At 43.3% G+C, this 98,184-nt stretch carries 87 protein-coding genes and 1 pseudogene; 40 read left to right on the top strand and 48 right to left on the bottom strand.

Features of this window, described 5'->3' with window-relative positions; translation table 11 throughout:
• Positions 1-39 precede the first annotated feature (39 nt).
• The 5 genes from TY87_RS16895 to TY87_RS16875 all read right to left on the bottom strand — a co-directional run bounded on the left by TY87_RS16895 (position 40) and on the right by TY87_RS16875 (position 6,051).
• A complete protein-coding gene (locus tag TY87_RS16895; RefSeq protein ID WP_157789909.1) occupies positions 40-837 on the bottom strand; it encodes a heme ABC transporter ATP-binding protein in 798 nt (265 codons plus the stop codon).
• Positions 837-1,850: a FecCD family ABC transporter permease gene (locus tag TY87_RS16890; protein WP_100187965.1), complete on the bottom strand. Its 1,014-nt coding sequence runs from the start codon at positions 1,848-1,850 to the stop codon at positions 837-839. The genes TY87_RS16895 and TY87_RS16890 overlap by 1 nt, the downstream gene beginning before the upstream one ends.
• Positions 1,847-2,689, bottom strand: coding sequence for a heme/hemin ABC transporter substrate-binding protein (locus TY87_RS16885; RefSeq protein ID WP_100187964.1), 843 nt, complete (start codon positions 2,687-2,689; stop codon positions 1,847-1,849). Before TY87_RS16885 ends, TY87_RS16890 begins: the two co-directional genes overlap by 4 nt.
• On the bottom strand, positions 2,686-3,783 hold the full coding sequence (locus TY87_RS16880; RefSeq protein WP_100187963.1) for a hemin-degrading factor: 1,098 nt from the start codon (positions 3,781-3,783) through the stop codon (positions 2,686-2,688). Before TY87_RS16880 ends, TY87_RS16885 begins: the two co-directional genes overlap by 4 nt.
• A 123-nt stretch (positions 3,784-3,906) precedes the next feature.
• Positions 3,907-6,051, bottom strand: coding sequence for a TonB-dependent hemoglobin/transferrin/lactoferrin family receptor (locus TY87_RS16875; protein ID WP_100187962.1), 2,145 nt, complete (start codon positions 6,049-6,051; stop codon positions 3,907-3,909).
• 321 nt (positions 6,052-6,372) lie between these two features.
• On the opposite strand from TY87_RS16875, the gene TY87_RS16870 reads away from it, so the two are divergent.
• The 3 genes from TY87_RS16870 to TY87_RS16860 all read left to right on the top strand — a co-directional run bounded on the left by TY87_RS16870 (position 6,373) and on the right by TY87_RS16860 (position 10,308).
• Positions 6,373-7,530 carry an amidohydrolase gene (locus TY87_RS16870; RefSeq protein WP_100187961.1) on the top strand — a complete coding sequence of 386 codons (1,158 nt, stop codon included), beginning with the start codon at positions 6,373-6,375 and terminating at the stop codon, positions 7,528-7,530.
• Between the two features lies 1 nt (position 7,531).
• Positions 7,532-8,038 (top strand): GNAT family N-acetyltransferase, encoded by a 507-nt coding sequence (locus tag TY87_RS16865; protein WP_100187960.1) that lies wholly within the window; start codon positions 7,532-7,534, stop codon positions 8,036-8,038.
• Between the two features lie 170 nt (positions 8,039-8,208).
• Positions 8,209-10,308, top strand: a complete 2,100-nt coding sequence (locus tag TY87_RS16860; RefSeq protein ID WP_100187959.1) for a hypothetical protein — start codon at positions 8,209-8,211, stop codon at positions 10,306-10,308.
• Between the two features lie 86 nt (positions 10,309-10,394).
• Here TY87_RS16860 and TY87_RS16855 read toward each other — a convergent pair whose 3' ends face one another.
• From TY87_RS16855 to TY87_RS16835, 5 genes are all read right to left on the bottom strand, one after another.
• Positions 10,395-11,429 (bottom strand): TRAP transporter substrate-binding protein, encoded by a 1,035-nt coding sequence (locus TY87_RS16855; RefSeq protein WP_100187958.1) that lies wholly within the window; start codon positions 11,427-11,429, stop codon positions 10,395-10,397.
• A 19-nt stretch (positions 11,430-11,448) separates the two neighbouring features.
• Positions 11,449-12,726, bottom strand: a complete 1,278-nt coding sequence (locus tag TY87_RS16850; RefSeq protein ID WP_100187957.1) for a TRAP transporter large permease subunit — start codon at positions 12,724-12,726, stop codon at positions 11,449-11,451.
• Entirely contained in the window at positions 12,726-13,250 is a 525-nt protein-coding gene (locus tag TY87_RS16845) for a TRAP transporter small permease (protein WP_100187956.1), read from the bottom strand. The genes TY87_RS16850 and TY87_RS16845 overlap by 1 nt, the downstream gene beginning before the upstream one ends.
• Positions 13,251-13,293: 43 nt before the next feature.
• Complete coding sequence (locus tag TY87_RS16840) at positions 13,294-15,078, bottom strand: IlvD/Edd family dehydratase (RefSeq protein ID WP_100187955.1); 1,785 nt, start codon at positions 15,076-15,078, stop codon at positions 13,294-13,296.
• Positions 15,079-15,150: 72 nt separating this feature from the next.
• Complete coding sequence (locus TY87_RS16835) at positions 15,151-16,353, bottom strand: fumarylacetoacetate hydrolase family protein (RefSeq protein WP_100187954.1); 1,203 nt, start codon at positions 16,351-16,353, stop codon at positions 15,151-15,153.
• A gap of 113 nt (positions 16,354-16,466) precedes the next feature.
• Here TY87_RS16835 and TY87_RS16830 point away from each other — a divergent pair, with 113 nt between their 5' ends.
• The 4 genes from TY87_RS16830 (at position 16,467) to TY87_RS16815 (ending at position 20,766) form a co-directional block, all read left to right on the top strand.
• Positions 16,467-17,435, top strand: a complete 969-nt coding sequence (locus TY87_RS16830) for a LysR family transcriptional regulator (protein WP_100187953.1) — start codon at positions 16,467-16,469, stop codon at positions 17,433-17,435.
• An 86-nt stretch (positions 17,436-17,521) separates the two neighbouring features.
• Positions 17,522-19,108, top strand: coding sequence for an aldehyde dehydrogenase (NADP(+)) (locus TY87_RS16825; RefSeq protein ID WP_100187952.1), 1,587 nt, complete (start codon positions 17,522-17,524; stop codon positions 19,106-19,108).
• A 28-nt stretch (positions 19,109-19,136) separates the two neighbouring features.
• Positions 19,137-19,871 (top strand): SDR family oxidoreductase, encoded by a 735-nt coding sequence (locus TY87_RS16820; RefSeq protein WP_198432122.1) that lies wholly within the window; start codon positions 19,137-19,139, stop codon positions 19,869-19,871.
• 46 nt (positions 19,872-19,917) lie between these two features.
• Positions 19,918-20,766, top strand: a complete 849-nt coding sequence (locus TY87_RS16815) for a fumarylacetoacetate hydrolase family protein (RefSeq protein ID WP_100187950.1) — start codon at positions 19,918-19,920, stop codon at positions 20,764-20,766.
• A 71-nt stretch (positions 20,767-20,837) separates the two neighbouring features.
• On the opposite strand, the gene TY87_RS16810 is transcribed toward TY87_RS16815, so the two are convergent.
• The 3 genes from TY87_RS16810 to TY87_RS16800 form a co-directional block, all read right to left on the bottom strand.
• Positions 20,838-22,550 carry a SulP family inorganic anion transporter gene (locus tag TY87_RS16810; RefSeq protein ID WP_332835622.1) on the bottom strand — a complete coding sequence of 571 codons (1,713 nt, stop codon included), beginning with the start codon at positions 22,548-22,550 and terminating at the stop codon, positions 20,838-20,840.
• A 10-nt stretch (positions 22,551-22,560) separates the two neighbouring features.
• Positions 22,561-24,180, bottom strand: coding sequence for a bifunctional protein tyrosine phosphatase family protein/NAD(P)/FAD-dependent oxidoreductase (locus TY87_RS16805; protein ID WP_100187949.1), 1,620 nt, complete (start codon positions 24,178-24,180; stop codon positions 22,561-22,563).
• A 102-nt stretch (positions 24,181-24,282) separates the two neighbouring features.
• On the bottom strand, positions 24,283-25,164 hold the full coding sequence (locus tag TY87_RS16800) for an MBL fold metallo-hydrolase (protein ID WP_100187948.1): 882 nt from the start codon (positions 25,162-25,164) through the stop codon (positions 24,283-24,285).
• Positions 25,165-25,391: 227 nt separating this feature from the next.
• Between TY87_RS16800 and TY87_RS16795 the strand changes: the two genes are divergently transcribed.
• A complete protein-coding gene (locus TY87_RS16795; protein WP_100187947.1) occupies positions 25,392-26,744 on the top strand; it encodes a sigma-54 interaction domain-containing protein in 1,353 nt (450 codons plus the stop codon).
• Between the two features lie 15 nt (positions 26,745-26,759).
• Here TY87_RS16795 and TY87_RS16790 read toward each other — a convergent pair whose 3' ends face one another.
• The 5 genes from TY87_RS16790 to TY87_RS16770 all read right to left on the bottom strand — a co-directional run bounded on the left by TY87_RS16790 (position 26,760) and on the right by TY87_RS16770 (position 32,271).
• On the bottom strand, positions 26,760-27,890 hold the full coding sequence (locus TY87_RS16790) for an ABC transporter permease (RefSeq protein WP_100187946.1): 1,131 nt from the start codon (positions 27,888-27,890) through the stop codon (positions 26,760-26,762).
• Positions 27,880-28,821, bottom strand: coding sequence for an ABC transporter ATP-binding protein (locus TY87_RS16785; protein WP_072840408.1), 942 nt, complete (start codon positions 28,819-28,821; stop codon positions 27,880-27,882). The genes TY87_RS16790 and TY87_RS16785 overlap by 11 nt, the downstream gene beginning before the upstream one ends.
• Positions 28,818-29,765, bottom strand: a complete 948-nt coding sequence (locus TY87_RS16780) for an HlyD family secretion protein (protein ID WP_100187945.1) — start codon at positions 29,763-29,765, stop codon at positions 28,818-28,820. The genes TY87_RS16785 and TY87_RS16780 overlap by 4 nt, the downstream gene beginning before the upstream one ends.
• Positions 29,762-30,442: a TetR/AcrR family transcriptional regulator gene (locus TY87_RS16775; RefSeq protein ID WP_072840406.1), complete on the bottom strand. Its 681-nt coding sequence runs from the start codon at positions 30,440-30,442 to the stop codon at positions 29,762-29,764. Before TY87_RS16775 ends, TY87_RS16780 begins: the two co-directional genes overlap by 4 nt.
• A gap of 206 nt (positions 30,443-30,648) precedes the next feature.
• Positions 30,649-32,271, bottom strand: coding sequence for a methyl-accepting chemotaxis protein (locus TY87_RS16770; RefSeq protein ID WP_100187944.1), 1,623 nt, complete (start codon positions 32,269-32,271; stop codon positions 30,649-30,651).
• 312 nt (positions 32,272-32,583) lie between these two features.
• On the opposite strand from TY87_RS16770, the gene TY87_RS16765 reads away from it, so the two are divergent.
• The 3 genes from TY87_RS16765 (at position 32,584) to TY87_RS16755 (ending at position 35,496) form a co-directional block, all read left to right on the top strand.
• Positions 32,584-33,717 (top strand): methyl-accepting chemotaxis protein, encoded by a 1,134-nt coding sequence (locus tag TY87_RS16765; RefSeq protein ID WP_100187943.1) that lies wholly within the window; start codon positions 32,584-32,586, stop codon positions 33,715-33,717.
• A gap of 5 nt (positions 33,718-33,722) precedes the next feature.
• Positions 33,723-34,574 carry a nitrate- and nitrite sensing domain-containing protein gene (locus TY87_RS16760; RefSeq protein ID WP_100187942.1) on the top strand — a complete coding sequence of 284 codons (852 nt, stop codon included), beginning with the start codon at positions 33,723-33,725 and terminating at the stop codon, positions 34,572-34,574.
• Between the two features lie 88 nt (positions 34,575-34,662).
• Positions 34,663-35,496 carry an SDR family NAD(P)-dependent oxidoreductase gene (locus TY87_RS16755; protein ID WP_100187941.1) on the top strand — a complete coding sequence of 278 codons (834 nt, stop codon included), beginning with the start codon at positions 34,663-34,665 and terminating at the stop codon, positions 35,494-35,496.
• A gap of 51 nt (positions 35,497-35,547) precedes the next feature.
• On the opposite strand, the gene TY87_RS16750 is transcribed toward TY87_RS16755, so the two are convergent.
• Together TY87_RS16750 and TY87_RS16745 are read right to left on the bottom strand one after the other, a co-directional pair.
• Positions 35,548-36,552: an alpha/beta hydrolase gene (locus tag TY87_RS16750; RefSeq protein WP_100187940.1), complete on the bottom strand. Its 1,005-nt coding sequence runs from the start codon at positions 36,550-36,552 to the stop codon at positions 35,548-35,550.
• An 18-nt stretch (positions 36,553-36,570) separates the two neighbouring features.
• A complete protein-coding gene (locus TY87_RS16745) occupies positions 36,571-36,858 on the bottom strand; it encodes an HlyU family transcriptional regulator (protein ID WP_012068599.1) in 288 nt (95 codons plus the stop codon).
• 160 nt (positions 36,859-37,018) lie between these two features.
• Between TY87_RS16745 and TY87_RS16740 the strand changes: the two genes are divergently transcribed.
• The 10 genes from TY87_RS16740 to TY87_RS16695 all read left to right on the top strand — a co-directional run bounded on the left by TY87_RS16740 (position 37,019) and on the right by TY87_RS16695 (position 46,895).
• Positions 37,019-38,008: a LacI family DNA-binding transcriptional regulator gene (locus tag TY87_RS16740; protein WP_084122458.1), complete on the top strand. Its 990-nt coding sequence runs from the start codon at positions 37,019-37,021 to the stop codon at positions 38,006-38,008.
• Between the two features lie 168 nt (positions 38,009-38,176).
• Positions 38,177-39,415: an ABC transporter substrate-binding protein gene (locus tag TY87_RS16735; protein ID WP_100187939.1), complete on the top strand. Its 1,239-nt coding sequence runs from the start codon at positions 38,177-38,179 to the stop codon at positions 39,413-39,415.
• Positions 39,416-39,511: 96 nt separating this feature from the next.
• Positions 39,512-40,429 (top strand): carbohydrate ABC transporter permease, encoded by a 918-nt coding sequence (locus tag TY87_RS16730; protein ID WP_100187938.1) that lies wholly within the window; start codon positions 39,512-39,514, stop codon positions 40,427-40,429.
• A gap of 9 nt (positions 40,430-40,438) precedes the next feature.
• Positions 40,439-41,332: a carbohydrate ABC transporter permease gene (locus TY87_RS16725; protein WP_012068603.1), complete on the top strand. Its 894-nt coding sequence runs from the start codon at positions 40,439-40,441 to the stop codon at positions 41,330-41,332.
• Between the two features lie 4 nt (positions 41,333-41,336).
• Positions 41,337-42,410 carry an ABC transporter ATP-binding protein gene (locus TY87_RS16720; RefSeq protein WP_100187937.1) on the top strand — a complete coding sequence of 358 codons (1,074 nt, stop codon included), beginning with the start codon at positions 41,337-41,339 and terminating at the stop codon, positions 42,408-42,410.
• Between the two features lie 38 nt (positions 42,411-42,448).
• Positions 42,449-43,213: a sugar phosphate isomerase/epimerase family protein gene (locus TY87_RS16715; RefSeq protein WP_100187936.1), complete on the top strand. Its 765-nt coding sequence runs from the start codon at positions 42,449-42,451 to the stop codon at positions 43,211-43,213.
• On the top strand, positions 43,210-44,349 hold the full coding sequence (locus TY87_RS16710) for a Gfo/Idh/MocA family protein (RefSeq protein ID WP_100187935.1): 1,140 nt from the start codon (positions 43,210-43,212) through the stop codon (positions 44,347-44,349). The genes TY87_RS16715 and TY87_RS16710 overlap by 4 nt, the downstream gene beginning before the upstream one ends.
• A gap of 9 nt (positions 44,350-44,358) precedes the next feature.
• Positions 44,359-45,414 carry a sugar phosphate isomerase/epimerase family protein gene (locus TY87_RS16705; protein ID WP_100187934.1) on the top strand — a complete coding sequence of 352 codons (1,056 nt, stop codon included), beginning with the start codon at positions 44,359-44,361 and terminating at the stop codon, positions 45,412-45,414.
• Between the two features lie 4 nt (positions 45,415-45,418).
• Positions 45,419-46,555 carry a Gfo/Idh/MocA family protein gene (locus tag TY87_RS16700; protein WP_100187933.1) on the top strand — a complete coding sequence of 379 codons (1,137 nt, stop codon included), beginning with the start codon at positions 45,419-45,421 and terminating at the stop codon, positions 46,553-46,555.
• Between the two features lie 118 nt (positions 46,556-46,673).
• Positions 46,674-46,895 (top strand): VF530 family protein, encoded by a 222-nt coding sequence (locus TY87_RS16695; RefSeq protein WP_072840395.1) that lies wholly within the window; start codon positions 46,674-46,676, stop codon positions 46,893-46,895.
• On the opposite strand, the gene TY87_RS16690 is transcribed toward TY87_RS16695, so the two are convergent.
• The 3 genes from TY87_RS16690 to TY87_RS16680 form a co-directional block, all read right to left on the bottom strand.
• The gene (locus TY87_RS16690; protein ID WP_100187932.1) at positions 46,892-47,890 is read right to left on the bottom strand and encodes a GGDEF domain-containing protein; all 999 of its coding nucleotides are present in this window, start codon (positions 47,888-47,890) and stop codon (positions 46,892-46,894) included. The genes TY87_RS16695 and TY87_RS16690 overlap by 4 nt on opposite strands.
• A 57-nt stretch (positions 47,891-47,947) precedes the next feature.
• Entirely contained in the window at positions 47,948-49,000 is a 1,053-nt protein-coding gene (locus TY87_RS16685; protein WP_232617166.1) for a GGDEF domain-containing protein, read from the bottom strand.
• 82 nt (positions 49,001-49,082) lie between these two features.
• Positions 49,083-49,559 (bottom strand): LabA-like NYN domain-containing protein, encoded by a 477-nt coding sequence (locus TY87_RS16680; RefSeq protein ID WP_072840393.1) that lies wholly within the window; start codon positions 49,557-49,559, stop codon positions 49,083-49,085.
• 167 nt (positions 49,560-49,726) lie between these two features.
• Here TY87_RS16680 and TY87_RS16675 point away from each other — a divergent pair, with 167 nt between their 5' ends.
• Entirely contained in the window at positions 49,727-50,104 is a 378-nt protein-coding gene (locus tag TY87_RS16675; RefSeq protein WP_072840392.1) for a DUF4870 family protein, read from the top strand.
• A 79-nt stretch (positions 50,105-50,183) separates the two neighbouring features.
• On the opposite strand, the gene TY87_RS16670 is transcribed toward TY87_RS16675, so the two are convergent.
• Complete coding sequence (locus TY87_RS16670) at positions 50,184-51,113, bottom strand: hypothetical protein (RefSeq protein ID WP_100187931.1); 930 nt, start codon at positions 51,111-51,113, stop codon at positions 50,184-50,186.
• A 119-nt stretch (positions 51,114-51,232) separates the two neighbouring features.
• Here TY87_RS16670 and TY87_RS16665 point away from each other — a divergent pair, with 119 nt between their 5' ends.
• On the top strand, positions 51,233-52,639 hold the full coding sequence (locus TY87_RS16665) for an amidohydrolase (protein WP_100187930.1): 1,407 nt from the start codon (positions 51,233-51,235) through the stop codon (positions 52,637-52,639).
• Between the two features lie 307 nt (positions 52,640-52,946).
• A complete protein-coding gene (locus TY87_RS16660; protein WP_232617165.1) occupies positions 52,947-54,230 on the top strand; it encodes a ribonuclease J in 1,284 nt (427 codons plus the stop codon).
• 31 nt (positions 54,231-54,261) lie between these two features.
• Here TY87_RS16660 and epmB read toward each other — a convergent pair whose 3' ends face one another.
• The gene (gene epmB / locus TY87_RS16655; protein ID WP_100187971.1) at positions 54,262-55,287 is read right to left on the bottom strand and encodes an EF-P beta-lysylation protein EpmB; all 1,026 of its coding nucleotides are present in this window, start codon (positions 55,285-55,287) and stop codon (positions 54,262-54,264) included.
• Positions 55,288-55,501: 214 nt separating this feature from the next.
• On the opposite strand from epmB, the gene efp reads away from it, so the two are divergent.
• Positions 55,502-56,077, top strand: coding sequence for an elongation factor P (gene efp / locus TY87_RS16650; RefSeq protein ID WP_072840388.1), 576 nt, complete (start codon positions 55,502-55,504; stop codon positions 56,075-56,077).
• Between the two features lie 248 nt (positions 56,078-56,325).
• On the opposite strand, the gene TY87_RS16645 is transcribed toward efp, so the two are convergent.
• From TY87_RS16645 to TY87_RS16635, 3 genes are all read right to left on the bottom strand, one after another.
• Positions 56,326-57,585, bottom strand: coding sequence for a serine hydrolase domain-containing protein (locus TY87_RS16645; RefSeq protein ID WP_100187929.1), 1,260 nt, complete (start codon positions 57,583-57,585; stop codon positions 56,326-56,328).
• 117 nt (positions 57,586-57,702) lie between these two features.
• Entirely contained in the window at positions 57,703-58,875 is a 1,173-nt protein-coding gene (locus TY87_RS16640) for a helix-turn-helix transcriptional regulator (protein WP_100187928.1), read from the bottom strand.
• A gap of 355 nt (positions 58,876-59,230) precedes the next feature.
• Positions 59,231-59,674 carry a DoxX family protein gene (locus tag TY87_RS16635; protein ID WP_072840378.1) on the bottom strand — a complete coding sequence of 148 codons (444 nt, stop codon included), beginning with the start codon at positions 59,672-59,674 and terminating at the stop codon, positions 59,231-59,233.
• 327 nt (positions 59,675-60,001) lie between these two features.
• Between TY87_RS16635 and TY87_RS16630 the strand changes: the two genes are divergently transcribed.
• A complete protein-coding gene (locus TY87_RS16630; RefSeq protein ID WP_100187927.1) occupies positions 60,002-60,730 on the top strand; it encodes an SDR family oxidoreductase in 729 nt (242 codons plus the stop codon).
• Positions 60,731-60,827: 97 nt separating this feature from the next.
• Here TY87_RS16630 and TY87_RS16625 read toward each other — a convergent pair whose 3' ends face one another.
• Entirely contained in the window at positions 60,828-61,820 is a 993-nt protein-coding gene (locus TY87_RS16625; protein WP_100187926.1) for an NADP-dependent oxidoreductase, read from the bottom strand.
• Between the two features lie 115 nt (positions 61,821-61,935).
• Positions 61,936-63,360: an aminotransferase-like domain-containing protein gene (locus tag TY87_RS16620; RefSeq protein WP_100187925.1), complete on the bottom strand. Its 1,425-nt coding sequence runs from the start codon at positions 63,358-63,360 to the stop codon at positions 61,936-61,938.
• Between the two features lie 234 nt (positions 63,361-63,594).
• Here TY87_RS16620 and TY87_RS16615 point away from each other — a divergent pair, with 234 nt between their 5' ends.
• The 6 genes from TY87_RS16615 (at position 63,595) to TY87_RS16590 (ending at position 70,767) form a co-directional block, all read left to right on the top strand.
• The gene (locus TY87_RS16615) at positions 63,595-64,506 is read left to right on the top strand and encodes an EamA family transporter (protein WP_072840374.1); all 912 of its coding nucleotides are present in this window, start codon (positions 63,595-63,597) and stop codon (positions 64,504-64,506) included.
• Positions 64,482-65,123 (top strand): LysE family translocator, encoded by a 642-nt coding sequence (locus TY87_RS16610; RefSeq protein ID WP_100187924.1) that lies wholly within the window; start codon positions 64,482-64,484, stop codon positions 65,121-65,123. The genes TY87_RS16615 and TY87_RS16610 overlap by 25 nt, the downstream gene beginning before the upstream one ends.
• A 60-nt stretch (positions 65,124-65,183) precedes the next feature.
• Complete coding sequence (epmA, locus tag TY87_RS16605; RefSeq protein WP_100187970.1) at positions 65,184-66,146, top strand: EF-P lysine aminoacylase EpmA; 963 nt, start codon at positions 65,184-65,186, stop codon at positions 66,144-66,146.
• A 69-nt stretch (positions 66,147-66,215) separates the two neighbouring features.
• Complete coding sequence (locus TY87_RS16600) at positions 66,216-68,540, top strand: ATP-binding protein (protein WP_100187923.1); 2,325 nt, start codon at positions 66,216-66,218, stop codon at positions 68,538-68,540.
• Positions 68,540-69,898, top strand: a complete 1,359-nt coding sequence (locus tag TY87_RS16595) for a sigma-54-dependent transcriptional regulator (protein ID WP_100187922.1) — start codon at positions 68,540-68,542, stop codon at positions 69,896-69,898. Before TY87_RS16600 ends, TY87_RS16595 begins: the two co-directional genes overlap by 1 nt.
• Before the next feature lie 110 nt (positions 69,899-70,008).
• Positions 70,009-70,767 carry a sulfite exporter TauE/SafE family protein gene (locus TY87_RS16590; protein ID WP_100187921.1) on the top strand — a complete coding sequence of 253 codons (759 nt, stop codon included), beginning with the start codon at positions 70,009-70,011 and terminating at the stop codon, positions 70,765-70,767.
• A gap of 20 nt (positions 70,768-70,787) precedes the next feature.
• On the opposite strand, the gene ggt is transcribed toward TY87_RS16590, so the two are convergent.
• The 9 genes from ggt to TY87_RS16545 form a co-directional block, all read right to left on the bottom strand.
• Entirely contained in the window at positions 70,788-72,548 is a 1,761-nt protein-coding gene (ggt, locus tag TY87_RS16585; protein ID WP_198432119.1) for a gamma-glutamyltransferase, read from the bottom strand.
• Between the two features lie 223 nt (positions 72,549-72,771).
• Positions 72,772-74,385 (bottom strand): TRAP transporter large permease, encoded by a 1,614-nt coding sequence (locus TY87_RS16580; protein WP_072840368.1) that lies wholly within the window; start codon positions 74,383-74,385, stop codon positions 72,772-72,774.
• A gap of 15 nt (positions 74,386-74,400) precedes the next feature.
• Complete coding sequence (locus TY87_RS16575; protein WP_072840367.1) at positions 74,401-75,078, bottom strand: TRAP transporter small permease; 678 nt, start codon at positions 75,076-75,078, stop codon at positions 74,401-74,403.
• Positions 75,079-75,246: 168 nt separating this feature from the next.
• Positions 75,247-76,230 carry a TRAP transporter substrate-binding protein gene (locus TY87_RS16570; RefSeq protein ID WP_100187920.1) on the bottom strand — a complete coding sequence of 328 codons (984 nt, stop codon included), beginning with the start codon at positions 76,228-76,230 and terminating at the stop codon, positions 75,247-75,249.
• 279 nt (positions 76,231-76,509) lie between these two features.
• Positions 76,510-78,615, bottom strand: coding sequence for a tRNA(Met) cytidine acetyltransferase TmcA (locus TY87_RS16565; RefSeq protein ID WP_100187919.1), 2,106 nt, complete (start codon positions 78,613-78,615; stop codon positions 76,510-76,512).
• A gap of 124 nt (positions 78,616-78,739) precedes the next feature.
• The gene (prpD, locus tag TY87_RS16560; protein ID WP_100187918.1) at positions 78,740-80,227 is read right to left on the bottom strand and encodes a 2-methylcitrate dehydratase; all 1,488 of its coding nucleotides are present in this window, start codon (positions 80,225-80,227) and stop codon (positions 78,740-78,742) included.
• A gap of 40 nt (positions 80,228-80,267) precedes the next feature.
• On the bottom strand, positions 80,268-81,407 hold the full coding sequence (prpC, locus tag TY87_RS16555; RefSeq protein WP_100187917.1) for a bifunctional 2-methylcitrate synthase/citrate synthase: 1,140 nt from the start codon (positions 81,405-81,407) through the stop codon (positions 80,268-80,270).
• Between the two features lie 108 nt (positions 81,408-81,515).
• Positions 81,516-82,394: a methylisocitrate lyase gene (prpB, locus tag TY87_RS16550; protein ID WP_072840362.1), complete on the bottom strand. Its 879-nt coding sequence runs from the start codon at positions 82,392-82,394 to the stop codon at positions 81,516-81,518.
• A 28-nt stretch (positions 82,395-82,422) separates the two neighbouring features.
• On the bottom strand, positions 82,423-83,112 hold the full coding sequence (locus tag TY87_RS16545; protein WP_100187916.1) for a GntR family transcriptional regulator: 690 nt from the start codon (positions 83,110-83,112) through the stop codon (positions 82,423-82,425).
• Positions 83,113-83,440: 328 nt separating this feature from the next.
• On the opposite strand from TY87_RS16545, the gene TY87_RS16540 reads away from it, so the two are divergent.
• On the top strand, positions 83,441-83,701 hold the full coding sequence (locus TY87_RS16540; protein ID WP_012068645.1) for a DUF5062 family protein: 261 nt from the start codon (positions 83,441-83,443) through the stop codon (positions 83,699-83,701).
• Between the two features lie 19 nt (positions 83,702-83,720).
• Here the strand turns inward: TY87_RS16540 and TY87_RS16535 are convergent, their stop codons facing one another.
• Positions 83,721-84,188, bottom strand: a complete 468-nt coding sequence (locus TY87_RS16535) for an Lrp/AsnC family transcriptional regulator (protein ID WP_100187915.1) — start codon at positions 84,186-84,188, stop codon at positions 83,721-83,723.
• Positions 84,189-84,332: 144 nt separating this feature from the next.
• On the opposite strand from TY87_RS16535, the gene TY87_RS16530 reads away from it, so the two are divergent.
• Entirely contained in the window at positions 84,333-85,061 is a 729-nt protein-coding gene (locus TY87_RS16530) for a DUF1826 domain-containing protein (RefSeq protein WP_232617168.1), read from the top strand.
• 39 nt (positions 85,062-85,100) lie between these two features.
• Here TY87_RS16530 and TY87_RS16525 read toward each other — a convergent pair whose 3' ends face one another.
• From TY87_RS16525 to TY87_RS16515, 3 genes are all read right to left on the bottom strand, one after another.
• Positions 85,101-85,826: an SDR family NAD(P)-dependent oxidoreductase gene (locus TY87_RS16525; RefSeq protein WP_100187913.1), complete on the bottom strand. Its 726-nt coding sequence runs from the start codon at positions 85,824-85,826 to the stop codon at positions 85,101-85,103.
• Between the two features lie 38 nt (positions 85,827-85,864).
• Complete coding sequence (locus TY87_RS16520; protein WP_100187912.1) at positions 85,865-86,257, bottom strand: thiol-disulfide oxidoreductase DCC family protein; 393 nt, start codon at positions 86,255-86,257, stop codon at positions 85,865-85,867.
• Between the two features lie 94 nt (positions 86,258-86,351).
• Positions 86,352-86,795, bottom strand: coding sequence for a DUF3429 domain-containing protein (locus TY87_RS16515; protein WP_100187911.1), 444 nt, complete (start codon positions 86,793-86,795; stop codon positions 86,352-86,354).
• 346 nt (positions 86,796-87,141) lie between these two features.
• Between TY87_RS16515 and TY87_RS16510 the strand changes: the two genes are divergently transcribed.
• Entirely contained in the window at positions 87,142-88,518 is a 1,377-nt protein-coding gene (locus TY87_RS16510; protein WP_072840356.1) for a glycine--tRNA ligase, read from the top strand.
• Between the two features lie 164 nt (positions 88,519-88,682).
• Here TY87_RS16510 and TY87_RS16505 read toward each other — a convergent pair whose 3' ends face one another.
• The gene (locus tag TY87_RS16505; protein WP_100187910.1) at positions 88,683-90,650 is read right to left on the bottom strand and encodes a ligand-gated channel protein; all 1,968 of its coding nucleotides are present in this window, start codon (positions 90,648-90,650) and stop codon (positions 88,683-88,685) included.
• Positions 90,651-90,906: 256 nt separating this feature from the next.
• Between TY87_RS16505 and TY87_RS16500 the strand changes: the two genes are divergently transcribed.
• The gene (locus TY87_RS16500) at positions 90,907-91,800 is read left to right on the top strand and encodes a LysR family transcriptional regulator (protein ID WP_100187909.1); all 894 of its coding nucleotides are present in this window, start codon (positions 90,907-90,909) and stop codon (positions 91,798-91,800) included.
• 96 nt (positions 91,801-91,896) lie between these two features.
• On the opposite strand, the gene TY87_RS16495 is transcribed toward TY87_RS16500, so the two are convergent.
• Positions 91,897-92,991 carry an MBL fold metallo-hydrolase gene (locus TY87_RS16495; protein ID WP_100187908.1) on the bottom strand — a complete coding sequence of 365 codons (1,095 nt, stop codon included), beginning with the start codon at positions 92,989-92,991 and terminating at the stop codon, positions 91,897-91,899.
• 123 nt (positions 92,992-93,114) lie between these two features.
• Between TY87_RS16495 and TY87_RS16490 the strand changes: the two genes are divergently transcribed.
• Positions 93,115-93,807 (top strand): helix-turn-helix transcriptional regulator, encoded by a 693-nt coding sequence (locus tag TY87_RS16490; RefSeq protein ID WP_100187907.1) that lies wholly within the window; start codon positions 93,115-93,117, stop codon positions 93,805-93,807.
• Between the two features lie 116 nt (positions 93,808-93,923).
• A complete protein-coding gene (locus TY87_RS16485) occupies positions 93,924-94,358 on the top strand; it encodes a GFA family protein (protein WP_100187906.1) in 435 nt (144 codons plus the stop codon).
• A 171-nt stretch (positions 94,359-94,529) separates the two neighbouring features.
• On the opposite strand, the gene TY87_RS16480 is transcribed toward TY87_RS16485, so the two are convergent.
• Complete coding sequence (locus TY87_RS16480) at positions 94,530-95,870, bottom strand: Na+/H+ antiporter family protein (RefSeq protein ID WP_100187968.1); 1,341 nt, start codon at positions 95,868-95,870, stop codon at positions 94,530-94,532.
• A gap of 399 nt (positions 95,871-96,269) precedes the next feature.
• Here TY87_RS16480 and TY87_RS16475 point away from each other — a divergent pair.
• Positions 96,270-96,767 (top strand): annotated as a pseudogene (locus TY87_RS16475) (GNAT family N-acetyltransferase); the annotation flags it as partial.
• A 106-nt stretch (positions 96,768-96,873) separates the two neighbouring features.
• Here the strand turns inward: TY87_RS16475 and TY87_RS16470 are convergent.
• On the bottom strand, positions 96,874-97,170 hold the full coding sequence (locus TY87_RS16470; protein WP_100187904.1) for a type II toxin-antitoxin system RelE/ParE family toxin: 297 nt from the start codon (positions 97,168-97,170) through the stop codon (positions 96,874-96,876).
• Entirely contained in the window at positions 97,170-97,424 is a 255-nt protein-coding gene (locus tag TY87_RS16465; protein WP_100187967.1) for a type II toxin-antitoxin system ParD family antitoxin, read from the bottom strand. Before TY87_RS16465 ends, TY87_RS16470 begins: the two co-directional genes overlap by 1 nt.
• Positions 97,425-97,808: 384 nt before the next feature.
• On the opposite strand from TY87_RS16465, the gene TY87_RS16460 reads away from it, so the two are divergent.
• A complete protein-coding gene (locus TY87_RS16460) occupies positions 97,809-98,051 on the top strand; it encodes a type II toxin-antitoxin system Phd/YefM family antitoxin (protein ID WP_072840348.1) in 243 nt (80 codons plus the stop codon).
• Positions 98,052-98,184: the final 133 nt, after the last annotated feature.

Here is a 98,184-nt window from a genome sequence, read left to right as displayed (position 1 = left end):
CTTGAGGCTGATTAGGAGAGATGGTATCTACGGGGTTGGTTATTGTTTAAATTGCCACTGCGGCAGTTGGGTGTCTGGGTGTGATAAGCATATGAGGTCCGCCTGATAAGCGGTTTCTATAGTGTTGCCTTGGGCGAGTCTTTTGGGCTCACTGTTGAAGATGACTTTGCCTTTTTCTAATAGGACGAGTTTGTCGCCATAGAGTGCCGCTAGGTTGATGTCGTGTAGGATGCAGAAAATCCCCAACCCTTGTTGGGCAAGGTTTTTAAGTAGCCTTAAGACTCGTTGCTGCTGGTGCAAGTCGAGTGCTGAAATGGGTTCGTCTAATAGTAAGTATTTGCCTTCTTGGGATTGTTTTCTTGTTCGTGAGGGCTTGTCTGCGAAGAGCTGAACTAAGACTCTTGCGAGTTGGATACGTTGCTGTTCTCCTCCGGATAAGCTGGCGTATCGACGAGTTTCTGTGTCTGGCATGCCAACTTCGACTAAGGTGTCATGAATTAACTTCGTGGCTTGCTGATCTGACAATGCCCATGGTGCGAGTCCAAGAGAAACCACTTCTTTAACGGTTAATGCGAAAGGCAGATGTATTTGCTGAGTCAATACGGCGCGCTTTTTGGCGAGGTCTGCCAGCGACCAATTCGACAACAGTTTTTTATCTAGCGTGATGTGCCCTGCATCTGCTTGAAGTGTGCCTGAGCAGCATTTTAATAGCGTCGATTTTCCCGCGCCGTTTGGCCCAAGAATAATAGTAAGTTGTCCAGGCTTAATGCTAAGAGAAACATTTTCTAACAAGTTTTTCCCAGATCGAATAAGTGTGAGTTGGCTGATGTTAAGCATTAGCTGGTTTCTCGTATATTTTTTAAAAGTAGCCATAAGAAAAATGGCCCACCCAGTAAGCTGGTGACCAAACCAACAGGCAGTTCAGCTGGAATGACTAAAAGTCGAGCCAAGGTATCTGCTCCTGTTAGTAAGCTGGCACCTAATAAGGCAGAGCAGGGAACAACAATGCGGTTATCGGCACCAAAGAGCATACGAATGAGATGAGGGACCATTAGTCCAATAAAGCCAATAAGACCTGTAAAGGCAACGGTCACGCCGACACATAACGCCACAATGGCGATGAGCTTTATTTTGAAGTTCTCGACATCTAGTCCTAAATAACGGGCTTCTTCTTCGCCAAGTAATAACAGATTTAAGTTTTTAGATTGACGCCAAACATAACAAAGCATTGGTAATAAAATGCTCGCAATAACAGCAACTTGTTCCCATCTAGCGCCGCCTAAATTTCCCATTGCCCAAAAAGTTAAGGCTCTTAGCTGCTCATCATTACTTACGTAAGTAAGTAACCCCGTTGCTGACCCAGATAAGGCATTGATAGCGATACCAGCAAGGAGTAAATGCAGCACAGATACTTGGCCCTTGTGTTTGGATAATTGAAAAATCAACCAGCAGGTTAGTACCGCGCCCAAAAACGCTGCTGCGCTTTGCATATAAGATTGTGCCCACAGTGGTAAGTTATCTGCTAAAGGATTGAGAACAATCAGAATGCCGACAAAAACGGAAGCGCCAGATGAGACGCCTAATAAGCCGGGATCTGCCAATGGGTTACGAAATAATGCTTGCATTAACGCACCAGAAACAGCAAGTGCGGCGCCGACCAGAGCAGCCATGAGTAACCTAGGTAAGCGAACCGTCATAAGTATTTGCCGGTCTATGTCATTCATGGAAGACAGAAAAAGGTCTCGCCATGAAATCGAATAGGCTCCTTGCGTTAACGCAAATATCCCCACAATAAACAACGCTAGGATTAGGGCTGGATAAGGGATTTGCGAATAAAAGGCGCGTTTCATGGCGCCCAGTCTTCAAGTTGTTGATGTATAAACTGAATCGCCTGTGGTGTTCTTGGACCTAGCCCTAATGCTAATAAAGCATCTAAGGATATTAAGCGTTGGGCTTTTGCCGCTGGTGTCGAAGCCATTCCAGGTAAAGACCAAATGGCTTGCTCGCCTGCTCGTGTAAGCCCCTGTTGAGTGACGACAATGGCATCAGGTTGAGCGAGTAGAATGGCTTCAGGAGTAAGTGCTTTATAGCCGTTTATGGTATTTACGGCATTGATCGCCCCAGCTAGATGAAACAGCGCATCGGGAGCCGTTCCTTGTCCTGCTACCATAGGAGCACCACCCACTTGTAAGACAAACAGCAAACGAGGAGGACGTTTTTTCCAAGATTCGGGAATAGCTAATTCATCAAAGGCTTGCTTAATGCTATCAATAGCCTGCTTGCCAGCGATTGCTTGATCTAATGCATGAGCGACTTGTGAAACTTTATCAAAAATACCCTGTTTGGTATCCGGCGAATCAATAGTAACGATTTTCACACCAGTATCTTTTAGCTGCTGCAATACTTTAGCAGGTCCTGCTGATGGCGTGATGAGTAAGAGTTCTGGATGAACGCTCAGTACGCCTTCTGCCGACAGAGTGCGCTGGTAGCCAACTTTAGGCATTTGGTTCGCTTTATCGGGGTAGATGCTACTGGTATCGCTGGCAACGAGTTGCTTGTCAGCACCAAGTAAATAGACGATTTCTGTGACTGTTCCGCCTATGCTGACAACGCGCTGAGCAAAACTGAAAGTGCTGCTAAGTGATCCTAATACCATCAGGGTAACGAAAATAAGCGGCTTTCGGCTCATGATGTCGTCTCCTGTTTAGCGCTTAGACTAATCACTTTCTCTACTATGTTTTGCCATAGCGGTAGTTCAGGATTACCCGGTTTGCGTTTGCCAAATAGCATTAAAATGGAGTCGCCTTTGGCGTTGAATGCTTCAATAGAAGTAATAATGCCGTCGCTACTTGGTCGTTTAATAGCCCAAGTTTCTGCGATCAAATCTTCTCTTAGGTGCAAGTTAAAGCCTGGGTCTAATACATTGAACCAAGGGCCTTGTTGCATAAGGCTATGTACTTCGCCGCTGAAAATTTGGATGCAGCCTTTGTTACCAACAAACACCATGATGTTGCAGTTTTTTTCTTCAGCAAAGGTTATAGCGTTTTTTACACTGTCTTGTTCTAGTTTTGTCGCCCATTGATCACCAATTTGGGACAAAGCTTGAGTACGAGAAAGGCCGTGCCTTTTGAGCATGCCATGATATTCATGAACATCTTTTAGCTCTGACCATTCTATAGCGAAACGAGCTTGGTCAAAATTAGCTGGTAGCTCGCTGATAGGTTCTTGCTCCTCTTCTAACGGTAAATAAGTTGGGGTAACTGGGGAAGCGTCACGAAATTCAGTTATGAGAGCATTCCATTTTTCGGACAGAGTATTGTCTGTGCGATAGATTTTATGAAGTGCTAAGCCATGAGCGTTGAAAAACTGGATACTATGGCGGCCATTTTCGACGACATGGAATGCGCTGTGCCATTGGCCAATGAAGAGACGTAAATCAATGTCGTCCGATAGAACGAGACCCATGTTGCTTTTTTCCATAAAGCTGAACTTATGATATGTCCCAGTGGTTTCGTGTACGGCTTCATCATTGCGAGTGATGGTCATCACTTCACCTACGCCTTCTAGCAGCGCCAATAGATCTTGATATGGCGGCTTTATTGCCCATGTTTCTATGCCTTGTCGGCAAGCAACTAATTCGCCTTCGCTGATGTTTAGTTGTTTGGCCAGTTCCCGAGCTCGTGGCGCTTGGCTTGATGAAACAACTTCTAGATATCGCGAGTAAGCAAGATGGTTGGCGGTATTTGCTGTTTTAACTTTAGGTGCTTCGTTGTTGACTGACATATGAATTCTCCGTGAATAAACAAGGGAGAAACGCTTTCCCTTGTTTATTTCATTGGTGCTAGTAAGTATTTCGTTGATGTTAATGAGTACTTAGTTCGCGTTAATAAATACTTTGAGTGTGTCTTAGAATGACAAGGTTGCATCTATGCCAAAATTACGACCTGCACGGGTGTATCTATTCAAGTTAGTGCTGGTATTGGTTAGGTTACGAATGTCATTCCAATTCATGTATTTTTCGTCGGTTAGGTTAAAAAGACCGGCGTTAAAAGTGAGGTTTTGCGTCGGTTTGTAATAGGCTGTTAGGTCAACAAGGTTGTAATCCGATGTGGCAAGCCATTGTTTGCTGGTGGATATGTCTTCTTTTTTCTTACCAGACGCCCAAGTTAGGTTGAGCTTTCCACCCCATTGCTCTGATGGGGCATCGTAGCCAAGACCGACAACCGCACTAAGCGGTGAAATGCTGTCGAGCGGTTCACCGTTTTCAAGGTTATCTCCTTCTGCATAAGCTATGGCTCCATTTAATACCCAGCCATCACTAAGGGCATCGATGCTTTTAGATAGGTCTAAATTACCTTTGATCTCAACGCCTTTAATCACTACATGGTTAAGGTTTTGATTGGTATATTGGCCAAGGCTAAAAGCCGCTGAAGAGCCTAAAGATACTTGCTCAATGAAGTTTTTATAATCGTTGTAGAAAGCGACAAACTCTGCCGCTCCATATGTATTTTGAGCGCGAATACCTGCTTCGATGAAGAGACTTTCTTCTGGTTCCAAATCTGGGTTTGGTGTTATTTGGTAAGAACCATAAGAAGCTGAGTTTGCGAAGTAGTAGTAGAGTTCGTCTAAGTTTGGCGCTCTAAAACCTGAGCCTGTTTTGCCGAAAATCGTGTAGGTTTCCGTTAGAGCAAATTCGGCAGCCAGTTGTGCTGTGAGTGCTTCGTTTTCATTATTTCCCCATGACTCTATGTATTCGTCGCCTGTTGTTGTGTACTTATAATTGTCGTAGCGGATGGCAGGGACTAGAGTCAGTCGATCTGTTGCAGCCCAGCTGTCTTCTATGTACACGCCAAAGATGTTGGCATCAGCTACAGGAGAAAAACGAGATGCTGTGGTTGTACCTGATACTGTGTCTTTGTTTAGATTTTCCAAAGACTTTTTATCGTAATTTAAACCATAGCGGATTTGATGAGCGTCAATTTGTTTCACTAAATCGGCTTTTAAACTGGTACTTTCCTCATCATAAAAGCGATCAACTAGGCGGTTGTTATTGCTCCGATGTGTTTTATTGGTGGTTTTGGTATCTTGATAATCGACCTGCCATTTTAGGCGATCATATAAGGTGTTGGTTTGTGTGTTTTCATGGAAGAAGCCAATACGGCGGCGGACACTTTTGTCGTCAGAACTTTGTTGATCTGTTGCTGAGCTTTCTGAAAATAAGTCGGACTCTGACGTGCTGTGGAAGTATTCGCCCACAAAACCAATACGGTTATTGTCGTTTATTTGCACCTGTACTTTGGCGAGTACGTTGTCTGATCCGGTGTCAGAAGGGTCTACTGAAGCTCGTTTGACTCCGACTGTCTGATCCGATCCTGCGTCACCTTGATGGTTCTCATTTTCATGACCATCTCGGTTTGTGTATACAAGCAAGGATTCAACCTTGCCGGTGCGATTTGCAATGGTGAGTGTTTGATTGAATTCATCCGATGCACTTTTGTATCCGGCTTTTAACGAGCCTGAAGTGTCATTGCCTTCTGCGGATAAAAAGCTACTAGGCTCTTTTGTTCTATACTTTACAACGCCACCTAGGGCACCACTGCCTTCTACAACATCACCGCCCTTAATTATTTCGACAGACTCTAATGAATCTAGATCAACGGTATTTCGTCCAGTTCTTAAATACGTGGTTGTAGGGCCGTATGCATCGGCTTGTGTTACGCCATCGACACTGATTTTTACGCGATCGCCATCAAGTCCTCGAATATTGATGCTGCTGATACCAAAACGAGAATCTTGGCTGGCATCGACACCAGGTTCGTAGCGGACTAAATCATCTAGATTACGGACTAGTGTTTTTTCGATATCTTTATAATCAATACTAGAAACTGAGCTACCCACCTTTGGCGCACTTTCTGATAGAGCATCTGCTTCAATTGTGACAGTGTCTAACTGGTGTTCTACTTCTAATGTATCTGCGGAAAAGACAGGATTTGCTGCCATAATGGATAGAGCGATTAAAGATAAGGGAACAGGGTAAGCCGTTTTTTTCATGATTTCTCTCGTTGATTCATTAAGTTACTCCGAACTAAAAAACAATCCTTTATGAGAATGATTATCACAAAATAACGATCATTGATGCAAATGACTTTCATTAACATTTATTAATAAAGTAAGGATATTCGCTATTGAAAGAACTTTTTTAATTATGGTTTATGATTTAGGAGACGTTGTTTTTACTATGAAGGCTTAATATGTGGGAGTTCATGCGTAAGGGAATAAATGCTTTCGTTAGTGAGTTTTATGGGATGCTTGATTGGTGATCTGTTTTAGCTGAGACTGTCACTAAATCTGTTCCAAACTACAGGCCCAATCATGCAATCTCTAGACGAATTAATTGCGTTACGTAAAACCCTTCATCAGAATCCAGAGCTGTCTAATCAAGAACAGGCTACAGCGGTTCGAATTTTCAACGAATTTCAAGCTTTCTCGCCGGATGAGGTTGTTACCGATCTTGGCGGAACGGGTCTGGCGTTTGTATTTAATGGTGCTGACAGTGGCCCAACGACTTTGATTCGTAGCGAATTGGATGCTTTGCCGATCCAAGAAACCAATAGTTTTGCTCATCGTTCACAAGTGAAAGGCGTTTCTCATAAGTGTGGTCATGATGGGCACATGAGTATCGTGACCGCGTTGGGTGCGGAATTGTCGAAGCATCGTCCGCAGAAGGGGCGTGTTGTGCTGTGCTTTCAGCCAGCAGAAGAAACCGGAATGGGAGCGATTCAAGTCGTAAACGATGCGCGTTTTACCGCTCTTACTCCAGACTATGCTTTTGCCCTACATAATTACCCTGGGTTAGAACTGGGTAAAGTAGCTGTGCGAGCAGGTACTTTTAATTGTGCTTCTAGAGGCATGATTATCCATCTAAAAGGCAAAACCTCACATGCGGCGCATCCTGAAAATGGTATTAGCCCTGCCAATGCCATGTGCCAAATTATCCAAGAGCTAAACTCGCTGCCAGCAAGCATTCCACAACAAGCAGGCGCAGGGCGAAATTGGGTAACGGTTATCCACGCCAAATTAGGTGAAATTGCCTTTGGGACGGCGCCGGGTGATGCGGTGGTCATGGTGACTTTGCGCAGTGAAAGCAATGAAGGTATGCAAACTCTGATAGAGCAGGCCGAGCGCTTCTCTCAAGCAGTAGCAAAGAGTGAAAATCTAAGTATTTCATTTGAATACGATGATGTGTTTCAGGCCAGCGTAAATTCTCAACAAGGTTGCGATATAGTGGTTCGTGCCTGTGAAACCACGAAAACGCCTTTGGTCTTGCTGGATGAGCCAATGCGTTGGTCAGAAGATTTCGGTCAGTTCACCGCTACAGCAAAAGAGGGTGCAATGTTTGCTTTGGGTGCAGGACAAGCTAGCCCGCAATTACACAATCCAGATTACGACTTTCCTGATGGTTTGATATCTGTTGGTCGAGATCTTTTTTTGGATATTATTCGCCAATTAAATGGTTTGGAGGAGTTTTAGCATGATTACGCTTCGACAGGCTGCTTTAGAAGAACTTGCCGATGTGAAAGCGTTACTTTGGAATCATGGTCCAAATGAATGGAATTATTTAACTGAAGAAGGTGTTGATGCTGAGTTCTCTCTGATTGAGCACGGCACGGCGGTTGCTATGGTTGCGGTTGATTCCCTTGGCGCTGGCAGCAACCAAATTATAGGCTTTGCTGTTTTGATTGATGGGGCAGTCAGTCCCGATTATTTGGCCAAGTATTCGGCCCTTAATGAGCTTTTTTTTATTGGTGATGTAGTTGTTTCTAGTGCGTATTCTGGTACGAAATTGCTTGAGTGCTGTATAGAAAAGTCCAAAGAAAAGCGAGCTACTGTTGTATTAATTGAGCGGCATGAAGAAAACTTAGCTTCTGCAGGCATGATGAGAAAATCCGGATTCAAAGTTGTGGAAACTTTTTATGATCCAACTAAGAGATCTGCAGGCTCAAGAAAGACTTCTATTTTGGAATGCCGAGTAGGGTAAGTTCACGTCGCTATTTTGTTTTCAACATTCTTTTCAATATAAGGTATGAGTCATAGTTGACGCGATGGCTCTTTTTGGCGTTTAACGCTAAAATCTTGTCGTTTTTGACACAAAATTTTAACCCCCACTTTAAGTAACTTGTAATGAGTACTCATTCTGAAGGATCCGTAATGAAGGGAAAATTCTTTAAAGCCGCCGCTGTTATGGCTTGTTTATCTTCTGCTGCCGCATTCGGCTTTAGTTTCGACATTTTGGGTTGGTTCCAAAAGAGTAGCAATATCGACAAGATGATCGAATATGTTCCTGCTGATACGGCTCTTTTTGTTGGTGGTGTGACAAATAAAGATATTGTTACTAGCTCTGATCAGATGATGGCTCAGCTGAAAGATAGTAGCGATGGTGAAGCTATTTTAGAGATGCTTAAGTCTTTTCCTGAAAGTGAAGGCTTAGATTTTATACGCTGGTTTATTAAAGATTATTACGAAGTGGCGCCCAAGGGCGGCATAGCAATATACAACCACTACGGCCTTGATATGGAAGGCGCAAGCGTTGTGTATTTAGACGGGATTTTCCCCGTTATGCGTGTTGTATTGCAAGACGAACAGGCGTTTTTGAGTCTTGTAGAAGAAGCGGCACAAGAAAGTGATTTGACCTTGGGATCAAGAACTATTGCAGACCAAACCTTAACGACTATTGAGCTGGCGAAAAATGATGATCTAGTACTGACGCTTGGTTTTATGATCAAGGATAACGTTCTTACTATCTCAGTATTATCGCAAAAAGATGATTCAGCGGCTCAAGCTCAGCGTTTTGCTTTAACGAAGCCTTCAGTGCCTATGCCTGTAGATAGCTGGAAAAACGACGGTAAGACATATAACTTCATGGATTACTCCCATGGTTATGTAAGTTTGCTGAATATTGCTAATGCTGTGCTGGACAAGGACGCTCGTGCTCACCAGCAATTGAAAGTTTTGTTGGGAGATAAGCTGCCTGATTTAACGGAAGCTCAAATGCAGTGTCGAGCTGACATCGTCAATATTGTTTCTGGTGTACCGCGTTTTGTCTTTGGTTTGAATCGTTATGATGTAAAAGACGACAACATGGCGTTTGACTTCTCCTATGCCCTAGAAATCCAAAATGCCAATGTGTTAGGCGAACTGAGTAAGCTTCGCGGCTTCATTCCAAGCTACTTAAATACTAGTAAAGACCTAACTCTTGGTCTTGGTGTCGGTTTGTCTGCGGACGCTATCTCTCCGGTCTTAACAAGCTTGTGGAATCAATTTACCAGAGCGGATTTTAATTGCGCTCAGTTGCAAAATTTACAAGTGAAGTTACGGGAAAACAACCCAGCGGTGCTGTCGGTATTTACTAGCATGGCACAAGGCTTATCTGGTGTTAGCTTGGGCGTTTTTGATTTGACAAAAGATGAAAACAGTCAGTTAGGCGCTCAATACGATGCCATTGCGACCATCACTGCTGAAAAGCCAGAAGTGCTGTCTGCACTTGCTAGTAAATTCCTACCCATCTTAAATGGCGTACAAATTCCAACCGATGGTTCTGCTGTTAATCTAGCCGACAGCGGTCTGCCAATGGATACTTTCGTGGCAATTAAGGGCAAGCATTTGGTTGCTTACACAGGCGAAAAGAGTAAGCAGGTTGCCGAGCAATTAGCGACGGAAGAAGTGAAGCCAAACGGCGTTGTAGCTTTTAATATGGACAGTATTAAGCTGGGCGACCTGATCATGGATATGGGAGCGCTAAACGCAAGTATGGGTAATGACTGTACCGATTTGTTTACCGTGTCTACTGTGCTTACCACGGTGCCTTTTACATTAAATGTTCGTGAAGATCTTGATAATAATGGTTATAAAAGCGCTTGGTTTATGTCGATGAATGATGTATCAAAAATAACCATAAAACGTCGTCAAGATTTGGTTAATGCATTTAAAGTTGAATACTTAGACGAAGAATGTAACTGGATCGATATCGGTAGTGAAACCTTTAACGAAGATGGGACAGGTACGTTTGTAGATAGAGATGATTCTAACAGCTGTAATGTCTTCGAAAGTAGCTTCAAATGGTCTCATGTTTTGGGTTCTATCACAGAAACTGACTCTAACTCCCGATTCCGCAGCAGCTGTGATAGTGAGTGGGAACAACAAGAGAGTGTCGACTTTAGTTGCCAAATTTTGGGCGCAAAGGAAACAGAGTTTTATTGCTTACAAGACGATGGTGATTACAAAGCCCTTCATCGTTACACGCAACAGTAATCTACATAAAACGCTAATTTAGCGGTTTATTGACTCATAAAAAATCCAATGGCGTTGCAGCCATTGGATTTTTTTGTGCTAGTTTATTATTTACTTTTTGCTTCTTTAATCGCAGCAAAGAATTGATCAAGTAAATCTTGTCCTAGTTCTTTCGCTTGGGCGTCAATAACTATTTTTGCTGAAGCTTTCATCTTATCCATTTCTTCTGGAGTAATGCTGTTTACTTCCATTTTTGTTTTTAAGAAAGCCAGAGATTTTTCTGCTTGTTCTCTACTATCTTTTCTTTCTGCTTCTCTGGATATAACGGCCGCTTTTTTAATGATTGTTTTTTCATCATTACTAAGCTTATCCCAGAAAGGCTTACTGATTAACATAACCCATGGGCTATAGACGTGATGTGTCTGGCTAAGGTACTTTTGAACTTCATAAAATTTACTAGATTGGATAGTGCTATATGGGTTTTCTTGTCCGTCTACAGCGCCAGTTTCTAATGCTGTAAATAGCTCTGAAAAGGCCATAGGGATTGCGTTGGCTCCCATTTGGTTGAAGAGCTCTAAATACATAGGGTTTTGCATAACCCTTAGTTTCACACTATTTAGATCATCCATGGTTTTTATAGGTCGTTTTGAGTTGGTTAAATCACGAAACCCATTCTCCCAGTAAACAAGGCCAACAACTCCATGTTTTTCTAAGCCATCAAGCATGGCTTGTCCAAATTTTCCATCTAGAACTTTGTCTGCTTCTGGACCATCTTTAAACATGAATGGTAAATCCCAAATCGCAAAACTTTTGTCTATGCCAATTAATGATGATGTTGACGTGATCATCATTTCTTGCGCTCCGCCAATTAGCGCATTTTGCATTTGAATTTCATTTCCCAACAAGGCGTTTGCAAAAGATTTCACTTTGAATTTTCCATCAGAAAGGCGGTTTACTTCCTCTGTAAATGTTTGTACTGCTCTACCCTGTTTACTATCTTGATTTAATCCATATCCAAATCTAATGATTCGAGAGTTCACATCTTGTGCGCTGGCACTAATTGAACCAATTGTAAGAGTGGTTCCGATAGTAATCGCTAAAATAGATTTGAATGCTTTTTTTGATATTGTTATTTTTTTCATTTAATTTTCCTTTTTAGGTTTAATAGAGCAGTTTTGCTGGTACGGTTATAATTTCTGGAAATATTACGAATAATACTATTATTGCCATATACGCAAATAAGAAGGGTAGTATTCCTCTTGTTATTTTTTCTAATGGCTCTTTTGCTACGCTAGAAACAACGCTTAAAACGGTGCCAACTGGAGGTGTAATTAGCCCTACACAGCCAACCATAATAAACATAACGCCAAAATAAATAGGATCTATACCTGCTTTAATAATTAAAGGTATGGTTACAGGTGCTAATATCAATATAGTTGGTGTTAGATCCATAACCATCCCGATTAATAACATGACGATCACGATTGTCGCCATTAATGTTCTAGGGCTGTCCATAATAGGCTCTAGAATACTTATTAATTCAGAAGGAAGATCTGCTAATGTCACCATATATGAAGAGACAATCGCCGCTGCGCAAAGAAACATAACAATACTTGTTGTATAGGCTGCTTGAATGAATAGAGGGATAAGGTCTGATATTTTCAATTCACGGTAAACTAGAAGACTAATTATCATTGCATATCCAGCAGCAATGACGGCGGCTTCGGTTGGCGTGAAAAGTCCTCCTCGTAATCCACCGATAATAATTACCGGCATAAGCAATGCAAAGAATCCATCTTTTGCTACTCTTAGTCTGGTTTTTATACTTTGGCGAGGTTGAGGTTCCACATCGACCGTTTTCATGCTCCATTTCCAAGCTAAGACCAAACCTAGTCCCATGATGATTCCAGGTACAATGCCAGCCATAAATAGCTTGCTGATAGATTGATTCGCCGTTACGCCAAAAATGATAAATGGCATGCTTGGAGGAATAATCGGTGCAATAATCCCGCCTGCAGCAATGAGTCCTGCAGAGCGACCTATTGGGTAGCCATTATTGCGCATCATTGGGAGAAGGAGCGTTGCTAGTGCTGCTGTGTCTGCAATCGCTGAGCCAGATAAGCTTGCCAGTATCACGGCTGCAATGATAGCTACGTATCCTAATCCTCCGCGTCTATGGCCTACGCAACTAATTGCAAGGTTAATGATACGTTTGGATATCCCCCCTGCATTCATTACTTCCCCTGCAAGGATGAAAAACGGTACTGCCATCAGGGGGAAGCTATCGGCACCATTGATAAGGTTTTGTGCGACTAATTGAGCATCGAAAAAATCTAGATGCCACATTAATGTTATGCCAGTTAATACCAAAGCAAATGCTATTGGCATACCCAGAAACATAAATCCAGCTAGGCTGAATAAAAAAATCCCTAATGCCATTAGTTATTCTCCTTGAGTTGTTCTGGAGATATTTCGGTATTTCCTGGAATATGAGAATTTTCACTTTTTAGAATAATTAGTATGAGATTTCTTATAATATAGAACCCCATGCCAATTGATGCGAAAAGGCCAGTGGAGTACATAAATGCTAAAGGATATTGCATAACAGTTGAATTTATATTCCAACCGATGTTGTATTGTTTCCAACTGCCTTCTAGAAATAAATACAAGGCATATAGCATAAGAGAATGACTGATTATTGCGCATATTAATCGTAAATTTTTAGGAAGTTTTCTTTGTATAAGATCAAAACCAATATGAGAATTTCGACCAACAGCAAGAGTTGCTCCCATAAAGATAAGCCATACAAACAAAAGTCTCGATAGCTCTTCTGAAGCTGCAATGCCCGAGCCAAATAAATATCGTAAAACAACATTTATAAAAACTGCAGAGAACATTACTGCTAAAGCTAAAGCCATCATATACTCAATGAATCGTTCGAATTTATTGATTATATTGTTCATTTTTTTCACCGTTATTATTTTAATTACATTAGAGAGAAATATTCTAATGTGAGTGTCTAGGTGGATTGTCTTTAGATATCACTTTTAAATGTAAGGTTGCGGGTTCTAGGCAGCCACCGGTTGAAAGTTGGCCAACAAGTTGACGATACAATTCTTGCCAAGGTGTTTGAGATGCCGGGATGTTTGGCGTCCATTCTTCACGGCGTTTGGCCATTTCCTCATCATCAATTAAAAGATTAATTGAACGATCATTGAGGTTGACCAGAAGCTTGTCGTTGGTACGAAGTAGCGCAATACCACCGCCAACAGCGGCTTCAGGGGACATATTGAGAATAGATGGGCTTGCTGATGTGCCACTTTGACGACCATCGCCAAGGCATGGCAATGATGAAATCCCTTTTTTCATTAATTCTGACGGTGGATCCATATTGACGACTTCGGCACTGCCAGGATAACCAACTGTGCCAGCACCACGAATAACCAAAATACATTTTTCATCTATGTTGAGTTCGGGGTCTTCTATTCGAGCATGATAATCTTCCGGCCCTTCAAACACGATCGCGCGAGCTTCAAATGAGTTTTCTGCACCAGGTTCAGATAAATAGGTTTTCTTGAATGCGTCACCAACCACAGACATTTTCATTATGGCGCTATCAAAAAAGTTACCACTTAGAACGATAAAACCCGCTCGATGTTTTAGTGGCGCTGCGCATTCATAAATAACATCAGCGTTATTAGTGGGGTTGGCAGTTGCAATTTCCCCGATGGTTTTGCCGCTTACTGTTTCACATTGTTCATGAAGGTAACCAGATTTTTGAAGCTCATGCAGAACCGCAGGTACGCCTCCAGCGCGATGAAACCCTTCACCAAGATGTTTACCAGCAGGCATGCAATTGACTATTAGAGGCACATTTTCACCGACTTCCTGCCAGTCATTAAGTGATAAATCTATGCCCATGTGACGTGCAATGGCGATTAGGTGAGGAGGGCAATTTGTGGATGCGCCAAGTGCGGAAGCAACCACAATAGCATTATGAAATGATTCTTTAGTCATGATCTGTGAAGGGCGAATATCATTAAGTACCAGTTCACAAATACGCTTGCCCGTTGCATAGGCCATTTGTCCGCGCTCTCTGTACGGTGCCGGTATACTAGCGCACCCAGGTAATGACATGCCTAAGGCTTCAGCCAGAGCATTCATTGATAACGCTGTGCCCATGGTATTGCAATGGCCAATGGATGGGGATGCAGCGGTTGTCATCTCCATAAAGCCTTCGTAGTCAATCTTCCCTGTTGCTAATAATTTACGAGAACTCCAGATAACGGTGCCAGAACCGATTAGCTCACCTTTATGGTGTCCATCCAACATAGGTCCACCAGATAAAACAATCGCAGGTAAGTCGGTTGTGGCTGCAGCCATGAGACAAGCAGGGGTCGTTTTGTCGCAACCTGTGGTTAGTACTACGCCATCTAAAGGATAGCCGTGGAGTATTTCGACTAATCCTAAGTACGCTAAATTACGATCCAGTGCCGCTGTTGGGCGACGACTTTGCTCGGCAATTGGGTGGACTGGAAATTCCATTGGTATACCGCCTGCATCACGAATACCTTCTTTAATTCGTTGTGCTAGTTGTACGTGATGGCGATTACAAGGTGTTAAATCACTTCCTGTCTGAGCTATGCCGATAATAGGTCGACCTGATTGAAGCTCTTCACGAGTCAGGCCTTGGTTCATGTAGCGCTCTACATAAAGCGCTGTCATATCGGCGTGGCTTGGATCATCAAACCATTGCTGACTGCGTAAGCGAAACTTATTATTATTTTGCATGTGAATATCTCTGTGTTTTTTAATTATGCGGCGCTATTCCCATCATCAAATATTCGTTGATGATTCAACTCGTTATTTACTGACAAAGTTATTTTTAGCTTTTAATAAACCGCGGTGAGTTAAGTTATTGATGAGTGAGTTGATACCAAACTCCCATGGCTTTGCATCGCTGCTGTAAGTGACGGTGTTGTATAGCGTGCCAAGTTTTGGGCTGCTAATGATGACTGTGTCGCCTAGCTTATGCGTAAAACCGCCGCCAATATGATCACGATCTTGAGTAGGTGAGAATAGCGTCCCTAGAAATAAGAAAAAGCCATCAGGATATTGGTGATTTTCGTTAATAGTCTGCTGAACAAGATCTACTGGGCTACGACTTATTTTTATCATGGAAGACAGCCCTTCTAGGGTGTAACCGTCGGTGCCTTTTACTTGAAGAGTAACTTCGCAAGTATGCACATCCTCTAAGGTGAAGTTATCGTCAAATAAACGAATGAAAGGGCCAATGGCACAAGAGGCGTTGTTGTCTTTTGCTTTGCTAAGTAGCAGTGCGCTACGACCTTCGAAATCACGTAAATTTACATCGTTTCCTAGGGTTGCGCCTTGTATCTTACCTTTGCTGTTTACGGCTAGAACAATTTCAGGCTCAGGATTGTTCCACTCAGATTTCGGATGAATACCAATGGATTTTCCGCTTCCGATAGCCGATAAAACGGGGGCTTTTGTGAAAATTTCCGCATCTGGGCCAATACCGACTTCTAGATATTGTGACCACATGCCTTTTTCTATTAACAGTTCTTTCAACTGTGTAGCTTTTTCAGAGCCAGGCTCAACGGAACTTAGGTTATCGCCAATAACGCCTTCTACTAAAACTCGGATGGCTTTCGCTTTTGAAGGATTACCTCCCGCTTGTTCTTCGATTACTCGTTCAATCATGCTTGAGGCAAATGTGACGCCTGCGGCTTTAATAACTTGAAGATCGGCTGGAGCGAGTAGATAGGCTTGATCAGTGTTGGCTGAATCATGGGTGTTGTCCAGTAGATCCTCTAGACTGCATAGGAATGTTCCTTCGACGTCTTTAAGTTGTTCTACAGGATGATCGTTTTCTAGGAATTCACTTAGTGTTGCAAAGTGTGTCGATATATCAAAAACATTGTTTTCGCGAATGACAACGAGTGATGGGCCTGAAGGATTGCCTGGAGACCAAACGCGGCCAATAAGAGTCGCTTGGTTCGCATCGACTGGTAGGGTGTTTTTTGTTGTAAGTTTGATCGACATAATTGGTATTTCCTTATTCTTGTTGGAATGTACATTAAGATGGGGAATCGATAAAATCCAATGACATATAGTTAATATTTGATAACTGGTGGTTATTGATTGAAGGAAGGGTTATGTCACATTTTTCATTTTCAACGTTTTGTAATTGGATAAAATTTAGGCATCTTTATTTATTAGATTCACTTGGGCGTACAAAAAATATGCACTTGACTGCACAGCAAATGAATTTGAGCCAGCCAGCAGTGAGCAAGATGCTCAAAGAAATTGAGGGGTTGCTTGGTTTTGAAGTGTTTGATCGACTGCCGCGAAGTATGGCGCCGACTACTCTAGGGGAGCATGTTATTCGATATGCACATATGACCTTAAATGATGCTAATGGTTTTGTTGAGCAAATTACTAGCTTGCATAAAGGTGGACATGGTTACTTAAAAGTAGGGGGGATTTTTGCCGCTACCTCAGCGGTCCTTCCTGAAGCGATTATGGAAATAAAGAAACGTTCCCCTTTGTTGAATGTTGAAGTGGTTGAACAAACAAGTGGGAACTTGATGAAAATGTTGGAAGAAAAGACGTTGGATTTAGCAATAGGTCGCTTTTCAGAGCAAGGACAGCAACAAAATTTCGACTTTACTCCCTTAGCTCCTGAAAAATTTTGCTTAGTCGCCAATTCAAGCCATCCTCTTAGCGGAGAGGAGACGGTTTCACTTGAAAAGCTCTTTGAATGGCCTTGGTTGCTATACCCTAAGGGGACACCGATTAGAGACCGTATGGAAGAATCTTTCGCTAAAGCAGGGGTAGCATTACCGCAAGATATTGTGGTGACGATATCTGTGCAGACTTTTCTTGAATTGCTTCAGCGAGGTCCAATGATTGGTATGCTACCAACCGTTATGGTTAAGCCTCATGTAGAAAGTGGTGTTTTAACTGTGCTTAAAACACCGTTGGATTTAGTGCCCCAATATTACGGTATCTTAACAAGGAAAAATGAAGCGTTAGTCGGTCCTGCATTAGAGTTTGCCAATATTCTTCAGCATAATGCTCAACAAATATTGGCGGCTGAAAAACAACCAATTGATATTGTTTAGTTATCAGTTGATCAGTAAAAACCATTGGTAAGTGATCGATATCAGACCTAAATTACCGTGAATAACAAAAACGGTATGGGAAATTTATGTCTGATTACAACGGTTACAATTTTATTGGAAATACTCGTAGTGCAAGAGGGGATGTTGTTTTAAAGAGTTGGGATGCCACAACTGGACTTGAGTTGGCTCCTTCATTTTATCAAGCAACGATGGATGAAGTTGATTCCGCCTGTAAAATCGCTTCATCGGCCTTTCCGCTTTATAGCAAGCTATCCGCAACTCGTCGTGCAGAGTTTTTAAACAAGATTGCTGATGAATTAGACATTCTAGGAAAAGACTTTGTTGATTTGGTTCAGCAAGAAACCGCCTTGGATGAAGCCCGTATAAAAGGTGAATGCGGCCGTACGAGTAATCAAATGAGGTTATTCGCTGATTTATTGACCCGTGGCGACTTTTACGATGCCAGAATAGATACCGCAATGCCAGATAGACGCCCTTTACCTCGCGCTGATATACGTCAATGTCGTGTTGGTCTTGGTCCTATCGCTGTATTTGGCGCCAGTAATTTTCCATTAGCCTTCTCAACGGCTGGTGGCGATACTGCTTCAGCTCTTGCAGCCGGTTGTCCAGTAGTATTCAAAGCCCATAGTGGGCATATGGGGACGGCTGAAAAAGTTGCTCTTGCTATCCTCAGAGCAGCCGAACAAACGTCTATGCCTGATGGTGTATTCAGCATGATATTTGGATCGGGTGTTGGTAAAGCATTAGTTAATCATCCAGCTATTAAAGCAGTAGGTTTTACTGGTTCTTTGGCTGGTGGTAAGGCTATATGTGATATGGCGGCAACTAGACCTCATCCAATTCCCGTTTTCGCTGAGATGAGTAGTATCAACCCCGTTATTTTATTGCCTCAAGCTTTAGAAAATAGAGGTGATTTGATTGCAACGCAACTAGCTGATTCTGTGGTCTTGGGGGTTGGGCAATTCTGTACTAATCCAGGTCTCATTGTTGGTATCCGTTCGTCAAAATTTAGCACTTTTATCAAGCAGCTCTCCTCTGAAATATCACTCAAACCAAGTAAGACAATGCTAAATAGCGGCACTTTGAATAGCTATCAAAAAGGGTGCGACGCTTTACAAAATCATCCATCAATTAAAATCTTAGCCAGTGCTGAGAGCGTTGAAAACAAAGCCACTGCTTATTTATTTCAGGCTGAATCCAGTTTATTGCTGAGTGGCAGTGAGCTACTGCAAGAAGAAGTATTCGGTCCAGCTACCGTTATTGTCGAAGTGAATGACATGGAAGAATTACGAGCGTGTATTTCGGCTATGCATGGCCAACTGACAGCTACTTTAATTGGTGAATCCGAGGAGCTAGCTGAGTCTCAGGAATTACTTTCATTGCTCGAAGAAAAAGCGGGTCGAGTACTTATCAATGGTTATCCAACAGGCGTTGAAGTGTGTGATGCTATGGTACATGGCGGACCATTTCCGGCCACTTCAGATTCTCGTGGTACATCGGTGGGGACTTTGTCTATCGACCGATTCTTACGCCTAGTTTGTTTTCAAAATTATCCCAACTCACTTCTCCCCGAAGCGTTAAAAAATAGCAATCCGCTCAATATTGAACGCTTAGTAAACGGTGTAAACACTAAAAGCCTTATTGAAGAATAACCATAAAAAATCGTAAGGAGATATCCCAATGAAGGGTAAAAAAGTACTTATAACAGCAGCAGGTCAAGGAATTGGTTTATCTAGTGCAAAAGCATTTTTAGATGCGGGAGCGGAGGTTTTTGGGACGGATATTGATATTCGTAACCTGCAAGCAATAGCAGGATTAAAAGCGCTATATCTTGATGTGACTTCTGAGGCTGGAATTGTCAATCTGCTAGATCAAGTCGGCAATATAGACGTCCTTTTTAACTGCGCTGGCTATGTACACGCAGGGGATATTCTGGCGTGTGACGAGGTGGCATGGAGTAAATCGTTTGATCTTAATGTTACGGCGATGTACCGAATGATTCGTGCTTTCTTACCTGGAATGATTGAGCAGGGTGGAGGCTCAATCATCAATATGGCATCAGTGGCATCTAGTATTAAAGGTGTACCTAATCGCTTTGCGTACACAGCAAGTAAGGCGGCAGTTATAGGGCTAACAAAATCCATAGCATCTGATTTTATTGGTAAAGGCATTCGCTGCAATGCTATATGCCCAGGTACGGTCGATTCTCCATCTTTGCGTCAACGAATCTCTGAACAAGCTCTACAACAAGGGCTAACTGAGGAGGCCGTCTTTAATCAATTTATTGATCGACAGCCAATGGGGCGCATAGGGCATCCTGATGAAATTGCCAAATTAGCCCTATATCTAGGTTCCGATCAGTCTAGTTATACAACTGGAACGGTGCAAATTATTGATGGTGGTATGAGTATTTAGTGTTTGTACTCGCTGAAAACAGTATTCGAAATGGTAGGAGATAACATTGAAATTATTACGATATGGTATTAAAGGGTCTGAGAAACCAGGTGTACTTGATGATCAGGGCCAAATTCGCGATCTATCTGGCTATATTGATGATATTTCTGGTAGCGCTTTAAGTGATGAGGCGATATCTAATTTGAGAAAGCTGGATTTGAATACCCTTCCTAAAGTGGCTGGAAATCCGCGTATTGGTTCATGTGTAAACCATGTTGGAAAGTTTATTTGTATTGGCTTGAACTATGCTGATCATGCCGCAGAGGCCAATATGCCAGTTCCAGAAGAGCCAATCATTTTCAACAAATGGACGAGCGCAATATCGGGCCCAAATGATGATGTTGAAATACCTATTGGCTCAACGAAAACAGATTGGGAAGTCGAGCTGGGTGTTGTTATCGGTAAAGCAGGGCGTTATATATCAGAGTCGGACGCAATGGATTATGTTGCAGGGTACTGCGTTATCAATGACGTCTCTGAGCGTGAGTGGCAAATTGAACGTGGCGGCACTTGGGACAAGGGTAAAGGTTTTGATACGTTTGGCCCAATTGGCCCATGGTTAGTGACGAGAGATGAGGTTCCAAATCCTCATGAATTAGGCTTGTGGTTGGAAGTTGATGGACATCGTTATCAAAACGGAAATACCAACACTTTGATTTTTAAGATCCCAGAAATTATTTCCTATTTGAGCCGCTGCATGAGTTTGCAACCAGGTGACATTATTTCAACCGGTACTCCGCTGGGAGTGGGAATGGGGATTAAGCCTAATGCCGTTTATTTGAAGCCTGGTCAGACAATGAAACTAGGAATAGATGGGCTTGGGGAGCAACAGCAGTTTACGGTTGCAGCAAAATAATACGTAGAAACTGAAATGCAAATTTGAGGCCTCCAGTTTACCCGGTGACCTCAAATTTATTAGCTTAAATTCTAGCTATAGGTAATATCTTTAAACGCTTGGAATTGCGATAAATACACTTTGCCATTGAGGTGTTGCAGGAATCCGCTGCATTCTAGGTGATCCATTACTGGGCCTTTTACCTCCGAAAGCGAGAGTTTAATGTTCAAGCTTTTTAGTTGCAGGTTCAGGGCTTCGAGCATTTCTAAGGCGCTGAAATCAATTTCATTCACGGCGCTGCATTGAATCACCACATGGTTAATTTCTTTGCGTTGGCTAATGGTGTCGATGATGTGATCTTCCAAAAACGTCGCGTTGGCAAAGAACAGGCTCTCGTCTGGTCGTAAACAAAGCAATTGAGGTGAGGTTTCCACCTCATAGCGTTTCACATTGCGAAAGTGTTCAGTGTCCTTGATTAAGCCAACTTCGGCCACGTGCGGTTTGGACGTACGATACAAATGCAAGGCAATGGACAATGCCACGCCAGAAGCCACGCCAACTTCCACACCCAGCAATAAAGTAATCACAATAGTCGCGAGCACTGCATAGAAATCACTGCGGGAAAACTGCCAGGTTTTTTTCAAGATAGAAAAATCGATCAGGGTTGTGACCGCCACAATGATGGTCGCCGCCAGTGTGGCTTTAGGCAAAAAGTACAGCATAGGCGTTAATAACAAAGACGCGATCATAATGCCAAGAGCCGTCATGATGCTGGCAAGCTGAGTCACTGCACCGGCGTCAAAGTTCACCACGGAACGCGAGAATCCACCTGTCACTGGAAAACCACCAGACACGCCAGACGCAATGTTTGCTGCGCCTAATCCGATAAGTTCTTGGTTAGGTTTGACTTTTTCGCGTCTTTTAGCACCTAAAGTTTTACCAACCGAGATGGATTCAACATAACCAATAATCGAAATCATCAGCGCAGGCAAAGCGAGTTCTTTGATTAATTCCAGCGATGGCAAAGTGAATGTTAAGCTCGGCAATCCTGCTGGAATGTGTCCTGTTATCGCTACGCCATGAGATTGCAGATCATAGAGATAGACAATCGCAAGGCTAGAAAGTACGCCAAGAATCGGAGCGGTTTTCGCCAACGATGCGGCTGATGCTTCGGGAACCTTTAGCATGATCAAAAAACGTTTCGCGTGACGACGAGCCAACAGCAAAAATGCGATCACAGAAACGCCAATCACAAAGGTCATAGGTTTAAATTGACCGATGTTTTCCAGCATAGAAAGTAATTGCGTAACGACATTATCGCCATGGGCTTGGATGCCCAGAATGTGCTTTAACTGACTGAGTGCAATAATGATCCCAGACGCAGAAATAAACCCCGAAATCACTGAGTGAGAAAGCAGGTTAGTAACCATGCCAAGCTTCATTACGCCCATGATTACCAACATGGCGCCAGACAATAGAGCGAGAGTAATCGCGCCAGTAAGGTAACTGGCAGTGCCTTGTTCTGCAATGACCGCGAGTGACGTCGCTGTCATCAGTGACGCCACGGCAACCGGGCCAACCGACAGTGATGTGCTGGTGCCAAATAAGGCGTACAAAACCAAAGGCAAGATACTGGAATATAAGCCTACTTCTGGTGGTACCCCAGCCAACATGGCGTAAGCCAGTGACTGAGGAATCAGCAACATGGTGACGATAAACGCCGCGGTGGCGTCTTGGCTAAATTGCCCACGGTTATAGGTCTTTAGCCAAGACAGGGCGGGAATGAAACGTTCAATGGTCATCATGAAGCTCTCGTTACTTACGCATTGTTGGTTTAACAAACCATTCATAGCCTTTCAGCATGCCGTGCCAGTAGAAAGGAGGCAGCAAGTCTTCTTTTAACACCCAAGCGAGATAGGTGGGTTTGGTACCATCGTTCAGCCATGTCGGGAAGGTTGGTAGCAGCTTTCCGCCGTAACCAAATTCTGCCAAGACAATCTTGCCGCGCTCAACGGTAAGTGGGCAGGAGCCGTAGCCGTCGTAAATGGCTCTTATCGTATTTCCGTCCATAGCATCAGCAATATTTTGTGCCACGACAGGTGCTTGTTTACGAGCCGCCGCCATGGTTTTTGCGTTTGGCGTATTACTTACATCACCTAATGACCAAATATTTTTGAATGAGGTATGTTGCAAGGTTTCTTTATCGACATCGACCCAGCCAGCTGCATCAACTAATGGACTATTACGAATGAAGTTTGGTGCAGTTTGTGGTGGGCAAACATGCAACATATCGAACTCGGTCTCTACGATGCTTTTCTCGCCATCTTTGTTTGTGGTGGCAAAATAGGCGCGTTTATTTGGACCGTCCACTTTGACTAGGTTGTGAGTGAAGTGAGTATTAACTTGGTATTTTTGAATATAACTTTCCAAAGCAGGAACATATTCAGGCACGCCAAATAACACAGCACCTGCGTTGTAAAAAGATACGTTAATGTCTTTTTGTTTGTCGTTCTTCAACCAATGGTCACAAGATAGATACATGGCTTTTTGTGGCGCGCCGGCGCATTTGATCGGCATTGGCGGTTGGGTGAATACGGCTTTGCCACCGTTTAAATTTTTCACCAATTCCCATGTATAAGGTGCTAAGTCGTAACGATAATTTGAGGTCACACCGTTGCGACCTAAAGTGTCTGATAAGCCTTCAATAGCATCCCAATTAAGCTTGATACCAGCCGCTACGACTAGATATTGATAAGCGATTTTCTGGCCGTTTTCGAGTACGACTTGATTCTCATTCGGCAAGAAAGTTTTTACCGCTTCTTTCAGCCATTTTGTATGCGCTGGAATAACATCAGACATGTTGCGGCGGGTATTGGCTGCTTTAAACACACCGCCGCCTACAAGCGTCCAACCGGGCTGATAAAAATGACTTTCGGCTGGATCAATCAAACAAATTTTCAAGCCAGGTTTGCGTTTTAATAAACTAGCGGCAGTTGAAATACCGGCTGAGCCTGCACCGACTACTACAACATCGTATTGGGCTGTTGTTTTATTGTCTTCTTTAGATGGTGCTTTGTCGTCTTGTGCGATAGGTGTTTCGGTAGTTGAAGCGTCCTGAGCCGCTTGCCAAATTTGGCTGGAGCGATTACCCGTTCGGCAATAAGCGTGAACATTTTCGGCATTTTGTATTGCAGCTTGAAAAGCAGTTATGTCCGAAGCCGTCATTTGCCCGCCAGCAAACGGAATGTGTTTAGCTTTGATATTTTTTTCTTCTGCATAAGCGGCAACATCAGCAAAAGGTAGTTGTCCTTCCTCTTCACCATCTGGTCGATTACAAATGATAAGCGTGACACCAGATTCTGCTAAAGCGTCCACATCGTCTAAACTGATCTGCTCAGATACGGAATAGTTGTCTGTGATTTTTTTGCGTAACATGGCTGTTCTCTCGATTTGGGCCCCTGCACGATTACTGCAATTGTGACATCGTGAAACGGCATCTATTTATTATTGGTCGTTAGTTGCTCTTGTTGTTACGGTTTACTTAAACGCATTCAAAGGAATCTTTAAGTAAGACAAACCGTTACTTTCTGCTTCTGGCATATGTCCGGCTCTCATATTGATTTGCAGTGATGGCAAAATCAGGCGAGGCATGGCTAATGTTTTGTCGCGGGTTTCACGTAAATCTACAAAGGTCGATTTGCTGATGCCTTGCTTAACGTGAATGTTGAATTCACGCTGCGCTTTTACGGTAGTTTCATATTCCAATTCACGGCCATTCGGGCAGTAGTCATGGCACATAAAAATGCGGTGATCTTCTGGTAGTGCCAGGATTCTTTGTACAGAATCGAACAATATACCTGCGTCGCCACCGGGGAAATCAGCACGTGCGGTGCCGGCATCTGGCATGAACAAGGTATCACCAACAAATACGGCATCCCCTAAAACATGGGTGAAGCAAGCTGGCGTATGACCCGGAGTATGAAGGGCGGTGCACTGCATTTCACCAATTTGAAATTGCTCGCCATCTTCGAATAAAAAGTCAAACTGCGAACCGTCATGTAAGAAGTCAGCACCTTCGTTGAATACTTTGGCAAAGGTTTCTTGAACTGTGGTGATTTGTTCGCCAATACCAATTTTGCCGCCGACTTTGCTTTGAATGTATGGCGCAGCAGAAATATGGTCTGCATGGACATGAGTTTCAATTAACCATTCCACTTTTAGTTTGTGGGTGGTGACGTACGCAATAATTTCGTCAGCACCTTTATGAGAAGTACCGCCAGAGGCATAGTCAAAATCCAATACACTGTCGACAATGGCACAGCTAGAAGATGCTGGATCTTTAACGACATAAGAGAAAGTATTGGAGTCTTTATCAAAAAAAGCCGCTACATCAGGCTTGGTTACAATCGTGTTTGTCATGTTTCACCTCGTTATCAAATTTTCCACACGTTCAAATAGTCTATTTATTTGATGGATTTATAGGTTAAGTAAGGCAGAAAGTGTGCCAAGGTTTTATCTTTTAATTAACTGTATGAAATATAAAGAATTAATTTTTAACAAGAAGAAAGTTTTTAAATTAGAATTGACTAATGTTTTGCTAGTTGTCATATTTGACGTCAAGTTTTGACAAAAATGGCAAATGTTTTATGAATATCATCGCATCCGATTCTTCCTCCTTTGATGGACTTGCCAGCATGTTAGAAGGCTACGATTGTCCTGCTATATTAGTATCGGTGGATTATCGAATTCTTGCCATTAATCAGCATTATCGAGACGAATTTGGTGATGTTCCTTTGCAGCAGAACAAGCGTTGCTTTGAAGTTTCCCATGGCTATAGCGTGCCTTGTGATGAAGCGGGTGAGGATTGTCCTTTGTCGGCAACCTTGCAATCAGGCCGCAAAGAACGAGTGCTGCATATCCACCAAACGCCAAGAGGCAAAGAGCACGTCGATGTAGAAATGCTGCCGATTCATGACAGCCAAGGTCAATTGCTGTTTTTTGTCGAGCTATTGCGCTCTGTGTCAGTAGCTAGTGTGCAAGACAGCAGTAAAAAATTGGTCGGTTCGAGTAAGTCTTTTAATCGCATGTTGGAAAAAATCACCCGTGTTAGTCATAGCGACGCGTCTGTTTTATTACTTGGAGAATCCGGTAGCGGCAAGGAGCTGGTCGCGCACGCGGTTCACCAAGGCGGTCATAGAGCGAGTAATTCCATGGTGACATTAGAATGTGCAGGGCTGACGGATTCTTTGTTTGAAAGCGAGCTATTTGGTCATGTAAAAGGCTCGTTTACTGGCGCGCATAGCAACCGAGTAGGATTAGTTGAGCTGGCTAATGGTGGCACACTGTTTTTAGACGAAATCGGCGATGTTCCGCTATCAATGCAAGTTAAGCTATTGCGACTTATTGAAACGGGCGCTTTTCGTCCGGTTGGTTCTTCAACCGTGAAGCACACTAATTTTCGATTAATTTGTGCAACTCACAAAAATTTAGCACAAATGGTGAAAGCAGGTGAGTTCCGCCAAGATTTATACTATCGGATCAACGTGTTTCCAATACATGTGCCTTCCTTAAGAGAACGACAAGATGACTTAGTCTTGTTAACCAACACCTTGTTAAAACGTATTAGTGAGCGAAAGGAATACCATCTTACTGATTCGGCGATGCAAGTATTAAAGCAATACGATTTCCCTGGCAATATTCGAGAGCTAAGTAACATCCTCAATCGCGCAACACTCTTAACTGATACGAATATGATTGAGCGAAGCACTATTCAAGAATGTTTGGAGATCGATCGTGAGCTTGATCCGCTGGTGGATACTTCATCAGCTTCTCAATCGTTAAGTATTACTGATGCTGGTGAAGACAAAGAATGGCTGGACTTAAAAACCGCAGAAAAACGCTACTTATCAGAACTCATGGCATTTCATCATGACGATAAAGAGCAAGTTGCCAAAGTCGCTGGAATCAGCCTGCGATCCTTGTATCGGAAGTTAGAATGAGGCGACTAGTAATGTCTACCCCAATGTCTTCTTGAATCGTAACGAAGCAATGATTATTCCGCCGATAGTAAAGAGTCCTAGCCATAATGCATCTTTTCCTAATAAAAGCAGACTGGCATCTCGCAAGGCGATAGCACGGATCATGCGCATGAAATGCGTTACTGGTAAGGCTTCGGCAATCCATTGAGCAGCGACCGGCATGGCATCGTAAGGAAACATAAATCCCGAGAGCAATATTGATGGCAAGAGAATAAATATGGTCATCTGCATCGATTGCAATTGCGTTTTTGCAATGGTGGAAAGCACTAAGCCAAGGGTTAAGCTGGCAAAAATGAACAGAATAGAGCTGCCGAGTAGTGACAGAATACTGCCTTTAATCGGCACAGAAAACATCCAATGACCCACGCATAAAATAATAGCGACTTGTAAGAGCCCGACTAAAACGTAAGGCGCTATTTTTCCTATCATGAGTTCGATAGAACGCACTGGTGTGGTGATGAGAAACTCCATATTGCCATGCTCGCTTTCTCTTACTATGGCCGATGACGTAAATAAAATCATTGTCATGGTTAGAATCACTGCCACTAAACCTGGCACGATATTCACCACGGTTCTTTGTTCTGGATTGAAGTATTGCACGACTTCGAAACTCGGCGCGGTGCGTGTCGCGGTATGGTTGGCCACTTCGTCTAAGGGCATATTGCGCAATGCTCTGATGGTAGATGCAATGACGGTATCCGAGCCGTCGACTATCCATTGCCCTATTGGCAGAGTGAGTGGTGAATCAGTCTGTTTATGATCGTAGAGCGGGTGATTGAATAGACGGCGAGTCATGTCTGCTGGCAAATACAGTACAGCTCTGATCTCGCCTTTGGTAATTGCGACTTCGGCCTCTTTTATGGAGCGATAACGAGCAATAAAGTCGACAGATTGAGTGGCTACCAGTGCTTGTTCAACTGCTCGGCTTTCCGATGTTTGACTGAGGTCGACAAGACCAACGTGAATGTGTCTAGCATCGGTGTTAATCGCATAACCAAACAGCATAAGTTGTACCAGCGGTATCATGATAATCATGCCGAAGGTCATTCTGTCTCGGGAAAGCTGCTTTAATTCTTTGATGAAAATAGCATAGATTCTAATCCACATAGCGGTCTCCGGTGCAGGTAACAAACACGTCTTCAAGGCTAGGACGAGCCAATACAGTTTCTCTGCCATCACTGAGTGTCGAGATAAGGCTGAGAGGATCTTGTACTTTTTTCTTCACTAGCACTCTTAGATGCGCGCCAATTTGTGCTGCAGAGAGAATTTCTGGGTGCTGGGTTAGTGTCTGTTTGAGTTGTCTTAACTTGTTGCCACTGACTTCCACGACGGTGGCAGGCATAGCATCCATCAAGGCTTGAGGAGAGCCATCGGCGCGTTTATTGCCTTCTTCCATAATTGCCAAGGCATGACAGCGTTCTGCTTCATCCATGTAATGGGTGGACACTAAAATGGTGGTGCCAGCGGCGCAAAGGTCGAACAATCTTTCCCAAAACTCACGGCGATTTTCTGGGTCAACCGCAGAGGTCGGCTCATCGAGAAATAACAACTCAGGAGAATGTAGTGTGGCGCAGGCAAGAGCAAGGCGCTGTTTTTGTCCGCCACTCATGGAGCCAGCAAACTGTTTCGCTTGTTTTTCTAAATCGTATAAAGCGAGTAATTCTTCGAGGCGGGCTTTTTTGCGCTTCCCTACAAAACCATAAATAGCACCGACAAAATTTAGATTCTCTTGAACGGTAAGGTCATCGTATAAAGAGAATTTTTGCGTCATATAGCCGATACGTTTTTTCAACGCTTCTTCATGACCTAATAGCGGGTTGCCCAAAATAGTGACGTCACCTTCACTGGCTTCTAATAACCCAGTGAGCAGACGAATGCTGGTGGATTTTCCGCAACCATTGGGGCCAAGAAAGCCATAAATGCTGCCTTTAGGGATTTTTAAATCCAGTTTATTTACCGCAATGTTGTTGCCAAAATGCTTGCTTAATCCCTTGGCTTCAATGGCGTATTCTACTTGTTCTGACTCGTTAGAGATCATGGTAGGCGCACCTCAACAGCAAGTCCTGTAGGTAGCTGGTCCGCATCAATTAGATTGATGTCAGTCAGATACATCAGACGAGCTCTGTCTCGTTCGTTGAGGGCATAAAATGGCGTATAAGCGGGTTGTGAACGGATATTTCGCACACGACCCTTGATGGGCGATTCGATACCATCAGCAAACACCTCAATAGTGTCGCCAGCTTTGATCTTGGTTAACGCGCTGGCAGGCAAATAAACTCTTGCATAAGGGTGACCAGAAGACAGCAAGCTAATTAACTGAGTGCCTGCGGTAACACGATCTCCTTCGTGCCAAGGCAGTGTGTCAATCGTACCATCAATTGGCGCTTTGATGGTGAGGTCTTCACGGGCTTTGGTTTGCCATTCAAGGGCGGCCTGTGCGGCTTGCACCTTGGCATTGGATTGGGCAATGTCTTCTTCACGGGCACCATTTTTTAACTCTAACCATTGATCATGAGCTTGCTGTGCTTTGGCCTTATTACTGTCTCTCGAAGCTTTAGCCGCATCGAAATCGGCTTTGCCAACGACTTTGCTTTTATACAGTTTGTCGTAACGTTGGAACTTTAGCTCCGCTTCTTTACTGGCGGCTTGAGTGGCTTCTAGTGCGGCTAATGATGCACTTAATTGTTCTGGGCGTGTGCCAGCAGTAAGCTCACTGAGGGCGGCATTGGCTTGAGCAAGCTCGGCTTCGCGCTGCGCTATAAGTGAGTCGGCACTGCGAGTGTCTAAGCGTAACAATGTGTCGCCTTGGGAGACTTGTTGTCCTTCGCTGACCTTTACTAAAACAATTTGTTCTGCCGCTGGGGCCGATAAGGTGATTCTATCGCGTTCAATATTGCCCATGGCGTAAGTTGACTCTTCTGACTGGCAAGCGGTAAGCAAAGTCAGCACAAGTACGGATAGTAGAATATGACGTGTTTTCATTTTTGCTCACCTTTGGTGCTGCTGGATGATGGCTGTTGTGATGGAAAGGTGAAAAGTCCTTGTTCTAGCAGTGTTTGGTTATGATCCGCTAGATTTAATAACCAGTCTTCTTTGAGTTCGACCCCAAGTTGCTGCTGAAGGTATTTTGGCGCCAACACAGGGAAAATCATCAAGCTAACAAAACTAAGACGAATCCATGCTGGATTAAGGTTTGGATTAATTTGCTTTTGCTTTTCAAACGCCTCGATCCATTTTTCTGATCGTTTCAAGATGTTGTCGATAATGCCCGTCAAAATACCAAACGCTTCGGGGTTATCTTGTTGGTTTATCACCTGCAAAATCAATTTTGGCAGCATGGGATTGTTGGCAATCATGCGATAGTAGGTTTGCATCAGTAACAATGGATTGGGTGGAGTGTTGGGGTCAATATCGGCTTGGAATTGTTCGATAACTGGAGCTAAGGTTTCTTGTATGGTTGCTTCGAATAAACCTGCTTTTGAACCGAAGTAGTAACGAATCATAGCCGCATCTACTCCCGCCGAGAGGGCGATTTTTCGAGTCGATACCTTGTCAAAACCCTGTTCAGAGAAACAACGCTTGGCGGCAGCAATTAAACTGCTGCGAGCGGAATCTTGATTCTTATCAGACTGTTTAGGGCGCCCCATTCGGGTGGTCATTGTTGGCTCCAATTATTAATTCATCTAGTGATGAATATAGGCCATATATCCACAATGAGTTACTAAGATAATTCCTCAAAATGTTATTTAGTGAGGGATTTAACGTTAAAAACCTCTTCATTTTTTATTGGATTACTGTGACTGTATTAGAGAAAAGATAGGTGAATATTTGAATTCACCTATCTTGGTAGCTAGCTAGGGATCGCTCAAGCAAACTGGAATTGTTTGATTTTTTTGCTAAGTTCATCGGTCATTTTGGCAATCATCGTGCTGCCTTCGGACACTTGTTGAGAATCCTCTAGTACCTTTTCAGATACTGCTCGAATACCCATTATGTTGTGGTTGATCTCTTCGGCCACTGTGCCTTGCTGTTCCGCAGCGGAGGCGATTTGATGGCTGCGAGCCGATACGTCGTCTACTTGTGTTAGCATGTTTTTCAAGTTTTCAGCGGCGACATGCATTCTGTCTGCACCGCGTTCAGCTTGTTGAGTGCTGGTAGCCATAGACGTGGAAGCTTCTTTTGATTGATGCTGAAGCTTTTCGATAATCGAGCGGATTTCGACAGTTGATCCTTGAGTGCGGCTTGCCAGTGAGCGAACTTCATCGGCCACGACGGCAAAGCCTCGACCTAGTTCACCAGCTCGTGCCGCTTCAATGGCTGCGTTCAAGGCAAGTAGGTTTGTTTGCTCTGAGATATCTCCAATTACGCCTAAAACAGAGTCGATATCGCCTGTTTGCTCAAGTAGTTTAATAATAACGTCGTTTGCACCTTCTATGTTCTTGGTTAAACTTTGGATGTCTTCGTTAGTGGCGTCTAGGTCTTGGCTACTTTGGCGCGTAATGGTTTGCACCATTTGAGTCGCATCAGCGGTATCTTTGGCATGTTGCGCTACGTCTCGAATGGAGTAAGACATTTCGTTCATGGCGGTAGCAAGCATTTCGACTTCTTGGAATTGGTGATCCATCCCTTGTTTAGTATGTAAGCTATTGCCTTGCATTTGTACGCAAACGGCTTGCAGTTCGGTGATGGCGTGGTCGACTTCTAGCAAGGTGTCGTTTAATGAAACGGATACGTGGTTTGCCGCATTGGCTAAAATACCGATTTCGTCTCCACGTTGCATATCTAATTGCTTAGTAAGATCGCCATCTGAGATATGTTGTAAATGTTCTGTCACTGTTTTAAGTGGTCTTGTGATGTTACGAACAATAGTGACACTTCCGATCAGAGCAATAAGCACTAGAATTAGTTCGATAAACGCAGATTTTTGCACTGCAGCCCAAAATATATCCGTAACACCGCTGTATAGTACGCCACTGCCAATGACCCATCCCCAAGGTTGATAACCTTTTACATAAGACACTTTATCTTCAGGCTGTGAAACTTGTGGGCCCTTGTAGGCATAGTGAACATAGCCTTCCTCTTGTTTTCTCACCACAGATACCATTTCTTGCCAGTGATGAAAGCCATTTATGTCGGTGACATTTGTCATGCTTTTCCCCTCATCTTGCGGCTTAAAGGGATGCATTAGCAGCTTGGCTTGCATGTCGTTCACCCAGAAGTAGCCATCGTCGCCAAAGCGTAGAGCAGATAGCGCAGCCAAAGCAGATTGCTTCGCTTGTTCTTCGCCAATGATAGGTGCTTGGTCGCCATAATATTTTACGAGAGAATAAGCGCTATCGACTTGTTCTTTAACTTGGAGTTGTCGTGCGTTGAGCAATTCGCTGTGCAGTTCGCTATAGGCCATAGCGCTAAAAACGATGAGTAATGTGACTAAGGTGCCAATAAGCCCCCATAGTTTGTAGCTTACCTTGATTGAGCTGAGCTTCATGCGATATCCCTATTAGTATTAATGTTTGTTTTATAAGCAGAGATTATGGGCTGGAGTGGCTGTTAATATTGTGATCAAAATCAAGAAAACAGCACTTAGCATCACTATTTGCTACGATCCAAAGCACGGTGATTTTTTCTTGTTTAGTTAATGCTCATCGAATTCTGTGGCATCATTATTGCTTTAATTTATTTCAGATAAATCAAATCAGCAGGACTCGTTCTTGCTAGGCAAAGGCGCCTGAACCCGCAGCAGTAAATTAGCAGCGGGGTTCAGGCGCCTTTTTTTGTACTGCATTGGAGATACAGGAACATGAAGTGGCTTACTTATCCGGCATTTTTGTTGTTGCACACACTGGGCATCATCGGCATGCTTCGTACTTTATTAGGTCTTTCCATAGTCGGTGGCATCCTCACTTTAGTAGCACCTTCGCGGCTAGCTGAGATGCTGTGGGCCGTATTGGCCTATCTAGCGATTGCCAGCCTGTGGCTTCTATTGCAGGAAATCGGTCAGTTGCAACGCTATTGTGAAGAAACTGTCCTGCAGAGTACCAATGAGCCTTTCAGCGCTATTCAGTGGTTGTTGTTGCAGCCTGTCAGCCGCGGGTTTCAGCAGTGGCTAAACCGCGAGCAACGTCAACAACAGCTGTTACAGCAGCGTCTGGATGAGATATCTCACTCGTCACATGAGCTTGAACAAAGCGCCGCCTTGGTAACTCGTAACGCCGAAGGGCAAAGTGATTCAGCTACCGTAGCGGCAGCAGCGGTAGAAGAGTTAAATGTGAGCATCATGCAGGTGGCTTCACTGGCTGCCGACTCTCGTCAAACCAGCGTTGTGGCCAGCGAGCAGTTGGCTGATGGTATCGAGCAGCTCACCAATCTGGTGCGACAGGTGTCCGAGATGGCGCAGCAAGCTATTACTACCGACGAGTTGATCCGCCAATTGAGCAGCAATTCGCACATCATCAATGAAATGTCCGGTACCATCCGCAGTATCGCCGACCAGACTAACCTGCTCGCTCTTAATGCAGCTATCGAAGCTGCGCGTGCGGGCGAAAGTGGTCGCGGTTTTGCTGTGGTGGCTGATGAAGTACGTCGTCTGGCCATGCATAGTCAGGAGTCTGCTACAGAAATCAGTCGCAATATCGAATTGGTGCAACAGCATATCAAGGAGGCCGCTGTCCAGGTGTCTGATTTGACCGGGTTAGCGCACCGCAGTGCCGAAAATTCAGAAAGGGTGCGGACGTTACTCAATCAAGTTCAGCAGCATACCCAGCAACTAACGGGGCAAGTCGATCAAGTGGCGGTCAGTACCGAACAGCAGGGGCAGGCTGTGGCGGAAATTGCTGAATTGGCCGATCGTGTTCGTCGGGGTAATGCCGATAATTTGCAGGCTGCCGATCAGGCACGCACCATTGCCCACCATCTGGCTCACCTTACAGGATAATTAGTATGAATAATATCCACTATGTATTACCGCTATTGTTCACCATTCTGATGGTATTGGCCTTGTTGTTTTATGGTTTACACTGGCGCTTGCAACAAAAAAAGCGCTTACATATCCAATTGAACATTCGTCAATTGACTTTGCTGCGAGTGCTGATTGCTGAATTTCAGCGTCATCGCGGTCTTAGTAATGCTGTGCTTTGCGGCGACACCAGCATGAGTCAGGATCTTGCCACCACCCGACAGAGCTTGGATCAACATATTCGTGCCGCCCAGGAGTTTGATGGCACGCATCGAAACGCTTGGAACAGTCTGATCGATCACTGGTCGCGCATGCGTGAAGGGCGAAGTAGTGACCGAGCGAATAATCTCATCCAGCATCACCTAATTATCCGTAACAGCATTTTTCTGATGGAAGATGTGGCCAGCGAGATTGATTTGACTAAAGGCCTGCCTGAATTGGGCTACTTGCCCTGTATCTGGCGAGAAGTAATTCAGGCGGCAGAATTGGCGGGTCAGGCACGCGCTTTGGGTACTGGCATGGCCGCAGCCAGACAAAGTAGTGTCGAACAACGGGTAAGAATGCATTTCCTCTATCAGAAAATTGAATTACTGGCAGGCAAGGCTTTTGCTACCTTGCAACATCATGCTATTGAACATCCACAGATGAATGAGTTTCGTCTACAACATTGTGAACAGGTAGTAGCTGATTTTCTAAGTTGTATAAAACAGGAGTTGCTCGGATCGGAGCTCCCTGTGATTGCCGCTAAAACCTATTTCCAGCATGCCACTCAAGCAATAGATGAACTGCTGGCCTTAGTGGATACAGCATTGGGTCAGCTGCATCCGCGAGGCTAAGGAAGATGGAATGTGTCGCCAGTGGAGCCATGATCCATGCATTTTGCTACCATCCAAAGCTTGAAGACTTTTTCCATGAGGAAGCACTATGCAATATTCTATTCTTATCACAGGTTGTTCGACGGGAATTGGACTGGAAGCAGCCAGAATGCTCCAAGATCGTGATTTTCTAGTAGTGGCGAGTTGTCGCAAGCAAGAAGACGTAGCTGTGTTACAAGCCCAAGGCATTAAGCACGTCGTGCAGCTGGATTTAGCGGATTCGGCTTCGATAGAAAAAGGCTTGCAAGAAACATTAGCGATTACCAACGGCCAGCTTTTTGCTTTGTTTAATAATGGCGCCTATGGCCAGCCCGGTGCGGTAGAAGATTTGCCTGTTGATGCGTTAAGAGCTCAGTTTGAGTGTAATTTCTTTGGTACGCACGAGCTGACAACGAAAGTACTGAAAATAATGTTAGCTCAAGATTACGGACGCATCATCAATAACAGCTCTGTGCTTGGCTTAGTTGCTGCTCCGTTCCGCGGTGCTTATAACGCCAGTAAATTTGCTTTGGAAGGCTTAACAGATACCCTGCGTTTGGAATTGTCGGACACGCCTATTAAGGTTTGCTTAATTGAACCTGGTCCGATTGAAAGTCGTTTTCGTGCGAATGCGTTGCTTGCTCTAAAAGACAATATCGACATAGAAAATAGCCGTCACCAAAAAGGCTATGCAGAAGCGATTGCTCGTTTGAGTAAAGAGGGTGTGACGTCATCGCAAACCTTGCCAGCCAGTGCAGTGGTGAAAAAACTGATTCATGCGTTGGAGTCAACTCATCCAAGAGCGCGTTACTATGTGACTATGCCAACGTACGCCGCTGTTGTAATGAAACGAGTATTACCTACTTGTTTATTGGATTGGATAATGCGACGCCAAGGCGCTTAGTTTTTTTAGATCCGCTTGCTGGTTCGGTTATTTAATCTAGCTTTTCTAGCGCTAATCTAGCTTTTCTAGCCATTGAGTCATGGCTGATAAGTAAGCTTCACGAGCAGGTTGGTGAGACAAATACAAGTCATGGAAACCTTGTGGAATACTCGCTTGCGTGAGGTTCGTGAAGGTTTTCTTGGCCGCTTTCTGCATGCTATCGACATCTAACACACCATCGCCTTGTTGTATTTCTTCTACTGTACGCTTACCTATCGTGCTGATTTCTGAATGGCAAATTAGCGTTGGGATAGCAAGACGTTGATTAGCAAGACCGCGCTGTGCAATGATGACTTCTCTTAGCCAATGAAAAGAAAGATCAAAACCCCGTGGGGGTTTCCAATCTAATCGATAATCCCATTCTCCACCAAATACTGTGTGTAGTGATTTTGAGTAAATGTTGATTTTTTTAGCTCGTAAATACGAAAACGGTAGTAAAGACACTAATATTCGAACTGGCCAGCTGACGAAGTTTAATACGGCTGGCGGGAACGGCAGGGCGAGAAATGGACTGTTGAGCATCAGTCCAATCACTTCTGGAAAGGCTTTATTGTAATAGCTTTCGCGTTCGGGCAATGCGTAAGGCTGCGCCAAATAGGTCGATACGACTAGGCCGCCAGTAGAGTGCCCGAGTATGACTACTTGATTCACCCCATCTTCTTTTATGGTGGCCAAGGCAATGTCTAAATCTTGGCCATATTGTTCAAGTGATTCGCACCAATTAGGCGGAGTCGAAGGGCGAATCGAGCGACCGTAGCCTTGTAAATCTAAGGCATAGAAACGATAACCTAAGTCGATAAAGTGTTCTGCTAAACCAGTCTGAAAAAAATAATCCGTGTAACCATGAACGTACAAAATGGCTTTTGTCGCGTCTGGGTTACCGATATGGTGAATGAGTGTGGTGTGGACTTTGGTTTTTGGGCCAGCAAAGGAAAAAGTGCGAGCAAGAAAGTCGACGCCCAATAGATCTTCACATTCGTTTACTTGTTGCCAGTGTTGTCCTATTGGTGCGCTCATTATGTTTTTTCCTTCGTATTAGCCGAAAATATTATCACCTAGCTGATCAATCGTAAGCTTGGCTTTGCGCAATGTTATTTCAATACATTCGTCGCGGTTTGGCATGAGATCAGAACGAATGAATTTGTGTGTTTTTTGTTCTTCACCTTCGCCTTTGGTGATGGTTGCAGCAACGCGATATTGGCCACCATCTTTCATTGGTGCTGGTATAATTGAAAAACCTTTGTGTTCTACGACGTCTTCGGCTTTTTCTGGTGCGCTTTCGCCACCTGCAAATAGCCCTTTAAGGCTAGATAAGATACCCATGAAATTATTCTCCTATGTTTTACGCTATTTTTCGGGGATTTGTTGTATTAGTCAAATGCCGTCGTATTATTTATTTTAATCGGTTACAGAATTACCACAGGATAATCGTCCTGTCGAAGTATAATAAATCTTTAGCGTTTTCTTTTCCTAGGGTATTAGCTTGAAAAAAACAATGAGCACCATTACTCAAGTTGCCACACTTGCAGGCGTTTCTAAAGCCACGGTTTCTCGAGTGTTGAGTGGCACCACGCCAGTCAAAGACGAGACAAAATCTCGGGTGTTGGATGCTATTAATACACTCTCTTATAGCCCTAATCAGGCGGCTCGTTCACTTGCTAGTAACAAAACCTATACCATTGGTTTGGTTGCATCTCGCATTGATACCGCTTACTACGGCCCTGCTGCGAGTGGGGTTGAAAAAGCCTTGCGAGGTGGTGATCGTCATGTGATTATCGCCAGTGGTAACGGATCGTTAGAAGGCGAACGTGAAGCCGTCGATTTTTTGATTAAACGTCAAGTTGATGCCTTGGTTGTACTGACAAACTTTATGTCAGAAGAGGAAATTGCGGTTATTAATAAGCGTTGCCCTGTTTTTGTTTTAAACCAACATTTTCCTGGTGACGACGGTCATAGTATTTCTTTCGATAATTTTGCGGGTGGTGAAATGGCGACCCAATATCTTATTGATAAAGGCCATAAAAAAATTGCGACTGTCACTGGCCCATTATGGAAACATGATGCGTACCAGCGTTATTTAGGCTGCCAAAAAGCGCTACAAAAAGCAGATATTGCCCTGCATTTTCAACTTGAAGGTAACTTTAGTGCGAATTCTGGCATGACTCATATGCAATCTATTTTAGAGCGAGAAGATAAACCAACAGCGATCTTTTTTGCTAATGATATTATGGCGATGGGAGCACTGCATGTATGCGCCGAGCATGGTGTTAAGGTTCCCGAAGATATTGCCATAATAGGTTTTGATGACCTTGATATGTCTAAGTATTATTCCCCAAGTATTACCACCATAAAATTGCCTTTATATGATATGGCTGAAGCCACCGCATATCTGCTTTTAAACAGCGTTTATGGTGCTCATTTCCCTTTAAAAACGACTTTTTTCCCTGAGTTAATTGTTCGTCAATCTGCTTAGTTTGACTTAGTTGCCCTCAAAACAAATAAGTAAAAAGTATTGACGGGGATCTTTTATTGTCTAATATTTGTTCATGAAAGCGGTTTCATTTCAAGTTTTACCATTTTCAGCTCAAGCCTTTCGAGAGAGAGTTTTGAGGACAAAAACCCAATAGAGGATAAAAATAATATGATGGGTAAAAAACTGTTTGCTGCCACAATAGGGGCAGGTTTTATGAGTGCATCGGTGCAAGCAGCTGATGTGGAAGTGATTCATTGGTGGACATCAGGTGGTGAGCAAAAAGCCGTTACTGTGTTAGCTGAAGAATATAACAAACTCGGTAACGATAAATGGGTCGATACGGCTGTTGCATTGGGCGAAAATGCACGATCACTTACTATGCAGCGTATTCTTGGTGGTGATGCACCTGGTGCCGCACAATTCAATACCTCTCGTCAGTTCGAAGAATTGATTGAAGAAGGTCTTCTCCTTGATCTCACTCCGGTTGCGGAAAAAGAAGGCTGGAAGAATTTTATTCGTCCTTCCAGTATTTTAAACCCCTGTATGAAAGACGGCGGCATTTATTGTGTGCCCGTCAATATTCACTCTAATCAATGGCTTTGGACGAATAAGAAAGTCTTTGCTGATGTGGGAGTGAAAGAGCCGCATACATGGGAAGAGTTTTTAACGGTTGCCCCTAAGATCCAAGCGGCAGGCTATATTCCTTTGGCATTTGGTGGACAAGGTTGGCAAGAGCGCCATGTTTTTGATGTGGTGATGATTGGTATGACAGACGAAAAATTCTGGAATAGTGTATGGAAAGATAAGGACCCCAAGGCTGCTAGCAGCGATAAAATGCGCAAGGTATTTGAAACCTTCGGAGCTTTACGTCAGTTTACGGATGCAGGTGCACCTGGTCGAAACTGGAATGATGCCACTAATATGGTTATCACTGGCAAAGCCGCTGCACAAGTAATGGGGGACTGGGCTCGTGGTGAGTTTGCTGCGGCAGGAAAAGTCGCCGAAGTGGATTACGGTTGTATTCCTGGACCCGCAAAACGTCCTTCTCTTACTCTTGGGGGTGATGCATTTATCTTCCCTAAATCCTCTGATAAAAACCTTGAAGCGGCACAAATGAAGTTAGCTTCTATGATGTTGAGTCCAACTATTCAAGCAAAATTTAATAATACTAAAGGCTCCTTGCCTGTGCGCGCGGATGTCGATTTAGATGTAGCCGATGCATGTATGAAAAAAGGTCTCGCTTTGTTGGATGACCCCAAAGCTACTATCACACCTGCAAATAATTACATTACGGAAGATACGAATGGGCAGGTTCAAGATCTAGTTTCTACTTTCTGGAACGAGCCAAGTATGTCTGTCGACAATGCACTTAGCATTTTCAAAGGCATCATCGAAGACGCTGAGTAACCTTCGATAATCAGAATAACCACCAGTTTTCTCTAGTATTTAGTGCTGAAGATGCAGTACTGGCGGTCAATTCTTGTGTTTCAAAAGGAGTTTAAGATGGAAGAGACTATGGCTAATACAGCAAAAGTATCGACCCCGCGACGTACGAAACGAATTCAAATTTCTTCGTTATTAGCAAGTGCGCCCATGGCGATTGTTGCAATTGGCGTATTTGTGGTTTGTGTCGGTTATTCGGTGATGCTTTCGTTCACGAAATCACGCTTGTTTCCAAACTTTAATTGGGTCGGATTAGACCAGTACGAGCGACTATGGGGAACGTCTCGGTGGGTAGTATCAGTCGAAAACTTATTTTTGTACGGGGTGCTATTTATTGCCTTGTGTTTAATCTCGGGCTTTTTTATGGCGGTCTTTCTAGATCAGAAAGTACGTTTTGAAAGTGGTTTTCGCACCTTATTCCTTTATCCCTATGCTATGTCCTTAGTAGTGACTGGTCTGGTCTGGCAATGGATGATGGAACCTTCTCTTGGTCTTCAAAATGTGGTTCAACGCATGGGGTGGGAGTCTTTCGAATTTGCGCCTTTGGTCGATCCACAGTATGCCATTTATGGTGTACTGATCGCTGCCGTGTGGCAATCATCTGGGCTAGTGATGGCCTTGATGCTGGCTGGATTACGCGGTATCGATGGCGAAATTTGGAAAGCGGCTCGTGTGGACGGGATTCCCACTTGGAAAACTTACCTCTTTATTGTTCTTCCGATGATGCGACCTGTGATGATTACCTCTGTGGTGTTGCTTGCTGTGGGCGTGGTGCGGGTTTATGACCTTATTGTCGCGCAAACCGGTGGCGGCCCAGGTATGTCGACTGAAATGCCTGCGAAGTTTGTTATTGATCATATTACGGCGCGAGGCAATGTGGGCTTAGGGATGGCAGCGGCGACCATGATGTTGCTTCCAGTACTCTTGGTCATTGGTCCTTGGATTTATCGCGAATATGTTCGTCCAGCGAAACATTAGGAGTCGATCATGGAACAGATTCAATTAACTGGCCCACATGGGCCAAAGCCAAAGAAGACAACCGTCTCACGATTTGGTGTTTATGCATTTTTGTTTAGTGCGGCGATTTTCTTTTGTATCCCCTTGTATGTGATGTTGATTACTTCGCTGAAGGGAATGCCTGAGATCCGCCTTGGGGAGCTTTTCTCTTTGCCAGCAGATCCTAGTTTTGCCGCATGGGTCAAAGCGTGGGGTGAGGCCTGCTCTGGGGTGGAGTGTAATGGCATACAAACGGGTTTCTGGAACTCGGTAAAGATTACGATTCCAAGTGTGGCGATATCTATCATCCTCGGTTCGATCAATGGTTATGCTTTGTCATTCTGGCGCTTCAAGGGATCTAATTTGCTGTTTGGTCTACTACTGTTCGGGGCCTTTGTGCCTTTTCAAGTAGTGATCTTTCCGCTGATTATTTTCCTTCGTGAAGTAGGGCTTTATGGTTCTTTGACGGGGATTATTTTGATTCACACCATTTTTGGTATGCCAATCATGACCTTGTTATTCCGTAACTATTTTTCATCGTTACCGGATGAATTGTTTAAAGCAGCACGAGTGGATGGTGCGAATTTTTGGCAGATTTTTTTTCAAATCATGATGCCGCTATCTATTCCTGTAACGGTTGTCGCGGTGATTTTACAGACCACGGGAATTTGGAATGATTACTTATTGGGGCTGATTTTTGCCGGTCGAGAGAACCTGCCAATGACAGTGCAATTAAACAATATTGTGGCCACGACATTTGGCGTACGTGAATACAACGTGAATATGGCGGCGACGATTCTTACAGCGTTAGTACCGCTGGCTATTTATTTGTTGTCTGGCAAATATTTTGTGCGTGGCATAGCGGCTGGCGCGGTGAAGGGGTAAGGCGATGAACAGTATATCTATTAAAGAGTTGGATCTTAAGTATCAAGACGCGCATGTTTTGAAGCAGCTTAATCTTGATATTAAAAAGGGCGAGTTTTTGGTTCTGCTTGGGTCATCTGGCTGCGGTAAATCTACTTTGCTCAATTGTATTGCTGGCTTGTTGGATATCTCCGCTGGGCAGATTTGGATTAACGATCGTAACGTGACTTGGGAAGAGCCTAAAGATCGTGGAATCGGCATGGTTTTTCAGTCTTATGCTTTGTACCCACAGATGACAGTGGAAAAGAATTTGTCTTTTGGCTTAAAGGTGAAAGGCATGGCAAAAGATGAGATTCGTGAACGAGTGGATCGTGCGGCGAAAATTCTGCAGATCGAGCCATTATTAGATCGTAAACCATCAGAACTGTCTGGTGGTCAGCGCCAACGGGTGGCGATAGGTCGAGCGTTAGTGCGAGATGTGGAGGTTTTCTTATTCGATGAGCCTTTGTCTAATTTGGATGCTAAGTTGCGAGCGGATTTGCGGGTAGAAATAAAACGCCTGCATCAAAAGCTTAAAAATACCATGGTGTATGTGACTCACGATCAGGTAGAAGCGCTTACTTTGGCAGATCGAATTGCCATCATGAAAGACGGCGAAATCCAGCAGCTTAGTTCTCCAGCGGATATTTACCATAAGCCGTGTAATCTTTTTGTCGCGCAATTTATTGGTTCGCCGAGTATGAACCTTTTAGAAGGCCGTATTGTTGGTGAAAACTTTGTTTATCATGATTATCGCGTCAATTTAATGGGCTACGAATTTATCAATCAAGGGGATCATGATACGTCTGCTTACTTAGGAATTCGGCCAGAACATTTGGCTCTTGAACCTCGTGATGGTTATGTGAAATTGGCATCAGTCAGTATCGATATTATTGAACCAATGGGCGATGAAACCATTGTTTGGTTTGATTTTATGGGCCGTAAATGGTCAGTAAAAGTTCATGGAGATCATCAGCTTAGATGGGATGAGGAAGTCGATATTTATCTTGATCCCAAAAAAGCTCATCTCTTTTCGAAGCAAAGCGAAGTGCGGCTTTAAGCCAACAGTCCTGGCAATAAAAATAAAAAGGAAACGATATGAACGAATTTTCATTTCAGCTTTATAGTGCCCGTAATACTAAATCTCTCGATGAGGTTTTTGCTCTTTTACACCAAGCTGGTTATCAGCAAGTGGAAGGCTATGGTGGTTTGTATGGTCAATTGGATGAATTAAAAAGCTTATTAGAAAAACATCAATTAACTATGCCAACTGGGCATTTTGATTTAACCATGTTGGAAAACAATATTCAGCAGGCTTTGTATATCGCTAAAACCCTGAATATGCACACCATTATTTGTCCTTATATTTTGCCAGATCAACGTCCTGACAATGCGCAAGGTTGGTTTGAGTTGGGACAGCGGCTAGAAGCCATTAGAGAAAAAACCATCAATGCTGGTTTTGAATTTGGTTGGCATAACCACAACTTTGAATTTGAGGCTTTAGCCGATGGTTCTTTGCCCATGACGCAGATTCTAGAAGGCGGCCCGAATATTAAATGGGAGATGGATGTGTCTTGGGTGGTCAAAGGCGGACAAGACCCGATTGAATGGCTAACTAAGTATCGTGACCGTATTTGTGGTGTGCATTTAAAAGATATTGCTTCTGAAGGGGAATGCCAAGATGAAGACGGTTGGGCTGACTTTACTTATGGTGTCTTGCCTTGGCGTGAATGGTGGCCTGTTGTGCGTTCAACACCAGCTAGTGCTTTTGTAATGGAGCATGATAATCCGAATGATTTATCTCGTTTCGCTAATCGTGCGTTAACAGGAGCAAAAGCCTTACTAAAAGGAGCGACAGTATGAAAACCATTTTGAAGGTTGGGCTGATTGGCTGCGGCAATATTTCGGACAGTTATTTTTCTTTAGCTCCGCAATTCTGTGGTTTTAAGATTGTAGCTTGTGCTGATTTAAACGCTGAGTTAGCAGCAACGAAGGCGCAAAAGTACGGTGTTGAAGCACGTAGTGTTGAAGCATTATTGGCTTCTCAAGATATTGATATTATTGTTAATTTGACGATTCCTGCTGCGCATTATGCAGTGAGCATGAAGGCACTTGAAGCAGGTAAGCATGTTTATTCAGAAAAACCTTTGGTTTTGAGTCTTGAAGAAGGCTTAAAAATGAAAGCGCTTTCACTAGAGAAGGGGCTAAAGGTAGGTAGTGCACCAGATACTTTTATGGGGGGATCTCATCAATTTGCTCGACACTTATTGGATCAAGGTGAAATAGGTGAGGTGTATTCAGGTACGTGTCATGTAATGAGTGCTGGAATGGAGAGCTGGCACCCTAATCCGGACTTTTTCTTTAAGGCTGGCGGCGGTCCGATTCTTGATTTGGGACCATATTACATTGCTAACTTGATTCAACTATTAGGACCTGTGGAGTCTGTGATTGCCAAAACATCGATTCCACGTAAGCAACGTAAAATCACCAGTCAGCCAAGATCTGGCGATATGATAGACGTAGAAACGCCAACCACTATTCATGCCATTTTGAGCTTTAAAAATGGAGCCATGATTACGCTGGGCGCAAGTTGGGATGTGCAAGCGCATCAACATTCCAGTATGGAGCTGTACGGCAGTAAAGGCTCTATGTATCTGCCTGATCCTAACTATTTCGGTGGCAAAGTTTCTCTTATTCAAGAAGGTCGTGAAACACCGCTAAAAATGTGGGATCACCCGTTTGGTGTGACAAATCAAATCCATGGCGAGCTAGCAAAAGCCAATTATCGTACTGCGGGTTTAGCAGAAATGGTCATGGCAATACATATGGAACGAGACCACATGTGTTCTCTTGATAGAGCCTTGCATGGGGTGGAAGTGATGACGGCAATTTTGGCGTCAGGAGAGAGTGGACAATCCATCAAAATGACTACCCATTGTGATCGTCCTCGCGCACTTGACCCAGAGGCCGCTAAAGCCTTGCTTGCAGCCTGTTTTTAGGAGGACATTATGAAGACGATACAAGGACCAGCGATTTTCCTTGCCCAGTTTGTGGGCGATGAAGCACCTTTCAATAGTTTCGACGGGATTTGTGGTTGGGTTGCCTCATTGGGTTACAAAGGCGTGCAAGTTCCCACTTGGGATAAGCGCTTGATGGATCTCGAGCGCGCCGCAAATAGCCAAGACTATTGTGACGAGCTAATTGCTACGGCGGCAAAGCATGGCGTGGTGATATCGGAATTATCCACGCATTTACAAGGTCAGCTGGTGGCGGTGCATCCAGCTTATAACGAGGCGTTTGATGGCTTTGCCGATCCGAGCGTAAGAGGTAATCCGGATGCTCGCCAAGCGTGGGCAGTGGAACAATTGAAAATGGCCGCCAAGGCGTCAAAACGTCTTGGTCTAAATGCTCATGCGACCTTTTCCGGCGCATTAGCATGGCCGTATTTTTACCCTTGGCCACAGCGCCCAGCGGGCTTAGTTGAAGAAGCGTTTTCAGAGCTGGGCAGACGTTGGAAGCCTATTCTAGAGGCATTTGATGAGGCTGGCGTGGATCTTTGTTATGAAATTCATCCCGGTGAAGACCTTCATGACGGCGTGACCTTTGAGCGCTTTCTTGATGAAGTTGATCATCATCAACGGGCGAACATTCTTTATGATCCGAGCCACTTCGTGTTACAGCATTTGGACTATCTGGCCTTTATCGATCACTACCATGACCGCATCAAGATGTTCCATGTGAAAGACGCGGAACTGAATTTGAATGGTAAATGTGGTGTTTATGGTGGTTTCCAAAATTGGGTAGATCGTCCTGGGCGTTTTCGTTCTATCGGCGATGGACAGGTGGATTTTAAAGGCATTTTCTCCAAGCTCACCGCCTATGATTTTGCAGGCTGGGCGGTATTGGAATGGGAATGTTGTTTGAAACACCCTGAAGATGGGGCTCGCGAGGGCGCGCAACATATTCAAGACTTTATTATCCGAGTGACCGATAAAGCCTTTGATGATTTTGCTGACAGCGGGGTGGATGCACTGGCGAATCGTCGTATGTTGGGGTTGGAGTAATATTATGGCTGAAGCAAGCAAACGCCGTTTGCGTCTTGGTATGGTAGGTGGTGGCGAAGGTGCTTTTATAGGTGAAGTGCATCGTTTTGCCGCTCGCCTTGATGACCACTATGAATTGGTGGCGGGAGCCTTATCAAGTCAACAGGAGAAAGCCGAACGATCCGCTAAGGAGTTAGGATTGGCTCGATCTTATGTGGACTTTGAAGAAATGGCGCGTCAGGAAAGTGAGCGAGAAGATGGCATCGAAGTGGTGTCCATAGTGACCCCCAACCATTTGCATGCACCAGTGGCGATGGCGTTTTTGAAACGCGGTATTCATGTGATTTGTGATAAGCCACTGACAGCAACTCTGGAGCAAGCAAAAGCACTTTATCAGGCTGCTGAAGATAGCCAAGCGCAGTTTTTATTAACCCATAACTATTCTGCTTATCCTATGGTACGCGAGGCACGAGCCATGGTGAAAGCTGGTAAGTTGGGCAACATACGTTCTATTCAAGTGGAATACGTACAAGACTGGTTGACGGAACCGTTAGAGAAAACGGGCAACAAACAAGCTACTTGGCGATCTGATCCTGAGCAATCTGGTATTGCGGGCTGTATGGGGGACATCGGCAGCCATGCTTATCAATTGGCGTGTTTTGTTGGTAATACTCAGGGTAAAGAAGTTTTGGCGGATTTATCCAGCTGGGTTGAAGGGCGAGCTTTGGACGATGACGCGAATATTCTGTTGCGCTATGAAAACGGAGCTAAAGGTCATTTGTGGGCGAGCCAAGTGGCTCCTGGCAATGAGAATGCCTTGTCGTTGCGGATTTATGGCGATAAAGCCGGCATCGAGTGGCATCAGGAATCACCTAATGAGCTGATTTATTCTGTGTTAGGTGAACCAAGCCAACGCCTTCGTCGAGGCAATAGCTATTTGAGCGAGGCGGCCACATTGGTTTCTCGTATTCCGTCTGGTCATCCTGAAGGTTATTTAGAGGCGTTTGCGAATTTATATCGCGAGTTTGCCGAGCAACTTCTCACATCAACCACGAATCCTAATTTACCAACACTGGCAACGGGGTTACATGGAATGCGATTTATCACAGCTACCGTTTATTCGAGCCAAAATAATGGCCTTTGGGTTCCATTAACTGATTAGTTATTAGAAGCGAGACCAGCACGAAGCTGGAATTAGCCGCAATATCTTTAAGCGGCTTTTTTCGGCTTGCTGTATACTTTCGGCTAAATAGCTAATTGAGTCATAGGAATAAACAGACATGGTCGGAACACAAGTTAATAACCCCTTGCATGGTGTGAAACTAGAGAAGGTTGTCACGGATCTGGTGGAGCATTACGGTTGGGAGGAGTTGTCGATTCGTATCAATATTAATTGTTTTAAAAGTGATCCTTCAGTGAAGTCTAGCTTGAAATTTCTGCGTAAAACCCCTTGGGCCAGAGAAAAGGTTGAAGCGTTGTTTTTGGAAACTTTTAGCAGCTAAGCGCAGACTCTATTCCTGCCCTCACGTTTTGCTTGGTAGAGTTTTTGATCGGCAGCGCGAAGGAAATCGGTAAATTCATGCTCCGGCCGTAATGAGCTAATCCCAATACTCACAGTTAATTTGATTGGTTCGTTATGACTGAAGAATATCCCTAGTTCTACCGCCTTTCTGACTTTTTCCGCTTGTCTAAACGCTTCCTTATCATTGATATTCTTGAATAGAATGACGAACTCTTCTCCGCCTAAACGGTATATTTCTTTGGTGTGAATAGATTGCATCAAGGCATCGGCAACCTTTATAAGTACAGAGTCACCAATATCATGACCGTATTTATCATTGATATTTTTGAAGTGATCAATATCAATGATAAGCATGTGCATACTTTCAAAACTATGTTGGAAAGCTTGGAAATCAGCTTTTAAAGCATGACGATTTTTAAGGTTGGTTAAATCGTCTTGTAAGGCAAGTGAGTGGAGGAACTCACTGGTTTTTTGGCGTTGCACTTCGTAAATATGACAAACGAGCCAAATAGAGCAATACACTAGAGTAAAGTTGAATATCGTTCTATAAGGCATGAAGACTTGAGTGTCAGTACGAAAGAATATAACCATCGCAGCTGATAGCACAATAATGGCGCTAAAAATGAAACCTTTTCTCAAGCCAAATAAACTGTAGTACCAAAAAGGTAAAGCTAATCCCCAATAGGTTGCTCCGGCTACAAGGTCCATGACCGCAATCGACAGAAGAATATTTATGGTTAAGGAGATGAGAAGAGCGTAGCTGTGCCAAGGTCGATAAAAACCATTGGATGACTTATAAAGACAAAAGCCAGCAAAGGTAGCGACAGCGAGCTGCATCGTGCCAAGCCCAAGTTTCTGCAATGTGATCATATTGAGCACAAAGTAGACGCTATTCAAAACACAAATTAACGTGCTGAGCCATTTGTGGAATTCTTCTGGTGACACAGAGGAATGTGGGTAACGACGTGTACTCATTGATGATTCAACTTAAGAGCAATGGAAGTAAATAATGGTCAGTTATAAGGTGTGTTCTTAAACCGCCTCGGTAACATTTATCGATCCATAATGTACTAAGTTGCGTCCTTCGTTTTTAGCTGTGTATAGGTTTTTATCAGCGACGCGTAAAAACTCTCTAAAAGATTGCCCTTTGTTGAGTTGTGCTATGCCAATGCTCACGGTGATTTTGATGTTTTGTTGATGAGTTCTAAAAATAGAGTTTTCTACCGTTTTGCGAATAGTTTCCGCAAAATCAAATGCTTGAGTTTGGGTGTAATTATTTAAGACAATAAGAAACTCTTCTCCGCCAATACGATATACATGATCATTGTTTATACAATAGTGTAGTAGTTCAGTCATTTCAATTAGTACTGAATCGCCAACATCATGCCCAAACTCATCATTGACGCTTTTAAAATGATCGATATCTATAATCAGCAGGCGGGTTTCTTCTTGCTCTTTTTCCTGAAAAGGGTCTACCGCTGCTTTATTGAAGTGATCAAAAAAAAGTCTTAACGCGTGACGATTTTGCGCACCCGTTAGTGGGTCTTGGAAGGCCATTTTTTCTAGGAGTAGGCTGCTTTTTGCATATTGAGTTTCATATAAATAGCAAATGGCGTAGGACAAAAAGTAGGCTAATACGAAGTTAAGAACAGATCGATAGGGGATGAAACTCTCTGTATCGGATTTAATGAATAAAATAGCAAGAGCTGGTATGGACAAGAGAATAGTATAGAAAAGTCCAAGTTTTGGACCTGCAAGTAGGCAATATAGCGGTGGTAAGACAAGAAACCAGTAAATAGAGCCAGCTCTTAGATCTGCAAAATAAAAAGCATAAATGACAGCAGCTGTGATTGAGAAAGTTAGCATGTAGGTATGCCATTTTTTTGTTTTTTCTAGCTGAGCCGCTCTAAAAAAATACAAATTTATTAGGCCAAAAACAGCATCAATAATGCCAATAGTAATTTGGTTTAAGATGACGACATTAAGAAAGCAGTAAAAGATCATGATGACACCCGTGACTAGGCTCAGCCACTTATGCAGGGTGTCTCTTGTTTCCAATAATAAGAAGTTTGTTTGAGTCGTCATTTCGTCACTTTCTGTATATAAAATAATCAGTAAGGATTCTTAAGGGGACATATTCTCTCTTAAAAATATAGACTAGTTTGATCTATTTAAGTAACAATTTGTTACCGATGGCGGTGAAAGAATCAGCAGCATTGATTAATGACTGTGCAGTTAAGGATTCAACGCCATAGACTTCTACTTTAGTTTGGTATTTTTCCCTGAGTGTTTTAGCGAGAATATCGAAGTCGCCATCGCCAGAAAGCAAAACAAGGACATCGCTGTCTTTACCATGCTCTATGCCATCGATAGCAATACCCACATCCCAGTCGCCTTTTGCTGAGCCATCCGAGCGTTGAATGAAGGGTTTCAATTTCACTTCAAAGCCAATCGCTCGTAGGATATTTTGAAATTGTCGTTGTTTCTCATCGCCTCTGTCTATGGCGTAAGCGATGGCCTTTACGACATTTCGACCTTCAGTCGCTTGTTGCCAAAAAGTGTTGTAGTCGAAAGAGCGTCCAAACGCTTGTCTCGTGGTGTAATAGACATTTTGAACATCGACTAAAATCGTCACATTTGTCATGGTATTCCTAGGCAGTATGAGTGAAAAACAGAGTGGGGAAAGAACACGTTACAAGCATTCGTATTGAAAAGAAATCATAAAACTGGATAAGAAGAGGGCGATAATTTTAAAAGCATCCCCATTATGCTTATTAGACAAATTTTTATTGAATAACGGAGTGTTTATATATGTCCGGATTTGAACCAGATAATCGTCTTAGACCGTTAACGCCACGAGAGGAAAACGCAAAAAGTAATGTGGTGATTGCCTATGTTTTTATGTTGTTAGGCATATTCACGGGTGTCTTTTGGTTTATTGGTGCCATTTGGGCCATGGTAAAAGCAGACGAGGCCCGGGGAACATTCTTTGAAGATCATTACGCCAATATCATTGGTACTTTTTGGTGGGGGATCTTTTGGAGCGTTATTGGCGTGATACTGACGTTATTTTTTATCGGCTATATTTTGTTGTTTTGTGTTTGGATTTGGTCGATTTTTAGGATGGTGAAAGGTATTGCCAGAGCAACGTCTAATCAGTCTTATCGGGAAATGTTTAATCCTTTTTAGATTTTTGATGGTTTTTACAGCCCATGCGTGGAGACACTTGGGCTGTAAAATAGAGTCTTGTTAATATAGTAGCGCCTTGCTAATTGTTCAGTAACGTCATTTTACTGTCTTTATAAAGCGTACCTTTGTTTGCCATTAACACTAGCTCTTTTAGACTGAGAGCCGAAGAAGGTTGCATAGTTAGGCTCAGTTTTTCAGGCTGCATTAAAAACGTTAATAATGTTTCGGCAACGTGTTTCGCTTCTTCCGAATCTGCTGGTGCAAGCCCCAATGCTTGGCTTGCGTATCTCAGACTGTTCGACTGATTTTCTGGTGAATCTCGCAAAACAGCCGATTGAGGAAACAGATGAGTGATTAATCCTGATTCTTCGTATTTCACCTCTAAAGAATGCAATTCAATGGCGTCACCATAGATGATGGGTAGCGCTTCAGGCTGGCCTAATGCAAACGATGCTAGTACGTCAGAACGTAGATCAGACATGACGATGCCATGATCCAATACGTTGATTTTAGAAGACAGATCTAGCTTGCCAATACCCTTTATGTCTAGTTTGAATTGAGACGAGACTTTTTCACCCTCAATCTTGGAAGTAAAAGAGCCTTTACCAAGTAAGGTTTCAATTCCACCTGCACGCATTAGATTTCGTGTATCACGGGATAAGCTGCCGATTGGGCTTTCTTGTATCCAAAATTCTACATCTAAATCAGGGTATTTGATTGGGTAGCTATTAAACGAAATTCTAGCGAAGCGTAGCCAATGTGCATTTTCATTACCAAAGCTGACATTTTCCAGGGAGGGCGTCAGAGTGAATGGATCAAGGTGAATGCTTTCATAATGGACAAAAGGCGCTAAACCAGATTGATTAAGCTGTTCTTGAATTTTGTCTTCGGCGTATTGCGTCCCAAAGCGCTGAACAAGATAGATGATAAAAATTGCCATGCAAGACAGTAAAATAAAGTAGGTTATGGCTTTGCCAAGACCGTTTTGAAGCTTAGTTGAGATGTTCAATTTTAAATCCTAAATTTTAAACATGTTTCTGTGTTGGAATAAAACATGCAGGTATTATTAAGCAATGTCGCTGTCAAAAAGCGACCTATTCGGAACATTATCTAATAAAGGACAATCGAATGCAGTTTAAAAAAAGTGTCTTATTGGCAGTATTAGCCACGACGACTTTTTCAGCGCCATCATGGAGCGCCGAGTCTGTTGATTTGTTGATCAAAGACGCTACCGTTTTGACTATGGATAACAGTAAAACGCTATATCACCATGGTGTTGTTGCGATTAAAGGAAATAAAATTTTCGCTGTAGGTGATGCGTCATTAGCAGCTCAATTTGATGCGAAAAAAGTGTTGGATGTGCAAGGCGATATCGTAATGCCAGGCTTAATAAATACTCATACCCACGTATCTATGGCGGTTTTACGTTCTTTAGCAGATGATGTGCCAGACCGTTTGCATCGTTATATTTTCCCTCTGGAAAACAAGCTAATTACCCGTGATATGGTGCGTATTGGCGCTAATCTTGGCAATGTCGAGATGTTGCGTGGCGGTGTTACTACCTACGCCGATATGTATTATTTTGAAGATGAAGTCGCCAAAACCGTTGATCAAATCGGCATGCGTGCTGTGCTTGGTGAGACTGTGATTAAGTTTCCTGTTGCAGATGCTAAAAACGCCGAAGAAGGTATTAACTACGCGTTAAGATTCATTGAAGAATACAAAGACCATCCGCGTATCACACCAGCGTTTGCGCCTCATGCTCCTTATACAAACACCACTGAAGTGTTGCAGCGAGTAGCTGAATTATCCAAAGAGAAAAACGTGCCAGTGCTGATCCATTTAGCCGAATCTCACACCGAGCAAGAAAAAATTGCCGAGCGAGCTGACGGTAAAAGCCCTGTTCAATATATGCATGATATTGGTGCTTTGAATGATCACTTAGTTGGCGCTCATATGATTCTAGTAGACGATCATGATATTGAGCTTGTTAAAGAAAGTGGCATGGGCGTGGCGCATAACATGAGCGCAAATATCAAGTCGGCGAAAGGTGTTTCGCCTGCTCTAAAAATGTATGACGAAGGCGTGAGAATTGGCTTAGGGACTGATGGCCCAATGTCTGGCAATAATCTAAGTACTATTGCTGAGTTTGGGCAGGTAGCTAAAGTCCATAAATTGGTTAACCAAGATCGTGCGGCTATGCCACCTATTAAAGTCATTGATATGGCAACCATGGGTGCAGCAAAAGCGCTGCATATGGAAGATCGTGTTGGTTCATTAGAAGTTGGAAAATTAGCAGATATTATCGTCGTGGATACCAAGGCTCCGCATATGGTACCTATGTATAATCCTTACTCTGCCTTGGTTTATTCTGCTTATCCTAGCGATGTTCGACACAGTATAGTTGACGGCAAAATCCTTATGGAAGACAAGAAAATACTCACCGTAGATGAAGCTGCGATTATTAAAGAAGCCGTGGAATACACTCAAATTGTGCGTGATACTGTGATAGCGAATGGTGACGAAGTTCTATAGATACCTTTGCACGACTGCTGCTAGTCTTCGATCATGAGGTCGTGCACAGCTCTTTATTACTTCATAGTTCTTATTTTTTTATCTCGAGAAAACCTCTTTTTACCTCAAAAATAGAAAGAGGTTTTTTATTTTGGGCTTCTTTTATCCAATCGTTACGAGCACGCTGGGATATCCATGAAAAATGCGTACCATAGAGAGAATTGACTAATATCCAGTCTGTATTTACAAGGAGTGCGTTATTTCATCTTTGATTCCCTCACAAGAGGATTTATGGTTTTTGCCTTTAGGTGGCACAGGCGAGATCGGTATGAACATGAACCTTTATGGCCATGACGGGCAATGGTTGATGGTCGATTGCGGCGTTTCCTTTAACGAGCCATTGACGCCTGATGACCTGCGTACCTCCGAAATCGTTTGCGCTGATCCTAGTTTTATTGCCGAACAAAAAGAACGTTTAGCCGGCATCGTCATTACTCACGCCCATGAAGATCATGTGGGGGCTTTGCCTTTTTTGTGGCGACGTTTCAAATGTCCGGTTTACACCACGGCTTTTACCGCAGAGGTTTTGCGTCGTAAGTTGGTTCAAGTGGGTTTGACCGACCAAGTGCCGATTATAGAAGTGAAAGAAAACGAAACCAAAAAGATTGGCGTGTTTAATGTCAAATGGTTGGGATTGACTCATTCTGTTCCAGAGCCTTATGCGATGACCATAGACACGCCTGCAGGACGTATCTTTCATACGGGTGATTGGAAAATCGATAAAAAGCCAATTTTGGGTGATGCGTTTTCTCCCGCAGCCTTTCAAGCGTTAGCCAAAGAAAACATTCTCGCCATGGTGTGCGATTCAACGAACGCGCTAAAAGATGGCTTCTCGCCATCTGAAAGTGATTGTTATCAGGGCTTGTTAAAAACTATTGAGGCAGAAAAGAACCGTGTTGTTGTAGGTTGTTTCAGCAGTAATGTTGCTCGTTTAGTGGCATTGGGACAAGTCGCAAAAGAGACTGGTCGTTATCTTGCCTTGATCGGAAGATCGCTGACAAATATGGTTAGTGCTGCAAGGGTGACAGGCCATTGGCCAGATGATTTACCGATTATCGACGCCGCGCATCTTGGCTATTTACCAAGGGAAGAAGTATTGGCGGTCGTGACTGGAAGCCAAGGGGAACCAAGGGCGACCTTGAATCGACTCGCCGCAGATAACTGCTTCGATTTGAGTCTTGAAGCCGACGATTTGGTGATTTTTAGCTCTATGCGTATTCCCGGTAACGAACAAGCTATAGATAGATTAGCTGAGCAATTTAAAGGTCGAAAAATCCGCACCTTGCAAGCCCATGAAACCGACTTAACCATTCATGTGAGTGGCCATCCTTGCCGCGAAGAACTCAAACAGCTTTATACTTGGGTGCAGCCGCAATTGGCGATTCCAGTTCATGGCGAGCCGAAACATTTGGATGCTAACGCTGACGTGGCGAAACTCAGCCATGTGCCGGATCAGTTAATCGGTCGAAATGGCGACTTATACCAGCTAGCGCCGAACGTTAGTATTCGACGTCAGCAAGTAAAAGTCGGTCGAATTGCGTTGCTCAGGTAACGCTAAATAAAACGAATGACAAGGCGAGAAGCTACTTATCGAGTTCATTGAAAATCGGTGCAAACACGCTTTTCGCTGGTTTGCCAGGGATCTCCTTGGCGAGCCTTGGGACTAAATAACCTGGCAGCTCGGCAGCCACTTTTCCCATCAAGCGTTGAGCATCTTCGATTGAAATATCAAAGTGCGCCGCGCCTTCGACTGGATCTAACGTGAACATGTAGTAAGGCAAAATCCCAGCATCGAATACAGCTTCGCTCAAATTGACTTGAGCTTCTACCGAATCGTTGACGCCTTTTAATAGAACACCTTGATTGAGCAAGGTAACGCCCGTTCTTTTCAGCTTATAGGCTGCCTGAGCGAGCTCTTCGTCCATTTCATTTGCATGATTAATATGCCACACCATCACGATGTCGAGACGACTTGCTTTGATCCACGCTAGCATGTCATCGCAAACGCGAGATGGAATCACCACGGGCAAACGCGAGTGAATGCGTAGGCGTTTTATTTGTGGCAACGCATCAAGCTTGCGGACTTTATCGGCGAGTAAAGCGTCTTTCATCATCAAAGGATCACCGCCACTTAAGATCACTTCGTTGATTTGAGGATGGGCTTTTAAATAGTCGATTACCGAGTCCCACTCCGCTTGCGCTAGTTGATTGTCACCGTAAGGAAAATGACGACGGAAACAGTAACGACAGTTTACTGCGCAAGTGCCAGTGGTAATAACCAACAAACGACGTTTGTATTTATGCACTATGGCTTTTTGTGGATTGTGTTCGGCTTCTTCTAATGGGTCTTTTGTGTAACCCACGACTTTTTGCATTTCAGCTGTACTAGGCAGAATTTGCAGCAGCAGAGGATCGTTAGGGTTGCCATATTCAATGCGCGACAAATAAGGTCGCGGCACCAGTAATTTGAAGCTCTGATGTGCTTCTATGCCTTGTTGAGCAAGACTTTTTGGCAGACCTAAGTGCTCAACCAGTTCTGGTAAGGAGGTTAGGGCCTGCGACAGGTGCTGCGACCAGCTTAAATTGTTCTTTGTTTGAATAGGGATCACGTCAAATATCTGCAAAATTGTGTTCATTTGGGTTATGATTGCGCCAACTTATTTTGGCCTACTCGGCCAGTGGCTCTCAGAGATCTTTGCAAACGCTCTTTTTACTTGTCTATTTAACGGTTCTAAATGACATAAAAAGAAGTTTGCAGAGATCTTGGGACTGACATGATACGCCAGTCAGAGCCTTTTCTCTAAAAATATACTGTGAGGATGTATGGCTAATATTTCTACCAGCGAAATGCGCAGCGGTTCTAAAGTAATGGTCGACGGCGATCCATGTGCGATTATCGATAACGAACACGTTAAACCAGGTAAAGGCCAAGCCTTTAACCGCATCAAGCTGCGTAACCTAAAAACTGGTCGTGTTTGGGAGCGTACTTTTAAATCTGGTGATACGCTAGAAACAGCTGACGTAATGGACACCGATATGGAGTACTTGTACACCGATGGCGAGTTCTGGCACTTCATGGCTGTAGATGGTTCTTTTGAACAACACGCAGCAGATGAAACAGCAGTAGGCGACACGATTAAGTGGCTGAAAGAGCAAGAAAAATACGTTGTAACTCTATACAACGGTGCGCCATTGGCGGTTGCTGCTCCTAACTTCATCGAACTGGAAGTAAAAGAAACGGATCCAGGTGTAAAAGGCGATACGGCTAACGGCGGTTCTAAACCTGCTTTCTTGGTGACTGGCGCTATGGTTCGTGTACCACTGTTTATCAACATCGGTGAAGTTCTTCGTGTTGATACTCGTACTGGCGACTACGTTTCTCGCGCAACAGGTAAGTAATTCCTGAATTTGCATAATTAATATGAAAGCCCCCGATAGGAAACTATCGGGGGCTTTTTTTGCTTCGCTGTTCCGTCCTGAAATAGGTTATGCCTAGGCTTTTGGTTGGTCTGAATGGTTTAAGAGTAGTTATGAAATGAAAATTTAAGGTGCTTGGTAGGAAAAGCTAATTAAAAAATTAAGAAGCTATGAGGAAGTGTTTCTCATCATAACTTCTTAATAAAAGGGAGGCCTATCAAAAATGCAGTTTAATTAGCAGGTTTCCATTTAGCTGCTTTATCAAAGAAGTTTAGTGTTTCAGCTTCTGCTGCATCCATTTGGTCTTGAGGGAAATAGCTCGTTTTGACAATGACAGTATTTTCATCTTGGTTCACGTAAATGAACTGACCTTGTAAGCCGATTGCTGAATAAGCATTTGTATTTGGCATGGTCCACCATTGGTAGCCGTATCCACCTAATTTAGGGTCTTCTTTATCTACCGGGGCTGTTGATAATTTAACCCATTCTGGTGAAACAATTTGTTTGCCGTTGATCTTGCCGTTATGCAGCATCATTTGACCCACACGAGCAAAATCACGAACGGTTGCATTGAAGCCTGCGCCAGTGAATTCTCGTCCAACACCTGGCTGTCCATCCATGATGAAGAAGCCATTTGATTCAGCACCTATTGGCTCCCATAAATGTTGCTGCATGTAAGAGGCCACATTACTGCCATCGCTGACACGTTCAAGCAACAAGCCTAACACTGCCGTATCGATGGTTTTATAGGCTAAGAAAGTACCTGGTTTATGAAGGCGCTTGATGGTTTTTGCTGGCTCAACAAAGCGCGCTACGTTTTTAACTAAAGCCAAAATATGGTTCTTAGCTGCTATGCCTGGATTGGCAAAGTCATAACGCTCTTCGTAATCGACACCGGATTTCATAGCAAGTATTTGACGAATAGTCACGCCTTTATAGGCACCTTCAGATAATTCAGGTAGGTAAGTGGTGATATCGTCGTCTAATGATTTAATACGACCTTCTTCAAGGGCAACACCAACCAAGATAGAAACCATAGATTTGGTCATTGACCAAGCCATGAAGTGCGTATCTTGGTTGCTGTTGTTGCGATAGTTTTCATAGACGACTTTGTCGTCTTTAATAATGATCATCGCATTGGTATAGGTTCTGTCTAAGAATTGCTCTGGTGTATAGTTGTTACCTTCATACTCGTAGGTAAAATCTAGTGGCTTATCATTGTGAACAAATGGGGTGACGTTTCCTGAATGGCCAACTTGGCGGGTTGTGAATAACGTATCCATTGAGCGAAATGTTAGCGTATTAACATCGCCATCGAGCATTGCCCAGCGTAAGTTTTGGATGGCAATAGGAACTTCAGATACTGGACCAATTCCCGCAACCATTGGGTCTACTTCTGATGCTGCGTGTGCAGCTATTGGGAGTAGAACGACTGAAGATAGTAAGCTTGCGCCCATAAAACATTGCATGTTTTTTATTTTTGTTTGCATGTCTGTCTCTCTCTCATTTTGATTAAAGTTTATCTAGACAATTGTTTGTCTATAAAACAAATAATGCTCAGTTCGCTTCAGCTTGTCATATCCCAAATAGGATAGACCAAACTATCATTAGCTTATTTTTTGTGAGAAAGGCGTATTTTCTAGTTGGCTTACATGGGGAAGTATTGAAGACCACAGTATTTTTACTAGTTCTGGTTGGCGGGTGACTCCCATTTTTGAAAAAATACTTTTTAGTTGGATTCGTGCGGTGCCAACGGTTATGCCTTTTTCTATAGCGTATTCCGTCAACGAAAAACCATTTGCTAAAGCGCTCGCTAGTTTTACTTCTGCAGGTGTAAGGCTGAATAAGCGACCAATATTCTGCTCTGAAAGTATCACTTCATTATGGCTATTGGATAAAAATAGGGCAAAAGTGAGAGGCTGTTTGGATTGTATCAGGCCGACTGATATAGAAGACAAAATAGGGGTAAGTAGCAACTGTATTGGACTAGTTTGATGCTCCCCAATTCTAGCAAGAGGGTGAGATGTTATTCCTGTAGGCGATTGTGTTTGGCGCAATAGCTGTATGAAAATGTTTCTGTCTGCCTTGTGTTCAAAGCGCAATTCGTTATCTATCAATTCTAGGTAATCTGATTCCGATATTATGGAAGCTGCACTGCTATTAAACCAGCTAACTTTGCCATACTGATTTATTAGCATGATCCCTGTGGTTAATTTATCTGCGATTTGTTTAATAATAGTATTGCTGCTCGATAGCGTCTGAAATTGATCATACAAAAGAATGGTTTGTTGTATATGAGGTGCAAGTTGCTGAAGTAATGATTCGCAGTTGTGGTCAAAGAGGCGCAAATCACCGTGTTTACGGTGAGCAATTAAGTTGAGATAGCGATTAGGAGAAATTTTCATTTCTAGGGAAATCGCCAATCCTAATCCTGCCTTCGCGAGCCGCTCTTGGAAATCAATATATCGTGGACAGGAGTCAGAGAAGAGCTCTTCATCGCGGATTATGGCTGGGTATTCGCTAAAATCATAATCTAGACGGGGATTATCAGAATTATTAACCCATTTATCGTGCAAGTCTGCATTTATAGTCGACTGGGAATCGCGCATCAGCCAAATTTCAGATGGATTAGAGTTGTCCGATAGTTCGTGTATTTGAGCAGCAATGCTTTCCACTTCTAACTTTTCACGTAGCTCATCAAGAATACTTATCCATCGATTTGGGTGCTGTACGCAACTATAAATCTTCGGTAAAAGTTGATTCAAAAAGCTTTCAATCATGATGGCCTCCGCGTTGTCAAACAACTAGGTGCCAGTATTTTCCTTAAAGATGAATCAGTTCTCTATCAACAAGATGGCGACTGTATTTCCGTAAGTGTAGATCGATTTTAGGCACTTTGTTTATTATTTTTAGTTCGACCTTTCTAAAACATACCTCATGAAACTATTAAAGAGAAGTATTGTTTATAAAATAAACTATTTATATTTTTGATTATTATTTTTTATTACATCGATGTTTTTTTACCATAAAGGTAAGACATTGTTCCTGAATCGATTTTGCTGTTTTTAGATAGCGTGTATATGAAAAAGCTTCGATAGCGGACCATCGAAGCTTTTAAAGTAATGTATTATTAGGCTAGTTTTTAGCAGAAATCGCTTTATCTACAGAGAAAGAGCCGGCGCCGCTGAATACTAAAGAAACGGCAACAATCAAAAGTGTTAGTGCGTATTCATAGCCGTTGTTTGCCATGAACAAACCGTTTGAAATATGCACAGAGAAGATTGCCATTAGCATAGTGAAAGCAATAACTGCAGAAGCTGGACGAACAAGCAAACCGATAACAAGTGCCAAGCCACCAAAGAATTCTGCACTACCTGCTAAAAGAGCCATCAGATAACCAGGTTCTAGACCAATAGATGCCATCCACTGACCAGTGCCTTCAAGACCGTAACCGCCAAACGCACCAAACAATTTTTGCGCGCCATGTGCCATTAGGATTAGACCCACTGGAATACGCAAAATTGTGCTAGCGATACCAGAAGTTGTGTTAGTGATTTTTTGGATTAACGATGTTGTCATTTTGATTTACCTTAGTGTTGGGTTGGTGTTACTTAATATGTAGGCACTATATATAAAAAAAACAGAATAGTGTAACGGAGTATTTTGAGGTTAATGATCAAAAAAATTGAACTATCGAAATGATCTACGATTTTGATGCCAATATTTGACTGAAACCCTCTTGTTATTGAGAATCTCTACTAATTTTATTGGATTCTCTGTCACTATGTATTACGACGGCTTAAAGGCTAATTTAGATCAGTTATAGGCAAAAAAGTAGCAGAGTTTGCAGTCTATAGAATGGTAGCGTGTTGTTATCTCTATAAATAACAATAAACAGGATAAAACATGTCTAAAGCATTAATGGGAAAAGTCGCCGTTGTGACTGGTGGCGCATCAGGAATAGGTCTTGCTAGTGTCGAAGGCATGATAGCTGAAGGTGCTCGGGTCGTGATCGTGGATCGTGATGAGACAGCATTACAAGCTTTGCAAGACAAACATGGCGATGCAGTCATCACCCTTGCAGTAGATTTGTTGGATCCTGCCGCTTGCTCGGCGATGGTTCCGCGGATTTTAGAAAAAGCCAAAGTGATCGATATTTTTCACGCCAATGCCGGCTTGTATGTTGGTGGTGATTTAGTTGATGCCGATAACGACGCCATAGACCGAATGCTAAATCTGAATATTAACGTTGTCATCAAGAACGTGCGTGATGTTTTGCCGCATATGATTGAACGAGGTGTGGGCGATATTTTAATAACCAGTTCCTTAGCGGGTCATTTTCCGACACCTTGGGAACCGGTTTATGCCTCATCAAAATGGGCGATGAATTGTTTTGTGCAAACGGTGCGTAGACAAGTCAGCAAGCATGGAATTCGCGTTGGCTCGGTATCTCCCGGCCCAGTTATTACTTCTTTATTATCTGATTGGCCTGCGGAAAAACTCGCAGAAGCCAAGTCAAAAGGCAGCTTGATGGAAGCCAGCGATGTGGCTGAAGCGCTCATCTTTATGCTTACGCGTCCTCGTCATGTGACGATTCGGGATGTGGTGATGCTTCCGTCACAATTTGATTTATAACTCGCCATTAAGCTTATTAAATCTATTTTAATTAAAAAGGGAATGGTCATTCGACCATTCCCTTTTACTTTTCTACTGTATCTTATCTCTGGAGAGCTTATAGCTTAACAATCAGCTTGCCGGTATTTTTACCGTCAAATAACAGGTTAATGCCACTAGTTGCGTTTTCGATTCCTTCAATAACGTGGGCACGGTATTTCAATTCCCCTTTGCCTAGCATGGCGCCTAGCGCTTGGCCGTATTCAGGAATACGATGGAAATGATCCGGCATGGTGAAGCCTTGGATAGTTAAGCGACGTTTGATGATGCCAACCCAGCTTGGTCCTGGTGCTGGCTCGGCTTTTTGGTAGTCAGCAATTAGACCACATACAGCAATGCGACCATGAGGGTTCATGCGTTCAAAGATAGGACCTTGTGCCAAACCACCCGTATTTTCAAAGAAAAGATCGATGCCGTTTGGCGTCGCTTGCGTCAATTGTTCGACAAAGTCTGCATCTTTGTAATTAATCGCATGATCAAAACCAAGTTCTTTTGTTAACCATTGGCATTTCTCATCAGAGCCCGCCACGCCAACAACCGTTAAACCAAGGTTTTTAGCCATCTGACCGACAAGAGATCCAACCGAACCTGCTGCCGCTGTGACGATAAGCGTCTGACCTGCTTCTGGTTTAAGCACTTCAAACACACCGTGATAAGCCGTAATACCGGGCAGAGCGATGACGGATAAAATTGCTTCAGCAGGCAGCTCTTTTGGAATGACGTTTAAGCCATTACCATCACTGATCGCATATTCAGTCAGACCCATAAGCCCCATAACACGAGCACCAACGGGGAATCTTTCATTGTTGGATTTAACGACTTCACCTATGCCGCTGGCGCGCATGGTATCGCCTAATTTAACCGGCGCGATATAGCTGTTTTCATCCGCGCTCATCCAACCGCGCATGGCTGGATCTAAAGAAAGATGAGAGAGTTTTACTAATACTTCGCCTTCTGCTGGCGTTGGAATGTCTTGAGTAACAATATTGAAGATATCTTCAGTGATTTCTAATTCAGGACGTTTTATCAGTTTTACGGAATGGTAAGACATAGAGATGAATCCTTTTGTGCATGAATTTCTATTTATCCTGAAATACAGTCTAGAGCATTTTTGTTGATCTAAAGGTTAAGATTAAAGAAGTAAATGTGCAATCGCTCCAATTTTGTTAAGTCTCTGCTCTCATCAGACTGTTGATTATGTCGCATAAGCTGATCAATTGTTGATAAGTACTGTGTTTATCCCCAGTATTTTCCAGCGGCCAACCGCAGTTTATACGGAAGCAATCGTGATAAAAGTCGTGGGTACTGAAACAAGCACCGCTGCGTATGTCGATGCCCTGTTTATTAGCTTCTTTTTCAAGCTGTACAGCATTTAAACTGGGGATCTGTACCCAAAGTACGATTCCGCCTTGTGGGGCACTGATTTTTGCATTGGTGGGCAAGTATTTGATTAAAAATTGTTGATAACTATGTATGTGTTGATTCAAAACCGTACGTATTTTATTCACATGAGAGCGATATTCACCGGTGTTGATAAACTCCGCCATACAAGACTGTATAAGTCCATTCACACCAAAGCTGGTTAAGGAATGTTGATTGATATAAGACGTTAAATATCGACCCGGAACACACCAACCAAGTCGCAGTCCAGCGGCTAAGGTTTTTGAAAAAGATCCGCACCAAATCACATATCCCTCTTTATCCCAATATTTTGCTGGCAGCGTTTGTTGTTTCTGGTGGCTTAATTCGAAATAGACGTCGTCTTCTATCATCGGTGTTTTGTATTGCGCGGCAAGTGTTGCTAGAGCTTGTTTTTGTTCAACGGGCAGCGTCATTCCAGTTGGATTCATGTTCGATGTGCTAAACAGAGAGGCTTTTATCAAACCTTGTTGCATCAAGGTTTCTAGATGGTCTAAATCTAAGCCTTTCTCACTAATAGGGATTTCAATCACTTTGCGAGATAGGGCACTTAGTAAATCGAGCAAGCCACTAAAACAAGGGGAGCTAATGGCAATAGTGTCGCCTTCTTTGGTAACGCTTTCTATCGCCAGTCTTACTGCATCAATACAGCCATTGGTGATCACAAAGTCGGCTGCTGAAAAGGCTAGATTGTCATGGCGGAAATGTTCCGCAAGGGCGCTTCTCAGGCCTTTGTCGCCTTGTGTTTCTGGGTATTGAAAGAGATGCTTTCCTGCTCTTTGAGTGACACGTTTAATGCTGCGTTGCAGTGCGACGCTAGGTTGTAATTCTGGCGAAATCATCGAGGTGCCAAGCGGGCTAAAAAGCGCCGAGGCAGGGTTATAGCCATTTAACGGCGCAAAGCGTTTTGGATCCCGTTGTTCAATACTTTTGATGTTAAGACTTGGAAAGCTGATTGCTTCAATTTGGTTGGCAACAAAGTACCCAGACTGCGGCTGCGCATAAATCCAACCTGTTTGTTGAAGGTAATCATAGGCTTTAGTCGCAGTAGTCATGCTGACTTGATGCTGCTTCGCCATGGTTCGTAGCGCTGGCAAACGGCTTCCCGCAGGCAGTCGTTGTGCTTGTATGTCGTCGATATAATGCTGAGCAAGTGTTTCGTAAAGCGCCATAACATTCCCCCAAAGTATTTCCTTTCTTTGAATTGTACTCTTATTTTTATCAAAAATTGAATCTGTGTTCTTTTTGGTTTTCTAGTGATACTTCTTTCTAAAGGAAATGCTTAGTTATGTTCAGTTACACGCGGTGTTTCTGTGAGGTAGGCGGTAGTTTCGAATAGAAACACCGCGTGTAATTGAGCGCCTTCGTTATTGTTTACAACAGATTTTATTTACTAGGAACGAATAATGAAACTACGAGACTTTGGGTTGCTGTTTGCCTTGATGGCGTTATGGGGATTGAATTTCAGTGTGATCAAGCTTGGCGTGAATAGTGTTCATCCTTTAGTACTCACCGCGTTGCGATTTAGTTTTGCGGTGTTTCCTTTGATCTTTTTTATTAAGAAGCCAGATGTGCCGTGGCGCTATTTGATTGCTTATGGCTTGTCTTTTGGTGTCGGCGTTTGGGGATTAACGACCTTATCGATTGGCGCTGGTGTTTCGGCAGGAATGGCCTCTTTGTTATTGGATATGAGTATTGTTAGTAGTTTGCTGGTGGGTTGGTTATGTTTAAACGAAACCATTACTCGCAATAAGTTGCTTGGCGCTGGATTGGCTTTACTTGGACTTGCTTTGATCATTTACTCCGAAGGTGGTTCGGTGACTGGAAAAGGTTTAGTGCTGGTATTAATGGCGTCGGTGTTTTGGAGCGTTAATGGCTTGATTGTAAAACGCGCGAATACCAAAGCTATTTTTGCCTTTAATATCTGGGGAATGTTGTTTGCACCTTTGCCTTTGTTGTTACTAGCGGTTATTTTTGAAGGAACGCAAGTCGTCACTGAGTTGCCGAATCAATTTACCCAATGGACGCTGTTTTCCGCTTTGTTTCAAGCTTACCCAACGACATTATTGGGGTACTGGTTTTGGAATAAGATGATAATGAAATACTCAGTATCCAGTGTCGCGCCAATGACGTTACTGGTGCCTGTGTTTGGTATTTTTGGTGGTTATTGGTTTTACAATGAGCCAATAGAAACGAATCAGATAATCGCTGCTGTGCTGATTTTATTAGGTCTGTTTGTTGGGCAAATGGCATTGCCGAAATTGAGTTTCTTTAAAAGACTGAGAGGTGATTCATGCAAGAAATCCACTATGTCCTGATATTAATTGGTGCTTTTGTCGCTATGGCGAGTCCTGGGCCTGCGACATTGGCGATTGCATCTACGTCAATGAATCAGGGGCGAGTGCAAGGTTTGGCGTTAGCATCAGGCATACTCACAGGCTCGCTATTTTGGTCTTGTTCGGCTGCCTTTGGTTTAGGTGCTGTGCTGTATGCAAATGTCTGGCTATTCGAAAGCTTACGTTATGTCGGCGCAGTCTATTTATTATTCTTAGCTTACAAATCTTGTCGTTCGGCAATGACGAATAAATCAGATACGAGCAAAATGTTGGCCACGTTAGAGACTAAACAAACGTTTTTGCGCACTGCTTATTTTCGTGGTTTGGCTATCCACTTAACCAATCCTAAAGCGATTCTGTTTCTAGGATCGTTATTCGCCATGGGCATGCCGAGTTCGGTTTCCACACAAGGTTTGTTGTCTGTGATTGTCCTATTAACAATTCAAAGTGCCTGCATAAATTTGGGCTACGCTGTGTTGTTTTCGAATCCAAGAATTCGCCAAGGCTATTTTAAAATGAAACGCGGCTTTGATGTTGCCTTCGCGCTGATGTTTGGCGCTGCGGGCATTAAAATACTGCTGAGTAAAGTAAATATGTAACTCTGAATTTGTTATCATACATTTTATTTTCAGAGTGTTTTTTCTATGTATGACGCTTCCATGTGGCAACCTAGCGCTGATCTTTCGATTTTGCAAAAGCGTGCGCAGTTACTGAAAGCTATTCGCGCTTTTTTCGATACGCGTGAGGTGATGGAGGTGGATACTCAATGTCTGTCTCTGGGTAGTATTACTGATCCACATATTGAAGTCTTAACCAGTAAGACGCGCTCCCAAGGTGAAGACCTTACTTACTATCTTCAAACTTCCCCAGAGTTCGCCATGAAGCGTTTATTATGCGCAGGCTCTGGTTCTATCTATCAGTTGGGAAAAGTGTTCCGAGCCGAGGAAATTGGTCGCCGACATAGTATCGAATTTACTATGTTGGAATGGTATCGAGTCGGTTTTGATCACTGGCAATTAATGGATGAGATCCAACAGTTGTTGTCGGCACTATTGAATGAAGAGGCGCTGACTTGCGAACGACTCAGTTATCAAATGGCGTTTTTACGTCATACCGGACTTGATCCTTTCACCGCGACATTGTTCCAGTTACAAGAGTGTGCTCACGAACACACAGAATACGGTTTGCAGGAAGATGATCGCGATACCTTGCTTGAGTTACTTTTCTCGAGCGTGGTAGAACCGGCTATTGGTAAATACGTCCCTTGTTTTATTCATAGTTATCCTGCTTCTCAGGCCGCACTTGCCAAGACTCATCTTGATGAAAAAGGGCTGTTAGTAGCTGCACGATTTGAGCTTTACTGGCAAGGCATGGAGCTAGCTAATGGCTACCATGAACTCACTGATGCTAAGGAACAAGCAAGACGATTTGCTGAAGATAAAGAAACACGCAAGGAAATGCGCTTGGCGAATCGACAGTTTGATGAGCGATTAATCACAGCACTAGAAAACGGCTTGCCAGATTGTGCTGGCGTTGCGTTAGGAGTGGATCGCTTGTTGATGTTAATGTGTCATAAATCGCATATTGCTGAGGTGTTGCCCTTTGCTCATGCTAGGGCTTAATAATTTTACTCAAGGTAGCGCTTTTTGAGTTGAAATAAATGTCGAGATAATAATAACAAGGTATTTTAGGTGAGTGCATTGAAAGAAAAATACGGCTTTAGCATAAGATGGCTTTTTTCATCTAAACAGTTAATTTGGCTGTATCTTGGTGCCTTTTTTGTGGTGGTTTTGTTGATTTGGAAAGGCGGTGAAGCCCTGCGTAATCAACAAATCAAAGCGTTGCGTATTGATTCTTTTGAGCAGTTAAACCAACTTGCCAGTGTGTTGGAAAGCGCGATTGCCAAGTACCAACATATGCCGACGTTATTGGCGTCTAATGACCGAGTAAGAAAAGCCCTGCGAGACGGTTTCGACTCGGACATTAATCAGCTTAATCGTGAACTTGAGCAAATTAACCGCATCACCGAAGCCTCAGACAGTTATATTTTAAACACAGATGGACTAACGATAGCCTCGTCTAACTATCGAGAAGTTACTAGTTTTGTCGGTCGTAACTTCGCATTTCGACCTTATTTTAAAGACGCGATTCAAGGAAAACCGGGTCGCTATTATGCGCTTGGTACGACATCGAATCGCCGCGGTTATTACTTCTCTTATCCTGTCTATGAAGGCGATTCGATTATTGGTATTGCCGTTGTAAAAGTGGATTTGACCCAATTCGAAAAACGTTTTGCCAATCAGCATTATGAATTTTTGTTACTCGATCCGGATGGCATTGTGTTTAGCAGCTCGCGTGCTAACTGGTTGTATCGGGTATTGGGCGAGTTGTCTCATACTGAGTTGCAGCGTATTGCTGATTCACAGCGTTATTATGGTAAATCCATTGAAAAGCTGGCAATTGTTTATCAAAAGCCTTTTGATGAAAAATCGCAAATTGTTGATGTGTTAGAAAATACTGTTATAGATGGCACCGAAGAATTAGAGCGGCTGTCGTTTTTAAGGATGAGTCGCCCGATTCGCTTATTAGGCTTTCAAATTTCTATCCTTGCGCCTTTAAAAATCATCAATGAAGAAATCTCTTTATGGCGTACCATTTTTGCGGGTGGCGTGACTATTACAGCCTTGTTATTGGGTTTGGCTATGTTGCGTCGGCGCATGTTACGAGAGCGTTCTGATGCTAATGAAATGACGCGCCACAACCAAGCGTACATTCGTGAAGTGATTCAAAATACACAAGCGGGTTTGGTAACCTTGGATGAGCACCACAAAATAGAATCTTTTAATCCGGCGGTTGAAAAGCTGCTTGGTCAGCCGTTATCTCCTCTAGTTGGGCAGCCACTTGGCGTTTTATTTCAACCCGACGAGCAAGATGCGTTAGTTCTGTCTTCTCATAATGATTTTCTGGAAGCTGCTAATGATTTAGGTATTAAAGTGCTGACGCGAGAAGGGCGCTTATGTTATTCCGATCAAACAGTTCCGGTGGAAATGACCTTATGTAAGATGCAATTGCCGAATCGCCTAAGTTATTTGGTGACTTTTCATGACATGACCGAGCGTAAACGCTACGAGCAAGATATCACTCAAGCGCGTATTGAGCTTGAAGAACGAGTGAAAGAACGAACGTTTGAACTACAAGGTGCCAATACTCGTCTTCGCCATGAAATTGAAGAGCATAAAGGTACGCAACGAGAGCTGATCCAAACAGCCAAGCTTGCGGTATTAGGGCAATTAAGTGCGGGTTTGAATCATGAGTTGAACCAGCCTTTGACTGCGATTCGAGCTTTCGCAGGGAATGGATTGAAGTTTCTGGATCGCGGCCAGTACGAACAAGCCCATGCTAACTTGCAGCATATTAGTCAATTGGGTCATCACATGGGCGATATTATCGCTCGCTTTAAAGTATTTGCTCGTAAAGGTGACGTTCATCAAGGCCCTATTGCCGTACAGACTGCCATTATGGGGGCTATGAAAATTATGAGTCCACGCTATAAAGAAGTAGGTATTGAGCTGGTAGTCACGGAAGATCAAGGCTTTATTGTGAATGGTGACATGGTCTTTTTGGAGCAAGTGTTGGTGAATTTATTGGCCAATGCTGCTGATGCAATTTTAGAAACACCGAATAACCCACGACGAGTCCACATTGAGCAAATTTCCACTGTTAATCAAGTGATTATCTGTGTTAAAGACTCGGGGAATGGCTTAAGTGATGACGCTATTCGGCACCTTTTTGAACCTTTTTTTACTTCTAAATCTTCAGGATTGGGATTAGGACTAGGCTTGTCGATTAGCCAGCGTATCGTCGAGGCAATGGGTGGGCAAATTAGCGCGCAAAATCGAGATTCTGGCGGTGCCGAATTTTGTGTTAGGCTACCTTGCTTTAACCACCACTTATCTGAATTCCAGTCTCTTTCTAGAGAGTCTAAAGAATCTATAGATCCTAAAGAGGAAATCTAATGCCGGACAGCAAGCAAGTAATATTAATTGACGACGAGCAAGCGGTTCGTATGGCAATTTCTCAGACATTACAGCTTGAAGATTTTGATGTTATAGAGTTCGCATCGGCTCAAGGCGTGATTGAAAAGTTGTCTCTGGATTGGTCTGGCGTGATTGTAAGCGATATCAATTTGCCTGGCAAAAGTGGTTTAGAGCTGTTTGAAGAAGTTAAAAAAATTGATGCGGAAATCCCTTTTATTCTAATTACTGGCCACGGCGATATTAGCATGGCGGTGAGCGCTATTCGCGACGGTGCTTACGATTTTATTGAAAAGCCGTTTTCCAATGAAGACTTTCTTGAAGTGGTGCGTCGTGCCTCGGAAAAACGTCATTTAACCTTAGAGAACCGCAATTTACGTCTGGAATTGGCTGCGCAAAATGCGCCAGGTCCGCGGATTATCGGCAATACGCCAGGTATTCATCGTTTGCGTCAGGCGTTGTTGCATGTAGCGGATACTGGCGCGGATATTCTTATTCAAGGGGAGACAGGCACAGGTAAAGAGCTGGTGGCGCGTTACATCCACGAGCATAGCTCTCGTCGAGGTCACACTTTTGTGGCGATTAACTGCGGCGCAGTGCCTGATTCTATTATGGAGTCTGAATTATTTGGTCATGAAAAAGGCGCTTTTACCGATGCCAAAACACAACGTATCGGTAAGCTTGAGCATGCTAACGGTGGAACGCTCTTCCTTGATGAAATTGAAAGTATGCCGATGTCGATGCAAATTCGCTTGTTGCGGGTGTTGGAAGAGCGTCGCTTAGAGCGTTTGGGTTCCAATACAGCGATTGATCTGGATTTGCGTATTCTGGCCGCGACCAAGGTTGACCTGAAGCAACTGAGTGAAGGCGGCACATTCCGCGAAGACTTGTATTATCGACTCAACGTGGTGCGAGTAGATATTCCACCATTACGAGAGCGAAAAGATGATATCTCTCTACTGTGGCAGCATTTTTGTTTAGTGGCGATTGCACAATATAAGCGAGAGTCTGAGCCACTGTCGGCGGCGCGAATGCACAGCTTGTTGAGTTACGATTGGCCGGGGAACGTGCGTGAGTTACGTAATCTTGCTGAGCGTTATGTGCTGATGGGGGAAGCAGGTTCGTTTGAGTTTGATCAGATCATTATCAATGAAAATAATCCTGGTGTGATGACGCTCCCTGAGCAGTTAGAGCGCTTTGAAAAAACTTTATTAGAACAAGAGCTGCTGCGTCAGAAAGGCTCTATTAAAGACACCATGGATGCGCTTGGTTTGCCGCGTAAAACGCTTTACGACAAGATGCGTAAATATGATTTAGATAAAGATATCTACAAGCAGTAATTAGTACTCTTCTATCTTCTATATAACTTACAAGAATGGGCGAGCAGAGATTTCTGCAGCCCATTTTGCTATTCTTTCGACTTCATTCCTTTTGATCCCCTGTCGATTATATGGCCTTATCTGCACTGCTTTTTGACCAAGTTTCTCCGCATGTATTTACACTTCTTGTTATTGTGTCTGGGCTAACGTCTTTTTTTACCGCCAGCTTTGGCGCAGGAGGTGGTGTTATGTTGCTTGGTGTCATGGCACAAGTATTACCACCACAACTAATAATTCCGCTGCATGGTGTGGCGCAACTTGGTTCAAATGCTGGACGCGCAGCGATGAGTTGGCGACATATTGATTGGAAACTTATTAGTACGTTTTTACCCGGAGCGATGCTGGGTGCTTTCATTGGTAGTTTTGTCTTAGTTTCTCTGCCGCCAGCTATTATGTATCTAACGATTGCTTTATTTATCTTATATTTATGTTGGGGGCCGAAGCTTCCTAAGATGGTATTGGGTAATTGGGGAACAGCATTTGCTGGTGCTATCACTACGTTCATTACGCTTTTTGCTGGCGCAACTGGTCCATTAGTAGCAGCCTTTGTAAAGCAAATTCATGCGGATCGGTTTCGCACAGTTGCAACCTTTGCTATGGCGATGTCGTTACAGCATATTTTGAAGGTTGGGGTATTTAAGGTTGCAGGTTTTCCGTTAACAGCTTGGTTGCCTTTATTGGTATGTATGATTATCAGCGGTGCGATTGGTACTTGGGTTGGTCTTCGAGTATTAAAACGTATGCCAGATCGTTACTTTCATCGAATTTTTAATATTGTTCTTACTTTAATGGCGTTACGTTTAGTATGGCAGTCCTTTGCCTTACTATGACGTTTGTAGATAGCTTGATATTAGTCGCCTAAGACCAAACCTTCTCGTCTTGGGTCAGCCCCACCAAGTAAGCCGCCTTTCTCTACGACAATACCCTGTACACCAGAGTTTAAATCTTGCACAGATACTTTAAAACCCATGTCGGTTAGAGCCTTAGCGTAGGTTTCTGCTTCTGTGCCTTTTTCAAGATCGTAGGTGCTAAAGCGGTTGAGCATATTTGGCAGCGTGATGGCTTCCTGAATGTCCATGCCCCATTCAAGATGAGCAATAAGTGTTTTTGCTACGTAGCCGATTATACGAGAACCACCTGGTGAGCCAACAACCAAATAAGGTTTGTTGTCTTTCATCACTATGGTTGGTGACATAGAAGAGCGAGGGCGTTTGCCGGGTTCTAAGCGATTGGCAATTGGGAAGCCATCTTGGTGAGATTTAAATGAAAAGTCTGTCAGTTCATTGTTTAGTAAAAAGCCATTACTCATTAAATTCGAGCCAAAACCATTTTCGATTGTGGTGGTAACTGACACAGCATTGCCGTCTTTATCTACAATAGAAATATGGCTTGTGGAAGGTAACTCGATGGCAATGTCGTTAGCTTGTTTAATTGGATGACGCCACTCAGGTTCACCAGCTTCAACGCTTTCAAGGGCTTTGCCTTTAGTAATGAGTTTTGCACGCTCGGCTAAATAAGGTTTGTCCAATAAACCTTGTGGCATAGGTACAAAGTCTGTATCAGCTATGTAACGACCGCGATCAGCAAAGGCAAGACGCGATGCATCGCCGATGATTTGCCACGCTTCAGGTGAGTTTGGACCTAAAGCCGCTAGATCAAATTGTTCGGTAATACCAAGAATTTGGCCGACCGTTAATGCGCCAGAACTTGGTGGCCCCATGCCACAAATATCATATTCCTTATAAGGCAAGCACACCGGAGCTCGCTCTTTTACGCGATAGCTGAGAAAATCTTGTTCGGATAAAACTCCTGGGTTATCTAGCGCTCCACGTACCTGAGAGACAATCTTTTTCGCAATTTGTCCTGTGTAGAATTCATCAGCTCCATACGTAGCGAGGAAGCGTAAGGTTTCATAATATTGGGCGTTTTGTAAGCGGCTACCTGCTTCAAGTGGGGTGCCATCGAGATTAAAAAAGTAGGCTTTGGTTTCTGGATAACGAGCTAAGCGCTCCTCACTGCCTTTAATCGCATCTGCTAAGCGAGGAGATACAATAAAGCCTTCTTGCGCGAGCTTAGTTGCTGGCGCTAATAAATCTTCCCAAGGCATGGTGCCATAGCGGTCGTGCAATTCGCCCATTAATTTGACTGTGCCAGGCGTGCCGACAGAACGACCGCCAACAACGGCATCGTAGAAGGACAGTGGCTCACCATTTTCATCTTGGAAAAGTTCTGGTGTGGCTTCTTGAGGTGCTGTTTCTCGGCCATCAAATGTAGTGAGTTTTTGATTTGCTGCATCGTAATACACAACAAAAGCGCCGCCGCCTAAACCAGACGATTGAGGCTCAACTAAGCCAAGTACCATTTGTACCGCAACCAGAGCATCAATAGCAGAACCGCCAGCCTTTAACACATCGTAACCGGCTTTACTGGCTTCTGGATTGGCGGTAGCGACCATGAATTTCTGAGCGTGAGCTAGACTCTTCTTTTCGATACCACTCGCTTCTTCTGGCGCAACGCCATCAGCTGCTTGTTCTGCAGCTATACTGAATTGACTAACGGCAAGCAAAGGAACGAGGGTTAAGGCTTGTAACCAGCGCTTTTTTAGCATCATAAAATCCTTATTGATGAAAGTGGAAACTGTCTGGTCCCATCAAAACAAAAATACGCTGCTGCGTGAAGCCATAAAATAAACAATGATGTTATTTTAGAGAAAAGAAAACGAAAATGTCGCGTATCGTTCGTTTTGTGTAGGTATAAAAAAACGCCCCGGAGGGCGCTAAACTTTATAAATTTTTTGCATGTGTTGCTAAGAACACTTAGGACTAGAGGAATTGTTATTGAACGATTTCTGGTCCCATAATGCTGTACGGTAGCGCAGTAGATAGTGCAGGGATGTAAGTTACCATCACTAAGAACACCATCAATACTAATACGAACGGCATCGCAGCTTTCACCACTCGGGCTAAGCTCATACCCGTTATACTCGAGGTAACAAACAGGTTTAAACCAATTGGTGGCGTGATCATACCGATTTCCATGTTAACCACCATAATGATACCTAGATGAATTGGATCGACACCCAGCTCCATTGCAATAGGGAACACGATAGGAGCAACGATAACCAATAAACCTGATGGTTCCATGAACTGGCCACCAATCAACAACAAAATGTTAACGGCGATTAGGAAAGTGAACCAGTTAAAGCCAACGTCGAGCATCCATTCAGTGATTGCTTGAGGGATACGTTCTGCCGATAAGGTATGAGCAAACAACAAGGCGTTGGCGATGATAAACATCAACATAACCGTTGTTTTAGTACCTTCTAGCATTACTTTGCGAGACTCTTCACCGAACAAAGAAGGGAAGAAGCCGCGTAGCATCATGGACAAGTTACGTCCCCAGATTGGCGTGCCTGCAGCTAAGCAAGAGCCAACAGATTCTTCTAGTTTGCTTGAACGTTTATAGACATAGAAAATAGCGATAGCAATCGAGATGATGGCGCCCCACAATGCACGATCACCGCCAGTGACGGTTTCACTGTCTGCAAAAGCGAAGAAGGACATGATCTCCCACACAAGGAAGAAAGATACGCCATACACTGTACCGTTAAAACCAACACGGGCATGTGGTGCATCGTTATCGTTTGTCCATGTTTGGCCTTTTAAAGGACCCATGTCGCGGTAAACAAACAAGGCAATAAACATAGAGTAAACAGCAGCAACAACCGCCGCTTCAGTTGGTGTAAATACACCACCATAAATACCACCCATGATGATTACGACTAGGAACAATCCCCAGCCTGCTTCTTTACCACCACGAATTAGATTACCAAAACCTTTCCATTCTTCAGAAGGAAGGTTTTTGATACGAGCGACCACGTAAATCGCCAACATCAGCATACCGCCAGCAATTAACCCAGGAATCACCCCTGCTAAGAACATACGGCCAACTGAGACGTTTACAGAAGCCGCATAGACCACCATAACGATAGAAGGCGGAATCAAAATACCCAGCGTACCTGCGTTAGCAATGATACCGGCTGCAAAGTCTTTTGAATAACCTACTTGAACCATACCTGCAATAGCAATAGTACCAATGGCTACAACGGTTGCTGGAGAAGATCCAGACAAGGCTGCGAACATCATACAAGCCAATACAGACGCCATTGCCAAGCCGCCACGGAAGTGACCAACACTGGCAATTGCGAAGTTAATTAAACGCTTCGCTACGCCACCCGTCGACATGTAAGACGAGGCAATGATGAAAAACGGGATAGCCAACAACGTATAGTGCTGACCAACCCCAAACAGAGAAATCGCGACTGACGATAATGAGTCGTGAGAGAAAAAAGCAATAAACAGTATGGACGATAAGCCCAATGAAATACCAACCGGCAAGCCAATAAACAACAGGACGATTACTAATAAAAATAGAATGATTGATTCCACAATGATGCTCCTGCGCTAGTCTTTCAAGACGTTTTGGTTTTCTTTAACAAGATCTTGTGCCTCATGGCCACTGATCAACATGTCGCGTTTGCCGCGGGCAATATCGATGAATGCTTGTAAAGAACGATAAGAAAGTAAAGCCAAGCTGATTGGTAGAACAACAAGAACTATCCAGCGGTGAACACGAGGGCGTAAACCAAACATTTCTTGTACAAATTCAGGGTAACGAAGCTCTTCTGAACCTATGCCAATTTTGAACATTTTCAACCAATACTCGATAGCGCCACCACTAACGTCTACGCCAAGCATTGCTAGCCACGTAGAGTCTAGTAGGATAAGTCCGTAAAGCATGGCTGCTGCAGCACCAAATAAAGACAATGCTTTTGCGATGCGTTTTGGTACCGCATTTAAAACAATGTCGACACCTAGGTGAAGGTTGGTTTTAATACCGTAACTCATGCCTAATAGAATTAGCCAAGAGAAAGCCACCATGTTGAATTCAAGCGCTGCGTCCCAGCCAGTATTAAACCCATAACGAGCGATTACCTGACCAAAGGATACCGCCATGATTGACGAAATAACGAGGATCAGTAGGTTTTCTTCAGCTCGTTCCATGACTTTTGGGAAGCGCTTTTCTAATAGCCAAAGAACAATAATAAAAATAAGTAAGTAAAGATGCGGCCAATGTGCCATGGGGGTCTCCTTAACTAAGTGGACCAGAACAAGTTAAAGTGCAGCTTTGTGGGGTTTCTCGTAGGTTCTAGGATCAGTCGCTGATGAGAGATTGCGGACCAAGAAAGCACAGAATAAAACCACAAGAGCTGACCTGTTAAGGTCAGCTCGCTGCGGGATAAAAATAGATTAAGCGCCGGCAGCAGCGTCAATCAAATCTTTACCAATGTAGCTTTCAAATTGTTGCCAAACAGGTTTCATTGTATTCACCCATTCTTGGCGTTGCGCTGGAGTAAGTGTATTGATCTTGCCGCCAGCTTTGATTATGTTTTGACGGTTTTCTTCTTCCGCTGCTTTAACACTCAAGTTTGCTTCTTGTGTTACTTCATCCGCAATTTGAGTGAATTGAGCGCGGTCTTCTGGAGAAAGGCTCTTCAAAAATTCAGAAGATGTCATGAACAAGTAAGCCAACAACTGATGGTTAGTATCGGTTGTGCTGTCTTGAACTTCGTAGAATTTTTGCGTGTAAATGTTAGACCAAGTGTTTTCTTGTCCGTCTACAACGCCAGTTTGTAACGCGCCGTATACTTCAGAAAACGCCATAGCTTGAGGAGATGCACCCATTGCCGCGATCATTTGTTTTGCAACATCAGACGTTTGTACGCGGAATTTCATGCCTTTTGCGTCGCTAGGGACCAAAAGTGGTTTTTTGGCAGAAAAGTATTTCATACCAGACATCCAGTAACCTAAACCAACAAAGCCTGCGTAGTCATCCATTTCTGTTAATAGCGCTTTACCTTCTTTGGTTTTAGTAAAGCGAATTGCATGGTCCATGTCTTTAAAGATGAAAGGAAGGTCAAACACGCCATATTTATCAGTGTAAGAACCGAACTTAGAAAGTGATGGAGCAAGCAGTTGAACGTCGCCTAAAAGTAGAGCTTCAAGTTCTTTTGAATCACCAAATAGTGTGGAGTTAGGGAAAACTTCAACACACAATTTTCCATTCATTTCTTTATTTACACGTTCTGCGAAGCTATTTGCAGCAACCACTTTAGGATGAGTGGTACCGCCAGTTACGTGGCTGAATTTTACAACGCGCTCACCTGGATCGCAGGCAGCAATCGCAGTAGTAGCAGAAAGAGCAAGTGCTAAAGATGTTAGAGCAAGGCTGATTTTTTTTCATTTTTATAAAACTCCAAAAACTGAATTATTATTGTGTACCGGTTTTTTAGCCTGATTTTTTCTGGTTTTTCGCCAGATACAGACAAAGCAAAACAGGTGGTGCTATTCATACTGTTTACACAATCTGTGCCAAGTCTTTATGTTTTATTTAAGTGTTTGATTTTATTTGTAAAATTATTTTATTTGTGGTTTTTAGGCTTTATGGAAGAAATTTAATAGGGGGGATTACACTCATAATTAAATTCTTAATGGGTGGTTATTCACCCATTTTCACTTAAGAGTTTGTGTTAAAAGCTTTTTGAAGGTTTGGTGCATGGCTTTCTTTCCAGATAATTGCGCTTTTAGACGGCTATGTTCGGTATTACGGCCTAAAGCGGCTTCGATTAATAGTTGGTGGGTTGGATCCTTGGGGGTTAACTGGCCTGTTAAAGCAAGAGACAGTGTCGCTTTGAGGAAAACAGGGCGAATACTGTCAAACTGACGATGATGCTCTACAAATAGCTCTATATCCTGCAAGTCCTGCGATGACAATTTAGCCAGCACGGGAAGTTCGTTTTGTTGATAATATTTTTGACCTAGAATGAGCATAACCAAATCGGTTGATAAGTCGGTATATTGCAGCAGCAAGTTAATTAGAAACTGTTCAATAAATCGTGCTTGCCATTTGTAGGCTAGCTTAGTGGCGTGCTCCGTCGTTGGCTTCACCATCATCAAAGAGTAGCTGCCACTTGCTTGGTCTTTGGCAGTTCCCAATCGAACAGGTACGTAACCATTCTTTAACCAAAAAGACACCACATCGGGAGTCGCTGCAAAACTGCTGCATAGAAAATCGCAACGATCATTGGCTGCGGTTTCGATATGCGTAAGTAGTTGACTCGCCAAGCCTTTATTTTGTTGGCTTTGTTCCGTTGCAATTCGGCTGATGCGCCAGTAACAGTACTGTCCGGCGTTTTCAACGCCTTCATGAGCAAGTAGAGATTGTGGTACTAAATGTCCTCTTGGTCGACGTTTCCCTTGCATGACTTCTTGGCAGAGTGAGCTTGGCAGGTTGCCTTCTTCGGTAATAATCGCAACGCTTTGGGCATTTCCTTCTGATAGATAAAGATATGTCGACACGGAAGGGTCGTCTAGCACCCAGCGCAAGTTGTCAGGCGAAGTTTGATAGTGAGCGCTTACCAATAATTGAAAAGTATCGGCGAGCAAGTTAGTGTTTTCTAGCCAATCAGCGCCAGTAAGATGACTAAAGTTTGTCGGCTTAGTCATACTTTTATTAGTACTATTAGGTGCGTCAAAGTTAGCCTCTGGATTCGCTAAAAAGAAGCAATCATTGATCCAGTTTTCCAGTGGGTCATTTCCCCCCCATCGAATTGGCAGGCTCAAAGTTAGTTGCTGCAGCGCCAATGTTTTAGAAGTTTTTTGTGATTCTAAATAGTGGCAAAAGCGAATGCCAAAGCCTTTACCAGCGCCTTCATAGCCATAGTCTGTGGTACTAAAAAGACAATGCTCAGCTTTCTGATTTAATTCTATAAGCATGGGCAAAGGAATCATGGACGCTTCATCAACAAAGAGAAAATCCCAGTGAGTCGAGTTACTTATCAGAGCATCAGGAGCGAAAAAAGGCAGAGTAGCTTTGTCTTGATCAAGCACCTGCTCAAAGCGAGATTTAAGACTCACAATAGCGTCCAGATTAGGCGCGGTGATCGCTACACGTTTTCCTTCTTTGACTAGCTTTGCCAAACTGTCGCCCAATAAGGTGGATTTGCCTCGGCCACGTGGTGCAATTAGTACATAGGATTTGGCTAGTTCTGCAAATAAACACGACTGAGCTTCAGCTTGTTCTTGGGTTAGCTGCGCGTTAGGTTCTATTGGTTTTAAAGCCGGTAACGGGTTTACGCTGTGTTTTTTATTCTTGCCAGAGAGTAATAATTTAAAAGGTGATGTCGCGTCTTGTAATTTATCGAGCAGGTAATTTTTAAAGTGCGATGTCACTTGTTCTGGCTCATAAGGCCAAGGTAAATATCTCGACAAGTCTTGATCTGCCATTGATAACCACTCGACATCAGGCAGTGCAATGGCAAAGAGGCCATTGCCTCGAACCGTACCAGACAAAATAGCCAATGCACTGGCAGATACGCCATGAGTCAAATCCACCAAGATAGCGTCATGGTTGCTGCCTAGTTCTTGTCGGACTTGTTTAAAAGAACAGGTTTTAAATTGTTTCGTTTTTAACGACGGAACGAGTAACTCGTCATACTGGCTCACATCATGAGCGGCAATTAGTGGAGTAGAGAAATTTTCACACAGACGAAGAAAGTCTGACAAAACCTCGCGAGGCGAGCCCTTTAAAATAAAACAGTGGCGGTGGTTGTCAGACATAAAAATTAAATTTCCTAGTGATCACATTATTAGAGACCTTCGCCTCGTTTTGGCTTTGCTCGTGACATCATGCAAAGGCCTCTATCATACTGTGACCACAAGGAAGCGCCAGCGCTTGTTAAGTTTACGCGATAACAAATAAGTCCATGAAGCGATTTACCGCTGTACTTTCAAGAGCAGCTTGATCCTTACAGAGTGAGAAAATAGCTTGGCTCTGACGGTTTGGAAAACGTGTTGCCAAGTTGTTTTTAAACTTCTGCTCTAATAACGGAATGCCTTCTTCACGACGACGACGGTGTCCGACTGGGTATTCCACCACTACTTCTTCAGTGCTGCTACCATCTTTAAAGAACACTTGAATTGCATTGGCAATTGAACGCTTATCGGACTCTAAATATTCAGCAGTGAAGCGTTTGTCTTCGACGATTTCCATCTTGTTACGCAGCTCATCAATGATCGGGTTTGCCGCATGGAAGTCATCTTCATAATGTTCGGCGATTAAATTACCAAAGGCCAATGGCACAGCCGCCATGTATTGCAAGCAATGGTCGCGGTCGGCGGCGTTGGCTAATGGGCCGGATTTGGAAATAATACGAATCGCTGATTCATGAGTACGAATAACGATCTTGTCGATCTCTGCCAAACGATCTTTCACTTGAGGATGCAAAATCACAGATGCTTCGGCAGCGGTTTGAGCATGAAACTCTGCAGGGAAAGAGATCTTGAACAAGACGTTTTCCATCACGTATGTACCGTAATCTTGTGAGAAAGAAAACTTGCGTTGCGCTTCTGGTTTAATAGCTTGGTCTTTGTTGGTTTTAGAGAAAGACACGTCATAAAAGCCCCACTGATCGGCCGTTAGCACACCAGGAATGCCCATTTCGCCTCGCATCGACATATCCGCTAAGCGAACTGCACGAGAAGTCGCATCGCCCGCTGCCCAAGACTTACGTGAGCCTGCATTTGGCGCATGACGATAAGTACGCAGAGCAGAGCCATCGACCCAAGCTTGCGAGATTGCTGCCATAATTTGTTCTCTGTCGCCGCCCATCATTTTGGTTACTACAGCAACAGAGGCAACACGAACTAATAAAACGTGACACAAACCTACACGGTTGAAAGAGTTTTCTAGGGCAATAACGCCTTGAATTTCATGGGCCATTACCATGGCTTCTAACACTTCACGCATGGTCATCGGGCTTTCACCCTTCGATAGTCGAACTTGTGAAAGATGATCCGCTACCGCCAAAATGCCACCTAGGTTATCGGAAGGATGTCCCCATTCTGCCGCCAACCAAGTGTCGTTGTAATCCAACCAGCGAATGATACAACCAATGTCCCATGCCGCTTTTACAGGGTCGAGAGACAAAGACGTGCCCGGTACACGAGCACCATTTGGAACAACAGTACCTTGTACTATTGGGCCAAGGTGCTTGGTACATTCTGGGAAGCGTAGGGCGAGTAAGCCACAGCCCAAGGTGTCCATTAAACAGTTACGAGCAGTGTCTAGGGCCTCTTGGCTTTCTACTTTAAAGTTCAGTACATAATCCGCGATGTCTTGAATGACTTGGTCGTAATCCGGGCGGTTGTTTAAATCTACGTTGTTGCTCATTTCTTTTCCTTAATCGTTAAATTTTAATGCTGATGTTGGGTTAATGACGGTCGTCAATATCAACCCATTCAGAATGATCTGGTCCAATATAATCGGCGCTTGGTCGAATAATGCGGTTGTTCGACCGTTGTTCCATGACGTGAGCAGCCCAGCCAGTGACACGAGAGCAAACGAAAATTGGCGTAAATAATTTGGTTGGAATCCCCATAAAACGATAAGCGCTGGCGTGGAAAAAATCCGCGTTGCAGAAGAGTTTTTTCTCGCGCCACATCACGGCTTCGCAACGTTCTGAGACCGCATATAAATGATCGTCGCCAACGTCTTCGCTGAGTTTTTTTGCCCATTTTTTGATGATGTCATTGCGTGGATCGCGTTCACTGTAAATAGCGTGACCAAAGCCCATGACTTTTTCTTTATTGGCAAGTTTTTGCATCAACGCCGCTTCGGCTTCGTCAGGGGTTTTCCATGGTTCTATCATGTCCATCGCAGCTTCATTTGCGCCACCATGAAGTGGGCCACGTAAGCTGCCGATACCGCCAGTAACGCATGAATACATGTCTGACAAGGTGGAAGCACAAACACGAGCGGTAAAGGTTGAAGCGTTGAATTCGTGCTCAGCATACAAGATCAAAGACGCGTTCATCACTTGTGTATGAAGAGCGCTTGGTTCTTTGTCATGCAGCATGGTGAGAAAATGACCAGCCAAAGAAGGTACGTTGGCATTATGAGTATTAACACGTACGCCATCGTGGGTGAAACGATACCAATAAACGACCATCGCAGGCAGCGTTGCGACCAATCGATCAGCGGTATGTAAGGCTAGCGATGGTTGCTTTTCAAAAGCGAGTTCTGGTTCAAGATTGCCTAAAAAAGAACAACCAGTGCGCATCACATCCATTGGATGAGCGCTTTCTGGGATAAGTTCCAAGACGGCTTTTAGCTCTTCAGGCAAGCTGCGTAAACTCATCAGTCTTTGTTCGTAGTCGTGTAACTGAGTACGGTTAGGTAACTTTCCGTACAGCAGGAGATAAGCGACTTCTTCAAAGCTCGCTTTGTCCGCTAAGACATCAATGTCGTAGCCGCGATAGGTTAATCCGGAGGCCGCTTTGCCAACGGTGCAGAGTGCGGTTTCGCCTGCGCTTTGGCCGCGTAGGCCTGCGCCAGAAAGTACTTTAGCCATTTTCTTACCTCATATTTTTATTTGTCTTGAGATTCGTTGAAAATATTTAAACGCTTTACCTGTTGTTATCTTAAGTTCTTATTTCTTATGCTCTTATTTTTTAGGCTCTTATTTCTTAGAGAAGAGCGCGTCTAATTTGTCTTCATATTCATGGTAGTTGAGAAATTCATAAAGCTCATTACGAGTTTGCATACTGTCGACTACGTTGCGCTGGTGGCCGTCGTTCAATAAATGCTGATATACGTTTAGTGCGGCTTTGTTCATTGCGCGAAACGCACTCAGTGGATAGAGCACCAAATCCACGCCAGCGCTGGCCAATTCTTCTTTACTGAATAAAGGTGTAGCGCCAAATTCGGTGATGTTTGCTAAAACCGGCACCTTCACGGCAGCAACAAATTCTTTGTATTGATCCAAAGTGATCATGGCTTCTGGGAAGATCATATCCGCGCCAGCTTCGACACAAGCAATGGCTCGCTCGATGGCCGATTCCATGCCTTCCACAGCCAGAGCATCGGTGCGGGCCATGATGACAAAGTTGTCATCGACACGAGCGTCGACGCAGGCTTTCACGCGATCGACCATTTCGTCTTGACTGACAATGGCTTTATTCGGGCGATGTCCGCAGCGTTTTTGTTGTACTTGGTCTTCAATATGCACTGCCGCCGCGCCAGCTTTTTCCATTTGCTGAATGGTTCGAGTGATATTAAATGCGCCACCAAAGCCGGTATCGATATCGACTAGTAATGGCAAATTCGAAGCGGAAGTAATACGTCGCACATCTTCTAATACATCGTGTAAATCTGTCATACCAAGGTCTGGCAAACCATAGGAGGCATTAGCAACGCCGCCGCCAGATAAGTAAATGGCATGATGACCTGTTTGCTCTGCCATCATGGCGCAATAAGCGTTCACGGCGCCAACAACCTGTAATGGGGATTGGGTTGCGACGGCTTGTCTAAAACGGGCGCCTGCTGAAAGTATTGTCATTATTTTCCTCTCTTTAGAACGATTTTAATTAAGTACGGGAAGCGACAGAGGAATGCTCCATCGCTTGCTTTAATAGCTGGCTGGCGCGGCTGATATGGCGGCGCATGAGTAGTTCTGCTAGATCACCTTCGTGATTTGCAATCGCATCGAGAATGGCTTTGTGCTCACGTAATGCTTGGCGTGGATCGCTGCGTTGATCCGACGTGTGACGTCGATACATGCGAATTACCGCGTACAATTCTTCTGTTAATAAACGAATAAGCTTGGCGTTGCCGCTGGCGTGAATGATACGTAAGTGAAAATCGTCATTCCCGCCTTGTTGCACGTAGTGTTCATCTTGGTTGGCATCTAGGTGCGCTTGATGTTTATCGAGTAGCGCATACAAACTGTTTATTTCGTCCGCTGGCATAGTGGTGGCAGCTAATCGAGCGGCCATGCCTTCTAAGGCCTCACGCATAGTGAAGGTGTCGAGCATATCTTGTGTGTTTAGTTGGATAACACGAGCGCCAACATTAGCGGTGCGCGTAACCAGACCAAGCCCTTCTAATTTAACGATAGCTTCCCTTAATGGCCCACGAGAGACGCCATATTGCTTGGCAAGTTCTGGCTCTGAAATCTTGCTGCCTTGGGGAATATGACCCTGCACAATAGCGTTGGTGAGCTGCTGGGCGATGTCTTCAGACAGTGTCGCGGATTTGATCGAAATAAGGTTGTTCATAAATGGACAAAAAGCTTTATTGTTGACAATGTGACTAGTTATAGTCGTATTTTTTCGATTTATCAAGTTGGATTGTCGACAATTTATTGGTTCCTATCTTATCCTTTAGTCGTACGTGTGAGCGTGATAGAGGAGAGATAAGCTACTAACATTGTGTTTATTAAGTGATTTTTGGGCTTTATTGATTAGAAACGCTTGGTTGAATATCAAAAGCTGATAAAGTCGGGAGAATCATTTGAATATTGTTATGATCAAATGTGTCGACAATCGCTTTGCTAGGCTTGTTCGCTTGGCGGTTTGTTTGATTACCCAACAAGTAGGGGAAACTATGAAAAAAATTAAAAATGAAGCGGCTCTAAGTAAAAAAGCCATTCAAGTTGGCGAGAACTATGCCCTTAAACGAGGTTATGCAGGTTTTTCTTCAACCATGTCTGCTAATGAAAAAACCGAGGCAATTTATCGTTTATTAGTGCTTGATAAGTTGGTAGTGGGTTTGCCTGCGGACAAAGAAGACTTGCCAAGTATGAAACACAAACTGGCGTTGTGGATTCAGAAGCTATTACCTAAAGATGATCCACTGCTTAAATAAGCAGTGGCTGGATTAATAATTAAAAGTCCAGCGGAAGAGTGGTGATATTTTTTACTTCACGCATGGTGAAGTGACTTTGCGCTTCTTGTATGTGTGGCAGTTGCAATAACTGGCTACGCAAGAAGTGCTCATAGCTTTCAATGCTGTTGGAAACCACTCTTAAGCTGTAATCCATTGCACCAGAAATCGTCCAACATTCTACCACTTCGGGATAGTCGACAATGGCTTGCTCGAACTCATCCAGCATTTTTCGGCCATGGGAAGAGAGTTTAATATTCACCAAGACGACGATGCCCAATCCCAATTTGTTTCTGTCTAAAATCGCTTGCGTCGATCGAATATAACCATCTTGTTCTAGGCGATTAATACGTCGCCAGCAGGGCGATTGTGACAAGCCGATCTTATCCGCTACTTGAGTTGCACTCAGGCTGCCATCGTGTTGCAGCAAATTAAGAATCTTACGATCGGTTGAGTCTAACTGTTCCATGGGATCCATCTCTTAAAAGTCGAGATTAACATAATGGATTCACCTACTTCATTTCAATACTTTATTTATAAAATGTTATAACGTAACATATTTGTTTTTGATGTTATTAGTCTGTCTGCATTTTTAGAGGAAGTTATCTTGAAGGTGAATTTTAGTTTACAAAAAATGTCGCAATCGGTTGATTTAACGAATATTGATCTCAACTTCGTTGATACAGAACGAATGGATCAAATTAGTTTAGATAAAAATCCGCGATTAATGGGGGTGGTGAGATCCTCTCATCAAGACGTTTTTGCTGATATTTATCAAAACAACATTAGTATGGCGATTTGGCAAAGGCCGCTTGGTCTGTTGTCGCAATATGCAGAATCTTTATTAGTATCTGCGCCGAATTTTGTTTTCAAATCTCAAGGAAATTCAGCCCAACTTAACACCACGTTAACTAAGCTTCTGCCTGAGGCTCAAAATAAAGCCTTGTTTGTGGAAGACGTGACGTTATTGGTCGACATGTTTGCGTGTTTATTTGACCTTAAAGAAGTCGGTTTGCGCCTAAATGTGCTCTCCAACGCTATGTGCCCGCGTTTTCATGTGGATAAAATTCCCTGTCGATTGGTATCAACTTATGTCGGAAGCGGTAGTGAATGGCTACATGAGGCTCATGTGATAAGAGATCGCTTGGGGTTAGGTGGTCATGTGGCGGATCACGATAGTGGCCTGCACGAAAAAGGGCGTATTAATGAATTAAAGGCGGGTGATGTGGCGTTAATGAAAGGTGACGAATGGCCAACGTCATTAGGCCGAGGAGTGGTTCATCGTTCGCCTTCGGCAAGCCTTGAGAATAAGCGATTGTTTTTAAGCTTGGACATGATTTAACAAATCACCTACTTCTTCCTTGAGTGGTGTTTGAAAAAATCACCATTCAATCGGTTGGTTATTCCAATCAAGATAAGCCGCTTTGTTATCCATGGTGACACTTCCCATGATGTATAAAAGTTGAGTCGCTACAAAGTCTGCAGTGAAGAGTTTGTCTTTCGGCACCGATCGTTGGAAAGGTTTAGAAAGTGGTGTGTCTGTAGTGCCTGGGTGAAAAGCGATGAGCTTAACGTTTTTTGCTCTTCTGGCGTATTCCACGGAACTGGTTTGAATCAGCATATTCAATGCCGCTTTTGAGGCTCGATAGCTGTACCAGCCGCCGGTTTTATTATCCGAAATGCTGCCAATTCGAGCACTAAATAACGCCACTTGAGTAGCTTGTTCACCTTGTAAAATGGGTAATAGCTGGCTCAACCACAGCATGGGAATAATAGTGTTGGTGTGAAATATAGCTTCTAGCTGAGAGGCTCTGATTTCTTCTAACTTTCTTTCTGGCATCATGCTGTTGTTGTGTAATATGCCATTGCAAATCAATACTTTGCTTATCTTTCCAGAATAGGCGGAAAGGCTTTTACAGATCTGCTGAATACTGTCTTCACTATAATCAGACTCTAGCCATTGTGTTTTTGTGGCGGTTTCAGAGTTTGGTAAGGATCGACTGACGGCAAATACGCCAAGGCAGTCTTTATCCGCTTCGAACTGTTGTATCGCTGCTTGTGCAATCGCACTACTCGCACCAATCACCAAGGCATAAAAGGATGACATACTAAGACTCCGAGAATAGGCAAAATAAACTAGATGGTTTACAGGTCGCAGCGGTCTTTTAAACAGGATTCACAGCGCGGTTTTCCTGTGACAAACGATGATATTTGGTGGCGGTAGCGCGCAAAGAATTTGTAACCCATGTCCGCAAAAAAACGAATTACCGGCCAGCGGAGCAACTGCATCCATTTGTGTTTTCCGACCAGTTTCCAAGCAAGGCAGGTTACGTCTAATCCTTTGATGATTTTTCCATTGGCGAGTTGGCCGTGCAGTAATCTATCAGCTTCGACCTTATCAATATAAGGGAATCTCTCACTAAAACTATCGGCGTGAATGTCTTCTAATTGTAGTTTTTTTTGCGTATCTAATGACTGCAATGTTTGCATTTCAGCGGCGCAAAGAGGGCAATGGCCATCGTAGAAGATTGTTAGCATGTATCATTACTCTTTTAGTGTGGTTATCGAGTAATGATACGTAGCGAAGAGAGAGTTAGATCAGTTTGTTATTGCAGGTTTCGCGATGGCAGGCTTAATAGTGTGGATACAGAACCAGCAAATGCATAATAGAGGTAACCGACGTTAAACCAAAATTTAGCGAGGTGTAATACGGCTTTGCATTATTGGCTTGCTTTAACCAACGAGCATCAACCCAGAAAATAGTTATTAGGCTGAGTAACAAAAGTACAACCGACAGTTCTGGTGTTTTTAACAGCAGGGAAACCCAAGCGCAGAAGACGGTTGCAAAAGAGCAGATAAGTAGTTTTGCGCCGTTACGACTTTCAGGTAATTCTATTAATCGTCCCCACATTGTTCCGCCAATAAAGCTAACAATAACAGCTGCATAAGCTGCAAAAAGTGTCACTCCAGATTTACCAAGGAAGCTACCGTTAGTTAGGCTCAAATACGTCGCAAAGAGAAATGGAAAAATACCCAATATTGCTAATGTAGCCACTACTGGCTTATAAGAACGCATGCCGTTACCTTTAAATAAATGCTATATGTAAATCAGAATATGTAAACAATACGAATTATCTAACAAAATGGACTTTAAAACAGCAATCCAGTTCCTTATTTTGTCCTATTTTTGTGCATAAAAGTGTAAAGTTTTTTGTTATAGCCATTTGGCTGGAATATGCAGGTGTTATCTTGCCTGCCGTTTTTTGAAAAAGGGTAAAGAATACTTATTCATTGCTTGCGTGGAATCGCCATTGAGCGAAATAGGGTCAACGAGTACAATGGACGGCTATTATTACTTGAACATGATGCCAGATTGGCTTTTATGTCCTCATTAACGAATTTTGCTTAAGGTGTGTTTAGAAATGCCAGCTAAAACAATGGATGAACTCGTCTCCCTATGTAAACGTCGCGGATTTATTTTCCAAGGCAGTGAAATCTACGGTGGTATGCAAGGTGCTTACGATTACGGTCCGCTAGGTATTGAATTAAAAAACAACCTAAAAGCCGCTTGGTGGCGTTCAATGGTTTATGAGCGTGACGATGTAGAAGGTTTGGATGCTGCAATTATCCAAAACAAATACGTCTATAAATATTCTGGCCACGAAGATACCTTTACTGACCCAATGGTTGACTGCCACGAGTGTAAGTCTCGTATGCGCGCTGACCACATGAAAGACATCAAAGTATGCGATAACTGTGGTTCTACCAATGTTACTCCGCCTCGTGATTTTAACTTGATGTTCAAAACCAACGTTGGCCCAATGGTGAACGAAGAGTCTTACACTTACCTTCGTCCAGAAACCGCACAAGGTATCTTTACTAACTTCAAAAACGTTGTTGATTCGACTTCTCGCACTTTGCCATTTGGTATCGCGCAGATCGGTAAATCATTCCGTAACGAAATTACTCCGCGTAACTTCATCTTCCGTGTTCGTGAATTCGAACAAATGGAATTAGAATTCTTTTGTAAGCCAGGTGAAGATGAAAAATGGCATGAATTCTGGGTTAATGCTCGTAAACAATGGTGGTTGGATCAAGGTCTAGCAGAAGAGAATATCCAGTTTGAATATGTGACTGGCGATGACTTAGCTCATTATTCAAAATCTACTGTGGATATCTTGTACAAGTTTCCACATGGTTTTGAAGAATTAGAAGGCGTTGCTAACCGTACAGACTACGATCTAGGTTCTCACACCAAAGCACAAGAAGAGTTCGGTCTTTCTGCGAAAGTGAAAAAGAACGAGCATTCAACGGCTAAGTTGGCGATTCGCGATCTTGAAGAAAATAAATGGGAAGTGCCTTTCTGTATTGAACCTTCTGCTGGTCTAGACCGTGGTCTATTGGCTGTAATGACAGAAGCTTATACGGAAGAAGAGCTACCAAACGGCACTTCTCGTACTGTACTTAAGTTCAAACCGCACCTAGCGCCTATCAAAGTGGCTATTATGCCGCTTAAGAAGAACAAGCCAGAAATCGTTGCTCTTGCTAAAGAATTGAAAAACAAGCTTCAGAAGCTTGGCCTTGGTCGTATTCTTTATGAAAACACCGGTAACGTAGGTAAAGGCTACCGTCGTCATGACGAAGTGGGTACGCCAATCTGTGTGACTGTCGACTTCGACTCTATCGAGCAAGAAGGCGCACCAGTAACCGTTCGTGATCGTGACACTATGGAACAGATTGTTGTGAACGCGGCAGATCTTCCAGCTTACGTGATTAACTACTTCATCAACCAAAACTAATTTTTGTTGATGATCTAAAAACCATGACTCTCGTTTGAGAGTCGTGGTTTTTTTATGTCTATGATTTTATTCATTGATAAAAAGTGACACCAAAAAAAAGACCGCAAATAAGTTGCGGTCTTTTATGTGCGAATCGCACTAAGGGAAAACGAAAGTTATATAGTTTAGAACGTCATTTTTACTTTAGCGTTGTATCTACGACCATCTAATACCGTATCGTAGTTTTCAATATCTACTTTTTTATCTAGCAAGTTATAAATTCCTGCATAAACAGAAATGGCATCGTTGATGCTGTAGCTAATGCCTGTATCCACAAAGGTATAGGAAGGAATCGCTTCCTGCATTGAGGTGCGGTTTAAACCTTCGCTTGATTCTCCACGGTAGTTTATACGAGTCCAAGAAGTAAGCTTGGGTGTTGCATCCCAGTTAAGGGTCGCGTTAGCCATGTGTTTTGGCAGACGATTTAACGGCTCACCAGCAAAACTACCTGTTTTTTGCTCTGACTCTGTATAAGTATAGTTCCCCACCACATTGATAATGTTTGAGAACTCATGGGATAAAGTAAATTCAATCCCTTGCATTTCTACTCGGTCTACATTCGTTCGTTCACTGATGAAGGTATAAGAATTGCCTGAGTACGAACAACTTGCATCTCCAGCTGTAGTATCGCAAATACGCTGTTCTGTAATTTTATCTTTATAGTCTGTATGAAATAACGTTGTGCTGATTTGTGTGCTGTGCTGATTATCCCAGTAAAGCCCAATTTCATGGCTGGTACTTTCTTCTGGTTTTAAATCAGAATTGCCCAAAATAAGTGCTGAGCCACGGCCAGATATTTGTCCCCAACCCTCGCTACCTTGACGAAGATCTGGTGAACGGTAGCCAGTACTTATTCCACCTTTTAGTGTCCAGTCTTGAGCGAATGACCAGTTACTGTACAAACGTGGTGATATATTGGAGCCATAGTTTTCATCTTCGTTGTAGCGTAAGCCACCAGTAATCGAAAGATTGTCAGTAATAAAATATTCATCTTCTGCAAATAGTGATGCGTTCCAGCGTGTTAACTCGTCTATACCATTGCCGGCTTCATTGCTTCCATCTTCTAGTTTTTGATAATCATATTGCCCGCCAACAGTTAATACGTTTGTATTAAATGGTAGTACAGTTTGATTATTGAGAACTGTATTCTGATAGGACATATCACGGCTAGAATTATCTATCTTTTCGTGGGTTAGATAGGTTTCAATGTTCTTGTTATTTGCGCTCGCTGAATGTGTGATAGCGTAGTGTTCACGGTCATAGTCTTGCTCAGATACACTTCCATCGGCAGCAACAGAGTAACCGGGGTTGCGATAGCGTGTTTGTTCTTCTTTACCAGCTTCAAATATCAGATTTTGATTTTCGGATATGGCCCACGACACTTTTGCCGTTGCATTTTTGATTTCTTGATCAGCGTAACCGTCGACAATTTTATCTTCGTCACGTTGTGAAACTTGTCCATAGAGTTGCAAGCCGAGTTTGTCTTTTACTAAAGGTCCACTCAACATTAAGTCGGCTTGTTGGCTATCTCCTGACGCCGAGCTGTCTTGAATCGTGGTACTTAACGATAGCTCGCCGCCCCATTTATCTTGTACTTTTTTAGTTATGATATTAATGACACCGCCAAGCGCATCGGAACCGTAAAGTGAAGACATTGGACCACGAATTACTTCAATGCGCTCAATGGCTGATAGCGGCGGAGTCCAGCCTTGTTCGATACCTGAACCATCGCTATTTGGTCTTGTTTCACGGGAGCCTTGGCGTTTTCCATCGACCAGTATTAGAGTATATTTTCCACTCATACCGCGCATGGATATTTCTTCTGTCGAACCACCACCCGTTACCATTACGCCAGGAACATCTTTCAAAGCATCGGTAACATCTCGATAAGCTTTCTTTTCAAGTTCTTGTTGAGTAATTACCGTTATAGAAGCTGGCGCATCAGAAATTTGTTGTTCATAACCAGAAGCAGATACAACCAATTTATCTAGGTCGACAATGCTTTCTTCTGCTAGCAGCGTTGCAGAATACGTTGTGGCGCTGATTAGTGCGGCTAAAGTGGTCAGTTTATAATGGCGAGTTGAAGGGGTCATTATGAACAATTTCTCCGTAGTAGAAGTAGAGTTTATCTCGTATAATTTGTCATACAAAAGATATTAAGAATGCTTATCATTTGTATTATCTGATAATATTCATTTTTTGTGGTGGCACGTTCTGTTCCTCTTTTTGCAACACCTACAAGAGACCTCAAGATCAGCTGGTTTTATGGGGGCCGTATTAAAGCGAACAGAAAAGCAAAATTTGGACTGCATCTTAGGGATGTTTATAGGTAGATCAGGGGAAAAGTGAATGTACGATCTGAACGAAGTTAGGACATTCGTTTCTGTGATGGAAACGGGCAGTCTTAAAGAAAGTGCTCAAAAATTGGGGGTATCTAAGTCTACCCTGAGCCGTCGTATTAGCCATTTGGAACAAGCATTAAATCAGCCGTTATTACGCCGTCAAGCCAATCGGCTTTTCGCTAATGAAGCAGGAATTAAGTTTTTACCTTTTGCAAAAAAAATGCTCAATGTCGCCGATGAAGGTCATAAAGCCGTCGAAGAATTAAAAGATGAAATTAGTGGATCTTTAGTGGTTTATGTTCATACAACCTTGCTTCGAGGTTGGTTTTCTTGGCTAATGTTTGATTTTTTGGATGAGTTTCCTCAAGTTAATATTGAGGTACGTACAGGTAATCAGCTATCTCAAGAGATAAAAAGTAATGATGTTTGCGTTTGGGTGGGGGAGCCTATCAACGATCAACTGCGCTCAGAACAGATAGGCACATTAAGCCAAGGTTTATATGCTAGCGCCGAATATTTAGAGCGAATTGGAATGTTGAAACATCCAAGTGAGCTAAATCAATATGCTTGGGTCGATACGCTTAAAAATGAGCAAAACAACATAGTACTAGAGCATGAAACGCAGGGAGATGTGTCTTTTGATTTACCTAAGTCTCGTCTTACAGTGGATCAATACATACTTCACGCTGAGGCTATTATCCGAGGAAAGGGTGTAGGATTATTGCCACATTATTTTGCTGAAAAACATTTAAAGCGCCATCCTGAAGTGTTTGTCTCTTGTTTACCTGAGTGGAAGGGCAAATCATTACCTGTTTACCTACAATATCCTTTTGGTCATTTACCGAAAAAAATGCACACATTGATTCAATACTTAAGAGAAGAAGCGAAGACCTTTTATTAAGTCTAGAGTGTTAATTCTATTGTCTTGTTAGCAGCACTTTTACTGCCCAAAAACAGAGAGTAAAAGTGCTGAAAAGAACAAAGGCGAATAGAGAAATTAAGGTGTTGTTTGCCACCAAGTCGTTAGAGGGGGCAAATCGTTAATAGAAAAAATACGACCAAATTCAGGTGTACTTAAGGTCACATTTCGACGTTCTGATTCAGCAACCACTCGGTCAAACGGATCATGCCATGTATGAAAAGCCAGATCGAAAGTGCCATTGTGAATCGGCATCATCACTTTTCCTTGTAAGTCGATATGAGCCTGAACGCTTTCTTCTGGCTTCATGTGAATATCGGCCCAGTCTTTATCGTAAGCGCCCGTTTCTATCATAGTGAGGTCAAATGGCCCGTACTTATCGCCAGTTTCTTTAAAACCTGAAAAATAACCAGAGTCGCCACTAAAGAAAATGCTTTCCTGCGGCGTTTTGATGACCCAGGCTCCCCATAAGGTCGCATTGCCATCGCCCATGCCGCGCCCCGAGAAATGCTGAGTAGGCGTAAAGGCTACCAAACCTTGACTGGTTTGAAGTTCCTGCCACCAATCGAAAGTAATAATTTTATTTGCCTCAACGCCCCAATTAACTAAGTCACCATCAACGCCTTTTGGCACCAAAAATTGCTTCGCTTTGGTTAATAAAACCTTGATGCTCGCTTTATCCAAATGATCGTAATGATTATGGGAAATCAACACCTTATCAATAGGCGGTAAGTCTTCTAAACTAATGGGTGGCTGGTGGAATCGTTTTGGGCCAGCAAACTGAAAGGGCGACGCACGATCTGAGAATACAGGATCAATCAGCCAATATTCGCCATACACCTTGAGCAAAATAGAAGAATGCCCAAGCTTAACCAGATGCAGCGTATCATTACTCAGCATATCTAAATCTACTCGGCTAACAGCACGTACCGGAATATTGATGTTTGGCGTAGTATCGACTTTTTTCTCAGTAAAAAAGCGCACCCACAAAGTAGCCGTGTCTGCAAAAGACATAGGCTTACGCGGTGCAGTATTGTGAAACTTAGCGTCTTTATAAGGCGCGGACGTGACTTCCTTGATGGGATTAACTTTGGACATAATGTTCAGGTTAACGATATAAACCGCTAGAACAAGCACAAGAATCAAGGCAAGAAAGAGTTTGATCACAAACATGGAAAAATCACTTTTAGGTTAATAGCAGCTTATAATTTGGGCTTATACTTTAAATTCAACAGTAGAACTTAGCTAATAATACGCAAGCATCAAGACTTCAGATCTTTAAATGGGGAAAGTACTTTGGGTGACGGTGATGTAAAACGACTTTCGCGGTTAACCGCGATTGCGACACAATTACAGGCGAAATCGTTAGTTACGGCGACTGAGTTGGCGGCTCGGTTTTCTGTAAGTGTCAGGACGATTTACCGAGACATTCGAGCATTAGAAAGTTCGGGTATCCCTATTTATACAGAAGAAGGTAAAGGCTATCGAATGGTAGACGGCTATCGTTTGCCGCCTATTATGTTTACCGAAAACGAGGCTAATGCTTTGGTGATGGTTGAGCAGTTGGTACTTCATAATAAGGATTCTTCGCTGGTAAAAGATTACTCTGATGCCATTGATAAAATTAAGTCGTCGCTCAATAGTGAGAGCAAAGCGAAGGTTAATCTTCTCTCTGAACGAACGCAATTTAGCCAAATGAAGATGCAAGAGAAAAACAGCGATAATTTATCGACACTACAATGCGCGTTAACGAACTTTTTTCTCATTGATATCGGCTACACGGATGAAGCCGGTCTATTGACGCAAAGACGTATTGAACCCTTTGCTTTATTAAGTACGAGAAATAGCTGGATACTGGTTGCATGGTGTCGTTTACGACAAGATTTTAGAAACTTTCGTTTAGATAGAATACAAAACCTTGATTTACTCTCCGAAACATTTGCGCCCCACGATATGACGCTAGAAGACTATTTTTGTCGTTATGGTTGATGGTTTCATCGTTATTATAAATAAGTTTTTACCCCTGACATAGGGCTGTCATTAGGTGATCATAAAATGTATTGAGACATACATTCAAAAGCTTTTATTTAATGAGGAGTAGCCTAATGCTAAAAGCAAAAGCACAGTGTTTATGTGGCGCGGTGACCATTATGGCCAATCAGATTAATCCAAAATTCACCGTTTGCCACTGTGATTTTTGTCGTGGATGGAGTGGTGCGCCTTTTTTTGCGGTTCAATGTGGTACTGACGTGGTTATTGAAGGCCAAGATCACATCAAAGAGTATGACTCTTCGGCATGGGCTTCACGGAGTTTTTGTGCAGAATGCGGTACGCATTTATTTTATAAGTTGAAAGAAAGCGGCGCTTACAACATGTCAGTAGGGATTTTCTCAAACCTTGATGGTATTGAAATGGACATGCAATATTTCAGCGATCAACGTCCTGATTATTATTGTTTTTCTAATGAAACGAAAGAAATGACTAGAGCAGAAGTTATGGCGTATTTTGCTTCTGCTGTTAGTACGACAGCTAAAGAGTGATTTGATAGTGTCACTATTTTTGCTGCTGATAACACCTTCTCTTCTTCGTGTCATTTAGGAAACAAAGCCCCGTCTCTGGGGCTTTATATTGCTGTTGAAAAGGTATTTTGTACTTTAGTTTTTTTGTACTTTAGCCTTTTCGTACAGGAGTCAAAAAAGGGGATACATGCCTTACAGAATCATGGCGGCAATCCAAGCAAAGATCATCATGCCGAAGTTAGCGTGCATAAAGGTAGGAATAACCGAATCGCGAACGTGATCATGTTGACCATCGGCATTGAGTCCAGAGGTCGCGCCAAGAGTAATAGTTGAAGCTGGTGAGCCCGCATCACCCAGTGCTGCAGACGCACCCAACAATGCAACCGCCGCCATTGGCGAGAAGCCTAAAGTTAGTGCGAGAGGAATATAAATAGGCGCTAGAATTGGCACACTGGCAAATGAATCACCAAAGCCAATCGTAATAAACAACCCAACAATCAACATGATAGCCGCTGCTAAAGCTTTGTGATCACCGATCATTTCAGCGGAAGCTTGTACCAAAGGTTTGATTTCCCCAGTCGCTTCTAACACACCCGCAAAGCCAGACGCGATGGTAATAATTACCGCAATCTGCACCATCATTCGCATGCCTTCAGTGAAGACATCATCCTGTTGATTCCAACGAAATATGCCTGAAATCGATAGAATCATAAAACCTATCATGGCACCCACAAGCAGCGAATCAAACGTGATTTGGAACACTAAAGTGACTGATATAGCGATTAGTGTCATGACCAGCTGGAAGGGTTTCAACACAGTGTCTTTGGTTTTATCAAGATGCTGCTGAGCCGCTTCATTTGTCGTGTAGTCACGAGGTTTGCGGTAAGAGAAAAATATCGCCACCAACATACCGGCAAGAATGCCCATAACAGGCAAAAACATGGCTTTCGGGACCATGTCAGCCGTTACCGCTAGACCATATGCAGAGCCGACCTCATTGACGTTTGCCAACAAAATTTCATTTAAGAAAATCGCCCCAAAGCCTGTAGGCAGTAATAAATAACTAGAACTGATTGAGCACGCCAAAATACAAGCAATAGCGCGACGGTCAATACGCAGCTTATTAAAAATAACCAAAAGAGGCGGAATCATCACAGGAATAAAAGCGATATGAACTGGTACGGCATTTTGAGATAAGATCGAAGCGACCATGAAAATTCCATAAAGCAGCCACTTCACTTTGTTTTGGTGGCGAGTATCTTCATTGCCCAGCATGCTCACCAGCTTTCTAGCGAGCAAATCGAGCACACCGCTGCGAGCAAGAGCAACCGCAAGAGCACCCACCATAATGTAGGTCATACCGACTTGCGAACCGACCAACAAATTGTCATTGATCGCCGCAATGGCTTCTTGAGTGGAAAGCCCACTGTGCAAACCACCCACCAAAGCGGAAGCGATTAGAGCAATAGTGACAGGAACTCGCGCAACACAAAGGAAAATCATCAGTCCAATCGCCAACACCACAGAGTTAATTGGCAAACTACCAGGATTCAGAATTCCAAAGCCTAAGATTAGACACACTACACAGGCAATACCAATCACCTTGAATGGTGGCGTATTAGGCACATTCGTAACTTTTTCGTTCATAGCTTCCACATTTTGTATTTGGGAGGAAAGGTTCAGTGCTTTAGTCACAGTTGAATGCCTTTTAGAGAGAACTATTTTCTGAAGAAAATGAGCGCGACTAATTTAATTTCTAATCGGCCAACTGTAAACGCTTTTGTCTGATTAATGTTCGTCGAGGCTTTTGTTTATTGAATATAGGCAGTTTGGCCGTTTAAAAAATGGAAAGAGTATTAGTGTCATTATTGACTTAAACGAAATAGAAAAATAAGGTGCACCAGAGACAAATGCCACCATTTAAGGACGATCATGCCGATACAGCCAATTACCCAAACCATGTGGGCTGAAATACTAAATATCCAAGCTGAAGCCTATTCAGCAATCGAACCTGAGAGCCTAGAAGTACTGCAAAGCAAATGGCAGCAATCCCCAGACTGCTGTTTTGCCTATTTAGGAGAACGAAGCTGGTTAGAAGAAAAAAGTGAGCTAGAAGAGCAAAGCGGGCAAGAAAAGAACATATTGGGATATTTATTGGCTCATGCTTGGCACGGTGAAACGCCGCCCAAATTATACCAACCTCTACCAGAAGGAAGCCATGGCCCTATATTGTTTCTGCACGACCTAGCACTATCAAAACGTGCCGTGGGAAGGGGAGTGGGCTCTCAAATGGTTAAGCATTTACTTGATACTGCAGTCTCGTCTGGCTTTCAAAAAGCCTTACTGGTTTCTGTACAAGACTCAGTACCATTTTGGCAAAAACACGGCTTTGTTGAAATGACGGATCAACAAGCTAGCGAGAGTTACGGTNAAGATGCCAAAGTCATGATGCGAGCGCTTTAAGGTGTTTGGTCTCATCATCTGGTTCCGCAAAGTGAGCTCGGAGCTTGATTACGTAAACTATCTATAACTGTCGCTAATCAAGAAGTCGTTCGGGGGCGTCCATTTCCTCGTGTAATATACGAACAACAAGTATTTCAGTTTCAAGTACTTGATAAAAAACAGCATGATGTTCAAGTAGTAATCGACGATATCCTGGGAAAACATGGGCATAATTGGTACCGAGAGATGGGTGATTCATTAATTGTTTCATTTCTGTTTCCAACTGATCAATGCAAGTATCTGCTTGATCAACGCCCCATTCTTCACAGGTATAAACCCAAATTCCGATTAGGTCTGATTCTGCCTTCGGTGTAATGCTAAGCCTGAGCATTACTTGGCTGCATCTATTCTTTTGCGACCTGCCGTCTTGATGGCTGATATATCAAGTGGTTTAGATTCTCCGCTCGATTCGCCTTCAACGAGAGCCTGCCTAAGAATGGCAAGACGCTCTTTGGCTTGTTGATCCTTTCTAATTAGATCACGGATATACTCACTGTCATTGCCAAAATGACCACTTTCGATTTGACTCTTTACCCAATTATTTTGTTGTTCAGTCAGCGTGATTGTTTTTCTATGCATGCCCATAGCTAAAACCCTTAATTCAAAACAGTATGACAATATCATACTGTTACTCTAACCGACAAAATATGGCAACGATAGCTGTTGCGATGGCGGCACCTTATACAAGGCGGCCTTTCTCTGCATCTGCCTAGTTTGCTTGCTAGATACCTATTAGGAGAGAGAATCTTTCTTGTGGGAACCGCTTCGAGGAAGCTTGAGAGCAAACAAAAGAGTAGAAAAACGGCATACTTAAAATCTCGTTATAGTTTGTTAGGTCTTGGCTTTTCTATAGTTCATTGCGCAGAATAAATTCAACAAGGTTTTACTTTTAAAATCGCACGATTCGATCGCTTTAATCGATTCGCACGATAAGCTATACTTTTCATAACTTTGAATGAGGGGTTTACAATGAACACATTAACGGCAAATGACGCAAAACGAAATTTTGGCGAGCTTCTTTTAAGCGCCCAGCGTGAGCCTGTGATCATTAGTAAAAATAGTAAAGATACAGTTGTTGTTATGTCGATGAAAGACTTCGAAGAACTAGAAGCAATGAAGGTCGATTACCTCAAATACTGTTTTGAATCAGCAAAAAAAGATGTCGACAGCGGTGTCGTGGTTGATGGTGCGACTTTTCTAAACTCTCTTTGATTGCTCACTACACCAATATGCAAAATAAACACTTCAAACTGAGCCTATTGGCTCAAGATCATCTGCTTAAGATAAAAAGCTATACAGTGGAGCATTTTGCCGAACCTCAATGGCGTAAATACAAAGCCACATT

The sequence above is a fragment of the Marinomonas sp. BSi20584 genome (assembly GCF_002792415.1).
In the GTDB taxonomy this organism is placed as follows: domain Bacteria; phylum Pseudomonadota; class Gammaproteobacteria; order Pseudomonadales; family Marinomonadaceae; genus Marinomonas; species Marinomonas polaris.
The sequence above is the reverse complement of the archived record's forward strand: the minus strand, read 5'-3'. Positions and strand labels throughout refer to the sequence as shown.

Coding starts and splice junctions, on each gene's coding strand:
- epmA (WP_100187970.1), top strand. CDS start 65,184: ATGTGGCAACCTAGCGCTGATCTTTCGATTTTGCAAAAGCGTGCGCAG.
- TY87_RS16830 (WP_100187953.1), top strand. CDS start 16,467: ATGTCACATTTTTCATTTTCAACGTTTTGTAATTGGATAAAATTTAGG.
- TY87_RS16535 (WP_100187915.1), bottom strand. CDS start 84,188: ATGGAACAGTTAGACTCAACCGATCGTAAGATTCTTAATTTGCTGCAA.
- TY87_RS16495 (WP_100187908.1), bottom strand. CDS start 92,991: ATGTTTGTGATCAAACTCTTTCTTGCCTTGATTCTTGTGCTTGTTCTA.
- TY87_RS16485 (WP_100187906.1), top strand. CDS start 93,924: ATGCTAAAAGCAAAAGCACAGTGTTTATGTGGCGCGGTGACCATTATG.
- efp (WP_072840388.1), top strand. CDS start 55,502: ATGGCTAATATTTCTACCAGCGAAATGCGCAGCGGTTCTAAAGTAATG.
- TY87_RS16515 (WP_100187911.1), bottom strand. CDS start 86,795: ATGCGTTCTTATAAGCCAGTAGTGGCTACATTAGCAATATTGGGTATT.
- TY87_RS16835 (WP_100187954.1), bottom strand. CDS start 16,353: ATGTCGATCAAACTTACAACAAAAAACACCCTACCAGTCGATGCGAAC.
- TY87_RS16860 (WP_100187959.1), top strand. CDS start 8,209: ATGAAGGGAAAATTCTTTAAAGCCGCCGCTGTTATGGCTTGTTTATCT.
- TY87_RS16540 (WP_012068645.1), top strand. CDS start 83,441: ATGAAAAAAATTAAAAATGAAGCGGCTCTAAGTAAAAAAGCCATTCAA.
- TY87_RS16800 (WP_100187948.1), bottom strand. CDS start 25,164: ATGACAAACACGATTGTAACCAAGCCTGATGTAGCGGCTTTTTTTGAT.
- TY87_RS16565 (WP_100187919.1), bottom strand. CDS start 78,615: ATGTCTGACAACCACCGCCACTGTTTTATTTTAAAGGGCTCGCCTCGC.
- TY87_RS16630 (WP_100187927.1), top strand. CDS start 60,002: ATGTCTAAAGCATTAATGGGAAAAGTCGCCGTTGTGACTGGTGGCGCA.
- TY87_RS16720 (WP_100187937.1), top strand. CDS start 41,337: ATGAACAGTATATCTATTAAAGAGTTGGATCTTAAGTATCAAGACGCG.
- TY87_RS16690 (WP_100187932.1), bottom strand. CDS start 47,890: ATGAGTACACGTCGTTACCCACATTCCTCTGTGTCACCAGAAGAATTC.
- TY87_RS16890 (WP_100187965.1), bottom strand. CDS start 1,850: ATGAAACGCGCCTTTTATTCGCAAATCCCTTATCCAGCCCTAATCCTA.
- TY87_RS16785 (WP_072840408.1), bottom strand. CDS start 28,821: ATGATCTCTAACGAGTCAGAACAAGTAGAATACGCCATTGAAGCCAAG.
- TY87_RS16675 (WP_072840392.1), top strand. CDS start 49,727: ATGTCCGGATTTGAACCAGATAATCGTCTTAGACCGTTAACGCCACGA.
- TY87_RS16745 (WP_012068599.1), bottom strand. CDS start 36,858: ATGGGTATCTTATCTAGCCTTAAAGGGCTATTTGCAGGTGGCGAAAGC.
- TY87_RS16695 (WP_072840395.1), top strand. CDS start 46,674: ATGGTCGGAACACAAGTTAATAACCCCTTGCATGGTGTGAAACTAGAG.
- TY87_RS16645 (WP_100187929.1), bottom strand. CDS start 57,585: ATGCAAACAAAAATAAAAAACATGCAATGTTTTATGGGCGCAAGCTTA.
- TY87_RS16875 (WP_100187962.1), bottom strand. CDS start 6,051: ATGAAAAAAACGGCTTACCCTGTTCCCTTATCTTTAATCGCTCTATCC.
- TY87_RS16805 (WP_100187949.1), bottom strand. CDS start 24,180: ATGTTACGCAAAAAAATCACAGACAACTATTCCGTATCTGAGCAGATC.
- TY87_RS16595 (WP_100187922.1), top strand. CDS start 68,540: ATGCCGGACAGCAAGCAAGTAATATTAATTGACGACGAGCAAGCGGTT.
- TY87_RS16750 (WP_100187940.1), bottom strand. CDS start 36,552: ATGAGCGCACCAATAGGACAACACTGGCAACAAGTAAACGAATGTGAA.
- TY87_RS16700 (WP_100187933.1), top strand. CDS start 45,419: ATGGCTGAAGCAAGCAAACGCCGTTTGCGTCTTGGTATGGTAGGTGGT.
- TY87_RS16790 (WP_100187946.1), bottom strand. CDS start 27,890: ATGTGGATTAGAATCTATGCTATTTTCATCAAAGAATTAAAGCAGCTT.
- TY87_RS16505 (WP_100187910.1), bottom strand. CDS start 90,650: ATGACCCCTTCAACTCGCCATTATAAACTGACCACTTTAGCCGCACTA.
- TY87_RS16885 (WP_100187964.1), bottom strand. CDS start 2,689: ATGAGCCGAAAGCCGCTTATTTTCGTTACCCTGATGGTATTAGGATCA.
- TY87_RS16755 (WP_100187941.1), top strand. CDS start 34,663: ATGCAATATTCTATTCTTATCACAGGTTGTTCGACGGGAATTGGACTG.
- TY87_RS16820 (WP_198432122.1), top strand. CDS start 19,137: ATGAAGGGTAAAAAAGTACTTATAACAGCAGCAGGTCAAGGAATTGGT.
- TY87_RS16590 (WP_100187921.1), top strand. CDS start 70,009: ATGGCCTTATCTGCACTGCTTTTTGACCAAGTTTCTCCGCATGTATTT.
- TY87_RS16680 (WP_072840393.1), bottom strand. CDS start 49,559: ATGACAAATGTGACGATTTTAGTCGATGTTCAAAATGTCTATTACACC.
- TY87_RS16735 (WP_100187939.1), top strand. CDS start 38,177: ATGATGGGTAAAAAACTGTTTGCTGCCACAATAGGGGCAGGTTTTATG.
- TY87_RS16625 (WP_100187926.1), bottom strand. CDS start 61,820: ATGTCTTACCATTCCGTAAAACTGATAAAACGTCCTGAATTAGAAATC.
- TY87_RS16880 (WP_100187963.1), bottom strand. CDS start 3,783: ATGTCAGTCAACAACGAAGCACCTAAAGTTAAAACAGCAAATACCGCC.
- TY87_RS16710 (WP_100187935.1), top strand. CDS start 43,210: ATGAAAACCATTTTGAAGGTTGGGCTGATTGGCTGCGGCAATATTTCG.
- TY87_RS16520 (WP_100187912.1), bottom strand. CDS start 86,257: ATGCTAACAATCTTCTACGATGGCCATTGCCCTCTTTGCGCCGCTGAA.
- TY87_RS16865 (WP_100187960.1), top strand. CDS start 7,532: ATGATTACGCTTCGACAGGCTGCTTTAGAAGAACTTGCCGATGTGAAA.
- TY87_RS16465 (WP_100187967.1), bottom strand. CDS start 97,424: ATGGGCATGCATAGAAAAACAATCACGCTGACTGAACAACAAAATAAT.
- TY87_RS16545 (WP_100187916.1), bottom strand. CDS start 83,112: ATGAACAACCTTATTTCGATCAAATCCGCGACACTGTCTGAAGACATC.
- TY87_RS16510 (WP_072840356.1), top strand. CDS start 87,142: ATGCCAGCTAAAACAATGGATGAACTCGTCTCCCTATGTAAACGTCGC.
- TY87_RS16685 (WP_232617166.1), bottom strand. CDS start 49,000: ATGACGACTCAAACAAACTTCTTATTATTGGAAACAAGAGACACCCTG.
- TY87_RS16795 (WP_100187947.1), top strand. CDS start 25,392: ATGAATATCATCGCATCCGATTCTTCCTCCTTTGATGGACTTGCCAGC.
- TY87_RS16855 (WP_100187958.1), bottom strand. CDS start 11,429: ATGAAAAAAATAACAATATCAAAAAAAGCATTCAAATCTATTTTAGCG.
- TY87_RS16615 (WP_072840374.1), top strand. CDS start 63,595: ATGAAACTACGAGACTTTGGGTTGCTGTTTGCCTTGATGGCGTTATGG.
- TY87_RS16760 (WP_100187942.1), top strand. CDS start 33,723: ATGAATAATATCCACTATGTATTACCGCTATTGTTCACCATTCTGATG.
- TY87_RS16895 (WP_157789909.1), bottom strand. CDS start 837: ATGCTTAACATCAGCCAACTCACACTTATTCGATCTGGGAAAAACTTG.
- prpB (WP_072840362.1), bottom strand. CDS start 82,394: ATGACAATACTTTCAGCAGGCGCCCGTTTTAGACAAGCCGTCGCAACC.
- TY87_RS16725 (WP_012068603.1), top strand. CDS start 40,439: ATGGAACAGATTCAATTAACTGGCCCACATGGGCCAAAGCCAAAGAAG.
- TY87_RS16845 (WP_100187956.1), bottom strand. CDS start 13,250: ATGAACAATATAATCAATAAATTCGAACGATTCATTGAGTATATGATG.
- TY87_RS16575 (WP_072840367.1), bottom strand. CDS start 75,078: ATGGCACATTGGCCGCATCTTTACTTACTTATTTTTATTATTGTTCTT.
- prpC (WP_100187917.1), bottom strand. CDS start 81,407: ATGGCTAAAGTACTTTCTGGCGCAGGCCTACGCGGCCAAAGCGCAGGC.
- TY87_RS16825 (WP_100187952.1), top strand. CDS start 17,522: ATGTCTGATTACAACGGTTACAATTTTATTGGAAATACTCGTAGTGCA.
- TY87_RS16665 (WP_100187930.1), top strand. CDS start 51,233: ATGCAGTTTAAAAAAAGTGTCTTATTGGCAGTATTAGCCACGACGACT.
- TY87_RS16460 (WP_072840348.1), top strand. CDS start 97,809: ATGAACACATTAACGGCAAATGACGCAAAACGAAATTTTGGCGAGCTT.
- ggt (WP_198432119.1), bottom strand. CDS start 72,548: ATGATGCTAAAAAAGCGCTGGTTACAAGCCTTAACCCTCGTTCCTTTG.
- TY87_RS16470 (WP_100187904.1), bottom strand. CDS start 97,170: ATGCTCAGGCTTAGCATTACACCGAAGGCAGAATCAGACCTAATCGGA.
- TY87_RS16770 (WP_100187944.1), bottom strand. CDS start 32,271: ATGAAGCTCAGCTCAATCAAGGTAAGCTACAAACTATGGGGGCTTATT.
- TY87_RS16525 (WP_100187913.1), bottom strand. CDS start 85,826: ATGTCATCCTTTTATGCCTTGGTGATTGGTGCGAGTAGTGCGATTGCA.
- TY87_RS16730 (WP_100187938.1), top strand. CDS start 39,512: ATGGAAGAGACTATGGCTAATACAGCAAAAGTATCGACCCCGCGACGT.
- TY87_RS16500 (WP_100187909.1), top strand. CDS start 90,907: ATGTACGATCTGAACGAAGTTAGGACATTCGTTTCTGTGATGGAAACG.
- prpD (WP_100187918.1), bottom strand. CDS start 80,227: ATGAGCAACAACGTAGATTTAAACAACCGCCCGGATTACGACCAAGTC.
- TY87_RS16610 (WP_100187924.1), top strand. CDS start 64,482: ATGCAAGAAATCCACTATGTCCTGATATTAATTGGTGCTTTTGTCGCT.
- TY87_RS16775 (WP_072840406.1), bottom strand. CDS start 30,442: ATGACCACCCGAATGGGGCGCCCTAAACAGTCTGATAAGAATCAAGAT.
- TY87_RS16780 (WP_100187945.1), bottom strand. CDS start 29,765: ATGAAAACACGTCATATTCTACTATCCGTACTTGTGCTGACTTTGCTT.
- TY87_RS16765 (WP_100187943.1), top strand. CDS start 32,584: ATGAAGTGGCTTACTTATCCGGCATTTTTGTTGTTGCACACACTGGGC.
- TY87_RS16705 (WP_100187934.1), top strand. CDS start 44,359: ATGAAGACGATACAAGGACCAGCGATTTTCCTTGCCCAGTTTGTGGGC.
- TY87_RS16870 (WP_100187961.1), top strand. CDS start 6,373: ATGCAATCTCTAGACGAATTAATTGCGTTACGTAAAACCCTTCATCAG.
- TY87_RS16660 (WP_232617165.1), top strand. CDS start 52,947: ATGAACATGAACCTTTATGGCCATGACGGGCAATGGTTGATGGTCGAT.
- TY87_RS16840 (WP_100187955.1), bottom strand. CDS start 15,078: ATGCAAAATAATAATAAGTTTCGCTTACGCAGTCAGCAATGGTTTGAT.
- TY87_RS16640 (WP_100187928.1), bottom strand. CDS start 58,875: ATGATTGAAAGCTTTTTGAATCAACTTTTACCGAAGATTTATAGTTGC.
- TY87_RS16810 (WP_332835622.1), bottom strand. CDS start 22,550: ATGATGACCATTGAACGTTTCATTCCCGCCCTGTCTTGGCTAAAGACC.
- TY87_RS16715 (WP_100187936.1), top strand. CDS start 42,449: ATGAACGAATTTTCATTTCAGCTTTATAGTGCCCGTAATACTAAATCT.
- TY87_RS16635 (WP_072840378.1), bottom strand. CDS start 59,674: ATGACAACATCGTTAATCCAAAAAATCACTAACACAACTTCTGGTATC.
- TY87_RS16850 (WP_100187957.1), bottom strand. CDS start 12,726: ATGGCATTAGGGATTTTTTTATTCAGCCTAGCTGGATTTATGTTTCTG.
- TY87_RS16620 (WP_100187925.1), bottom strand. CDS start 63,360: ATGGCGCTTTACGAAACACTTGCTCAGCATTATATCGACGACATACAA.